The following is a 113396-nucleotide window of genomic DNA, read 5'->3' on the forward strand; positions in this document are numbered from 1 at the left end:
CGCAAGGCCATCTTCAACAAACCAGCATCATATTATCCGAAAAGGGGGTCCCTCTTCGACGCCGATCGGGGGTCCCTTTTGAACGCCGTTTGACAGTCCAGACGTTGTAGCTTCGCGCGCCCGGAGGTGAGCAATCGTTCGATCTCGTCGGAGGTCCGCTGAACTGCGAGCTTGAGGGCCTCGTCGATATGCACGTAATCTTGTGTCACATTCTGTGAGGCGTGGCCCAACATCGCCCGGATAGTAAGTTCCGAAAACCCGAGGTCGCCCGCGACGCTCCCAAATGTGTGCCGCAGCGTGTGCGGTGTCACCCCGCTGATATCCGCTAAGCCACAGACACGTTTCAAGCACTCGCTGGCCGCCGTAAATGGTCCGCTTCCGACGGCCGAGGGAAAGATGTGCGGGTTTCCGGCAAGCTCCCCCTGCAATTGCACCACTCTGATCGCTGCGGGCCCGATGGCCCGGATCTGTGCGCCGCCCTTCGTGTCGGGAAAGGCCACATAGCCACGATCTGCGTGCAGCCAGTGGCGCTGCATCGCTTGTGCTTCCTCGCGGCGATAGCCCGTCAACAACAGGGTACGCAGAACCCCGAGGGCCACAGGATTCTCACCATTCGCCTCGGCATAGGCAATCGCCTTCCCGAGCAATTCGAGTTCCGTGACGCTAAGCCGACGCGTCTTCTTTTTTCCGGCGAGTTTCCTCGCGCCATGGGTCGGGTGAACCTCCAGCAGGCCCTTGTGCTTGGCGTGCCCGATGATGGCCTGGAGCGTGCCAACGCACCGCCCGGCAACACCAGGGCCACCGGTCGCTTTTCCGCCACGCCCCCCGGTTCGCGGCTTCGCCGTCTTTCCGTTCTTTACGTCCGTCTGCATCTGCTCGACATCCGCTATCTTCAGATGCTTGACCACGCGCTTTCCAAGCAAGGGAATGATGTGGGTCCGAATACGACTCTCGTCCATGTCGAGCGATGAAGACTTGATGGGAAGGTTCTTCCGGCCGAGGATATTTCCGGCGCGAGCTTCGGTGAGATACCAGTCGCACATCTCTGCGACCGTCATCGCGTTGCGCGACTGACGAGCCTCATCGGCCGGATCCTGCCCGACTATGACGGCGGCCAGCTTGAGCCGGGCGAGATCGCGCGCCTGTTCGACCGTAAGAACGCCAAAGCGACCGAGGTTCATCCGGCGCTGAATGCCCTCTGCATTGCGATACTGAACGATGAACGTTTTCAGGCCCGAGGGAAGGACGCGTAGCCCGAATCCTTTGATCTCGGTGTCCCAATAGATGAGCTGCTTCGAGGCCGGCGAAATGACCGCGTCGATCGTGCGTTTTGTCAACTTGCTCGTCGGCATGCTCTCAATCCTCTTGCTGACAAAATCTCGAATCGAGGCATTGTCAGCAAATTGTCAGCGCTGTACGGCGTTTCAGCGGCTAGGCTAGGATAGGGCGCCGCAGCGATAATCTCAAGAAAATAAGCAATTATAGGGCGGTAGCGTAGAAAAAGAAGCAGCCGAAGAGGGTCGCGTTCAAGTTGCCAAGGTTGGGGTCGAGGGTTCGAATCCCTTCGCCCGCTCCAGTTTTTCCGTAAATTGCGATCCGTCGAGCGGCCCTAGGCCGTATCGCGCGCGCCTGTGCGGTCGATCAGGCCGGCGTCGAGCAGCGGCGCGGCGTCGATGTCGGCGGCGCCCAGCAGCGCCGCCAGCCGTTCGGTGCCGGCGAGGATCATGGCCTGCTCCCACGCGGGAAGTGCCGCGAAACGGTGCGCGAAGATTTCCTGCAGCATGTCCGGTGCGTCGGCGAGCCGTTGGCGGCCTTCGGCGGTCGCATCGAGGAAGATCTGCCGCTTGTCGCGGTCACTGCGCCGCCGCGTGACGAGGCCCAGCGCGACGAGTCGGTCGGTGATGGCGGTGATCGTCGCGTGGCTGAATTGCAGGCGCTGGGCGATCGACCCGGGCGTCACCGCGTCGCGCGCCTCGACCTCGCGCAGGACGAGCAGTTGCGACGGCGTCAGTCCCGTCGCCGCGGCCAGCTTGCGGCTGCCGCGGTCGGTCGCGCGCAGGATGCGCCGCAGGGCCTTCAGGGTCGCATTGGCAATCTCGGTCTGCATGCCTCCTGTTAGCGGCAGGAGAGGGCGGCACCAATCCCATAATGGTGGGCGGATTTCCGGGACTATATTTCAATATGTGAAACATAATTCGGTACAGGGGTTGATTGCCGCACGACAATCCGTATGTTTTTGGCCCAATATTTTTCGGACTCGCCGCCATGGCGCAGCAATATATTTCAGGAGATGAACGATACTCGATCGGCAACAGGACGATGACCCCTTGCCCTCGGAAACCTTTTCGAAGGATGCGCCGGCTGCAACGCCCGGTCTGCACTTGCGCAAGCCTGTCGCCGCCGACGGGCCGGCGATCACCGCGCTGATCGCGCGCTGTCCGCCGCTCGACCGCAACTCCGCCTATTGCAACCTGGTCCAGTGCGCGCATTTCGCCGACCAGTGCATCGTCGCGGAGACGGGCGCGCGCATCGTCGGCTGGGTGTCGGGGCACCGTCCGCCGTCCGACCCCGGCGCCTTTTTCGTCTGGCAGGTCGCGGTCGCGGCCGAAGGGCGGGGCAAGGGGCTGGCCGGCCGCATGATCCGGGCGCTGCTCGCCCGCCCGGCGCAGCGCGACGCGACCTGGCTGACGACCACCGTCACCGACGACAACGACGCGTCCTGGGCCTTGTTCCGCGGCCTCGCACGCGATTGGGACGCGCCGCTGGAACGCAGCGTCCTGTTCGACCGCGACGTCCATTTCGCCGGCGCCCACGCCACCGAATATCAGGCCCGCATCGGTCCGCTCGACCACCGCAAGATTCAGACAGAACAGGGATAATCCATGACCATGACACCCCAGCCGTCCGGCGCGATTCCGGACCGGAGCATCTATGAACGCCGCGAATCGGGGGTCCGCAGCTATGCCCGGTCGATGCCGCGCCAGTTCGACAAGGCAACCGACGTGTGGATGCACGACAATCGCGGCGGCCGCTATCTCGATTTCCTGTCGGGCTGTTCCACGCTCAACTATGGCCACAACCATCCGGTGCTGAAGCAGGCGCTGCTCGACTATATCGCCGACGACGGCATCGCCCACGGGCTCGACCTCCACACCGACGCGAAGGCGGCCTTTCTCGAAACCTATGAGGCGTTGATCCTGAAACCGCGCGGGCTCGACTATCGCGTGATGTTCACCGGTCCCACCGGCACCAACGCGGTCGAGGCGGCGATCAAGCTGGCGCGCAAGGTCACGGGGCGCGAGATGGTCGTCGCCTTCACCAACGGCTTTCACGGCATGACGCTGGGCGCGCTCGCCTGCACCGGCAACGCCGCCAAGCGCGGCGGCGCCGGGGTGCCGCTCAGCCATGTCAGCCACGAACCCTATGACGGCTATTACGGCCCCGATGTCGATACCGCCGACCTGCTCGAGCAACGGCTCGCCGACCCGTCGAGCGGCCTCGACGCGCCCGCCGCGATCCTCGTCGAAACGGTGCAGGGAGAGGGGGGGCTCAACGCCGCCTCGCCCGCATGGCTGGGCCGCATCGCCGCGCTCGCGAAGGCGCATGGCGCGCTGCTCATCGTCGACGATATTCAGGCGGGCTGCGGCCGCGCCGGCTCCTTCTTCAGCTTCGAAGGCATGGGTTTCACCCCCGACATCGTCACCCAGGCGAAGTCGCTGTCGGGCATGGGCCTGCCCTTCGCGCTGACCCTGTTCCGCCCCGAACTCGACCGATGGTCGCCGGGCGAGCACAACGGCACCTTCCGCGGCAACAACCACGCCTTCGTCACCGCGACCGCCGCGTTGCGCCATTTCTGGGGCGACGAATCGTTCGCGGCGGACATCGCGCGCCGCGGCGAACTGCTTGCAACGCGTCTCGACGCGATGGCGGCCGAGCACGGCTTCGAAACCCGCGGCCGCGGCATGATGCGCGGCATCAATGTCGGTTCGGGCGAACTGGCCGATGCGGTGACGGCCGCCTGCTTCGACGCGGGGCTGATCATCGAGACCAGCGGCGCGCACGGCGAGGTCGTCAAGATCCTCGCCCCGCTCATCATCGACGACGCGCTGCTCGCGAGCGGCCTCGACATTCTCGAAACCCGACTGCGCGAGGCGGTGGCCGACGATTTCGCCGTCGCCGCCGAATAAGCGCCCCACAGACAGGAGACGATCCATGCTCATCCGCAATCTCGGCGATATCCGCAAATCCGACCGCAACGTCCGTTCGAACGGCTGGGTCAGCGCCCGCCTGCTGCTCAAGGACGACAATATGGGCTTCTCGTTCCACGTCACGACGATGTTCGCCGGCGAGGAATTGACGATGCACTATCAGAACCATCTCGAGGCGGTGCTGGTGCTCAAGGGCACCGGCACGATCGAGGATCTTGCGACCGGCGAGGTCCACAAGCTGCGACCCGGCGTGATGTACGCGCTCAACGACCATGACCGCCACATCGTGCGGCCGGAAACCGACATATTGACCGCCTGCGTGTTCAATCCGCCGGTCACCGGCCGGGAAGTGCATGACGAGAACGGCGCCTATCCGGCCGAGGCCGATCTCGCCGCCGCCGAGTGACTCCGCCAACCACGGAAGGACGTCCCGTGAAAGACCTCTATCCATCGCGGCAGGCGGCGAATGCCGGGCTGCTGCCGCGTCTCGACCCCGTCGTCCATGGCGACTGGACCCCGAACGCCCCGATCGGCGAAGCGCAATGCGCGCAGTTCGACCGCGACGGCTATCTCGTGCTCGAAGACCTCTTCTCGGAGGCCGAGGTCGCGCATCTGCAGGCGGCGGCGGGCCGGCTGCTCGCCGATCCCGCCGCGCTCGACGCGGAAACGATCGTCGCCGAGCCGCAGAGCCGCGAAATCCGCTCGATCTTCGAGATCCACCGCCAAAGCGACGCGATGGCCCGCCTCGCGTCTGACGCGCGGCTCGCCGAGGTCGCGCGCTTCCTGCTCGGCGATCGGGTCTATATCCACCAGTCGCGCCTGAACTACAAACCCGGCTTCAAGGGCAAGGAATTCTATTGGCACAGCGACTTCGAGACCTGGCATGTCGAGGACGGCATGCCGCGGATGCGCGCGCTGTCGATGTCGGTGCTGCTCGCCGAGAACACGCCGCACAACGGGCCGCTGATGGTCATTCCGGGGTCGCACCGCACTTATCTCACCTGCGTCGGCGAGACGCCCGACGATCATTATCTGAGCTCGCTCAAGCGCCAGGAATATGGCGTTCCCGACGAGGACCACCTCGCCGAACTGGCGCACCGGCACGGCATCGTCGCGCCGACGGGCAAGCCCGGCACGGTCATCCTGTTCGACTGCAATCTGATGCACGGGTCGAACGGCAACATCACGCCTTTCCCGCGCGCCAATGCCTTTCTCGTCTATAATGCGGTGAGCAACCGGCTGGAGGCGCCCTTCGGCGTCGACAAGCCGCGCCCCTGGTTCCTCGCCCATCGCGGCGATCCCGAGCCGCTGACGGTTGCGTGCGGCCCGCTTGCCGAAGCGGTGCCGGCATGAACGGGCGTCACAGCGTCGAGAAGGTCGGCGGCACCTCCATGGCCGCGACCGCGACCCTGTTCGACAATGTGCTGATCGCGGGACGCTCGGGCGCCGACCTCTACAACCGCATCTTCGTCGTCTCGGCCTATGCCGGGATGACCGACCTGCTGCTCGAGAACAAGAAGAGCGGCGAGCCCGGCGTCTATGGCCATTTCGTCGACGACGACGATGCCGAGGCGTGGCGCACGGCGATGGAGCGGGTGCGCGCGGCGATGCACGCCCGCAACGCGGAGATGTTCGCGCGCCCGGACAGTCGCGCCGAGGCCGACCGCTTCGTCGGTGCGCGCATCGACGCGGTGGCCGCCTGCCTCGACGACCTCGCGCGATTGCGCAGCCACGGGCGCTTCAGCCTGAAGGATCAGCTCGTGACCGTGCGCGAACTGCTCGCCGGTATCGGCGAGGCGCACAGCGCGCACAGCACCGCGCTGTTGCTGCGCGACCGCGACGTCGACGCGCGCTTCGTCGACCTGACCTTGTGGGACGAAGACGACATGCGCAGCCTCGACGCGCGGATCGAGGAGGCGTTCGCCGCGATCGACCTGGGCGCCGTCCTGCCGATCGTCACCGGCTATGCCGGCTGCGAGGGCGGCATGGTGCGCCGCTATGCGCGCGGCTACACCGAAATGACCTTTTCGCGCATCGCGGTGCTGACCGGCGCGCGCGAGGCGATCATCCACAAGGAGTTCCACCTGTCGAGCGCCGATCCGAAGCTGGTCGGCGCGGACAGGGCGCGCAAGATCGGCCGCACCAATTACGACGTCGCCGACCAGCTCGCCAATCTGGGCATGGAGGCGATCCATCCGGGCGCCGGGCGCGGTCTGCGCCAGTCGGGCATCCCGCTGCGCGTGCGCAACAGCTTCGACCGCGAGGATGCGGGGACGCTCGTCACCGGCGACTATGTCTCCGACGTCCCGCGCGTCGAGATCGTCACCGGGCTCAGCCAGATGCAGGCGCTGCAATTCTTCGAACAGGACATGGTCGGGGTGAAGGGCTATGACGCCGCGATCCTCGACGCGCTGACCCGCCACAAGCTGTGGATCGTCAGCAAATCGTCGAACGCCAACACCATCACCCATTATCTGTCGGCCGGCGCCGCCGCGGTGAACCGGGCGGTCGCCGAATTGCAGGACCGCTATCCCGACGCCGCGATCACCGCGCAGCCGGTCGCGATGGTGTCGGTGATCGGCAGCGACATCTCGCGCCCCGGCCTCGTCCCCGACGCACTGCGCGCGCTGGGCGACGCCGGGGTGGCGATGATCGCGATGCAGCACCAGATCCGCAACGTCGACGTGCAGTTCCTCGTCGCGCCGCACGATTTCGATGCCGCGGTGCGTGCGCTGCACAAGGTGCTGGTCGAGGATGGAGAGGCGCTCGCGGAGGATCGGCGCGCCGCCTGACGCCGCCCGCCCATGCTCGCCTCGATCCGCCCGGTCCAAAGCCTGCTGATCGCCATCTTCGTGATGATGGCGGGCAGCGGCTTCCTGTCGACGCTGATCGGCCTCAGGCTCGAACGCGCGGGCAGCGGCACCATGGTCATCGGCCTCGTCGCCACCGCCTATTTCGTCGGCCTCGTCGTCGGCGCGCTGCGCGCCGGGAGCGTGGTGCGGCGGGTCGGCCACATCCGCGCCTTCGCCGCATTCGTCGCGCTGCTTTCGGCCAGCACCCTCGCCTATGCGCTGGTCCGCCATCCGCTGCCGTGGGGCGCGTTGCGCCTGATCGACGGCATCTGCGTCGCGGGGGTGTTCGTCTGTCTGGAAAGCTGGCTGGGCGACCGGGCCGAGGCGGGCACGCGCGGCACGATCCTCGCCTCCTACATGGTCGCCCTCTATTCGGGGCAGGCGATCGGCCAGTTGCTGCTGCGCTCGGGCGGCGGCGTCGCGCCGCATGTGCCGTTCGAAATCGCCTCGATCCTGATCTCGCTCGCGATCCTGCCGGTCTGCCTGACGCGCAGCGCAGCGCCGACATTCGCCGAAGCCGCCTCGCTGCCGCTGCGCCGCCTGTTCGCCGCCTCGCCGCTCGGCGTCGTCGGCGCCGGGATCACCGGGCTGCTGCTTGGCGCCTTCTACGGCCTCGCCGCCATCTATGCGCGGCGGCTCGGGCTCAGCCTCGCCCAGACCGCGACCTTCATGACGGTGGTGATCCTCGGCGGGGTGGCGCTGCAATGGCCGCTCGGGCGCCTGTCCGACCGCTACGATCGCCGCCGCGTCATCGTCGGCGGCTTCGCGCTGACGCTCGGCGTCAGCATCGCGCTGGCGATGCAGCCCACGGGGGCGCTGCTGCTCGCGCTGGGCTTCGCCTTCGGCGGGCTCAGCTTCGCGCTCTATCCGCTCAGCGTCGCCCACGCCAACGACCGGCTGCTGCCGTCGGAGCGCGTGACCGCGAGCGGGCAGCTCGTCCTCCTCTATTCCGCCGGCGCGGCGCTCGGCCCGCTCGGTGCGGCGGCGGCGATGACGCGCGCGGGTGCGGGCGGGCTCTTCCTCTTCATCGCGCTCGCCGCCGGCGCGATGCTCGTTTTCAGCCTCTGGCGCCTCGCGGCGACCGATGCGGTGCCGGGCGAGGCGCAGCAGGATTTCCAGATCCTGCCGCGCACGACGCCGACCGCGGCGCTGCTCGATCCCGCCGCCGACCCCGACGATTCCCAGCAACAGGTGACGACATGATCATGGAAACCGCTTTGCCCTCCGACGCCGCGCCGGACTGCGCGCCGGCCGATCCTTCGACGCTGCGCCGCGCGATCGCCGCCTCGGCGCTGGGCAATGCGACCGAATGGTTCGACTATGGCATCTATGCCTATGGCGTGACCTATATCTCCGCCGCGCTGTTTCCGGGCGATACCGACGAAGCGGTGCTGTTCGCGCTCGCGACCTTCGCCATCTCCTTCCTCGTCCGGCCGTTGGGCGGGCTGTTCTGGGGGCCGCTCGGCGACCGCATCGGGCGCAAGTCGGTGCTGGCGCTGACCATATTGCTGATGGCCGGCGCCACCTTCGGCGTCGGGCTGATCCCCTCCTACGACCATATCGGCTTCTGGGCGCCGACATTGCTGATCCTGCTGCGCATGGTCCAGGGTTTCTCGACCGGCGGCGAATATGGCGGGGCGGCGACCTTCATGGCCGAATATGCGCCCGACGACCGCCGCGGCTTCTTCGGCAGCTTTCTCGAATTCGGGACGCTCGCCGGCTTCTCGCTCGGCGCGGCGCTGATGCTGCTCTTCTCGCTGACGCTCGGCGATGCGGCGATGCACGACTGGGGCTGGCGCATCCCCTTTCTGATCGCCGCGCCGATGGGGCTGATCGGCACCTATCTGCGCTCGCGGATGGAGGACACGCCGATCTTCCTCGAGGAATGCGTGGTCGCCGAAGCGCGCCGCTCGCCGCGGATCGGCACGCTGGTGCGCGACCACTGGCGCCCGCTGCTCGTCGTCGGCGGGCTCGTCGTCGCGCTCAACGTCGTCAACTATACGCTGCTCAGCTATATGCCGACCTATCTTCAGCGCCGCATCGGCCTGTCGCCCGACCAGGCGCTGATCGTGCCGATCGTCGGCATGCTCTTCATGATGCTCTTCCTGCCCTTCGCCGGCGCGCTTTCCGATCGCGTCGGGCGGCGGCCGATGTGGCGCGTCTCGCTGATCGGGCTGCTGGTCGGGGTCGTGCCGCTCTATATGCTGATGGGCACGGGACTGGCGGGCGCGACCGTCGCCTTCGTCCTGCTCGGCCTCCTCTATGTGCCGCAGCTCGCGACCATCTCGGCGACCTTCCCCGCGCTGTTCCCGACCCCGGTGCGGTTCGCGGGTTTTGCGATCGCCTATAATGTCTCGACCTCGATCTTCGGCGGCACCGCACCGGCGATCGGCAGCGCGCTGATCGGCTGGACGGGCGACCAGCTCATGCCCGCTTATTACATGATCTTCGCCTGCCTGATCGGCCTCGCCGCGCTGCGCTTCATGCCAGAGACCGCGGGCCGCTCGCTGCGCGGCGATCCGTTCGTCCCGCCAGCGTCGCCGATTCGCCGCGCGGCGGGTTGAATCTCCGGCCCGTTGTGCGGCAGTCTCGCCGCCGCGCCGAAACCGGGTCAATGCCCGCTCGGCCGGACGCGATTAACCAACGGCCTGCCTGCCGGGCCGATTGACCTGCCGCGCCCCCGCCCACATGCCCGGCATGGATGTCGAGGGGCGCTCGCGGCCTGCCGGCAACCGCTGTTTTCCGCGCATGAAAGCCCAGCCCCCCGCCATGAGCTTCTTCGACCGCTTTGCGTCCAACGCCTATGACATCGCCATCGACCTCGGCACCGTGAACACCGTCATCTACGTCCGCGGACGCGGCATCGTTCTCAACGAACCCTCGGTCATCGCCCTCGAAACCCGCGGCGGCGTGCGTCACGTCAAGGTCGTCGGCAATGACGCCAAGCCGATGATGGGCAAGACACCCGCCAATATCCAGGCGCTGCGCCCGCTGCGCGACGGCGTGATCGCCGATATCGAGATCGCCGAACAGATGCTCAAGCATTTCATCGACAAGGCGCTCGGCGGGCCGAGCCGGCTGCGCCGGCGCAGCAATGTCGTCGTCTGCGTGCCCTCCGATTCGACGATGGTCGAACGGCGCGCGATCCGCGACGCCGCGTCCAATGCCGGCGCGCTCGCGGTGCAACTGATCGAGGAACCGCTCGCCGCCGCGATCGGCGCCGGCCTGCCCGTTGCCGAGCCGCGCGGCGCGATGGTCGTCGATATCGGCGGCGGCACGACAGAGGTCGCGGTGCTGTCGCTCGGCGGCATCGCCCACAGCAGCTCGATCCGTGTCGGCGGCGACAAGATGGACGACATGATCGCCTCGCACATCCGCCGCAAGCACAATATGATGGTCGGCGAGATGACGTCGGAGCGCGTCAAGCACACTATCGGCCGTGCCGTCGCGCCGCAGGGCGACGGGATGGTCATGGCGGTCAAGGGCCGCGACCTCGTCAACGGCCGCCCGTCGGAGGTCAGCGTGTCGGAGGCCGAGGTCGCAGAGGCGCTCGCCGAGCCGGTGGGCCAGATCGTCGGCGCCGTCCGCGCCGCGCTCGAACGCACCCCGCCCGAACTCGCCGCCGATATCATCGACGAAGGCATCACGCTGACCGGCGGCGGCGCGCTGCTCGGCCGGATGGACGAGGCGATCGCGCGCGCGACCGGCCTGCCGGTGCAGGTCGCCGACGATGCGCTGACCTGCGTCGCGATGGGCGCCGGCACGGCCTTCGAAGACCGCATCTATCACGGCATCTTGATGGCGGCCTGACGTTTAGCTCGTCATTGCGAGCGAAGCGAAGCAATCCAGAGTAGTGTGAACCGCCCTGGATTGCTTCGCTTCGCTCGCAATGACGGGGACGGATCAAATTAGGGGCCAGACCCTGAAGCCTTTCCGTTCTCAGAACAGCCCCGGCAGTTCGCGCTGCGCCGTCGTCGGCTTCGCGGGCACCAGCATGTCGGGACCGCGGGCCGGCGCGCCGGTCCTTCGGTCGGCGGAGGCGGAGCGCGTGTCGGCGATGCGCGTCGTGCAGGCCTGGCCCGACAGGAATCCGATCGCGGCGCTGACCGACGCCTCGCGCGGGTCGCCCAGCGGCAGGCTCAGATCGTCGTCGGCGGCGCAACTGTTCGGAATGCGCGACGCGAGGCCGTTGTAATAATCGCCCTGTCCGTCGGCATTGGCGAGCGCGAAGGCGATCACGCGCATCCGGTCGTCGCATTCGGCATTGTCGAGCGCGACCTGACCGACCGGCTTGCCATAGGTGTTGTCGCCGACCAGCGTCATGTTGGCGCCCAGATAGGGCAGCATGCCGTTGATGACCAGTTCGCTCGCCGATGCGGTCGACAGCGTGCCGATGAAGGCGATACGCGTCGGGGCGATCGCCTCTGGCTGGGCGGTGAAGAAATGCTGGCTGTCCTCCTCCGCTGCCTTTTCCGGGCGGAACTTGAGCTGCGAGAAGAGGTCGCTGGTGCTGCGGTCGCGGCCCAGCAGGTCGCCGAACAGGTCGGCCACCGACACCAGCCCGCCGCCGTTGTAGCGCAGGTCGATGACGACGTCGGTGATCCCCTTGTCGCGGAAATCCTGGAAGGCGGCGCGCAGTTGCGGCGCCGCCGAATTGATGAAGGTGCGCAGGTTGACATAGCCATAGCTGCGCCCGCCCGACTGGATCACCTTCGCGCCATAGCGGTCGGAGATCGGGTCGATGTCATATTCGGCCTTGGTGACGCTGACGTTGCGCGCGCCCGACGCATCGGTGACCCGCAGGACGCGGGTCACCCCCGCCGTATCGGGGCCGAGCGCGTCGATGATCCCCGCGGTGCCCTGCGACGCGACGATGCTCGATATCGACCGCATATTGCCGCTGCTGGTGCCGATCGCCGAGATCCGCGCGCCGCGGTCGATGCCCGCGTCCAGCGCGGGTGCATCCTCATAGGCTTCGGCGATGACGACGACCTGCGCATAGGGATCGTAGGCGAGCCTTACCCCGAGTCCCGCGCTCGCACCGCTCGTATAATAGGCTTCCTCCTCGGCGATCGAGGTGATGTAGGTGAAATAACGGTCCTTGTTCTGCGCGCGCGCCGGGGCGAGCAGCGCGTCGATATAGCTCTGGACGTCGCCATAGCTCGACGCGTTGACCGTCGCGACGTCGTTCGGGAACAGATACCATTCGTCGATCACCGCCTTGGCGAAGGCCTGGCGCGACGACAGGCCGCAACTTGCGCTCGGGGTGGGCGTGGGCGTCGGCGAAGGAGTCGGGGTGACCGTGACCGGCGGCGCGCTGCTCCCGCCGCCCCCGCCCCCGCCGCACGAGGCGAGCATCAGCGCCGCTAGCGACACGGCCGCAATCGATTTCCCGGGCCCCTTCATCCGCTTTCCCCTTCTCCTGTCCTTCGTCACCCTGAACTTGTTTCAGGGTCCATGGCCTGCCCTGGACCTTCTACGCCGCGTCGAAGGAAGCTGTTGGCCATGGATGCTGAAACAAGTTCAGCATGACGAAACTGGAGATAGCAGCATTTCGTTCAGAACCGGCTATGTATTTGCATGTCGGGCCTTCGCGCGAACCTCTGGCCGTCGTCACGCCTCCCGCCCCTTGAACCCCTGCGCGATCACATACAGCTCGGGCGACCCCTTGCGGCTCGCGGGCGGCTTGGCGTGCCTGACGGTCGCGAAATGCCGCTTGAGCAGGGTCAACAGCTCGCGGTCGGCGCCGCCCGCGAACACCTTGGCGACGAAGGCGCCGCCCGGCAGCAGCGTCTGCACCGCGAAATCGGCGGCGGTTTCGGCGAGCGCGATGGTGCGCAGATGGTCGGTCTGCGGATGGCCGACGGTGTTCGCCGCCATGTCCGAGATGACGAGGTCGGGGGCGCTGCCGAGTGCGTCGATCAGCGCGTCGGGTGCCGCATCGTCCATGAAATCCATCTCGAGGATCGCGACCCCCTCGATCGGCTCGCAGACGAGCAGGTCGATGCCGGCGACGCGCGCGCGGGGGTTCGCCTTCCGCACCACCTGCGACCAGCCGCCCGGCGTGATCCCCAGATCGACCACCGCGCGCGCCTTTTTCAGAAAGCCGAATTTCTCGTCGAGTTCGATCAGCTTGTAGGCGGCGCGCGACCGATAACCCTCGGCCTGCGCGCGCCGGACATAGGGGTCGTTGAGCTGTCGTTGCAGCCAGCGCGTCGACGATGCGGTGCGCCGCCGCGCCGTCTTCACCCGCTCGTGCAGCCCGCCGCGGCCGCCCCCCGATCCCTTGGCGCCGCCGCCCTTGCGCCCGCTCATCGCCGATATATCCGGCGCGTCACCGGTACGTCGCCGCCCTGCCGGGCCAGCGTGCGCAATATGCCCTCGCGGATGCCGCGGTCGGCGACGCCGACGCGCGCCGCGGGCCACAGGTCGATGATGCTCTCCAGGATCGCGCAGCCCGCGACGACCAGGTCGGCCCGCTCGCGTCCGATGCACGAAATCTCGGCCCGGTCGGCGATGCTCGCCTCGGCCAGCCGCCGGCTGATCTCGCGCATCGAATCGGTCGGCACGACCAGCCCGTCGACCGCGCGCCGGTCATAGCGCGGCAGGTCGAGGAAGACGCTGGCCAGCGTCGTCACCGTGCCGCTGGTGCCGAGCAGGCGTAGCGGCTGGTTCGCGAAACGGGCCGCGCGCGAGGCGAATTCGGCAAAGGCGGTGCGGGTCACCTCGCGCATCTGCGCATAGCTCGCCTGCCGCGCCGGCAGGCTGTCGGCGGTCGGCACCGCATGTTCGGTCAGCGACACGACTCCCCAGGGCACGCTGATCCAGTCGTGGATCGTGACGTCATGGCCGTCGGCCTCGACCTGCATCAGTTCGGTCGAGCCGCCGCCGATGTCGAAGATCAGCGCCGGGCCGTCGCCGGGCTCCATCAGATTGTGGCAGCCGAGCACCGCGAGTCGCGCCTCCTCGGCGGCCGAGATCACGTCGAGCGCGATGCCGGTCTCGTGCCGCACGCGCCAGACCAGCTCGTCGCAATTGACGGCGCGCCGGCACGCCTCGGTGGCGACCGCGCGCGACAGGGTGACGTGGCGGCGCACCAGCTTGTCGGCGCACACCGACAGCGCCGCGACCGCGCGGTCTATCGCCGCGTCGCTGATCCGGCCGCTGCCGTGCAACCCCTCGCCCAGCCGGACGATGCGCGAAAAGGCGTCGATGACGACCAGCTCGCCGTCCTGCGGCCGCGCGATCAGCAACCGGCAGTTGTTGGTGCCGAGATCGATCGCACCATAGCTCTTCGCTCGCGTGAAAGGGGTGGGGCGGGGTGGGTATCCGCCCTTGTTTCCGTCCGTCGCCACCGCTGCCCTGGGCTGCGGCGGTCGCCCTGATGGCGCTGCCATTTGCCGCATGGCTATTTGACCTGTCTGCTCACGCGCCCGCATGGTCGCGGACGTGCACTTGGGGCCAAGATTAGGCGGCGGCGGGGGCGATGGCAAGCGCTGCATCGGGACCGCGCAAAAACCCCCCGCCGCGCGCGAAGGCGGGGCGGGGGCGAAAGGAGGAAAGCCTGTTTCTTGGGGGTCGGGTCAGCCCTTAGCGGCAGCCGTCATTCCCCTTGTCGATGGCGCGGCCGGCGATGGCGCCGACGGCGCCGCCGATGATCGTGCCGACGGTGCGGTCGCCGCGACCGGCGATCTCGTGGCCGGCAAGGCCGCCGGCGATCGCGCCGATGATCGTGCCGCCGGTGCCGCTGTCGCACTGGTTGCGGTAATAGCGGCGGTCGTTCCGTCGGTCGTAGCGGCGGTCGTTGCGGTAATCGCGGCGGTCATAGCGATCGTAGCGGCGATCGTAGCGACGGTTGTCGCGGCCGTAGCCGGCATAATAGCTCGAATAGCCGTCGCGGTCGTAATAGCCTTGCTGCGCGGCGGCGGGGGTCGCCAAGCCCAGCGTCGCGGTCGACATCAGGGCGGCGAGGGAGAGCGTGATCATCTTCTTCATTGTCTATCTCCGTCTTTCGTTCGTCGTTCGGCCCGTGGGCGTTGGGTCGATGACATGCTTCTAGGCGATTCGGCTTGAGCCGGTGCTGAACGCCGCTGTCGGTCCCCGTTCAGCTCCGGTTGCCCTGGGTTCATCTTGCAGCAGATGGCGCCGCGCCTTTCCTTTCGCGGCCGAACCCCCTACCCCCGCGCCGATGCGACGCCTCCTCCCCGCCGCGCTGGTCTTTCTCGCCCTCGGGCCGCTTCCCGGCGCCGCGCTGCGCTTTCCCGTTCCCGACCTCAGCCAGCAGGCGAGCGCCCATCGGCTGGCGGTGGCGCCGCAGACCGCGGGCACGATGCGATTCGTCCGCGGCTGGCACCTGACCAGCCCCAACAGCCGCTTCGGCGGCTTCTCGGGGCTCGCGATGCCGGCGCCGGACCGGTTCGAACTGGTCAGCGACAGCGGCTGGTCGGCGAGCTTCACGCTGGGCGCGTCGGATCGTCTGGACGATGTGCATGTCGCGCCGCTGCCGCGGCCCAGGGGGCATCCGCAAGGCAAGTCGAGCACCGATGCCGAATCGCTGTTCGTCGACAAGAACAGCGGCACGATGTGGATCGGGCTCGAAGGCATCAACCAGATCTGGCGGCTCGGTCCCGATTTCAGCCGCTACGAAGGCCGGCGCGCCCTGCCGCACCGACCCGCCTGGCCGATCAACAGCGGACCCGAAGCGCTGACCCGGCTCGCCGACGGACGCACCCTGGTCTTTTCGGAGTCCGCCGATCACGATCCGCGCGGGGGCGAGGCGCTGCTCTATCCCGGCGACCCGGTCGCCGACGACCGGCCGCCGCTGCGCTTCTTCTACGACCGCCAGGACAAGGGCGAACTCAGCGACGCCGCGATCCTGCCCGACGGCCGCGTCCTGCTGATCCACCGCAAGCTAGGCATCGCGCCTTTTTTCACCACGATCGTCGCGCTGCTCGACCCCGCCGATATCCGCGCGGACGGCGTCGTCCGCTCGACGCAGATCGGGCGCGTGCCCAAGGCGCTCGCCGACAATTTCGAGGGCGCGGCGATCGCCGTCGCCGACGGCCGCACCTGGCTCTGGCTCGTCTCGGACGACAATTACAACAATTGGCAGCGCAGCCTGCTGCTGCAGTTCGAACTCGTCGGCCTCCCGCCGCGCCGGCCGGACAGCAAAAAGGCCGCGCGGTAAACCGGCGGCCTGATGGCTTCAGCGATTCGAAGGGCGATTACGCCGCCTTTTCGGCCAGCTTCTTCGCGACTTCCTTCTTCACCTTGCGGGCGTTGGCCGAAAGCTGCTCGTCGCCGGCCTTCATCAGCCAGTTGTCGAGGCCGCCATTATGCTCGACCGAACGCAGGCCGTGCGTCGACACGCGCAGCTTCACGCCCTTGCCGAGCGCGTCCGAAAGCAGCGTCACATTCTGCAGGTTGGGCAGAAAGGTGCGCTTGGTCTTGTTGTTCGCGTGGCTCACATTGTGGCCAACCTGGCGGCCCTTGCCGGTCAGTTCGCAAATGCGCGACATGTCTTCAGTCCTCACAAATCTGGGCGGCGTGCCGGTTGACGCCAGAGGCGCCGTAGAAACCGGGTGGGCCGGGAAAGGCGCGCGCTTATCGGCTTGCCGGAGATTCGTCAAGGGATTAGAGCCATTCTCGACTGGCGTGGAAGCGGCACCGGCCCGCTCCCCCACCCGACCTCCCGACGATAATAGCCTATGGGAGGTCGGGTGGGGGAGCGGGCCGGTGCCGCGCCTTTCCGCGCATCGGAAACAGACACATGGCCAATTTCCCGCTTCCCGACCCGATGCGCCGCGCGCTCGATCTCGCGCGAATCGCTGCGGAATGGGGCGAGGTGCCGGTCGGCGCGGTCGTGGTCAAGGACGGGCAGCTCGTCGCCGAAGGCCACAACCGCCCGCGCGAATCGCACGATCCGACCGCGCACGCCGAAATCGTCGCGATTCGCGCTGCCGCCGCGAAGCTCGGCAACGAGCGCCTCGACGGCTGCGACCTCTATGTGACGCTGGAGCCCTGCGCGATGTGCGCGGGCGCGATCGCCCACGCCCGCATCGCGCGCCTCTATTACGGCGCCGACGATCCGAAGGGCGGTGCGGTCGTCCACGGTCCGCGCGTCTTCGCACAGCCGACGGTCCACCACCGCCCCGAAATCTACGACGGCATCGGCGCGGGCGAGGCGGCGGCGCTGCTCCGCGATTTCTTCGCGGCGCGGCGCTGAGGCAATCTCACGCAAAGACACAAAGAGGTTTTTTCTTCCGTTCGCCCTGAGCCTGTCGAAGGGCCGTCCTTTCTTTCAGACGTCGTAAGAAGGACGGCCCTTCGACAGGCTCAGGGCGAACGGAGTGGAAGGGCTCCCGTGTCTTTGTGTGAGAGGTTTCTCTGGCGCCCTTCAAACCCCCAGCATCCGGTCGACCCACTGCGGCACCAGCGCGGTCGCCGGCCCGTGCCGCGCCTCGTCGAACCAGTAACCGCCCTCGCTCGGCTCGAGGTTCAGCTCCAGCGTCCGCGCCCCGCCCGCGCGCGCCTCGCGTACGAAACCCGCGGCGGGATAGACCGCGCCCGAGGTGCCGATCGACACGAACAGGTCGGCGCGGGCGAGCGCATGATAGATCTCGTCCATCCGGTACGGCATCTCGCCGAACCAGACGATGTCGGGGCGCAGAGTGCCGGGCAGGCCGCACGCGGGGCAGGCGGGCCGGTCGATCAGCGGGCCGGTCCACGGGCTGCGCTGGTCGCAGGCGGAACACCAGGCATTGAGGTGCTCGCCGTGCATGTGGATCAGCCGCGCCGCGCCCGCGCGCTCGTGCAGGTCGTCGACATTCTGGGTGACGATCAGCAGCTCGCCCGGCCACGCCGCATCGAGCCGCGCGAGCGCGGCGTGCGCCGCATTCGGCGCCTTGGTCTGGATCGCCGCGCGGCGGGCGTCATAGAAGCGATGGACCAGATCGGGGTCGCGCGCAAAGGCCTCGGGCGTTGCGACATCCTCGACGCGATGCTGCTCCCACAATCCGCCGGCGTCGCGAAACGTGTCGATGCCGCTTTCGGCCGACACGCCCGCGCCGGTCAGGACGACGATATTCCGAATGTCGCGCAAAGCCTAAACTCCGTTTGTCCTGAGCTTGTCGAAGGACCGTTCTTCCTCCTATGGCGGTGATGGAACAAGGGCGGCCCTTCGACAAGCTCAGGGCGAACGGCATAGAGAACGGATTATGACCAGCATCGGCATCATCGGCAGCGAGGGCCGGATGGGCGTCGCGCTCGCCGCCGCGATCTCGGAGGCGGGGCAGCGGAGCTGCGGCGTCGACAAGGGCGGCAATGTCGCGAAGCTCGCGGCGGCGGCCGACGTCCTCGTCGATTTCTCGTCGCCGGGGGCGCTCGAGGCGACCCTCGACGCGTGCGTTGCGGCAAAGAGGCCGATCGTCATCGGCACCACCGGGCTCGAGGAACGTCACCACTATCTGATCGACGATGCCGCAAAGACCATCGCGGTGCTCCAGACCGGCAACACCTCGCTCGGGGTCACCCTGCTCGCGCATCTGGTGCGCGAGGCGGCGTCGCGGCTTGACCCTGAATGGGATATCGAAATTCTCGAAATGCACCACCGGAACAAGGTCGACGCGCCGAGCGGCACCGCGCTGCTGCTCGGCGAGGCGGCCGCCGAGGGGCGCGGCATCGACCTCGCCCGATGCTCCGAGCGCGGCCGTGATGGCGTCACCGGCGCGCGCGGCCATGGCAAGATCGGCTTCGCGAGCCTGCGCGGCGGCACCGTCGCGGGCGACCATGACGTGATCTTCGCGGGGCCGGAGGAGATGATAACGCTCGCGCACCGGGCCGAGAACCGCATGATCTTCGCGCGGGGCGCGGTAAAGGCGGCATTGTGGCTGATCCACCAGAAGCGGGGGCGCTACACCATGCCGCAGGTGCTGGGGCTGTAGCCATCCGAAACCGCTTGCATCGCACCCCCTAACTGTATTAGTCAAATAATACAGAAGGAACCGCCATGCCCCAAGCCCTGTCTCCCGCCGCCGAAGCGGCGCGCCTCGTCGATGGCCTCGGCGCGGCGGCGCTCGCCAAATCGGCTTCCTATACCGCGACCGAGGAGATGCTGATGATCGCCGGCGTCGCGGTGTCGGTCTTCATCGCCTGGCTGATGGTCCGCCTGCGCCTCCTCGACCGCATCGCCGCCCGGCTCCAGGGGTGGCGCTGGGCGTTCTCGACCTTGGCCATTGGCTTTCTTTTCTTCGTCGTGTCGGATGTACTGCGCCTGCCATGGACGTTGTTCGCCGACTGGCATATCTCGCGCGCCTTCGACCTGTCGAGCCAGCCGCTCGGCGATTTCCTCAGCCAGGCGGCGCTTTCCAGCGTCGTGTCGGGACTGTTCGGCGCGCTCTTCATCCTCGGCATCTATGCGCTGATCCGCCGCACCGGGCGGCGCTGGTGGATCTGGACCGGCGGCTTCACCGCGCTCGTTACCGCGGCGATGCTGCTGCTCGCCCCGGTGCTGATCGAGCCCCTGTTCAACGACTACAAGCCGGTGCCGCCGGGCCCGGTGCGCGTCGCGCTCGAGGAGATCGCGGACCGCAGCGGCATTCCGCACGACCATATCTACATGTTCGACGGCTCGCGCCAGTCGGACATCTTCACCGCCAATGTCTCGGGGATCGGTCCCGCCGCGCGCATCGCCATATCGGACGTCGCGCTCGACAGGGCGTCGCTGGACGAGGTGAAGGTGGTGACCGCGCACGAGGCGGGCCATTATGTCCTCGGCCATGTCTGGCGGCATATCCTCGTGCTGCCGCTGCTCGCCTTCTTCGTTCTCGCGCTGCTCGACCGGCTGTTCGCGCCCGCGGCGCGGCTGCTCGGCAGCGGCGCGCAGCTTGGCGATCCGGTGGGCCTGCCGGTGTTCATGGCGCTCGTCTCGTGCCTCAGCCTGCTGACCGTTCCCGCGGTGAACAGCCTGACGCGCATCGGCGAGGCGCAGGCCGACGCCTATGCGCTGCGCACGACGAACCTGCCCGACGCGCTGGCCAGCGCCTTGCTCAAGACCGCCGAATACCGCTATCCGCGTCCGTATCCGTGGCAGGAGCTCGTCTTCTACAACCACCCCTCGGTGGAAAAACGGGTTCTCGCGGCGATGGAATGGAAGGCGGCGCATCGTGACGACACAGCAGGGCAGCAGCCGGGGCATGTCCCGCGCTGACATCTTCGAATTCTTCCGCCGCCTCGCCGAGCTCGACCCCGACCCGCAGACCGAGCTCGAATATGGCAACACCTACCAGTTGCTCGTCGCGGTGGTGCTCTCGGCGCAGGCGACCGACGTCGGGGTCAACAAGGCAACGCGCAAACTCTTCGAAGCGGTGAAGACGCCGCAGCAGATGGTCGACCTCGGCGAGGCGGGGCTCAAGAACCACATCAGGACGATCGGGCTGTTCAATGTGAAGGCAAGGAATGTCATCGCCCTCTCTGAAATTCTGGTCCGCGATCATGGCGGACAGGTCCCCGCCGACCGTGACGCGCTCGTCGAACTGCCCGGCGTCGGGCGCAAGACCGCGAATGTCGTGATGAACTCGGCCTTCGGGGCGGAGACCTTCGCGGTCGACACCCATATCTTCCGCGTCGGCAACCGCACCGGCCTCGCGCCGGGCAAGACGGTCCTCGCGGTCGAGAAGCAGCTCGAAAAGAAGGTGCCCGGCCCGTTCCGCATCGGCGCGCACCACTGGCTGATCCTCCACGGCCGCTACATCTGCAAGGCGCGCACCCCCGAATGCTGGCGCTGCCCGGTCGCCGACCTCTGCCGCTACAAGCCCAAGACCCCGGCGCCGAAGGCGAAGAAGGCGGCATGACGGCCCGGCGTTTCGACAGGTGACGGCTTCGGGGTGGGAAGCGGCCATGCCCCCGCTTCGTCATTCCCGCGAAGGCGGGAATCCAATGTGGGGTCAGCCGACACACGCTCTGGATTCCCGCCTTCGCGGGAATGACAACCTTGTAATGCGCCGATCATCGCATAACGGTCGAAAACCGCCGTAAAGTGGCCCAATTGCCGCTTGCCGCCGATCGAAGATGCCGCTTAACTCGCGTCCCATGCGCACCGTCACCGCCCCGCTCGCCCTCGCCGCCGCGCTGCTCGCCGCGGCGCCCGCCCACGCCAGGCCCGCCGATCCGGCGGTGGCGAAGAAGATCCTGATCGACAGCGTCGCGATCCCGACCGTCGAGGGGCGCGGCAAGGTGCCCGAACTGGCGGCCTATTATGCCGGGGTGCTCAAGGCGGCGGGCTTCACCGATGCCGATATCGAGATCACGCCGATGGGCGAGACGGCGACCTTCGCCGCGACGCTGAAAGGCAGCAGCGACGCAAAGCCGATCCTGCTCCTCGGTCATATGGATGTGGTCGAGGCCGACGCGAAGGACTGGACGCGCGATCCCTTCGTGCCGGTCGAGGAGAATGGCTATATCTTCGGCCGCGGGTCGGAGGACAACAAGTTCGACGTCGCGATGATGGTCGCGACGATGGCCCAGCTCAGGAAGGACGGTTTCCAGCCGAAGCGCTCGATCATCCTCCTGCTCTCGGGCGACGAGGAAACCGCGATGCTGACGACGCAGGCGCTCGCCGCCCAATATAAGGGCGCCGAATTCGCCTTGAACGGCGACGGCGGCGGCGGGCTGATCGGCGAGGACGGCAAGCCCAAATATTACGCCCTGCAGGCGGGCGAAAAGACCTATGCCGACTTCACCCTCGAAGTGACCAACCCCGGCGGCCACAGCTCGCGCCCGTCGGACACCAATGCGATCGTCCAGCTCGCGAATGCGCTCGCCAAGGTCGGCGCCTATCGCTTCCAGCCGCAGCAGAACGAACTGACCAAAGTCGGCATGCCGATCGTCGCCGATCAGGTCGGCGGCGAGATCGGCGCGGCGCTCAAGGCCTTCGCCGCCGACCCGGCCGATGCCCGGGCGATCGCGGCGATTCGCGCCGACCCCGAATATGTCGGCCAGATCGGCACCACCTGCGTCCCGACTTTGGTCAAGGGCGGCCATGCCGAAAATGCGCTGCCGCAGCGCGCCACCGCCAACATCAACTGCCGCATCTTCCCCGGCGTGGGTATCGAGGCGGTGCGCGCAGAGCTCGAGAAAGTGATCGCCGACCCCGCGGTTGCGGTGAAGAGCGATCCCGACGCGACCGCCAGCGACGCCTCGCCGCTGCGCCCCGACGTGGTGGCGGCGGTGACGAAAGCGGTCCATGCCCGCGCGCCCGGCCTGCCGATCATCCCGTCGATGAGCGCGGGCGCGACCGACAGCCTCTACTTCCGCGCCGTCGGCGTGCCCAGCTATGGCGTCGCGGGGCTGTTCTCCAAGGCGAGCGACAGCTTCGCGCACGGCCTCAACGAACGCGCGCCGGTCGCCGCGATCGCCCCCGCGCTCGCGCATTGGGACAGTTTGCTGCGCGATCTGTCGAAATAAGGGGCCGACCAATCAAACTCCGTTTATGCTGAGCTTGTCGAAGCACCGTTCTTTTCCAGCGTCGTGGAAAGGAAGAACGGCCCTTCGACAAGCTCAGAACCCGCCCCCGCGAAGACGGGGGGCGAACGGGACTGGGTCGCCTAAACGAGCGCCGCCACCGCGCGCTCGACCATCTCGGCCGCCGCCTCGGCGCCGAAACTCGCCGGGTCGAGCGACAGTTCGAGCCACAGCCCGTCGACCATCGCGGTCAGCAGAATCGCCAGCCGCCCGGCGTCGGCCGCGCCGCACGCGGCCAGCAGTTCGCAAAGCCGTTCGCGGTAGCCCGCGTAACTTTCCGCGTGAATCCGGCTCATCCGCGCGTCGCTGCGCGCCAGCGCCCAGAAGGCGGTCCATGCGCCGAGCAGTTCGGGATCGGTCACCGGCGGGCGGAAGCTCGCAGTCAGGTAAGCGGCCAGACGCGCGCGCGGATCGCTGCCGGCATCCTCGACCGCGGCGGCGAAGATCGCCTCCATCCGGTCGCTCGTCGCCCGATAGGTCGCGGCGATCAAGTCGTTGATCCCGCTGAAATAATGGCGCAGCAGCCCCGGCGACACCCCCGCTTTGGCGCAGATCGCCCGCACATTCGTCCCCGCGAGGCCATGGTCGGCCAGGCACGCCGCCGCCGCCTCGACCAGCGCGGCGCGGCGGGCATCGGCGCTTTCGCGCGTAAAGGCTTGGCGGGCGGCTCGCATATTGTTATACATATGTATAACAAGGATCGATTCATGGCAACGTTGCGCGACACTTTCGACACCATCGACCCTCTCCCCGCTGATTCTTTGGACGGCTGGTCGCTTCCCGCGTGGACCTACAGCGACCCCGATTTCCACGCGGTCGAGATGGAGCGCATCTTCCGCCCGAGCTGGCAGGTCGTCTGCCACGACAGCGACATCCCGAACCCCGGTGACTGGCACAGCATCGACTATGCCGGCGAAAACGTGATCCTCGTGCGCGGCGCCGACCGCGTCGTGCGCGCCTTCGCCAACGTCTGCCGCCATCGCGGCTCGCGCCTCGTCGACGGCGCGGCGGGCTGCGCGAAAAAGCTCGTCTGCCCCTATCACGCCTGGACCTACGAACTCGACGGCCGTCTCTCCGGCGTCCCCGATTCGGCGAGCTATCCGACGCTCGACAAGGGGCGCGCGGGGCTGGCGCCGGTCGAGGCCGAGCGGTGGCGCGGCTTCTGGTTCGTCCGGCTCGCCGATGACGGCGGACCTTCGGTCGCGTCGATGATGGCGCCCTATGAGGCGATGATCGACCCCTATCGTTTCGAGGAACTCGGCGCGCTCGGCCGCGTCACGCTCCGCCCGCGCGACGTCAACTGGAAAAATGTCGGCGACAATTATTCGGACGGCCTCCACATTCCCGTCGCCCACCCCGGCCTGACGCGGCTGTTCGGCAAGAGCTACGGCGTCGAGGCCGAGGACCGCGTCGACCGCATGTGGGGCGACCTCGCCGACCGGCCGTCGGCGAACTGGTCGGAACGCCTGTACCAGCGCCTGCTGCCGCCGGTCCCGCACCTTCCCGAGGACAAGCAGCGCCACTGGCTCTATTTCAAGCTCTGGCCCAATGTCGCCTTCGACATCTATCCCGACCAGGTCGATTTCATGCAATGGCTGCCGACCGGCCCGACGAGCTGCCTGATCCGCGAGATCAGCTACGTCCTCCCCGATGAACGTCGCGAGATGAAGGCCGCGCGCTACCTCAACTGGCGCATCAACCGCCAGGTCAATGCCGAGGACACCGCGCTCATCACCCGCGTCCAGCAGGGCATGCAGTCGAAAAGCTTCAGCATGGGGCCGCTCAGCGACAAGGAAGTGTGCCTCAAGCATTTCTGCGCGCGGATGCGCGAGATCATCCCCGAGGCGCGGCTGGAGAAGGCGCCCAAGGCGGGGTGGAGCAAATAGCTTCCCCTCCCGCTTGCGGGAGGGGTTAGGGGAGGGCTTGTTTCCTCCGATCGTCGGAATACGGGACAGGCCCTCCCCCGGCCCCTCCCGCAAGCGGGAGGGGAGAATGAACGAAGATCCCGTCATCATCGTCGGCGGCGGTCCCGCGGGCATGGTCGCGGGGCTGCTCCTCGCGCGCGCCGGGGTGCGCGTGCAGGCGCGGCGTTGGAAGCCGACGGTGCGGATGCAGGCGCTCCAGCGCTTCGCCCATCGGCGCGTCATCGAACCGATGCTGCGCGGAGAGATCGCCCGCGCCCCGCTCGCGGTCCGCCTGCTGGACCGCATCCCCTTGCTGCGCCGTATTCCCGGCCGCGTCCTCGGCCTCGGCTTCGGCCGCCGGCATGTCGAATCCCCGCTTGCGAAAGACGTCTCATGACCAAAGCCTATGACGCCCTCATCATCGGTGCCGGCCACAACGGCCTCGTCTGCGCCTTCTATCTCGCGAAAGCGGGTCTGAAGGTAGGGATCGTCGAGGCGCGCGACGTCGTCGGCGGCGCCGCGGTGACCGAGGAGTTTCATCCCGGCTTCCGCAATTCGGTCGCCAGCTACACGGTCAGCCTGCTCCAGCCGAAGGTCATCGCCGACATGAAGCTCGCCGATCATGGCTATCGCGTGATCGAGCGGCCGATCAGCAATTTCCTGCCGCAGGAGGATGGAAGCTATCTGAAGCTCGGCGGCGGGCTCGACCGCACGCAGGCCGAGTTCCGCAAGTTCAGCGCGCGCGACGCCGAGGTGCTGCCCGCTTATTACGACGCGCTAGACCATGTCGCCGAACTGCTCCGCGACCTCGCGCTGCGCGTGCCGCCTAACGTCGGGGAGGGGCTGCGCACGCTGCTCGATGGCGTGCGGCAGGGGCGGCGCTTCGCCACCCTCGGCCTCGAACGGCAGCGCGATGTGCTCGACCTGTTCACCAAGTCGGCGCGCACGATGCTCGACGGCTGGTTCGAGAGCGAGGCGGTCAAGGCGGCCTTCGGCTTCGACGCGGTCGTCGGCAACTACGCCAGCCCCGACACGCCGGGCAGCGCCTATGTTCTCCTCCACCATGTCTTCGGCGAGGTGAACGGCAAGAAGGGCGCGTGGGGCCACAGCGTCGGCGGCATGGGCCGGATCACCGAGATCATGGCCAAGGTCTGCCGCGACATGGGGGTCGAGATCAGCCTCGAAAGTCCGGTCGCCAAGGTGCTCGTCGACGGGGACAAGGCGGTCGGGGTCAAGCTCGCGGGTGGCGAGGAAATCGCCGCGGCGCGCGTGATCGCCAACGTCGGGCCGAAGCTGCTCTACGAACGGATGATGGATGCGGCCGACCTGCCGCAGGACTTCCAGCGCCGGATCAAGGGCTTCAAGGCGGGCAGCGGCACCTTCCGCATGAACGTCGCCCTGTCGGAGCTGCCGAAGTTCACCTGCCTTCCCGAACCCGGCGAGCATCACCAGTCGGGGATCATCCTCGCGCCGACGCTCGACTATATGGACCGCGCCTTCCTCGACGCGAAGCAGTTCGGCTGGTCGAAGGCGCCGATCGTCGAGATGCTGATCCCCTCGACCGTCGACGACAGCCTCGCGCCTCCGGGGCAGCATGTCGCGAGCCTCTTCTGCCAGCAATTCGCGCCCGAACTGCCGGACGGAAGGGACTGGGACGACGAGGAGGAGGCCGCCGCCGACCGCATCATCGACACCGTCGAAAAACACGCCCCCGGCTTCCGCGCGAGCATCGTTGCCCAGACGCGCCTGTCGCCCAAAGGGCTCGAACGCAAGTTCGGGCTCGTCGGCGGCGACATCATGCACGGCAATATGAGCCTCGACCAGCTCTGGGCCGCGCGCCCGGTGCTCGGCAACGGCGGCTATCGCGGGCCGGTGAAGGGGCTCTACATGTGCGGGGCGGGCACCCACCCCGGCGGCGGCGTCACCGGCGCGCCGGGGCACAATGCCGCGCAGGTCGTCCTGCGCGACCGCAGCCTATTCGCCCCGCGCTGGCGCTGATGCGCGCCGTGTCCACCAATAGAGGGGCAGGCCCGCCGCCATCAGGATCAGGCTCATCGCGCTGACGCCCAGGCCGGCGCCCCACAGGGTCCAGACGGCGTAGATGAGCCCGAGCGCGGCGACCGGCATCGCGACGCCAAGGCGCAGCGCCGCGCCGGCGCAGGCGAGATAGAGCCACAGCGTCACCGAGGTCGAGAGCACCGCCATGAAATTGAACATCTCGGCGGTCGACTTGTTGTCGTTGAGGATGACGCAGGCGGTCGCGATCGCGCTCGACAGGATCAGCGCGTTCGCCGGGGTGCCGTGGCGGTTGGTGCGCGCGAACCAGCCGGGCAGCAGCCCCTGCCGCGCCAGCGTCGCGGGTAGCTCGGCCTGGATCAGCGTCCAGCCGTTGAGCGTCCCGAGCGCGCTCACCGCGGCGAAGGCGGCGACCAGCAGTGCGGGCTCGTGCGACCAATAGGTCTCGACGAACAGCGAGAAAGGGGAACCAGAGGCCGCGACCGCCTCGGCCGGCAGCATCAGCACGATCGCCGAACAGACGATCAGGTAGAGGAGGCCGGTGGCGAGCGTGCCGATCATCGTCGCGCGGGGGATGGTGATCGCCGGCCGGTCGACCTTGTCGGCGGCGACGCTCGCCGATTCGAAGCCGAGCAGCGCCCACAGGGTGAAGATCGCCGAGGCGCTGACGGTGGTCAGCGACAGCCCCTCGGCGGGGAAGGGCGTCAGCGCCACGGGTTCCGCGCGGCCGAAGGCGATCGGGATCAGCACGATCACCACCGCCAGCGGCACCAGCTTGATCGACAGCGTGACGATCTGGAAGCGTCCCGCCGCGCGTGCGCCGCGCCAGTTGATCGCGGTGACGATCCAGATCAGCGCGATCGTCGCGACCGCCATATGGTCGGCCAGCGCGAGCGCGAAGATCGACAGGAAGCTGACCGCGGCGACCGCGAGCGTCACATTGGCCGTCCACACCGATATCCAATAGGCCCAGCCGATCATGAAGCTTGGGATGCGGCCGAAGGCGCGCGCGACGAAGCCGGTCGGCCCGCCCGCCTCGGGAAAGGCGACGGTCAGCCGCGCCAGCACCGCGGCGAGCGCGAGCGCGCCGGCGATGGTCAGCGCCCAGCCCGCGACCGCGTTCCAGCCGAAGGGGGCGAGGCTGGCCGGGAGCAGGAACACCCCCGACCCGATCATATTGCCCATGACCAGCGCGACGCCCATCGCAAGACCGAGCTTGCGGCCCGGTCCGGCGCCGTCCGTCACCGGGGCGTTTCCGCCCTCAGAAATCCTTGCTGACTTTCAGTCCGATCAGACGCGGCCGGATGACATTGTCATAGAAGACCCCGCCGGTCGAACTGATCCCGTCGGGGTCGCCGCAGATCGACTCGCCGCACTGGACCGCGCCGTTCACGATGCCGCGGCTATCGAACACATTGGTCGCGAACAGCTCGGCGCTCCAGTCGTCGGCCTTGACGCCGATGCTGACGTCGGCGGTCGTATAGGCCTTGAAATTGCCGACGATCGCATTCTCGAAGGTGCGCAGGTCCGACCGGCGCTTGCCGATATGGTTGACCGCGAACTGGATATGGCCGTCGAGGCCCGCGACCGGAAAGTCGTAGCGGGCGACGGCATTGCCCTTGAACTTGGCGGTGACGGGCAGCCGCGTGCCCGCGGGCGCCAGCAACGCGTTGGTCTGCCCCGGCGGGTCGATCGCGCAGTCGAACTGGTCGTTGGCGATCGCGCAGAAATCGCGGCGGATCGTCGCGTCGTTATAGCTGCCGCCGACATTGAGCGACAGTCCGCCCGTCCGATAGCCGAGGTCGAATTCGAAGCCGCGGATGCGCGCGATGCCGGCGCTGCGGATCTCGGTCAGGCCGTTGGCGCCGAGGAAGGAGAGCTGGATGTCGTCCCAATCCTCCTGATAGACGGCGCCGTTGAAGCGCAGCGGGCCGAAGCTCGATTTCCAGCCGAACTCGTAATTGTCGAGCGTGTCGGGGCCATAGGGCGGCAGCGTGCCGCGCCGGTTGATTCCCCCGGGCCGGAAGCCGCGCGACCAGGTGCCATAGACGAGGACGTCGTCGGTGATCTTGTAGGTCAGGTTGAGCTTGTGGATGAAGCCCGTGTCCTTGGTCCGCTTGTCGAGGTTGGTGCACGGCGATCCCGCGACGACCGGCCCGGCGAAACAGCCCGCGACCCCGGTGCTGCCGCTATAGCCGTCCGAATAGCCGAAGAAGCCGACCAGGCTGTTGTCGAACTTGTAGATGCGGCCGCCGCCGGTCAGCGTCAGCTTGTCGGTGATGTCGAAGCTGATCTCGCCGAACGCGGCATAGTCGCGGTCGACGCGAAGCTGCTTGGTCAGCCAGATGTCGCTGTCGGTGCCGGGCACGGTGATCGCGTCGGCGATGTCGTCGACGACGTAATTCTGCTCGATATTGTGCGACTGGCGCTGCCAGAAGATGCCGCCGATGAAGCGGATTCGCGCGTCGGCGGGTGAGGCGATGCGCGCCTCGAAAAAGCTCTTCTTATAACGGTCGATGCCCTGGATATATTGGTTCGGGCTGACGAGATCGTCGTTATTGTCATAGAAATAGGCGCCATAGCCATAGAGCGCGTCGTAGAAATAGGCATAGTCCGAATAGTCGCTGTCGACCACGGTCTTGCGCCGCAGATGACCGCCGGTCACCGTCAGGTCCCAATTGCCGATCTTGCCCTCGATCGTCAGCGCGGCCTGCAGCCATCTGTCCTTCGACAGCTCGGGATTATATTGCACCGTCTGCAGGTCGCCGGTCACCGCGGTCGAGCGTTCCTGCGCGAAATTGCCGTTGGCGTTCTGCACCTGGCCCATCACCGTCGGGCGCAGCGTCCAGTCGTCGTCGAGTTCGATGCCGAGCGCGAGGCGGGCGCCATAGGTGTCGACGTCGTTGTAATCCTTTTCGACCAGCGCCGCATTGTCCTGCGTGATGCCGCTGGTCGGAAAGGTACGGCTGCCGTGGATATTGTCGATATAACCGCCGTCGCGGCGATACCAGCCGACGAGGCGCAGCGCCGCGCGGTCGCTGAGCCGCGCGTTGACGAAGCCTTCGGCGACGCCGCCGATGTCGCCGTGCGCGATGCTGTTGAGCTCGAGCCCCACCGAGCCATAGGTGCCGCTGGTGTCGGGCGGGTTGGTGACCAGCTTGATCGTGCCGGCCATCGAACTCGCGCCGTAAAGCGTGCCCTGCGGCCCGGCCAGCGCCTCGACCCGCGCGAGGTCATAGGCGTGGATGTCCAGCGCGCCCTGGATCGTCGTGATCGGCATTTCGTCGAGATAGGTGCCGACCGTCGGCAGCGACGCCGAATGATTGGCGTTCTCGCCGCTCGCGACGCCGCGGAAATAGACCTGGCTGAACCCCGGCCCCAGCGACTGGATCGTCACCGACGGCAGGAATTTGACGACGTCCTGGAATTCCTTGACCTGCAGTTCGTTCAGCTTCTCGGTGCCGATCGCGGTGATCGCCAGCGGCACGTCCTGCAGATTCTGTTCGCGTTTCGACGCGGTGACGACGATGTCATCGTCCTTGGCGCTGCCCGATTGCTGCGCGAGCGCCGCGCCCGACGTGCAGAGCATCGTCGTGCCGAACAGGATCGCGCCGCTTTTTGCTGCCACTGCCCCCAGATTACGCATGAGATCCCCCTCACATGACAGGCGTGTGACGGGAGAATGACCGAGTGCGGCGCAAGCGCAAGCATTGTTGTCGGGCGGGCGGCTCGCTTTGTCGAAAATGTCGGACCCTGTTGCTCAAACGCAACGAATTTGCGCGGGCGTGTATCAGCCGAACGCGGCGGGAATCCTTGGATAAACGTCCAGAACCGGCCCCAGAGCCGCCCGCAGCGGACCCAGCCATGCGTCATAGGCCTGCCAGAGGCCGACCCCGTCGCGGTTGATCGGCCGGCGCACCTGCTCGCTCGACGCGGTGCGCACCGCGCGGGCGTTGGCGTGGAAGGCCATGCACCCCGCCTCGAACGGCTGGCCGAGGAAGGCGAGCATCGCACGGACTTCGCCTTCCGGATCGTCGAGCAGCGCCTCGTGGATCACGCGGTGGACCGCGCCCGGCTGTACCGTGTCCACATGCGCCATCAGCCGCACATAGTCGCGGTAATAGGCGCCCATGTCCGCCAGATCATAGCTGAACGCCTGCCCCTTCGCATAATGCTGGCGGAAATTGGACCAGCAGCAGTCGAGTGGATGCCGCCGCGCGTCGATGATCTTCGCATTCGGCAGGATCAGGCGGATCAGCGGCGCATAGAGCCAGTTGTTCGGCAGCTTGTCGATATAGAAGGGCTTGCCCGTCCTGCGCTGCACCGCCGTGCGGCGCAGGAAGGCCGTGCCCATGTCCGCGAGCTTTTCCGCCGGGGCCGCGGCGACCGCGGCGACCCAGCGCCGCCCGTCGCCCTCGACCTCGCGCCCCAGCCCGAGCGCGAGCGCCGGCAGGTCGGGCAGTTCCATCGTCCCCTCGATCGCCGAATGACTGGCAAGGATCTGTTCGACCAGCGTCGATCCGGCGCGCGGCATGCCGAGGATGAAGATCGGGTCGGGCGCGGGGTCGCCGCTCCCCGCATGCGCCGCGAAAAAACCGGCGGTGAAGGTCGCGATCGCCGCATCGACGACCGCGGCCGTCTCGGCGGCTTCATAATCGAGCTGGCCGGCGCGGATCGCATTGCCCGCGGCATAGTGGCGAAAGGCGGCGGCCGCCTCGCCCGCATCGTCATGGGCCTTGCCGAGCGCGAAATGAAGGTGCAGCCGGTCGTCGTCGCGCGCGCGATCGGCGGGGTCCGCGCTGCCCAGCGCCGCCTCCATCGCCGCGCGTTCGTCGGCACCGAAACGGATCGTCTTCAGATTGGCGAGGCTCCACCACAGTTCGCCGAGCCCCGGATCGGCGGCAAGCGCGTGGCGATAGGCGGCGATGCTCTCCTCCTGCCGCCCCACCGTCTTCAGCATATGGCCATAGCTCATCCACAGCTTGGCGTGCGCGGGAAAGCGGCGGGTCAATTCCTCATAGAGCGCGATCGCCTCGTCATAGCCGCCGATCCGCCCGAGCGCGGCGGCCTTGAGATTGGCATGCGCCGGATTGTCCGGGTCCTCGCCCAGCACCGCGTCGAGCGTCTCGATCGCCTCGGCATAGCGGTTCTGCCGGTAATAGACGGTCGCGAGATTGGCGCGCGCCGCCCCGAACCCCGGCGCGAGTTCCAGCGCGCGCGTCAGCAGCTTTTCGGCGTCGCCATAGCGGCCGATCCGTCCCGCGACCTCGGCCAGCATGCGGATCGCCGCGACGTCGGTCGCATCCGCCTTCAGCCGCGCGCGCAGCGCCCCTTCGGCGTCGGGCAGCCGGTCCTCGGCCAGCGCCAGCGCCGCCTCGACCATCGCCGGGTCGTGGATCGCCGCGCCGACGGCGGCGAGCGAAGCGGCCTGCGCCTCGACCTCGCGCCCCAGCCGGCGCAACGCATGGGCGGCGAGCCGGTGCGCCTCGGTCGCGGTCGGAACCGCCTCGACGATCGCGCGCGCCTGCGCGAGCGCGGCGGCGGGCTGCCCGTTCAGCAGGCGGCGGGCGTTGGCGAGCGCTTCGTCGATGGAAACGGTCGCCACGCCCGCGGCGCTCACGCTTTCGACCGCGCCCTGGCGATCGCCTGGCGCAGCGCGTCATAGCCGACCTGCCCCTGGAAAAGCTGGTCGCCGACGACCCAGGTCGGGGTGGCGTTGAGCTGAAGCTGGCTGGCGATGGCAAGATTATTGTCGAGCTCGCGCTGGAACAGCGCCTCGTTCGCGGTCGCGTCGGCGCTGCCGTCAGTGACCACGCCCGCCTTCGCCGCCGCCGCCGCGATCGCCGCCGGCCCCAGCGAATCGGCGGAGAACATCGCGTGGTGGAAGGCGTCATACTTGCCCTGCCGCGCCGCCGCGAGCGCCATCAGCGCCGCGTCGCGGCTCTGCGGCGAGATGATCGGCAGTTCGCGGAACACGATTTTCAACCTTTTGTCTTCGCGGATCAGCCGGTCGACGTCGGGCACGCTCGCGCGGCAGAAGCCGCAGGCATAGTCGGTGAAGACGACCAGCGTGACGTCGCCGTCGGCGTTGCCCGCCCAGGCGCCGGCGTAGGGCTTTTCGAGCGCGGGGCGGATCGCGCCGATCGCCTTGGCGATCTCGCGGTCGCGCTGCGCCTCGAGCGCCTCGGGAATGATCTGCGGGTTCGCCTTGATGTAGTCGGCGACGACCGTCTCGACCTCGCTTTTGCTCATCCCGCCGCCGAAACGGCCGCCAAGCCAGAAGGCGAGGGCGAGCAGCACGGCGACGCCGAGCCCCGCCAGCCCCAGCCGCTTCCCGGATACGCCCATGCCCCCTCCCTCGATGCGTTGCGGCGCAGGCGTCGCCATCGACCTGGCTCGCAACCCGGCCCTGGCCGCGGGTGGCGGCGCATGGTGCAGTGTCCGGTCGTCGTCCTGCGCGATCGTGGGGGTCGCCTCCGGAGCCGGCGCCGTCGCGGGCGGCGGTGCCTCGGCGAACAACGGCAGGTCGGGCGCGGCGCTCTTGGCGGCGCGGGCCTCGGCCTCCTCGCGCGCGAGCAATTGATCGAGGCCCGAGGGCGGCGGCGGCGCCTCTTCGCGCGGCGCCGGGCGCAGCTTGGTCGCCGCCTCGCCGATCCCGTCCTTGCCGGCGCGCGCGACCTGGCCCAGCCCCGCCTTCGTCTTGTCCGCGACCTCGCCCAGCCCGCGCCCGGCCTCGCTCGACAGCCGGGCGACCCGGTCGCCGAGCGCCAGCTTCGTCCAGGCCTTGCCGCTCGCGGCGGCGGCGGTGCGCGCGGCGCCGGCCGAGCCGCGCCCGATCGCGCCCGCGCCCTTCGCGACCAGCCGGCCGGTGGCGGCGGCGGTTTCGCGCGACCGGCGCGGGATTTCCATCGCCTCGACGCGCGCCGGGATGTCGGCGCGGTCGCCGATGCGGATCGTCCAGTCGGCAAAGGCGCCGCCACCGCGCCGGATCGCCGCCCACAGGCCGGCGGCGCCGGCCTTCAGCCGGTCGGGTTCGATGCGCGGCGCGCGCTTCGGCTCGCCCGTCGCCGGATAGCGCGACAGGTCGAGCCCGACCGGCGGCGCCTCCTTCGGTTTCGCCAGCCCTTCGTCCTTTTCGCCCGCGCGCGGCGCAACCGGCGTCGGGGCCGGGTCGCGCAGCCAGGGCTGATAATAGTCTTCCTTATTGTCCGTCACATGTCGCCCTTGTGCATCGCTGGATCGCGGTGCGTCCCGCCCGGGTCCTGACCTTCGTCGCGCGAATCTAACGCCGTTTGCGTCCGCGTTCCACCTCGGCGCGCGCGACCAGCGAAATATCCTGTGCCCGAATCCAGTCGGGGGTACCTTCGGGAAGCCCCTGCATCGCGACCTCGGCATTACGCAGCGCCAGCCCCGCCTGTCCACCCTCGAGGCTGTAGCGCTCCGCCGAGGCGAGCGCCGCCCGCGCCTGATCGCCGCGCGCCGCATAGACGATGCCGAGCTGATACCAGGCAAAGGGATTTTCATTGTCGAGCGCGACCGCGGTTTTCAGCACCTCTTCCGCTTCGGGATAATGGGCGGGGTCCTCGGTCGCGATCAGCGCATGGCCCAGCGTCGCGGCGATCAGCGGCGCCGAATGCGACTTGGCGACCGCTTCGCGCAGCGGCGGGATCGCATCCTTCGGCCGCCCCGATTCGAGCAGCACCTGGCCTTCGAGCTCCAGGAAATAGGGGTCGTCGGGGTCGGTTTTCAGCAGCGCCGTGACCTCGTCCAGCGCCTTTTGCGGATAGCCGCCCTTGTGCCAGGCATAGGCGCGCGCATAATGCGCCGGGACGCTCTGGTCGCTTTCGGGATAAAGGCGCAGCGTCCTCGTCGGCTCGGCGATATAGCCGACCAGCTTCGCCTTGACGCGCTGAAAGCGTTTTTCGATGGCCGGGTCGTTCGGCTTGTTCCACGCCGGGTCGACGACATAGACCTCGCGCAGTGCCTGGATGCGGTCGCCCGACAGCGGGTGGGTGCGGCCATAGGTCGCATCGTCGTCCTGGCTCACCGCATAGCGGAATTCCAGATTCTGGAGCTTCTTGAAAAAGTCCAGGCTGCCGCGCCCGCTGATCCCCGCCTTCGACAGATATTGCGCGCCAGCGGCGTCGGCGGTCGCTTCCTGCACGCGGGTAAAGGCCAGGAACTTGCCGAGCGCGGCCTGCTGACCGGCCATCATCACGCCCATGCCGGCTTCGCCGCCGCCCGCCGCCATCGCCGCGGCGCCGAGCAGCAGGCTGAGCAGCGAGATGCTGGTCGCGGCCTTCGCGCCCTCGTTCACGCGGATCGCGTGGCCGCCCATGATATGGCCCAGCTCGTGCGCGAGCACGCCCTGCACCTCGTTGGCGCTGTCGGCCGCCTCGATCAGCCCGCTGTGGACATAGATGTCCTGGCTGCCGGCGACGAAGGCGTTGATGCTGCGATCGCTGAGCAGATGGACGCGCACCTGACCCGCGCGCATCCCGGCGGCGACGGTCAGCGGGTCCATCATGTCCTGCAGCAGTGCCTCGGTCTCGGCATCGCGCAGGATCGATTGCGCCATCGCCGGTCGGGCCGCGACGGCGAACAGGACGAGCAGGCTCAGCAGGATACGGGAGAGGACACGCAGGCCCGGCCCGCGGAATGCGGCCTGCTGGGGGGAAGCGGTCATCGCCGCCTGTCTTGCGCCGGGCGCCTGAACCTCGAATGAAGCCATGACGCGATTATCGGGGGCCGCGCGCGCCGACGCAAGGCGCGAGATGCGATTTAGGCTCGCTACCCGTCAAATCCCGACCGCCTCGTCCCGCTTTCGCGGGAACAGGCGGTTTCTTATCCGGACGGTGAGTCGGAAATCCAATCCGTTCGCCCCGAGCTTGTCGAAGGGCCGCTCTTTCTTTCAGCCATCGCAAAAGAAGACCAGCGCTTCGACAAGCTCAGCACGAACGGGTTTGGGCGACGCCGCTACCGCGTGACGCTTCCCAAAGAGGCGGTCGGCTCAATTTCCGAAGGTGCGCTGCCACCAGCCGCGCCGCGCGTCGCCCGCCGCGCCTTCACCTTCGTCGCCATCCGCCGCAACCGGCTCGGGCGCGCGTTCGGCGGCAGGTTCGGCGGCAGGTTCGGGGGCCGCTTCGACCGGCGCTTCGGCGGGCGCCTCGGCTTCGGCCACGGCCTTCTTGCTGCGGCTCGCGCGCTTGCGCGGCGCGGGCTTCGCCTCGGGCTCGGCCGGCGTGGATTCGGCCGTCTCGACGGGCGGAGCCGCTGCCTCGGCGGCGGGCGCCGCTTCGGCCTCGGCCGCCGCGGCCTTGGTCTTGCGCGGGGCGCGCTTGCGCTTGGGCTTCTCCTCGGCGGCAGGCGCGTCTTCGGCTACCGCTTCGACGACTGCCGGCTCGGCGGGGGCTTCCGCCTCGGCATCGTCCGCCGCAGGGGCTTCCGCCTCGGCATCGTCCGCCGCAGGGGCTTCCGCCTCGGCATCGGCCTTCTTCCGGCGTCCGCCGCGGCGGCGCTTGGGCTTCGCTTCCGCGTCGTCGGTTTCCGCATCGGCGGTCACCGGCTCGGGTTCGGCGGGCGCTTCCGGGGCGCCGGCGTCGTCCGCCTCGACGGCTTCGGCCGCCCCGTCCTCGTTGCCGGCCTCGCCGGTCTCGGCGCCCGTCTCCTCCTCGTCGCGGCGGCCGCGGCGGCCGCGGCGGCGCCGGCGGCGGCGCTTGCGGCCCTCGCTATCGCCCTCGCCTTCGCCTTCGTCGCGTTCGCGGCGGGCGGGGCGCTCTTCCTCTTCGTCTTCCTCGTCTTCGGCCTCGTCGACGATATCCTCGTCGTCGTCATCCTCGATCGGGGCGATCGGGGCGAAGCTGCGGCGCTGCGCCGGCGGCGGGCCGCCGACCTCGACCGCCATGCGCGCGCCCTCGGTCTCGCCGTCGGGCAATATCTCGACGCTGACGCCGTAGAGCTCCTCGATCTCGCGCAGTTCGCGGCGCTTTTCGTTGAGCAGATAGAAGGTCGCCTCCTGGCTCGCGCGCAGGATGATCTTGCTGCCCTTGCCGCGCGCCGCTTCCTCTTCGATCAGGCGCAGCGCCGACAGGCCCGCCGACGATGCGGTGCGGACGAGCCCGGTGCCCTCGCAATGCGGGCAGGGGCGGGTCGATGCCTCGAGCACGCCGGTGCGCAGCCGCTGGCGGCTCATCTCCATCAGCCCAAAGCCGGAGATGCGGCCGATCTGGATGCGCGCGCGGTCGTTCTTCAGCGCCTCCTTCATCGCGCGCTCGACCTTGCGGACGTTCGAGCCGTGATCCATATCGATGAAGTCGATCACGATCAGCCCCGCCATGTCGCGTAGGCGAAGCTGGCGCGCGATCTCGTGCGCGGCTTCCAGGTTGGTGTTGAGCGCGGTCTGCTCGATATTATGCTCGCGCGTCGAGCGGCCCGAGTTGATGTCGATCGACACCAGCGCCTCGGTCGGGTTGATGACCAGATAGCCGCCGGACTTGAGCTGCACCACGGGGTTCAGCATCCCCGCGAGCTGGTCCTCGACGCCGTAGCGCTGATAGAGCGAGACCGGGTCGGCATATTGCTTCACCCGCCGCGCATGGCTGGGCATCAGCAGTTTCATGAACTGCTTGGCGGCCTTGTAGCCCTCGTCGCCCTCGACGAGCACTTCCTCGATATCCTTGTGATAGATGTCGCGGATCGCGCGCTTGACGAGGTCGCTGTCCGAATGGATCAGCGCCGGCGCGCTCGACCCCAGCGTCTTTTCGCGAATCTCGTCCCACAGCCGGGCCAGATAGTCGAAGTCGCGCTTGATCTCGGTCTTGGTGCGGCTCATCCCCGCGGTGCGGACGATGCAGCCCATCGTCGGCGGCAGGTTCAGCTCGTCGATCATCGCCTTCAGCTTGCGGCGGTCGGCGCCGTTCGAAATCTTGCGGCTGATCCCGCCGCCGTGCATCGTGTTCGGCATCAGCACGCAATAGCGGCCGGCGAGCGACAGATAGGTGGTCAGCGCCGCGCCTTTGTTGCCGCGCTCTTCCTTGACGACCTGGACCAGCATCACCTGGCGGCGGCGGATGACGTCCTGAATCTTGTAGCGGCGGCGCAGCGACATGCGGCTTTCGCCGTCCTCGTCGTCGGTCCGGCGCCCGCGGCCGCGGCCTTTGCGTCCGTTCCGGCCGCGCCCGCGGCCCCGGCGGTCGCCGCGATCGTCCTTGCTGTCCGCGGCGCCCTCTTCGCCTTCGGCCTCGCCCCCCTCGGTCTCGTCGTCGTCGGCGTCCGCAGCGTCGGCGTCGCCGGCCTCCTCGTCGCCCTCTTCGCCGACCGTCACCGGCGCGGGAGCGTCGCCATTCTCGTCCTCATGGCCCTCGACCTCGGCGACGTCGCCTTCCAGCTCGTCCAGGTCTTCCTCGGCGCGCATCGCCGCCTCGGCGGCATGCTCGGCCTCTTCGCGCAGCAACGCGTCGCGGTCTTCCTTCGGAATCTGGTAATAATCGGGATGGATTTCGCTGAAGGCCAGGAATCCGTGGCGATTGCCGCCATATTCGACGAACGCCGCCTGCAGCGACGGTTCGACGCGGGTCACCTTGGCCAGATAGATATTGCCCTTGAGCTGCTTGTGCTCGGCGGACTCGAAATCAAACTCCTCGATGCGGTTTCCCTTGGTGACGGCGACCCGGGTCTCTTCCCGGTGCCGCGCGTCGATCAACATGCGCGTGGTCATTATTATCACTCCAGGCGCGCCGCGGCGCGCCAAACAAAAAGGCCGCAGGCGCCCGGAACGGACGGCGGCGGTCGATAGGGTTCGGATGAAAGAAAACGTTATTGCCGCCTGCGGCCCGCGTCCGGTCCTGGACGCGCATGCGGTCTTCCCGGCCACGCGCGGCGGATGCAGCGGCATCCGTGTCGTGGAGAGAAGAGGGCATGGCAAGCCTCATGCGGCATCAACCTGGTTCGGGACGGCCGGCTGGCGGAGCGCGCCGGAAAGGGACTGCGACCGCCGCCCGGTCGTCCGGGTGGACTGGCGGCCTGTCCCTCCGTCTCGTCCGGCACCGGGGCGCACGATCCGCGATTCGCGGGACCGGGCCTTCCCCTCGCAAGGCCGGACGGCAGGGCGGGATGCCGTCAATGGTCGCGGTGCTAGCATCGGCGGGGACCGACGGCAACCTCAACCACGGTATTAAGATGGGGTAGGGAGCGGTGTGTTGCAATAATACCCGGTGGCGCCTCGGTTTGGATTTGGACGGCACCATTGCCTGTCTCGTCACCCCGGATCACGCCCGGAGTGACGAAGGAAAAAAAGTCCGCCTCGGTTTTCGAACGGCGTCACCGCCTGAATATCCATCGCGCGCCCCTTGCGTCGCGGCTCCCTCTATCGTGCTGAATCGCCTGTTAACCTTGCTGGTTGACGCGGGTTTGACGCGCGATGGCTAACGACGGGTTCATCCTTTTCGCCGGCCCGGGACGCGACTTTTGCCTCTGCCCTCTTCGAATAAGCGCTGGACCAGCCCGACCCGGGGGCGGCATAACCGCGTCATGGGCCTGTTCCTCCTGCTCGTCGCGACGATCCTGACCGCGCCCGCCGCCCTTGCGGGCGCGATCGGCGCGGTCGAGGTGGGCGAGGGCGAGGTGACGGTCCGCTTCGACGGGCTCGTCGCCGGCGCCTCGGCCTTCCTCCTCGCCGGCCCGGACCGCATCGCGCTCGACATCGCCGGGGCGCAGGCGGGGCGCGGCGCCGACGGTGCCGGCCTCGTCCGCGCGGTGCGCCAGGGGCAGCAGGGCCCCGATATCGCGCGCGTCGTGCTCGACCTCGCGCGGCCCGCGCTGCTGTCGGACCCGCGTTTCGCCGCCGACGGGCGCAGCCTGTCCTTTCGCCTGCGTCCGGTGTCGGCCGACGAATTCGCGCGCGCCGCCCGCGCGCCGCGGACCGAGTGGCAGCCGCCCGCCGGCTATCGCGCCCGCCCGCCGCAGAAACGCTACAGCGTCACCGTCCCGATCGGCCGGCCGAAGCCCGCGCTGCCGCTGCCGAAGATCGAGGGGCCGGACAACGGCCGCCTGCCGCTCGTCGTGATCGATGCGGGTCATGGCGGCCACGACCCCGGCGCCATTTCGCCGCACAGCGGCCGCCGTGAAAAGGACATCACCCTCGCGCTGGCGAAGGCGGTGCGCGACCAACTCGTCGCCGGCGGCCGCGTCCGCGTCGCGCTGACCCGCGCCGACGACCGTTTTCTGGTGCTCGAGGAACGCTACGGTATCGCGCGTCGGCTGAAGGCCGATCTCTTCATCTCGATCCACGCCGATTCGGCGGAGAATGAGGAGGCGCGCGGCGCGTCCATCTATACGCTGTCGGAGGTCGCGTCGGACCGCGAGGCCGCGAAGCTCGCGGCGCGCGAGAACAAGGCGAACATCATCAACGGCGTCGATCTCGGCGCCCACAGCGGCGACGTCTCGTCGATCCTGCTCGACCTGACCCAGCGCGAGACGATGAACGTCGCCTCCGACTTCGCCCGCCTGCTCCAGCGCGAGGCGGGCGACCAGGTGCATTTCCGCACCGACGCCCACCGCTTCGCTTCCTTCGTCGTGCTGAAAGCGCCCGACACCCCGTCGATCCTGTTCGAAACCGGCTTCATCTCGAACAGGGATGACGCCGATTTCCTCGCCTCGAAAGCGGGGCAACAGACGATCGCGCGCGGCATCCGCGACGCGGTGCAGATCCACTTCGCCCGCCAGATCGCCGCGGTCGCGCGCTGAGGTCCGGCGACGGCTTCGGGTGAACGCTCGAAGATGGGGCTGATCCCCCCTCCCGCAAGCGGGAGGGGAGAAGACCCGTCGCTTTCCCATCAAAGCCACATCTGAAATATAGTCTTGCCTAACTTTCTTCCCGCCGCCAGCTTCCGCCCCTCGGCAGCAGGAGGACGGGCATGGGCCGGAGCAACAGGCCGGGCAGCGTCACTGCACCGGTATCGGTCGCCCGACCGCGCATCAATTGATGATCTCGCCTCTTTCGTCCGAGCGCAATGCGGTCAGTCGTTCTCTCCACAATTGTAGTGCTTCCGGCGTCAATCTGACCCAATGCTGGATTTCGCCAATGACCTTGAGCGGTGCGCTGCTGCGATAAGACCGAGTAGGATTACCGGGAAATTTCTTATCGGTCACGTTCGGGTCGTTCTCGAATGTCCCGGTCGGTTCTACGACATAAACACGCGGGACTGCGCCGCCTCCGGTGAGTTCCCCCGCGATTTCAGCGGCAAGCCCGGCCCCGTCTGCGCTGGCGGTGAAGTAGATGTGGTTCATCACCACGTCAGGACGATAGTTCGACCGATATCCTGCGGTGAGGAAATCGCCCACGCGCAAATCCGCGATTGTGCCGTGAAAGAACGGTCCCTCGTCCAGCACCTCGGTCATCGTCATCGTCCTATCTTGTTGAGTCTGTTTGTAGTCCGTCAGCCAAGCGGTGCCAACGTCCGGCTTCGGCCGTTCGCGGGCACCTAAATATAGTCTTGACTAACTTTCTTTCCGCCGCCAGCTTCCGCCCCGGCAGCAGGGGGACGGGCATGGGCTGGAGCAACTGGTCGGGCAGCGTCACTGCACCGGTATCGGTCGCCCGCCCGCGCGACGAGGGCGAACTCGCCGCGCTCGTCCGCGAGGCGAAGAAGGTCCGCGCCGTCGGGGCCGGGCACAGCTTCATGCCGCTCTGCGCGTCGGACGAGCGGATCGTCAGCCTCGCCGACATGACGGGCATGCTGACCGTCGCCCCCGACCGCAAGACCGCGCGCATCCCCGCCGGATGGAGCATCAGGCGGCTGACCGCGGCGCTGTGGGCACAGGGGCTCGCGCTCGCCAATCAGGGCGACGTCGATCCGCAGTCGCTCGCCGGCGCGATGGCGACCGGGACACACGGCACCGGCGCCGCGCTCGGCTCGCTCGCCACCTTCGCGCGCGGCTTTCGCCTGATCGGCGCCGATGGCGAGGCGCGCTGGTGCGACGCGGCGACGAACCCGGACCTGTATCGGGCGCAGCGGCTCTCGCTCGGCCTGTTCGGCATCGCAACCGAGATCGAGTGCGCGGTGGTCCCCGCCTTCCACCTCGCCGAGCGGATCGAAAAGCGCCGCTGGGCCGAGGTGCGCGAACGCTATGACGAGCTGGCGGATCGACACCGCCACATCGAATTCTGGATCTTTCCGCATGCCGACACGGTGATCCTCAAGACGCTGACGCCCTGCGACCCCTGCGATCCGCCCGCCTCGACCACCGATATCGAGGAAACCGCCTTTCGCCGCCTGCTCGACGTCGGGGCGAAGCTGCCGTTCCTCACTCCCTTTCTCCAGCGCCTGATGATGAAGACGCGCTTCGATGGCGCCCGCCGCGGTCCCGCCCACGCCATCTTCCCCTCCGACCGCACGATCCGTTTCGAGGAGATGGAATATGAAGTGCCGCGCGCCGCCGGCCTCGCCGCGCTCGACGCGGCGATCGGCTGGATCGGGAAAGGGCGGCTGCCCGTCGCCTTTCCGTTCGAATATCGCACCGTCGCCGCCGACGATATCTGGATCAGCCCGATGAACGCCGGCCCGGTCGCCGCGATCTCGATGCACCAATATGCGAAGATGCCGTGGGCGGGTCATTTCGCGGGTGCCGAGGCGATCTTCCGTGCCCATGGCGGCCGCCCGCACTGGGCCAAGCGTCACACGCTGACCCGCGCCGACGTCGATGCCCTCTATCCGATGGCCGAGCGCTATCGCATGGTGCGCCGCGCCGCCGACCCGGCGGGCAAATTCCTCAACCCCCATCTGGAGGCGCTGTTTTCATGAGCGACGATCTGACGCTGCACGCCCATCTGATCGGCCGCCAGGGTTCGCGCGCCGACCTCAACACGCCGGTGCTGGTGCTCGACCGGGACGCGCTCGACCGCAATATCGCGGCGATGGCGGCGCTTGCCGCCGCGCACGGCGTCGCGCTCCGCCCGCACGCCAAGACGCACAAGAGCGTCGATATCGCCCGCCGCCAGATCGCCGCCGGCGCCCGCGGCATCTGCTGCGCCAAGATCGGCGAGGCGGAGGTGATGGCGGACGGCGGCGTCGCGGGCATCCTCATCACCTCGCCGGTCGCCGCGCCGCGCGCGATCGAGCGTCTCGCCGCGCTCGCGGTGCGGACCGAGGGGCTGATGGCGGTGGTCGACCATCCGGCGGTCGCCGACCGCACCGCCGCCGCGCTCGCCGCCGCGGGTGCCACCCTCGACGTCGCCATCGACATCGACCCCGGCATCGCGCGCACCGGCGTCGCCTCGGCCGACAAGGCGGTCGAGTTGGCGCGGACCATCGCCGGCCTGCCGGCGCTGCGCTATCGCGGCGTCCAATATTATTGCGGGTCGCAACAGCATATCGAGGATTATGCCGAGCGCCGCGCCGCGATCGTCGAGCGCACCCACTATCTGCAAAGCGTGATCGCCGCGCTGGCCGACGCCGGCTTCGCGCCCGATATCGTCACCGGATCGGGCACCGGCACCCACCGCATCGACATGGACCTCGGCGTTTTCACCGAGTTGCAGGCGGGCAGCTATGTCTTCATGGACAAGCAGTATCTGGACTGCGACCTCACCGGCGACGGCAGCGTCCCGTTCGAGGTCGCGCTCGGCGTCGACGCGCGCGTCGTCAGCGCCAATCATGCGGGGCTGGCGACGATCGACGCCGGCTTCAAGTCGCTGTCGACCGACGGCGGCGTCGCGGTCGTGCGGCGCGGCGCGCCCGAAAGCGCCTTCTTTGCCTTCATGGGCGACGAACATGCGGCGCTGATCGCGCCCGGCATCGGCGACGCGCTCGCCCCCGGCGACCCGGTGACGCTGACCGTCCCGCACTGCGACCCGACGGTCAATCTCTACGACCATATCCATGTCGTCGACGGCGATACGCTGGTCGCGATCTGGCCGGTCGGCGCGCGCGGCCGCGCGCGGTGAAGCCGCCGCCGAAGCAGGCGCGCGCCGCGGCGACCCGCGAACGCCTGCTCGACGTCGCGGGCGCCCTGCTCGCCGAAGTCGGCGTGGAGCGCATCTCGACCAACTTGATCGCGGCGCGCGCCGGGGTCAGCCCGCCCGCGCTCTACCGCTATTTCGCCGACAAATATGCGGTGCTCGCGGCGCTGGGCGCGCGGCTGATGGTGCGGCAGAATGCGGTGCTCGACGCCTGGATCGCGGCGCGCGCGCCGGGCGGGATCGCGGCGATGGCCGATCATATCGGCGACCTGCTCGCCGATACCGCCGCGGTCACCCGGTCCGAACCCGGCGCGGTGTGGATATTGCGCGCGCTCCACGCCAGCCCGGCGCTCGTCCCGGTGCGGCTCGAATCGCACCGCGCGGTGACCGACCGCCTCGCCGCCGCCTGCGCGCCGCACCTGCCCGGCGTCGACCCCGCCTGGCTCTGGCGCCGCCTCCGCATCGCGGTCGAGCTCGGCTTCGCCGCCGACGAGATGCTCTATGAAGAGGATCGCCTCGCCCCCGACGCGGCGCTCGCCGACGTCGCCGCGATGCTGCGCGTCGCGATGCGCGACCTGGCGGCAGGGTCCGATGCCCATCCGCACCATCGGCAGCACGCCGTCCTCCCCGGCGGCAAAGGATAAAAAGTGTTTAAAAACAATGTAATAAACATAAAATAAGCGCCTGTCCGCGCGCCCCGATCCTTCATGATACCGGTCACGTTGCGCGGCACTTTCGCCAACATCCGGTCAATTGCGCCGCGGAACCGCCCCACCGCAACCCCGCTTCCCTTCAAGCGAAACAGGCTTTAGGAGGCGAGCTCTATGGTCGCCGACACCTCTTCCCATTTCCGCTACCGCCTGCGCCGCGACGGCAATGCCGTCGCCGGCTGGTTTCGCGGCATGTGGACGCGCCGCTGGTTCCGCTGGCTTTCCTATGCCGCCATCGCGGGCCTGCTCGGGCTCGCGCTGATCTGGGTGATCTTCGCGCGCGACCTGCCCTCGGTCGACCAGCTTCGCGACTATGAACCGCCGCTGCCGACCATGGTGCGCGACGGAGAGGGCAAGCCGGTCCACAGCTATGCCCGCGAACGCCGCGTCCAGCTCGACTACAGCGAATATCCGCCCCTCCTCGTGCGCGCCTTTCTCGCGGCAGAGGACCGCACCTTCTTTCAGCACGGCGGTATCGACTATCCCGGCATCGTGACCGCGATCATCACCAATCTGAAGAATGACGGCCGTCCGATCGGCGCCTCGACGATCACCCAGCAGGTGGCGAAGAATCTGCTCCTCACCAACGAGGTCAGCTATACCCGCAAGATCCGCGAGGCGATCCTCGCCACGCGGATCGAGGCGGCGCTGAGCAAGGAGCAGATCCTCGAACTCTATCTCAACGAAATCCCGCTCGGCCGGCGCAGCTTCGGGGTTCAGGCGGCGAGCCGCGCCTATTTCGACAAGGATGTCGACCAGCTCGCGCTCCACGAAATGGCCTTCCTCGCCATCCTGCCCAAGGCGCCCGAAACCTATGGCCGCGCCAAGAATGCGGAGAAGGCGCTCGCACGGCGCAATTTCGTGCTGAACGAAATGCATCGCAACGGCTGGATCACCGCCGCGCAGCGCGACGCCGCGCAGGCGCAGCCGCTCGGCCTGACCAACGCCGGCTATCGCGCGGTGGCGCAGGTCGGCGGCTATTATATGGAAGAGGTGCGGCGCAAGCTGATCGAGCAGTTCGGCGAGACCGCCGAGGACGGGCCGCACAGCGTCTATGCGGGCGGCCTGTGGGTGCGCACCGCCTATGACGACCGGATGCAGCAGGCGATGGCAAAGGCGCTGCGCGCCGGCTTCATCCGCTACGACGCCGGCAAGGGCTGGTCGGGGCCGATCGCGACGATCGAGGCCGACGACAAATGGCAAAGCCGCCTCGCGTCGAGCTTCATGGGCATCGATTACGAGGATTGGCGCGTCGCCGCCGTGCTGTCGAAGTCGGGCAGCGAAGCGCGCATCGGCTTCGCCGACGGCGACACGGGACGCCTGCCCGCGAGCGCCGCGCAGATGGCCTATCGCAAGCGCGGGACGAGCGCCTTCGTCGCGATGAAGCCCGGCGACCTGATCGCGGTCAAGCCCAGCGGCAACGGCGTTTACGCGCTGCGCAACATTCCCGAAGTGTCGGGCGGCATGGTCGTCGAAAGCCCGCATTCGGGCCGCATCTATGCGATGCAGGGCGGCTTCGACGTCCGCCTGTCGTCGTTCAACCGCGCGACCCAGGCCGAACGCCAGCCGGGCTCGACGATCAAGCCCTTCGTCTATGCGACCGCGCTCGACAATGGCATGACGCCCGCGACGCTCGTCGTCGATGGGCCGTTCTGCGTCTATCAGGGCGCCAATCTGGGCAATAAATGCTTCCGCAACTTCGGCGGCGCGGGCGGCGCGGGCGAGCATACGATCCGCTGGGGCCTCGAACAGTCGCGCAACCTGATGACGGTCCGCACCGCCAGCCAGGTCGGCATGGAACCGATCGTCGAAACCATCAAGCGGATGGGCATCGGCACCCACGAACCCTATCTTTCGACCGCGCTCGGCGCCGGCACGACGACGGTCGAAAAAATGGTCAACGCCTTTTCGATGCTCGCCAGTCATGGTCGCGCGCTGACCCCGCATCTGATCGACTATGTCCAGGATCGCCGCGGCCAGGTGATCTTTCCGAAGAACTGGCGCCCGTGCGAGGGCTGCAACAAGCCCGACTGGGACGGCCGGCCGATGCCGCGCTTCGCTCCCTCGGGCAAACAGCTCATGGACCCGCTGACCGCCTATCAGGTCGTCCACATGCTCGAAGGCGTCGTCCAGCGCGGCACCGCGCAGCGGCTGCGCGACCTCGGCGTGCCGATGTTCGGCAAGACAGGGACGACGACGGGACCGAAGGACGTGTGGTTCATCGGCGGCACCGCCGACGTCGTCGCGGGCCTTTATCTCGGCTTCGACCAGCCGCGCAACATGGGCGGCTATGCGCAGGGCGGCAGTCTCGCCGCGCCGATCTACAAGCAATTCTTCCTCGATGCGCTTGCCGACCGCCAGCCGGTGCCCTTCACCGCGCCGAAGAATATCCGCATGGTCCGCATCGATCGTCGCACCGGCCGCCGCGTCTATGGAAGCTGGCCGGGCAGCGATCCGAAGGCGGCGATCATCTGGGAAGCCTTCAAGCCCGAAAGCGAGCCGAAACGCACGATTCGCGAGGAAGAGATCAAGCCGTCGAAACCCGCGGAACAGCCCGACGCACCCGTCGAGCAGAGCGGGCGGCGCAGCGACGCCGACTTCCTCGACGACCGCGGCGGCATCATCTGACGGGCCAGGCGGTGGGCGCGCGGGGCTTTTCCTCTGCCGCGCCAACCTCTAAGGCCGGACCCACTTGATTCAGGAGCAAGGACATGCGCGCCGAAGCGCAGGACCATATCGACACGATCAATGCCGCCCTCGCGCTTGTACGCCGCTTTCTCGACTGGGACCGCGCGCTGCGCCGGCTCGACGAGCTCAATGCGAAGGTCGAGGACCCGACGCTGTGGGACAATCCCAAGGCGGCGCAGGAGGTGATGCGCGAGCGTCGCCGCCTCGACGAGGCGGTGACCGCGACGCGCGCGATCGAGAAAGAGCGCGACGACACCGCCGAACTGATCGAGCTGGCCGAGATGGAGGGCGACGAAGCGCTCGTCGACGACGCGGTCGCCAGCCTCGCGGTGCTCGCCGCGCGGGCCGAGGAAGACAAGGTCCGGGCGCTCCTCGCGGGCGAGGCCGACGCTAACGACTGCTATATCGAGGTGCATGCCGGCGCCGGCGGCACAGAGAGCCAGGACTGGGCCGAAATGCTCCAGCGCATGTACATGCGCTGGGCCGAACAGCGCGGGATGAAGGTCGAACTCGTCGAATATCAGGCGGGCGAGCAGGCGGGCATCAAGTCGGCGACGATGCTGGTCAAGGGCGAGAACGCCTATGGCTACGCCAAGACCGAAAGCGGGGTCCACCGCCTCGTCCGCATCTCGCCCTACGACAGCTCGGCGCGGCGCCACACCAGCTTCTCGTCGGTGTGGGTCTATCCGGTGATCGACGACGATATCCAGATCGACATCAACGAGGGCGACCTCAAGATCGACACCTATCGCGCCTCGGGCGCGGGCGGGCAGCACGTCAACACGACCGATTCGGCGGTGCGCATCACCCACATGCCGACCGGCATCGTCGTCGCCAGCCAGAACGACCGTTCGCAGCACAAGAACCGCGCGACCGCGATGGGGATGCTCAAGGCGCGGCTCTACGAAGCCGAACTGCAGAAGCGCGAGGCGGAGGCGTCGGGCGAATATCAGGCGAAGACCGAGATCGGCTGGGGCCACCAGATCCGTTCCTATGTCCTCCAGCCCTATCAGCTCGTGAAGGATCTGCGCACCGGCGTCACCTCGACCGCACCCGGCGACGTCCTCGACGGCGCGCTCGACCCCTTCATGGCGGCGGCGCTGTCGCAGAAGGTGACCGGCGAAAAGGTCGAGGTGGAGGACATCGACTGATGCTTCGCGCGTCGATCGCCGCCCTGGCGCTGCTGCCCCTGCTCGGCGGCTGTGACGCACCCTGGAGCGACGCCGGCGATCGGGCCGAAACCGCGCGCGAATTTCCCGCCGCCGACCGGCCGGTCGCCCCGATCGTCTCGACCAAATGGTCGACCGAGGAAGCCCGTGACCGCGTCAACGAGGCCGACGACGTCATGAACTCCGCCGACGTTCGCGCGGGCATGACCGTCGCCGACATCGGCGCCGGCGACGGCTATTACACCGTTCGCCTCGCCGCCCGCGTCGGCGCGGGCGGGCGTGTTCTTGCACAGGACATCCAGCCCGAGGTGATCGAGCGCCTCGCCGACCGCATCGCGCGCGAACGGCTCGACAATGTCTCGCTGAAACTGGGGGCGGTCGACGATCCGCGGCTCCCCGAAAACAGCTTCGACCGCGTCTTCATGGTCCATATGTATCACGAGATCGGCGAGCCCTACGCCTTTCTGTGGCGGTTGCGCCCGGCGCTGCGCCGGGACGGGCAGGTCATCGTCGTCGACGGCGACCGCCCGATCGCGCAGCATGGCACGCCCTTTCGCCTGCTCGTCTGCGAATTTCAGGCGGTGGGTTATAAATTGCTGTCTTACGACGACAAGCAGACCGCGGGCGGCTATCTCGCGCGCTTCGTTCCCGCGGGCAGGCGCCCGCAGCCGGCCGATATCAGGGTCTGCCGGAATCCCTAATAGACGAGCAACCGGTCGTCGGGACCGATATCGGCGAACAGTCCGACCAGACCGCCCGCCCGCGCCTGCGGCGCCATCGCATCGGCGGTGAGGCCGGTGAGCGCCAGCCCCGACTGGCAGGCGATCAGTTCGACATCCATCGCGGCCGCTTCCTCGATCATCTGCGCCAGGTCGGGCAGACCGGCGCCGCGCCGCGCCGCGTCGCCCGCGAAGCCGATCGGCAGGCGCAGCAGCGCGGCCGCCTCGCCTTGCAGGAACAGCCGCGCCCCGTGTCCGAGCGCCGCCGCCGCCATCGCCGCCTCGATCGCGGCATAGAGGCGCGCGCCGTCGGCCGCCGCGACGATGATCGTCAGCCGCCGCAAACGGGGCACTCCGGGTCCGCCGGCACGCCGACCTCGCGCCAGCGCCGGTCGAGCATGTCGATGATCGCGAGCCGGCCCGCGAGCGAGCGGCCCCACCCGGTCAGCGCGCGCACCGCTTCCAGCGCCGCCATCGTTCCGACCATTCCGGCGAGCGCGCCCATCACCCCCGTCTCGGCGCAATTCATCCCTTCGCGCGCCGGATCGTCGCCGACCAGGCAGGCATAGCAGGGGCTGTCCGCGCGCCAGCCCTCGTAGAGCGCGACCTGCCCCTCGAACGCCCCGATTGCGGCGCTGAGCAGCGGGATGCGGAGCGCGACCGCCGCGCGGTTGACCGCCAGCCGGGACGCGAAATTGTCGCAGCCGTCAAGGATCAGGCTCGCGCCGGCCAGCAAGGATTCGGCATTGTCCGCATCGAGATGCGCGATCGTCGGCGCCGTCGCGACATGCGGGTTGATCCGCTGTGCCGCCTTTGCCGCGACCTCTGCCTTTGATGCACCGATATCGGCGTCGGTAAATAGCGGCTGGCGGTGCAGATTGCTGATTTCGACCCGGTCGTCGTCGACGATCGTCAGCGTGCCGACGCCCACCGCGGCGAGATAGGTGATCGCCGGACAGCCGATGCCGCCCGCGCCGATGATCGCGACATGGCTCGCCTTCAGCTTCGCCTGCCCCGCGCCGCCGAACTGCGGCAGCACGATCTGGCGGGCATAGCGGTCGAGTTCGGCGCCGGAGAGCAAGCTAGTCGCCTGGCCGGCGCATCTTCATCGCCGCGAGCGAGCCGACCCCGACGGGCGCGGCGCCGTCCGTGTCGTCGCTTGCGCTCGCCACGCCGGTCGACCCGAAGCCGCCCGCGCCGCGCGCGGTTGCGTCGAGCGTCTCGACCTCGGCGAATGCCGCGCGCTGCACCGCGGCGGGGACCAGTTGCGCGATGCGGTCGCCGCGCCGAATCTCGAAATTATCGTCGCCCAGGTTGGCGAGGATCACCTTCACCTCGCCGCGATAGTCGCTGTCGATCGTTCCCGGCGTGTTGAGGCAGGTCACGCCATGCTTGAGCGCGAGGCCCGAACGCGGGCGCACCTGTACCTCATAACCGGGCGGGATCGCCATCGCGAAGCCGGTTGCGACCGCGTGCCGCGCGCCGGGGCGCAGCGTCAGCGATTCGGCCGCGACGACGTCCATCCCCGCCGCGCCATCCGACGCATAGGCGGGCAGCGGCAGCCCGCCGCCGTTGGGCAGGCGCTGGATCGCGATCTCAATCGCGGGCGGGGGGCAGGCGGGCGTCGAGTTCATCGGCGATCTTTTCCATCAATTTGCGGGCGACCGCCTGTTTGGGCAGCCGGTCCCAACTGTCCACCCCGTCCTGGCTGACGATATGAACGCGGTTGGTTTCGCCGCCCATCGGGTCGGCGGAGACATCGTTGGCGACGATCCAGTCGCACCCTTTCTTCGCGAGCTTCGCCCGCGCATGGTCGATTACGTCGTTGGTCTCGGCAGCGAAGCCGATCAGCAGCGCTGGACGCTGCGCGCTTTTCGCCAGTCCCGCAAGAATGTCGGGATTCTCGGCGAGCGCGAGCGGCGGCACCTGCCCGCTGCCGTCCTTCTTGATCTTCTGCGCATGGGTATCGGCGGCGCGCCAGTCGGCGACCGCGGCGACCATGATCGCCGCGTCGGAGGGCAGGCCCGCCGCGACTTCGTCTGCCATTTCGCGCGCGGTCTCGACATCGACGCGCGTCACACCGGGCGGCGTGGGCAGCGGCACCGGTCCCGCGACCAGCAACACCTCGGCGCCGGCTTCGGCGGCGGCGGCGGCGATCGCGAAGCCCTGCTTTCCGCTCGACCGGTTGGCGATATAGCGCACCGGATCGATCGGCTCGTGCGTCGGCCCGGCCGTGACAAGGATGCGGCGACCGTAGAGCGGGCGGTGCCGAGAGGGCGCGAAATCGGGCTGGCCGGTCAGCGGAACAGAGGCGGGGGCGTGAGCCAGCGCCTCGTCGATCGCCTGCTTGATCGCCTCGGGCTCGGGCAGCCGGCCGGGGCCATATTCGCCGCACGCCATCTCGCCCTCGTCGGGTGCCATCACCGTCACCCCGTCGCCGCGCAGCGTCGCGATGTTACGCTGCGTTGCGGCGTGCAGCCACATCCGCACGTTCATCGCGGGCGCCGCGAGCACCGGCTTGTCGGTGGCCAGCAGCAGCGTCGTGGCAAGGTCGTCGGCTTGTCCCGTCGCCATCTTCGCGAGCAGGTCGGCGGTCGCCGGCGCGACGACGACCAGATCGGCCTCGCGCGAGAGCTGGATATGCCCCATCTCGACCTCGTCCTTGAGGTCGAAGAGGCTGGTGTAGACCTTGTTCTCGCTCAAGGCCGCAAGCGTCAGCGGCGTCACGAACTGCTCGCCCGCGCGCGTCAGCACGCAGCGCACGGTCATGCCCGCCTTGCGGAGCAGCCGGACGAGCTCGATGCTCTTGTAAGCGGCGATGCCGCCGCCGATGATGAGCAGGATGCGTTTCGTTGGCATGGAATTCAGTATCCCGTCAGAAGAACATCTAGGGCGCCGACGATCGTGAAATGCTCATCCTCCAGATTGGCCACCGGCCGCTGAAGCCGTTCGCGCGGGATAGCAAAGATCAACTGCGTCGCCATGACCAGCGTCTCCTCATTGACGGTGAGAACCGGATTGAGTCGGGGAACCGGGTCGAAGCCCGCGGCTGGCATAAGGGGGACGACGACGCGCGTGACGAGGTCGTCGAGCAGGTCGCTTTGGCAATCGAGCAGGAAACCCAGGCCACGCGATCCTGGATAGACGTCGTATCGCGCCATCAGAACTGCCGATATTGGTCATACGGCATGCCGTTTTTGCGGATATAGTCGTTCCAGCTTTCGATCGCGGCGCGATTCTCTTCCTTCCACGCCGCCTCGCGCGCTTTCTTCACCTCGGCGGCAAGGCCGGTCTGGCAGGCTTCGCTGACGTTGATGCCGAGCTTCCTGGCCTCTTCGACCAGTTCGGCATTCAGCGAGACGTTGGTCGGCCTTTTCGGGGTCGGCTTCTTGGGGCCTTCGAATCGCGCCGGACGGTTCATCGCCATTCTCCTTGCGCATAAGATATGCACATTCCGGCTAAGCTTCAACCCAGCCAGTACAGCAGCCCCGCCCCCGCGGCTGCGCCGATGAGCGCGACCAGCGCATAGCGCCACCCAAGGCGCTTCTCGCCCGGCTCCCACATCAGCGGAATGTCGGGCAGCGGCGGGGCGGGCGGCGCGGCGCCCTTCCTCGGCAATTGCTCGTCGAGGCGGCGGATGATGTCGGGGATAAGCGCCAGCGTCCCCGCCTGCTGGCGGATGCCGTCGGCGAGCGCGGCCTCGGGGCCCAGTTCGTCGCGAATCCAGGCGCTCACGAACGGCCCTGACACGTCCCACATGTTGATCTTCGGGTCGAGCATCGTCGCGACGCCTTCGACCATTACCATCGTCTTCTGGAGCAGCAGCAGGTGCGGCTGGGTCTGCATGTCGAAATCGCGCGTGATCGCGAACAGCCCGTCGAGCATCTGCCCGACGCTGAGCTCGCTCACCGGCTTGCCGCGCATCGGCTCGCCGACCGCGCGCAGCGCCGTCGCGAACTCCTCGACGCTGTGATAGTCGGGGACGTACTGCGCCTCGAAATGAATCTCGGCGACGCGTCGGTAATTGCCGGTCGTGAGGCCATAGAGAATCTCGGCGAGCCAGTAGCGCGCCTGCCGGTTGATCCGCCCCATGATGCCGAAATCGACCGCGGCGATCGTCCCGTCGGCCTTCACGAACAAATTGCCGTGATGCATGTCGGCGTGAAAGAATCCCTCGGCGATCGCTTGGCGCAGGAAGGCGTGGACGAGGTTCGCCGCGAGCCCCTCCATGTCGTGCCCCGCGGCGATCAGTTGGTCGCGGTGTGAGATCTTGATGCCGTCGATCCAGTCGAGCGTCATCACGCGGCTCGCGGTGCGGTCCCAGTCGATCGCGGGCACTTCATAGGTCGGGACGCCGACCATCGCGTCGGCGAGCTCGGATGCCGAAGCCGCCTCGCGCCTGAGGTCGAGTTCGCGCAGGGTCCAGCGGCGGAAATTGGCGATGACCTGGCGCGGGCGGAGGCGCGAGGCTTCGCCGCCCAGCGCCTCGAGATGCGCGGCCGCCCATTCATAGGTTTCGATGTCGCGCGCGAACTGCTTGTCGATGCCGGGGCGGCGCACCTTGACCGCGACCGCGCGGCCGTCGGTCGTCACCGCGCGGTGGACCTGCGCGATCGAGGCCGAGCCGACCGGCTCGGGGTCGAATTCGGCATAGAGCGATTCGAGCGGCGCCTCGAAGGTCGCCTCGATCTCCTGCCGGATGCGGTCGAAGGCGACGGGGGGCAGGGCGTCCTGCAGGCTCAGCAGGTTGCGCGCCGCTTCCTCGCCGACAAGGTCGGGGCGCGTCGCGAGCGTTTGTCCCAGCTTGACCGCGGCGGGGCCGATCGCCTGGAAGGCGGCGGCATAGTCGGGCACCTGCGGCTGGATCGTCCCCAGCCGCGCGATCCGGCACAGCCGCTTGACCCCCGGCGGAGTCTGGGGAGCCGTCTCGATCCCGCGCAGCGCGCCGTGGCGTGCGAGAATGCGGCCCCAGCGCAGCAGACGGACAATATGGGTGACGGGACGGGTCATATCGTGTTCCCCTCCCGCTTGCGGGAGGGGTTAGGGGAGGGCATGTCGAGGGCAAAGGGCAGCAAACAGGCCCTCCCCCGACCCCTCCCGCAAGCGGGAGGGGAGAAGAAAGGAACAACCCTCACGCCTTCCATCCGCTGTGAATCGCCACCAGCCCGCCCATGATCGGCTCGACCTTCACCGCGCTGAACCCCGCATCGCGGATCATCTTCGCGAATGCGGGCATCGGCGGAAAGCGGCGGATCGATTCGATCAGATAGCGATAGCTGTCCTCATCCTGCGCGATCAGCTTGCCGAGCTTTGGCACCAGATGATGCGAATAGGCGTCATAGACCTGCGCAAAGCCCGGCCATTCGTTGGTCGAGAATTCGAGGCAGAAGAAGCGGCCGCCATAGCGCAGCACGCGATGCGCTTCCTTCAGGGCCGCGGGGATGTCGGTGACGTTGCGGATGCCGAAGGCGATCGTATAGGCGTCGAAGAACTGGTCGGGAAAGGACAGCTTCTCGGCATTCTGCTCGGACCAGACGAGGCTGGCGATGCCGCGCTCGGCCGCGCGCTCCATGCCCACGCCCAGCATGTCGGGGTTGATGTCGGCGACGGTGATGCTCGCGCCCGATGGTTCCATGCGGAATGCGATGTCGCCGGTGCCCCCCGCCATGTCGAGGATCGCCTCGCCGGCGCGGGGCTTCACCCGGCGCACGAAGCGGTCCTTCCAAAGCCGGTGCATCCCGCCCGACATCGCGTCGTTCATGATGTCGTATTTGCGCGCGACGCGGCTGAACACCTCGCCCACCATCGCCGTCTTGGCACCCGCGGGAACCTCTTCATAGCCGAAGCTGACGGTGTCGGGAGTGGGCATGGATGTGCGCCTTTGCGGGGAGGTGCGGAAGTGCGTTCCGGCCTTTAGCCGGGCCTTGTCGCGCAAGCAAATGGAGCGTAGCCGCATGAGCGATATGCCCGAACTCCCCGAAGTCGAAACCACCGTCCGCGGCCTCGCGCCCTTCCTCGAAGGGCAGCGGCTCGTCGCGGTCACCACCTTCCGCCCCGACCTGCGCCGGCCCTTTCCCGCCGATCTCGCGCAGCGGTTGACCGGCGCGACGGTGACGACGCTGTCGCGCCGCGCCAAATATGGCATCGTCTCGACCGACCGCGACGATCATATGATCTTCCACCTCGGCATGTCGGGACGCTGGCGTGCCGAAGGCGGAGAGGCTGGAAAGCACGACCATCTGCTCCTCGAAACCGCGGGCGGCCATCGGCTCTTCCTCCACGACCCGCGCCGCTTCGGGTCGGTCGATCTTGTCGCGGGCGATCCGCTGGCGCGTTTTCCCGCCTTCGTGACGCTCGGCCCCGAACCGCTTTCGGACGATTTCGATGCCGCCTATCTCGCGGGGGTGCTTGCCGGACGCCGCGCCCCGATCAAGGCGATGCTGCTCGACCAGACGGCCGTCGCGGGGCTCGGCAACATCTATGTCTGCGAGGCGCTCAACATGGCGCGCATCGCGCCGACGAAGCCCGCTGCCGACGTGCCGAAGGCGAAGCTCGCGGCGCTCGTCCCCGCGATCAAGGAGGTGCTGACGGCGGCGATCGCCGCAGGCGGCTCGACGCTGCGCGATTTTCTCAGCCCCGAAGGCGACCTTGGCTATTTCGCGAAGGACTGGCGCGTCTACGGCCGCGAAGGCGAGCATTGCGAATGCGGCGGTACGATAACGCGCATCGTGCAATCGGGGCGGTCGACCTTCTTCTGCCCCCAATGCCAGCGTTGATCGGGGCGCGGATATCCGATGTCGGATATTTCATTTCATGCTCGTCATGCTGAAACAAGTTCAGGGTGACGGATAATGGGAGGGCGCCCCCGAAGGCCGATTTCGCTGGGCGGCCACCGCATGAATCGGCCCGAAAAGCATTGACCTGCCCCCGCTTCGTGGCTATGGGCGCACCCTTCGAGCAGGGTCCGGACATCCGGAACCGGCCGCATCCGGACATTGATTCGCCGCCCGCGCGCGATTCGGCTGCTCCGCTTTCGGCTGTGCTCCGACCGTTGAACCGATTGGATTTTTGAGGAACTTATGGCCAATACGCCGCAGGCAAAGAAGCGCATCCGCCGCAACACGGCGCGCACGATCGTCAACAAGAACCGCGTGTCGCGCATCCGCACGCTGGTGAAGAAGGTCGAAGCCGCCGTCGCCGCCGGCGACAAGGACGCCGCCGCCGCGGCGCTCAAGGCGGCCCAGCCCGAGATGGCGCGCGGCGTCGCCAAGGGCGTGCTTCACAAGAATACCGTCGCGCGCAAATATTCGCGCCTGACCAAGAGCGTCAACGCGATCGCCTGATTCGCGCATCGACGCTCGTCCGATTTCAGGGACCCGCCGGACTCTGGTCCGGCGGGTCTTTTTTATGACCTCGACAAGTCGCAACTGTTGCAGCGCGGTAAGTGCCGGATTTATCGCGATTCGTTCTCGCACCGAATCTCGGCTCCTAGTATCTGTTTGAAAATAAATAAAAATATTATGTTTTCATGCTTTTCCGAGGGGTCGGACGAGTCAAGCAGATTATTTCAGATTTTTTACGCGGCCTGCCCTTGATCGACTCTCTCACTCCTGCCTAACAAGGGGTGTCGCCGGCCCTCGCCGGCGACCGCCACATCGACATGATTCGTGTTCGTTCGGGCCGTGCGCCCGGGACGACGTGCCTGCGTCTGCCGCAGGCGACGAATCGCTGCGCGTGCGGCCACGACCGCGTGGCCATGAGGTTCGGGGAAAGGGGCAGATCAGGTGAGGCAAGGCGGACATGGCTATGGGCAGGATGCGGGACAGGAGGCGATGAGCGGCGATGCCGCAGCGCTCTGGCCGCGCGTTGCCGAAGGGCTGCGCCGCGACCTTGGCGTCCGCACCTTCGACCATTGGCTGAAACCGGTGCGCTTCGCCGATTATTGCACGCTGTCGGGCGTCGTGACGCTCGAGACCGCGAGCCGCTTTTCGGCGAACTGGATCAACGAACGGTTCGGCGACCGGCTCGAACTCGCGTGGCGGCATCATCTGCCGTCGGTGCGTTCGGTGCTCGTGCGGGCGGGGAACGCGACTGCCGAGCGCGGCGCGGTCATGGCGGCGACGCCGCCGCTGCCGACTTTCGAACCGCCGGCCGCGCCCGCGGCACCATCGCCCTTCGACGCGAAGCTCGGCTTCGACCGCTTCATCGTCGCGCGCAGCAACATCCTCGCCGCCAACGCAGCGCGCCGCATGGCGATGGAGGAAGCACCGCAGTTCAACCCGCTCTATCTCTGTTCGGGCACCGGGCAGGGCAAGACGCACCTGCTCCATGCCATCGCGCAGGCTTATGCCGCGGCGCATCCGACCGCGAACATCATCCTGATGTCGGCGGAAAAATTCATGCTCGAATTCGTCGGTGCGCTGCGCGGCGGCGACATGATGGCGTTCAAGGCGCGGCTGCGCGCCGCCGACCTGCTGCTGCTCGACGACCTTCAGTTCGTGATCGGTAAGAAACCGACGCAGGAGGAATTGCTCCACACGATCGACGATCTGATGTGCGCGGGCAAGCGCCTCGTCGTCACCGCAGACCGGCCGCCGGCGATGCTCGACGGGGTCGAAGCGCGGCTGCTGTCGCGCCTGTCGGGCGGATTGGTCGCCGACATCGAAGCGCCCGAGGACGATCTGCGCGAGCGCATCATCCGCCAGCGCCTCGCCGCGATGCCGATGGTCGAGGTGCCCGACGACGTCGTCGCCTATCTGGTCAAGCATTTCACCCGCAACATCCGCGAACTCGAAGGCGCGCTCAACAAGCTGCTCGCCTATGCGGCGCTGACCGGCGCGCGCATCGACCTGATGCTCGCCGAGGATCGGCTCGCCGAAAATGTGCGCAGCGCGCGTCCGCGCATCACGATCGACGAGATCCAGCGCGCGGTCTGCGCCCATTACAAGCTCGACAAGTCGGAAATGGCCTCGAAGCGTCGCGTCCGCGCGATCGCCCGGCCGCGCCAGGTCGCCATGTATCTGGCGAAGGAACTGACGCCGCGCTCCTACCCAGAGATCGGCCGCCGTTTCGGCGGGCGCGACCATTCGACGGTGATCCATGCGGTGCGCACCGTCGAGGCGCTGCGCGTCGCCGACGGCGAACTCGACGCCGAAATCGCCGCGATCCGGCGGAGCCTGAACAGCTAACGTCGCGTCGCTTCAGCGCAAGGCGACGGAAATAAAAAGCCCGCCATCCGGTCGGAGGGCGGGCTTTTCGCTTCGACGGGTGGAGGCGCTCAGCCCTTTTCGGGCGGCGCCACCGTGATCCGCACCCGTTCGCCCGAATTGCCAGGGAAGCCGGTGAACATCGCCTGCACCAGATTCGGCACGATCGCGGTCAGGTCGTTGTCGCGCGACTGCGCCTGCGCGCGGCCTTCGAACAGGCGTTCGCCGGTCCCGGCGCGGTCGATGCTGAGGTTGAGGTCGCTCGTATAGACGGTGTAGCTGGTGACTTCATTGTCCCAGCCGCCTCCGAAGCCGCCGCCCCACATGAAGGGGTCGTACCAGCCGGTGACGTAGCGGCGTCCGTGGCGACCGCGCACGATGACCGGGCGATAGAAGCCGCGGCCGTACCAGCCGCCGTACCAGGGATCGCGAAAACCGGGCGTACTCACGACGCGCTCGCGGCCCTTGTCGATGCCATAGTCCATGTGGACGATGAAATCGGCCTTCTCGCCCGGCGCCGCGGGGCGATAGCCGTAGCGGGTCAGTTCGCCGGCGACGAGATTGGCATATTGACCGAATTCGATCCCCCCCTCGAGCGAGGGGTCGTTCGTCTCGACGACGAAGCTCTGGCCCTGCGGCGCGGGAAGCTGGGTCTGGAAGCGCGCGACGTCGGCCTTGAACGGGGTCGCGCAGCCGGCCAGCGCCAGCGCCGCTCCTGTCAGGGCGGCGAGACCCAGTCGCCGGAAGTTCATCTTGCTCATGGTCATGCTCCGTGATTCGGTGCGCGCTTCTCGCGCGCTTTATACCATGACTACGTCAAAGCGACTTAACCTTGGTTGAACCCGCTTCGTCGCAGCTTTGTTCCCTTTAAGCCCCTTTCCCGCCGCCCGGTCAACGGCAAAGGCCCAATATGGCATAGGTGGCGTCGAGCGTCGGTTTTGCAAGCGCGCGTGCCTTCGCAGCGCCCTTGTCCAATATCGCGTCGAGCGCCGCGACATCGTCCTTGAGCGCGACATAGCGGGCGTTGATCGGCGCCAGCCTTTCGACGAGCAACTCGCCGAGCGCCGGCTTGAACGCCCCGAAGCCCTGGCCCGCATGGTCGGCGAGCACCGCGTCGATGCTGATGTCGGCGAGCGTCGCATAGATGCCGACCAGATTGCGCGCCTCGGCGCGTCCTTCCAGTCCCGCCGCCTCGGATGGCAGCACTTCGGGGTCGGTGCGCGCCTTGCGGATCTTCTGCATCATCGTGTCGGCATCGTCGGTCAGGTTGATCCGGCTCATGTCCGACGGGTCGGACTTCGACATCTTCGCCGCCCCGTCGCGCAGGCTCATGATCCGCGCCGCGCCCGGCGGGATGATCGGCTCGGGCAGGGTGAAGACCGGCGCATCGGGGCTCGCATAGTCGTTGTTGAACTTCTGCGCGACATCGCGGGCCAGTTCGAGATGTTGTTTCTGGTCCTCGCCCACCGGAACGTGCGTCGCCTGATAGAGCAGCACGTCGGCCGCCTGCAGCACCGGATAGGTATAGAGCGCCGCCGACGCACTTTCGCGGTTCTTGCCCGACTTGTCCTTGAACTGCGTCATGCGGTTCAGCCAGCCGAGCCGCGCGGTGCCGTTGAGCAGCCATTGCAGCTCGGCATGCGCCGGGACGCGCGCCTGATTGAACAGCGTCGATCGGTCGGGGTCGATGCCGCAGGCGACGAGCGCCGCGGTCATCGCGCGCGTATTGGCGGTCAGCTCGGCCGGCACATGCGGCATCGAGATCGCGTGAAGGTCGGCGAGGAAGAAGAGGCAGTCGCCGCCCTGCGCGGCGGCATCGTCCTGCATCCGCACCCAGTTGCGGATCGCGCCCAGATAATTGCCGAGGTGCAAATTTCCGGTGGGCTGGATGCCCGATACGATCCGCATGGTCTACTCCTGTGTCGGCGCCGCTCCGTTGCGGGCGCGCCGCCGCGTGAGCATGGCGAGCAGATCCTTGTCAAGCGCGCCGACGAGGAAGGCGGCGGCAAAGAAGGCCGCGCCGCCCGCGGCGACCAGTGCGGCGAGCGACCAGGCGCGCTCGAACGCCGAGCCGCCATAATGGTCCGCGAGCATCGGCATCATCCACCACAGCAGCGCCGCCATGACCGCGACCGCGACAAGCTGGCGCAGGATGGCGAGGGCAAGCTTGCCGGTGAAGTGGAACCAGCCGCGCCGGTGGAGGATGATATAGAGCAGCAGGCAGTTGAGGCTCGCCGAGGCGGCGGTCGCGCCCGCCAGGCCGACGATGCCGTAGCGCTCGACGACATAGAGGTTGATCGCGATATTGACGATCAGCGCCGCGAGCGCGGTCCACACCGGCGTCCTGGTGTCCTCGCGCGCGAAGAAGCCGGGGTTCAATATCTTGACGATGACATAGGCGGGCAGCCCGGCGACGAGCGCGACGACGATGTCCGCCATGATCGCGCCGTCGGCGGCGGTGAACTTCCCCCCGACGAAAAAGGCCGCGGTGAAGGCCGGCGCGCAGATGGCGAGCGCGGCGGCGGCGGGCAGGGTCAGCAGCGTCGCCATTTCGAAGGCGTTGCTCTGCAGCCGCTGCGCTTCGGCGGCGTCGCCCACATGGATATGGCGCGACAGCATCGGCAGGATCGCGGTGCCGAGCGCGATGCCGACGATGCCGAGCGGCATCTGGTTCAATCGGTCGGCGAGCTTGAGCAGGGTCAGCGATCCCTGCGGCAGCGAGGTGGCGAAGAAGGTGTCGACGAACTGGCTGACCTGATAGATTCCGGCGCCGAAGGTCGCGGGCAGGATCAGCATGCCGAGCCGCCGGACCTCGGGCGTCAGCTTCGGCAGCCGCAGGCGTAGCTTCAACCCCTCGCGACGCACTGCCCACCAGAGATAGGCGAACTGCGCGACCCCGGCGAGGCTGACCGAGATGGCGAGGATGATCGCGACGATCCGGTCGTCGTGACTGTCGCCGCGCAGCCACCAGCCGAGGATGATGCCCGAAATCAGCAGGATGTTGAGCAGCACCGGCGCGAACGCCCCGGGCGCGAAGCGCGAGCGCGCGTTGAGCAGGCCCGAGAGCATCGCGACGAGGCTGATGAGTGCCAGATAGGGGAAAGTGACGCGGCTCAGGAACACCGCGAGTTCGAACTTGCCGGGAACCGCCTGATAATCGCGCGCGAGAATCCACACGACCCCCGGCATCGCGACCATCATGATCGCGGAAAAGACGAGCAGCGCCCACAGAAAGACCGACAGCACGTCGTTGGCGAACCGGTCCGCCGCGCCCTCGCCCCCCTCACCGTGCAGCGTCCGGCTGTACATCGGCACGAAGGCGACCGAGAAGGCGCCCTCGGCAAACAGGCGGCGGAAGGTGTTGGGCAGGATGAAGGCGAGCTGGAACGCATCGGCGGCCAGCCCCGCGCCCAGCACGCGCGCGAGCAGCATGTCGCGCACGAAGCCGAAGATGCGGCTGATCAGCGTCAGCCCGCCGATCGTCCCGACGTTTCTGACCAGACTGCTCAAGGCGCAAGGCGCCTGGAGCGAGTGGGGGGGTGTTCAGAGACATTCGTCATTGCGAGCGGAGCGAAGCAATCCAAGGCTGCCTTGAGCCGCGCTGGATTGCCACGGGCCTTCGGCCCTCGCAATGACGATGCGGGCAAAGGGCCTCAGGCCTCGCCGACCGGCGTCGGAATGCCCTCGGCGCCGCCCTGCTGTGTCTGGAGCTGCTGCATGAACAGGCCGTGGAAATCGATCGGTTCGAGCAGCAGCGGCGGGAAACCCCCGTCGCGCACGGCATCGGCGATGACGCGGCGCGCGAAGGGGAACAGGATGCGCGGCGCTTCGGCGAGGAAGAAAGGCTGAAGCTGGTCCTCGGGGACGTTGCGGACCCCGAACAGGCCGGCATATTGAAGCTCGATGACAAAGGCGGTGCCGTCGGACGACTTCGACTTGACGTCGATCTTCAGCACGACCTCGAACAGATTCTCGCCCACGCCCTCGGCGCCGATGTTGAACTGCACGTCCATCTCGGGCGCGGCCTGCCACTGATAGACGGCGGGCGCATTGGGATTTTCGAACGACAGATCCTTCACATATTGCGAGATCAGCCCGATCGCCGGGCTGTTGTCCTCGCCGTTGGTCAGCGTTTCGGGGGTGAATTCGGTTGCGGTCTCGTCGGCCATGGAATCGGACTTTCAACTGGAATCGGATCGGAGCCCCTTGCGCTGCCAAGCCCCAGTTTCCGGCGGCGCGGGCGGTTGCGGCGCGCTTAGCAGCGGCGGACGGGCAGCACAATGGGGCTGCCGGATGGGACGTCCGCGGCAACTCCGCCGGGCGCCGGGCGTTGACCTTCCGGGCTGCGCCGGTCATGGACATTTGAATCATGGCGGTGCATCGCCTATGTTGGATTCGACTTTCCCCGGCCCGCATGCGGGCCTGCATTGGACTTTTGCCCGTGACCGCTTTCTCGATCGTCCTGCTCGCCATGATCGCCGCCTTCCTCGGCATGCGGCTCTATTCGGTGCTCGGCAAGCGGACCGGACACGAGCAGGAGCCGGTGCTGCCGCGCCGCGAGGAGCGGACCGCGCCGACGCCGCTGCGTCTCGACGACGCCGATGTGGCCCCCGCGCCGCGCGATGCGGCCGCCGATGCGTCGAACCTCGTCTATGAGCCCGCCGCGGAAGCGGGCCTGCGCGCGCTGCTCGCGAGCGACCGTCATTTCGACGCCGGCCGTTTCATGGAGGGCGCCGAGGCGGCGTACCGCATGATCCTCGAGGCCTATTGGGCGGGCGACCGCGACACGCTGCGCGACCTGTGCGACGACGACAGCTATCAGGCCTTCGCCGATGCGATCGCGGCGCGCGAGGCGAGCGGCGAGCGGCTCGACAACCGCCTCGTCGGCATCGATTCGACGAAGATCGTCGCGGTCGAGGTCGGCCGCAGCGAGGCGCGCATCACCGTGCGCTATCAGGCCGATATCAGCGCCGTGACGCGCGATGCCGACGGCAAGGTGATCGCCGGCTCGCTCAGCGACGCGGTGCCGACGACCGATCTCTGGACCTTCCGCCGCACCCTCGGCAGCAGCGACCCCAACTGGCTGCTCGACGAAGCCGAAACGGCCTGACGGCCATGGCGGGGGTGCGGGGGACGCCGCCGGTGCGCGCGGTCGGATTCGCCTGCCTCGCCATCATCCTGCCCCTGCTCGCAAGCTGCGCGTCGGTGATTCCCGATGCCGGCGGGCGCGGGTCCGCGCCGCCCCCGCCCCGTTCGGAGAGCGCGACGCCGGCGCCCGTGCCGGTGCCAAGCGGCCCCGTCCGCCCCTATACGCCGCGCCCTTCGACCGCGCCCGGCGCGGCGGCGCAGCCGATCCCGGCGACCCCCAATCCGCCGTTGCCCGCTCCTGCGCCGCCTGCCGGTGCGACCACCGCTGCCGAAGCGGGGGTGATCCTCGGCCCCGAATATACCGAACTCGGCATCGCGCCCGATCGCGCGACCGCCGCGCTCAAGGCCTTCCGCCTCAGTTGCCCGGCGCTCCAGCGCCGCGCCGACGCGAGCGGCCTCACCAGAAATGCCGAATGGGCCGAAAGCTGCGCCGCGGCCACGGGCTGGGCCGACCGCGACGCGAGCAATTTCTTCAGCCGCTATTTCGGCACCGTGCAGATCGGCGCCGGCACCGCCTTCGTCACCGGCTATTTCGAACCCGAGATCGCGGCATCGCGGACGAAGCAGCCGGGCTATGACGTCCCCATCTATCGCCGCCCCGCCGACCTGGTCGACGTCGACCTCGGCCTCTTTTCCGACGCGCTCAAGGGCAAGAAGATCCGCGGCCGCGTCGACGGCAGCAGCTTCGTCCCCTATTACGACCGCACGGCGATCGAGCGCGGCGCGCTCGCGAATCGCGGGCTGGAAATCGCCTGGGCCGCCGACGCGGCCGAATTCTTCTTTCTGCAGGTCCAGGGTTCGGGGCGACTTCGCCTGCCCGACGGGTCGATCATGCGCATCGGCTACGACAGCCAGAACGGCCGCGACTATGTCGGCATCGGCAAGCTGCTGCTCGACCGCGGCGAACTCCAGCCCGGCCAGGCGTCGATGCAGGGCATCCTCGACTATCTGCGCGCCGACCCGGCGCGCGGCGCGGCGGTGATGAACGAGAATCCGAGCTGGGTCTTCTTCCGCGAACTCACCGGCCCAGGCCCGTTGGGCGCGCTCGGCATTCCGGTCACCGGGCGTGTCAGCGTCGCTGCCGATCCCAGATATGTGCCGCTCGGCGCGCCCGTCTTCCTCTCGCTCGACCGGGCCGAACCGAATGGTCTGTGGATTGCGCAGGATACCGGCGGCGCGATCAAGGGCGCCAACCGCTTCGACAGCTTCTGGGGAGCGGGCGACCGCGCGCGCGCGATTGCCGGCGGCATGGCGGCGCGCGGCTCGGCGCTCCTCCTGCTGCCACGCGCGAGCGTCGCGCGGTTGACCGGGCGCTGAGGCGGCGCATGCCGCGGCGCCTCGACCCCGACGAAGCCGCGCTCTGGAAAAAGGTCGCGGCGACGGTGCAGCCGCTGTCGAAGCGCCCATCGGCGATTCCCGCCGCTGCGCCGCCGACGGTGCGACCGCCCGGGGCGACGCCGCGCAGCACGGCCGCGCCAGCCGCGTCCCCGCGCCCGTATCCGCTCCCGCCGCCCCGCCGCCTGCACGGCCAGGCGACGCTCGACAGCCATTGGGACCGGCGGCTGCGCAAGGGGCATATCCGCCCCGATCTCTCGATCGACCTCCACGGCCACAGCCTCGCCTCGGCGCAGGCCCTGCTCGACGAGGCGATCGGGCGCGGGCTGATGCGCGGCGCGCGGGTGCTGCTCGTCGTCGCGGGGCGGCTGCGCCCCGGCGCCGACCGCCTGCCGCAGATGCATGGAGAACCGCGCCCGCGCGGCGCGATCCGCGCTTCGCTCGCTGACTGGCTCGCCGCTTCGCCCCATGCCGACCGCATCGCCGCGCTGCGTCCCGCGCATGTCAGCCACGGCGGCGCGGGGGCGGTCTACGTCATCCTGCGGCGGGGGGCGTGAGACAGATCTAATCCAGCAGCGCCCGCATCAGCACTCCGCGATAGATGGCGGCGAGCGTGCGCAGATCCTCCACCGCCACCGCCTCGTCCAGCTTGTGCATCGTCGCGTTGGTCAGCCCGAACTCGACCACCGGGCACAGCGCATGGAGGAAGCGCGCATCCGACGTGCCGCCCGTCGTCGACAGTTCGGGCACGATGTCGGTTTCGGCATGGATCGCCTCGGCGACCAGCGCCGACAGGTCGCCCGGCGGCGTCAGAAAAGCCTCGCCCGAAATCTTGCCGACGACCTTCGCCCCGGGATCGACGTCGCGTGCGATGCGCTCGATCATCTCGATCAGCGCCGCCCCCTGCTGCTGGTCGTTGAAGCGGATCGACAGCCGCGCCCGCGCCGAGGCGGGGATGACGTTGTGCGCGCCGTTGCCGACCTCGATATCGGTGAATTCGATGTTCGACGGCTGGAACCATTCGGTGCCCTCGTCGAGTGTCACCGTGTCGATCGCGGCGAGAATCTTGACCAGCTTGGGGATCGGATTGTCGGCGAGGTGGGGGTAGGCGACATGGCCCTGTGTCCCCGGCACGTCGATCCAGATATTGACCGACCCGCGCCGCCCGATCTTCATCATGTCGCCGAGCCGCTGCACCGACGTGGGTTCGCCGACCAGGATCATGTCGGGGCGCAGGCCGCGCGCATCCATATGCTCCATCAGCGCGCGGGTGCCGAAGATCGCCGGACCTTCCTCGTCGCCGGTGACGATCAGGCTGATCGTGCCGGCCTCGGCCGGGGTCGCGGCGGCGGCGGCGGCGAAGGCGGCGATCGCCCCCTTCATGTCGACCGCGCCGCGCCCGTAGAGCAACTCGCCGCGCACCTGTGGATCGAAGGCATCGCCCGTCCAGCCCACCCCCGGCGGCACGACGTCGAGATGCCCGGCGAAGCCGAAATGGACCGGCCCCGCGCCCTTGCGCACGGCGAGCAGATTCTCGACCGGCCCGTCGGGTTCGATCCCGTCGATGAAGCGCTCGACCGTGAAGCCGAGCGGGGTCAGCGCCGCCTCCAGCACATCGAACACCGCGCCGGTCGCGGGGGTGACGCTGGGCGCGGCGATCAGCGCCTTCGCAAGGTCGAGCGGGTCGATGCCGTGGGTCATGCCGCTTCCTTTACCCCTTCGCGCCGCGTCAAGTCGAGGCTTTGCATCGCGCCGTCCTTGTGCGAAACAAAGGAGGAACAAAGAAAGCGACTGCCATGCCCAAGCTCGATCTCGATGCGATTCCGCAGACCAATGCGACCGGCTATCCGGCGCCGTTCGACCGAGCGGTCGCGGGCCGCTGGTATCGCCGCCTCGCGCCGCCGACCGGCCTTTCGGACTTCGCCGCCAGCCATGTCGTTCTCAAGCCCGGCGCCTGGTCGTCGCAGCGCCACTGGCACGACGGCGAGGACGAGATGCTGGTGATGATCGCGGGCGAGGCGGTGCTGGTCGAGGACGACGGCCGCACTCCGATGCGCCCCGGCGATATCGCGGTGTGGCCGAAGGGCAGCACCAACGGCCATCATCTGATCAACGAATCGGACGCTGACTGCGTGTTCGTCGCGCTCGGCGGCGGCAAGAAATACGACACCGGCGGCGGCTATTCGGACATCGACATGCTGTTCACGCCCGACGGCTATACGCGAAAGGACGGCACGCCCTATCCGGTGAAGCGGGTGCCGTGATCCACTAATCGCCCTCTATTTCTTCGTCATGCTGAACTTGTTTCAGCATCCATGGTCTGACGTCTCAATGCTGCGCCATTCGAGAAACCAGGTCATAGACCCTGAAACAAGTTCAGGGTGACGATGTTTCCGAGGTCCGTCATAACGCACGGGGACTAGCTCTTCACCGGTGCCTCGAATTCCTCGATCACCCAATCCTCGGCCTGCGCGCCGCCGATCCATTCCTGCATGTGCGGGTGCGCGATGACCGCCTCGCAATAGGGAAGGGCAAAGCGCGGCAGCGGGATCGAATAAGTGATGAAGCGGGTGACGACCGGCGCGAACATCATGTCGGCCGCCGACCAGTTGCCGAACAGAAAATCGCCTTCGCCGCCGAAGCGCGCCCGCGCCTCGGCCCAGATCTGCATGATCCGCACGACATCGGCCTGCACGTCGGCGGGAAGATCGGTGGCGGGATAGATGCGGCGGATGTTCATGCTGTGGTTGCGGCGCAGCGCCGCGAAGCTCGAATGCATCTCGGCCGCCATCGACCGCGCCATGGCGCGCGCCGCCATATCCTCGGGCCAGTATCCACGGGTGCCGCCGGTCTTTTCGTTGAGATAGTCGACGATCGCCAGGCTGTCCCAGACGACGATGTCGTCGCCGTCCCACAATATCGGCACCTTGCCGCCCGAGGGCGCAAACTCGTCGCCCTCGCGCCGGTTCGACCAGTCCTCGTCATAAAGCGGGACGGTGACCTCTTCGAAGGGGAGGCCGCTGTGTTTGGCCGCGAGCCAGCCGCGCAGGCTCCAGCTCGAATAGGCCTTGTTGCCGAGGAAGAGTTTCATGGGTCTCCTTAACCCCCTCTCCCCTTGGGGGGAGAGGGTTGTGCAGGCTTGGCAGCTTGCTGCCTAGCCGAAGCTGGGTGAGGGGTGTCAACCTTCGCCCCATACCCTCACCAGGTTCCGGTAGCGGACAAGTCCGCAACCTTCACGATCCTCTCCCCCAAGGAGAGAGGGTTTTGCTCAACTCTCCACCGCCTCCAGCACCGCGGTCCTCAGCTCGGCGATGCCCATGCCCTTTTCGCTGCTTGTTGCGATGACCTGCGGGTGGGCGGCGGGGTGCTTGCGCGCTTCGGTCTCGGTCGCGGTGTGCACCGCGGCAAGGTCGCTCGCCTTGATCTTGTCCGCCTTGGTCAGGACGAGGCGATAGCTGACCGCGGCGGTGTCGAGCATCGCCATCACCTCGCGGTCGACGTCCTTGATGCCGTGGCGGCTGTCGATCAGCACCAGGGTGCGCTTGAGCACCGGGCGCCCGCGCAGATAGTCGTTGACCAGAAAGCGCCATTTCTTGACGATATCCTTGGGCGCCTTGGCGAAACCATAGCCCGGCATGTCGACGAGCCGGAAGACGAGCGGCGCGCCGACGTCGAAATAGTTGAGTTCCTGCGTCCGCCCCGGCGTGACCGAGGTGCGCGCGAGCCCGTTGCGATGGGTCAGCGCGTTGAGCAGCGACGACTTGCCGACGTTCGAACGGCCCGCGAACGCGATCTCGGGCACCGTCGGCGCCGGCAGATGCTGGAGCGCCGGCGCCGATTTCAGAAAGGCGATCGGTCCCGCGAACAGCTTGCGGGCGCGTTCGGCGTGGTCGTCGTCGGGCGCGGCATCCGTCACTTCGCCGGGGCCGCCCTGAGCTGCGGGAACTTGCGGTACATCCACTGCTGCTGCGCGATCGACAGGCAGTTGTTGGTGATCCAGTAGACCAGCAGGCCGGCGGCGAAGGGCGCCATGATGAACATCATCATCCACGGCATGATCTTGAACACCTGCTGCTGCACCGGGTCGGTCGCCTGCGGGTTGAGGCGGAACTGCAGCCACATGGTCACGCCGAGCAGCAGCGCCAGCACGCCGATGCCGAGGAAGGCGGGCGGGTTGAAGTCGAGCAGGCCGAACAGGTTCAATATGTGCAGCGGGTCGGGCGCCGACAGGTCCTTGATCCACAGCACGAAGGGCTGGTGCCGCATCTCGATTGTCAGCATCAGCACCTTGTAGAGCGCATAGAAGATCGGAATCTGGATGACGATCGGCAGGCAGCCCGCGAGCGGATTGATCTTTTCGTCCTTGTAGAGCTTCATCAGCTCCTGCTGCATCTTCGGCTTGTCGTCCTTGTGCCGTTCCTGCAGCGCCTTCATCTTGGGCTGGACGATGCGCATCTGCGCCATCGAATGGAATTGCCGCTGTGCGATCGGGAACATCGCGGCGCGGATGATCAGCGTCAGAATCATGATCGCGACGCCGAAATTGCCGACCTGGGTGAACAGCCAGTCGAGCAGCTTGAAGATCGGCACCTCGAAGAATTCGAACCAGCCCCAGTCGATCGCGTTCGACAGGCGGGTGATGCCGAGGTCGTCCTGATAGGTCGACAGCCTGTTCACTTCCTTCGCGCCGGCGAAGATGCGGCTCGTCGTCGTCACCTGGCGGCCGGGCGCGACACTCGCGAACTTGCGGGCGAACAGGGCCTGGTAATTGTCGGCGCTCGGCGCGCCCAGCGAGGCGTCGACGCGCTCGCCCTTCGCGGGAACGACCGCGGCGAGCCAATATTTGTCGGTGAAGCCGAGCCAGGCGGCGCTGTCATATTTGACGGCTCCACTCTCGTCGAGGTCCTTATAGTCGACGTCGAGGATCGACTTGCCGCCGAGGAAGCCGGTCGGGCCGATATGGTTGGTCCAACTGCTCTGTTCGTGCGGGTCGGTCGGCTTGCCGTGGCGGTCGATCAGCGCATAGCTGCTCGCGCTGACCGGCGCGCTGCCGGTGTTGGCGATCGTCTGTTTCGCGGTGATCAGATAATGGGCGTCGATGCTGTATTCGATGCGGAAGGTCTGGCCGCTGCCGTTCGACCAGCTCAGCGTCACCGGGGTCGCCGGGGTCAGCTTCGTGCCGGTGGCCGTCCACAGCGTGGTTGGACCCGGCACCTCGATGCCCTGCGCCGACCAGCCGAGGCTGGCGAAATAGGCGGCCTTGGTGCCGGCGGGCGCGAACAGGCGGACGGGGGGCGAATCCTTGGCGATGGTCTGGCGATATTTGGTCAGCGTGATGTCGTCGATGCGCGCGCCGGCCAGGTTGATCGACCCCGACAGCGCCGGGGTTTCGATGGGCACGCGCTGCCCCTCGGCAAGCACGGCCGCGATCGGGCGGACCGCTTGCGGCGCGGGCGCGGCGGGCGCGGCCGGGGCGGCGCTGCCCGCGGCAGGGACGCCCGCCGGCTGGGCCGCGGTGCCTGCGCCCGCATCGCCGGCGACGGTTGTGGTGACGTCGGGCTTGGCGGGCGTCGGGAAATATTTGTCGGCGATGAAATTCCATCCGATCAGGATGGCCGCCGACAACAGGATCGCCGCGATCAGGTTACGCTTGTCGTCCACGCTCTATCGTCTCTCTTCAATCTGTCCGGAAATGCCGTATCAAGGAACGGGGTCATAACCATGGCCGCCCCACGGGTGGCAGCGCAATAGCCGCTTTGTCGCCATCCAGCCACCCTTGATCGCACCATGACGCCCGATGGCTATGATGGCATATTCGCTGCACGAAGGCGCATAGCGACAGGTCGGCGGCAGGATGCGCGAGGGGCCGAGTTGCCAGCCGCGGGCGATCAGGATGAGCAGGCGGGCGATCATGGAAGAAGCCCGGAAAACTGCGCAACTTCACACGGAATTTCCCTGTCTTTGTCACCCCGGACTTGATCCGGGGTCCCGCTCGGCGACGTCGAAAAGCGGGACCCCGGATCAAGTCCGGGGTGACGCGGGAAGGGAGGCGGGGCGGGAAGGAAAAGGGCGGAAAACTGCACAACTTCACTCTGAAATCGCTTTTCCGTCCCAAGGCAGCGGCGGTGGCGCGTTGCCGAGGAACTGCGCATGGAAAGGGCGAGAGGGCGGTGCATGGGCGGCACGCTAACCCGCCGCGATAGTGTAGGACAGCCGTTCATTGCGCCAATTTCCGCGCCGCGCGCTTCAGCGCCGAATCGAGATGCGCGCCGAGTTCGGCGAAGACGATATCGTTGCCGCCGACGCGGCCGATCAGCACATGGTCGGCGCCCGCGATCCCCGATTCGGGCAGCGCGGCGCGGGCGAGCGCGCGCAGCCGGCGTTTCATCCGGTTGCGGGTGACGGCGTTGCCGACTTTCTTGCTGACGGTGAAGCCGATGCCGATGCCTGCATCCTCGTCGCCGCGCGGGCGGACGAGCAGGACGAAGCCGGGCATGGGAAAGCGAAGGCCGCGATTCGCGGCCAGAAATTCGCTGCGTTTGCTAAGGGTTCGCACCAGCTTTGCTGGCGCCGAAGCGTCGGCGCTTAGGCCGACAGCTTCTTGCGGCCGCGGGCGCGACGGGCGGCCAGGACCTTGCGGCCGCCGACGGTGGCCTTGCGGGCGCGGAAGCCATGGCGGCGCTTGCGCACGAGGCGGCTCGGTTGATAGGTGCGCTTCATCGCGAAATCCCCAAAATCTCTTCAATCGTTGCAACGAAAAAGGGCCGCCAAACGCGGGCGGCCGCCAGTGGGGGCGCGGATAGGCGAGAGTCGGGGCAAAGTCAATCGCCATCGCGGCCCTCGATCGCATCGCGCGCGCGCCGCCGCGCCGCGCTCGCCCGCCGCATGATCCGGTCGGTCCAGGCGGCATAGCGCGGGTGACGCCGCTTGAAGCGCACATAGACCCGCTTCGCCCAGGGACTGTTCTGAAGGCTCAGCATCAATCCGGCGGGAAACAGGATGATGAAGCCGGGACCAGGCAGCGGCCCCAGGATCGGCGCCGCGATCATCAGCAGCAGGCCGAGCCCGAACAGCGCCAGCCGTACCTGCGCGTTCGACCGCAATCGCTGATAAAGGCTCCGCTTCGCCATCGCGGCGATGTGGGAGCGCACGGGGCGTGTTGCAAGATTAAGGCAGCTTGGCGCGAGGCGATGGTGATCGCGAGCGGCCGTTTTGGGGTGGTGAGCGGACTTGCACGGCTCGTCGCCCCCGCGAAGGCGGGGGCCGCTGGAGGCCTATTCCTGCGCCGCTGCGTAAGACGACGGCGGCCCCCGCCTTCGCGGGGGCGACGGCTGTTATCGGCCGAAACCCGCCATCCGCCCACACGAACGTGCGGCGACGGGTCCCTCAATCCAGCGTCACGAACCGCGCCATGTCGCCGCGCGTCAGATAGCGCACATCGTCGAACGGCGTGCTGTTGGTCAGCGCGTAAAAGGCGCGTGCCTTCGCGTCGTCCATCCCCATCTCGCGGTAAAGGCCGAGATATTCGGCATGAACCGGGTCGTCGGCGGGGTAATCGCCCGCTTGCCGCCCATATTCGTCCATCCAGCTATGGACCCCGAATTCGGCGTTGGGCGCCGCGCTGCGCCGGGTGCCCGCCAGCCACAGTTCGACCGCGCCCGACCGCACCGAGCCGCCGCTCGGCACGACCGTTTCGAGCCCCGCGCGCCGAATCGCGCGGGCGAGCGCCAGATTGGCCTCTTCGTCGAGGCTGCCGGGACAGTCGATCATCTCGATCCGCGTCAGGCCGGGAAAGGCGGCGAGCATCGCGGCGAACTGGCGCGGCGTTGCTGCGGTGACGTCGCCCGCCATCCGCACCGTCCGCGAATCGATCACCGCGAACGGACCGAAGCGCGCCCTGGCGTGGCCGAGCGTCGCGAGCGTCGCCGCGGGGGCATAGCGCCGCGTCGCGCCGGGATCGGCGGCGAGCGCCCCGTCGCCGAGCCCCCCGTCGCCGAGCCCCTCGTCGCCCAGCAGCGCATCGGTTTCGTCGAGAAGGATGCCATCGTCCTCGACGTTCTCCTCATAGGTCCAGCTTACCGTCGTCGTGACGATGGTGACCAACTGCTGCGCATGCGCCGGCGCGAAGGCCAGCAGCGCCGCGAGCGCGGCAACGATCAGCGTGCGGCAAAGGGCGGTCGCGGATATCATGCGACCGTCCTCGCGCGCGCGCGGCTATCAAAGCGCCAACGGGCGCGGTCAGCGCCGCGTTAACCGCCTTATGGGACAGGTCAGTCGCGGTCGGGCGCGCCGAGGGGGAAATAGGGGCGATAGGGTCGCGCGTCGTCGACACAGCGCTTCACCGACGGGTGCGCGAGCAGCCGGCTGCGATAGGCGCTGAGGTTGGCGTAGCGCGGCGCGATCCGATGCACCCAGTCGGCGTAGAAGAGCGAGGGCGCCGCGGCGCAATCGGCGAGGGTGAAGCCGTGCGGCGTCGCCCAGCCGCCCTCGGCAAGCTGTTCGTCGAGCCAGCCATAGACGGTCTCCAGCCCCGCCTTCGCCTTGTCCACGACGATCTCCAGGTGATTCTCCGGCCCGCGCAGCGCGTCGGCCACGACCTCCTGCACCGGCGTCATCACATGATTGTCGAACACGCGGTCGAACTGCCGCACCGTCAGCGCCGCGTCGGGGTCGGCGGGGATCAGCGGCGGTTCGGGCGCCAGCCGGTCGAGATATTCGATGATGATCGTCGCCTCGAACAGCGCCCGCTCGCCGTCGACGAGGAGCGGGAACTTGCCGATCGGCCAGTGCGCGCGCAGCTCCTCCATATGCTGCGGCCGGTCGGGCTCGATGACGCGATAGTCGAATTCGAGTCCCTTCTCGTAGAGCGCGATCAGCGCCTTCCAGGTGTAGGAGGAAAAGGGGTGGCCATAGAAGATCAGCATCAGCGGGTTTCCTTGTTGTGCGCGAACCAGGCAATCGGCCAGCCGACGAGCAGGATGTGCGGGACGAGCGCGATCAGCCCCTGCACCGGATCGGCGGGCGGGAAGGAGGCGCCGAAGCGGAGCGGCAGGACAACGGCGTTCATGACCAGATAGAGAAAGAAGCCATAGAGCGCGCCGGTCCATCCCCACGGCGCCGCGCCGAGCGCCGGCCATCGGCGGGCCGCGGCAAACCAGGCCGCGACCATCGCCGCCATGATCGCGAAATGGACGCCGAGCCCGGCGAGCGCGCCGCCCACGCCCCAGCCGCCGGCGCCGTCGCCGAACGGCCCCCTGGCGATACCGCGCAGCATGCCGCCGACGGTGCCGCCCGCGAGCGTCGTCCACGCCATCGCATAGGCGATGTCGAGCGTGCCCGCGATCAGCCAGGCGCGGAGCGCCGCGCTCCGCCGCGCTGGCGTCATGCGGCCTTCACTGCCGCCTCGATCGCGGCGATGTCGATCTTCTTCATCGTCATCATCGCCTCGAAGGCGCGCTTGGCCGCGGCCTTGTCGGGCCCGGTCGTCGCCTCGAGCAGCGCGCGCGGGGTGATCTGCCAGTTCACGCCCCATTTGTCCTTGCACCAGCCGCATTGGCTTTCCTGCCCGCCGTTTCCGACGATCGCGTTCCAATAGCGGTCGGTTTCCTCCTGACTGTCGGTGTGGACCTGAAAGGAAAAGGCCTCGCTATGCTGGAAAACGGGTCCGCCGTTGAGCCCGACGCACGGCACGCCGAGCACGGTGAACTCGACCGTCAGCACCGCGCCTTCCTTGCTGCTCGGATTGTCGAGCGGCGCGCGGTGGACCGCGCCGACCGCGCTGTCCGGAAAGGTCGCGGCATAGAAGGCGGCCGCGTCCTCGGCATCCTTGTCGTACCACAGGCACAGCGTCACGGGATCCCGGCTCATCGCCCGTCTCCCTTCAACGGGTTGCCGATCGACCAGAGGTGGCCGAACGGGTCTCTGACCTGCGCGTAGCGGTCGCCCCAGAACATGTCCTCGGGCGCCATCACCGACGTCGCGCCGGCCTCGATCGCGCGGCCGTACCAGCGGTCGGTGTCGTCGACCTGCAGATGGAGCACCGTGCCGGCGGGCTCGGGCGCGGGACTGCCCGTATATTCGGGAAAATCGTCGTGCATCATCAGCGACGCGCCGTTGATATGGACATGCGCGTGCATCAGCCGCTCGCCGTCGTCGGCGGGCTGGCGCACCACCTCGGTCGCGCCGAACGCCTTGCCGTAAAAGTCGATCGCATCCTTGGCGCGCTTGTCGCGAATCGTGAGATGCGGGGTCAGGCCGCCGGTCGGCGCCTGGTTCGCGGGGGTCGTCATCGTCTCTCTCCTCTAATCTCTCTCCCCTTCAGGGGAGAGATGCGAAGGCTTGGCGGCTTTGCCGCCTAGCCGGAGTTGAGAGGGGCGCGGCATAGGCGGCCCCCTCTCCCAACCCTCTCCCCTGAAGGGGAGAGGGCTTTTTATCGCCGCGGTCCGACCAGCCCGAACGCCGCGCCCTGCGGGTCGACGCCGTTCATCGCGAACTCGCCGCCGGGGATTTCCATCGGTTCGTTGGTGATCGTGCCGCCGTTCGCGGTGATCGCCGCGGCGGCGCGGTCGATGTCGTCGACCCCGATATAATAGGACCACATCGCCGCCGGCACGCCGGGCATCAGCCCCATGACGGCGCCGATCCCGACCTCGCCCAGTTGCAGGAAGCGATAGGCGCCCATGTCGCTCATGTCGAACGCGCCCTCCTGCCCCCAGCCGAAGTGCTTGCGGTAAAAGGCGATCGCGGCGTCGGGGTCGCTGGTCATCAGCTCGTTCCAGCGCACATGCTGCGCCTCGGTCACCGAAAACACGTCGCTGTCCCTATCCTCCATCCCGGCGGGCGGGATCGGGTTCATGACATAGAAGACCGCGCCTTGCGGGTCCGACAGCATCGCGATGCGCCCGACGGGCAGGTCGGTCGCGGGCATGTGCACCGCGCCGCCGTCGGCCTCGATCGCCGCGATCGTCGCATCGACGTCGGGAGTGTAGAGATAGCCCATCCACGCCGGCCGCGCCCCGCCCGCCAGCATGTCGGCATTGAGCGCCAGCACGCCGCCGGCATTGCCGCCGTCCGAGCGCCCGATCATGCGATAGTCGACACCGCTCGCCGCGGGGTCCGAATGCGCCGCGATCGTCCAGCCGACGACCGCGCCGTAAAAGCGCGCCGCGCCGTCGGGGTCGCTGGTCATCAGCTCGTACCAGATGAAACTGCCCTTGGGATTGGTCATCGTCTTTCTCCTTCATAGCTCAGGCTCGGGAAGAAATTGCCCCGCCCCTCGGGCGTCATGTCGAGCAGGCCCCACAGCGGATCGACGAGGTCGCCGGCGCGGTGGTGCTGGCCGGGATCTTCGGGCGCATAGGCCATTTCGCTCGCCCAATGATGCCGGATGGCATCGCCGTCCTTGCAGAAGACGTTGAAGATCGTCTCGTCCCAATCCTCGCCTTCGCCCATGCCACGCTCGGCACGTTTCGCCGCCGACAACCGGCGCGTGTCGCCGAAATAATCGGCCGAATAGCGGCCCTCGACGTCGGACAGGAAGCGCAGGTGCGGCCAGCGCCGCTCCTTCGCCCAGGCTTCGAGCCGCGCGATCGGCGATTTGGCGACGACATAGAGCGGGGCGCGCTGCCCGACGTGGCGGGCGCTGCCGTCGATCGCGTCGAGCATGTGCGTACAGCCGGGACAGGGCATGTCGCGTTCGGGCCCGAACATGAAGCTTTGCAGGATGATGCTCGACTTGTCCCCGAACAGCTCGGACAGCCGGACCGTTTCGGGGCGTTGATACGCGCCGATGCGCTCGAAGGCATAATCCTCGGGCACCGCGCCGCCGGGCGGCAGCGCCCGCCGCTGCGCCGCGACCGCCTCGATCTGCCGCCTCAGCGCGATCTCGGCGTCGAGCAGCGCGGCGCGCGCCTCGCGATAATCGGCGTTTTCGTTCGGGAAGGTCAGATGGTGCATCGTCTCTGCCTTTCTAAAGCCCCTCCGCTTCGGGGGAGGGGTTGGGTGGGGGCCATCGGCCTTGCGCAAGGCCGATAAGTCCCACCGCGCCGCGACTGGCGGGCAAGCCCGCAAGTCTTGCTGCCCCTCCCCTTCAGGGGAGGGGTGAAAGGGCGTCACGCATCCAGTATCGGCGTGAACCCGCCATAGATCATCCGCTTGCCGTCAAAGGTCTGGTCGTTCGGATCGTGCTTCATCCGCTCGTCGGTCATGACCTTTTCCCAGCCCGCGACGCGCGCTTCCTTGCTCGGCCATTCGATCCAGCTGAACATCGGGGTCTCGCCCGCCTCGGCGTGGACCGCGCGTTTGAAATCGGTGACCTTGCCGTCATAGACGTCGTCGCCCCAGCATTCGAGCACCCGCGTCGCGCCATGGTCGAGGAAGACGGCCGCCGCCTTGTCGGCCATCGCGCGATAGGCGTCCTTGTTGCCGTCGGGCACCGCGAGCAGGAAGCCGTCGGTATAGCCCATCGTTCCGCCGAGCCCTTCCTCGACGAGCGATTCGAAGCCGGAAACGATCATCCGCTGCCCGTCGAAGGGCATGGTCTCGCCCATCTCGGCCATCCGGGGGTCGCTCATCATCTTCTCGTTCGCGGCATCGCGGGTGGCGCGGTCGGGATATTCGAACCAGCTGAAGACGATCTCCTCGCCTTCCTTTGCCTGTACCGCGGTACGGAAATCGTTGAGCTTGCCCGCGGGGACCTCGTCGCCCCACGCCTCGACGTGGCGGCGCACCCCGAACTCCTTGACCAGCGCCGCGGCGTCGGCCGCGTGCTTGCGATATTCCTCTTTCTGCGCGGTCGGCACCGCGAGGACAAATCCTTCCACATAGGTCATCGTCTCTCTCCTTTGTTCTTGTCCCCTTCCTGTCGGAAAGGCGGGATCGGTTGCAAACGGGTCTGTTTCGTTACGCTCCGCCCTCTCCATATTCGTCACCCTGAACTTGTTTCAGGGTCCATGTCCTGCCCTCGAATTTGGCGCGGTGCTCAAGGAGAGACCTGGCCATGGATGCTGAAACAAGTTCAGCATGACGACGGCGGAGAGGGGGGGCTTATCCCCCCACCGGGCCGGCCTCCTCGCGGAACGCGGCGAGCTGCGCCTTCAGCGCGCGGTCGAACGCCGGTCGGGCCAGGCAACGCGCCAGATAGGCCTCGAGCTTCGGATGCTCGGCGACCGCGCTGCTCTCGATTCCCTCGCGCAGCACCGTCGCCATCGCGATATCGGCGACGCTGAAATCGCCGGCCAGCCAGGGCCGGTCGCCCAGCGCTTCGGCAAGCTTGCCGAAACGCTGGTGGATGAACTCCATCAGCCCCGGCCGGCGCAGCTTCGCCCATTCCTCGCCGGCGGCGAACAGGTCGACGTTGGACAGTTCGAACATCAGCGGCTCGACGCTGTTATAGGCGGCGAACAGCCAGCTCGTGACGGTGGCGCGGCCCTGCGGATCGGGCGGCAGCAACGCCTCGTCCTTTTCGGCGAGGTGGAGCAGGATCGCGCCGCTTTCGAACAGGCGGACATCGCCGTCGCGCAGCACGGGCACCTGGCCCCACGGCTGGTCGCGATAATGCTCCGCCGGGCGATTGACCGCGCTGATCAGATGCTCGGCATAGTCGATCCCCATTTCCTCGCACGCCCAGCGCGGGCGCAGGTCGCGGACGAAACCGCGCGCGAAGTCGGGAACCCAGTCGAAGGCGGTGATTTCGATCGTGGCATTCGGATTGACGGGCATGGATCCTCTCCTTGGATCATCGGGTTTTGCCGCCGGGTTTTCAGAAGAACTCCGCAGGCAGCGGCGGCGTTGCGTCGGCGGGAACGGTCGGCTTCCTTCCTTGCAATGACGGAACCGGTGACGGTGCCCCTTGGCCGGGGTCAGTCCTGCACGGTCCGTAGCGGGATCAGCCGGCGCAGCGCCGGCGAGCGAAGCCACAGCCCGCCCCAGATCATCACGCCCAGATAGACGCCGAACAGGGTGTGGGTGGGCAGCGGGCTGTCGATCCGCAAATGGGTGGCGATCGCGCCGCCCAGATAGCCGGTGACCAGGATCGCGCCCAGCACGGCGGTGCGCGGCCAGACATACAGCAGGGTCGGGATCAGCAGCAGCACGCCCAGCGTCCGCATCGTCGCGACGTCGAGCCGCCAGCCGAGGCCGGGCGGGCTGTACTGGATGGCGAATTGCGGCGCGATCAGCTTGGTTCCGCAGTCGAGCAGCAGAAAGGCGATGACGAGGCCGCTCAGGATGCGGCCGGCGATCAGCGCCGCGCGATTCGGTGGGGCGGCCGTCATGGTCGTCGTCGCGGTCATCGTCCCTCTCCTCCCTGATTCGGTGGTCAGCCCGCGACTTCGGGCAGTTCGGCCTCGCCGCTCGCTACCGCGGGGTCCATCCAGAAGGGCCCCCAGACATGGCCGTCGGGGTCCAGCAGGTCGCGGCCGTACATGAAGCCGTGATCCTGCACCGGATTGACGTCGGCGGTGCCGCCGTTCGCGGCCGCGGCCGCGATCATCGCGTCGACAGCCTCGCGGCTGCCCAGCGCGAGCGCCAGCGACACCTCGCTCGACGTCGCGGGCGGGATCGGGCGGTCGGTGAAGCTCTTCCATTTGTCGTGGGTCAGGATCATCACGAAGATGGTGTCGGACCAGACCATGGCGGCCGCGGTGTCGTCGGTGAAGCGCGGTTCGTTGGTGAAGCCGAGCGCGCTATAGAAGGCCTTCGACTTTTCGAGGTCGGCGACCGGCAGGTTCACGAAAATCATCCTGGGGGTATCGGGCGTATTGGGCGTATTGGGCATGGGGAAAATCCTCTCTCTTCTCTCTTCTTCTCACCCTCTGCCGAACAGCATGAGGATGTAACGCTTCAGGTGGGTGACGCTGTCGCGGGCGATCGCCGGATCGTTCGCGGTCTTCGCCATGATGAAGGCGCCCTGCAGCACCGCCTGGACATGGCGGGCCAGGCTCATCGCGCCGACGCCGTGGGCGATGCCGTGGCGCGCGATCGCGGCCTCGATATCGGGGGCCAGCGCATCGCAATAGGCGGTGATGCTCGCCTCGCACGCGGCGCGGATCGCGTCGCTGGTCGCATAGGCTTCCTGCACCATCGTGCCGACGAAACAGGTGAAATCCTCGACCGGGCCTTCCAGCATCGCCAGGCGGAAGTCGATATGGCCGAGCAGGCGGTCGAGCGGATCGTCGAGCTTCGTGTGCGGCGGCAGTTCGAACATCGGCGCCGCGCGCGCGGTCCAGCCCTCCGCCGCGGCGACCGCCAGCGCCTCCTTCGACGCGAAATGGTGAAAGAAGGCCCCTTTCGTGACCCCCGCGGCGGCGCAGATCTCGTCGACGCTGGTCGCGGCATAGCCCTTGCGGCGCACCGTCTGATGCGCCGCGGCGATCAGCTTGGCGCGCGCATTTCCGCGCTGCGGCCGGTCCTGGGAAGGGGTGTGAGTCGTCGTCATGCGACTCGACATACCGACTAGTTGGTATGTTGTCAAATCGCCCGTCTCGATGCACGTTGCGCGGCACTTTCGCCAACTTCCGCGAAAAGACTCGACCTCCCCGCCCTCTCCCTTACAAGGGTACGGGGGAACAAAGCGGGAATCCATGGTAGCGATCGTATCCACCACCGCCTATCTCGGGCTCGAGGCGCGCGCGGTCGAGGTCCAGTGCCAGATCGCGCCGGGCATGCCCGGCTTCGCGGTCGTCGGCCTGCCCGACAAGGCGGTCGCCGAAAGCCGCGAGCGGGTGCGCGCGGCGCTCTCCGCCATCGGCCTCGCGCTGCCGCCCAAGCGGATCACGGTCAATCTGTCGCCCGCCGACCTGCCCAAGGAGGGCTCGCATTACGACCTGCCGATCGCGCTCGCGCTGCTCGGTGCGATGGGGGTGGTCGATCCGGAGACGCTGGGCGGCTATGTCGTCGTCGGCGAACTCGGCCTCGACGGCCGCGTCGCGCCCTCGCCGGGGGTGCTGCTCGCGGCGCTCCACGCGGGCAGCGTCGAGCGCGGGCTCGTCTGTCCGGTCGCGCAGGGACCGGAGGCGGCATGGGCCGGGAATGTCGAGGTGCTCGCGGCGCCCGACCTCTTGTCGCTCCTCAATCATTTCAAGGGCAGCGCCCTCCTGCCGGCGCCGCGGCCGGGCGAGGTCGAGGCGCCGGTGCGTGTCGTCGACCTCGCGCAGGTCAAGGGGCAGGAAACGGCGAAGCGCGCGCTCGAAATCGCGGCTGCGGGCGGCCACAACCTGCTGATGGCGGGGCCGCCGGGGGCGGGCAAGTCGCTGATGGCCGCCTGCCTGCCCGGCATATTGCCCGACCTGACCCCGGCGGAGGCGCTCGAGGTGTCGATGATCGCCTCCGTCGCGGGGACGCTCGAGGGGGGGCGGCTCGTCCGCGCGCGGCCGTTCCGCGCGCCGCACCATTCGGCGTCGATGCCCGCACTCGTCGGCGGCGGCCTGCGCGTCCGTCCGGGCGAGGTCAGCCTCGCTCATCTCGGCGTGCTGTTCCTCGACGAACTGCCCGAATTCCAGCGCGGGGTGCTCGACAGCCTGCGCCAGCCGCTCGAAACTGGCGAGGTCAGCGTCGCGCGCGCCAACGCTCATGTCACCTTTCCGGCACGGGTGCAGCTCATCGCGGCGATGAACCCGTGCCGCTGCGGCCACCTTGGCGACCCCGCGCTCGCATGCAGCCGCGCGCCGCGCTGCGCCGCCGACTATCAGGCGAAGCTGTCGGGACCGCTGCTCGACCGCATCGACCTGCACGTCGAGGTGCAGGCGGTCAGCGCCGCCGACCTCGTCCTGCCCCCGCCCGCCGAGGGCAGCGCCGAGGTGGCGGCGCGGGTCGCGGCGGCCCGCGCGATCCAGACCCGCCGCTATGCCGGGCACAAGGCGCGTACCAATGCCGAGATCGATGGCGACCTGCTCGAAGCGGTTGCGACCCCCGACGAGGCCGGACGCAAATTATTGGCGCAGGCGGCCGAGGCGATGCGCCTCTCCGCGCGTGGCTATACCCGCATCCTGCGCGTCGCCCGCACCATCGCCGATCTGACGGGGGCCGAGGCGGTGGGGCGCATCCATGTCGCCGAAGCGCTCGGCTATCGGCGACAGCCGCCGCGGAATTGAACGACGGCCGAGGAGAATTGGCATTGCCAGAAGCGATCAGGGGTTCGTGCCTTTGCGGGGCGGTGTGGTTCGAGATCGACGGGAAGATCGGCCCGGTCGGCCAATGCCATTGCTCGAAATGCCGCAAGCTGTCCGGCACCGATGGCAATGCCGTCTTCTATACTGCAGTTCGCAGTTTTCGCTGGCTGAGCGGGGAAGGCAATATCGCCAGCTTCACGGTTCCGGGCGGCAAGGATTGGACGTCGAACTTCTGCCGGACGTGCGGAAGCCCCACGCCGCATACCGATCCCGACGACAAAATCTATTTCGTACCGGCGGGCCTGCTCGACGACGACCCCGGATTCCGGGGCTATGCGGCGCATATCTTCGTCGGGTCGAAGGCGCCGTGGGTCTGCATCGCCGACGACGCCCCGCAATATGTCGAAGGCTTCGGATCACCGCTGATGCCGGGCTGAAGCGAGCGGCCGATGGAACGACCGGCCTGCCCGGCGCGTATCGGCCGGGCCGGAGAAAGGCCATGCTCGACATGATCGACAGCGCGGACGATGTGATCGCGCTCAAGATATCGGACAAGATCAGCGGCCGCGAACTCGATGCGATCATGGACCGCCTCGACGCGGCGATGGCGCGGCACGACAAGGTGCATGTCTTCGTAGAGACGCGGTCGATCGATGGGATCGAGATTGCGGGGCTTGCGTCCTATGTGGCGCGCGCGCTGCCGCTGTTCGGCAAGCTCGGCCGTTTCGGCCGCGTCGCGGTGGTTGCCGATCAGGGCTGGATTCGCGCGGCGACCAAGGTCGAAAGCGCCATGCTGCCGCATGTCAGCTATCGCGTCTTCGAACCCGGGGAGCGCGACGAAGCCTTCGCCTAGGTGACCGGCGCGGCGCCATAGGCTCCGCTTATAGGCGCGAACGTCGGGTCAGGCGCCGAGCGCGGTCGGCTTGGTCTCGACCACCTCGAGCGGCGGCGGGGCCTTGACCGCGGCCGCGGGCGCGCCGTGGCGGCGGTGCGACAGCTTGCCGTCGACCTTGCCGCCATTCTCGATCGTGATGGTTTCGTAAAAGACGTCGCCGGTGATCCGCGCGCTGGCGTGGACGATCAGCGTCTTCGCCTCGATCGATCCGTCGAGCAGGCCAGCGAGCTTCGCGGTCTCGGCGGCTACCGCGCCCTTGATCTCGCTCGCCTCGCCCTGGACGAGGTTCGCGCATTTCAGGTCGCCCTCGATCTTGCCGTCGACATGCAGGTCAACGCTCGCGGCGACGTTGCCGGTGATGACGACGTCCGACCCGATGATCGAGAAGGTGGCATGACGGGCGCCGGTCGCCATCTTAGCGGGCACGGCTGGCGCCGTCGGCGCGTGCGAGGGCACCGACTCGCTGTCGGGCATCGGCTTTGACTTCGAGAACATCGGCTTTGGCCTCCAGGAAGCGGCGCGGGTTGACCGCGACGCCGTTCAAACGAACTTCGAAATGCAGGTGGCTGCCGGTCGAGCGGCCGGTCGAGCCCATCTTGGCGATCTGCTGCCCCGCGGCGACGCGTGCGCCGACCGAGGTGTTGAAGCCGGACAGGTGGGCGTAGCGCGTCATGATGCCCTGGCCGTGGTCGACCTCGACGACATTGCCGTAACCCGAGCGGCGGCCGACGAACGTCACGCGGCCCGGCGCCGCGGCGAGGATCGGGGTGCCGAGCGGCCCGGGGAAATCGAGCCCGGCGTGCATCGCGCTCGCGCCGGTGAAGGGATCGTGGCGATAGCCGTAGCTCGACGAGAGCATCAGCACATGCGCGGGCTGGCCCGACGGAATGGCGACCAGGGTGCGTTCGAGCACCTCCATGCGGAACAACGCGCCTTCGAGTGCGGCGAAGCTCTCGCCGAGCGCGCTCGCGCGGCCGATGCGGCCGCGCCAGGGAATGAAGGGACCGCCCTGGCCGACGCTGGCCTTGCGGACGAGGGTCTTGGGGTCGAGCCCGAGCTTGGCGATGGCGTCGCGGGCCTTCAGCGCGCGGGCGTCGACGGCGGCGAGCAGATGCGCCGAAAAGGCTTCCTGCCGTGCCTCGATCCGCGCGAGCGCCTGCGCCTCTGGCGGCAGGCGCGGGTCGAGCGCGCTGGTTTCGACCGGCTTCGCCTCGGCGGCGTCCTTGGCCCCGGCCTTGGGCGCGGCATCGGCGGGCAGCGCTTCGCTGCCGAAATAGGTGTCCTTCCACTCTTCGAGCTGCGCCTGGCGCTCGTCGAGGTCGGCGGCGATTTCGGCGACGCGGTCGCGATATTGGGCGATGCGCGCTTCGCCGGCCGCGGCGGCGGCTTCCTTGCGCGCCACCTCGGCGCGCTCGCCGGCGGTCAGCAACTGGTTGACGAAGACTGTGAGCGTGACGCCCGCCCAGACGAGCAGCACCGCGCCCGCGATCAGCGCGACGCGCTTCTGCCAGACGGCGCTCACGCGCAGGAACCGGACGTGGCCGTGCGTGCGGACGAAGATTTCATGGTCCTGAAACAGCGCATCGAAGCGCTGGCGCCATCGGCGCAGACCCGTCGTTAGCGAAGACAAGTTACGACCCCGTCTTGGTGTTCTGACTGGAGCCCCCCGGCTCCGCTTGGGAAGCGCCCTTACCAGCGGTGTCATCCCCGCGCGAATCTTTGCACGGCGAGTCGGGGTGAATCGAAACGCCCGCGCGGTGAACGGTGAAACGCTGCCAATATGGTGACTTTTCCGCGGAAAAGCGCGGCGCGACTCGCGCGGCAAAATCGCATGACGCAGGATGGCGATGTCGGTCATCGTTGACGGCTTGCTTACCATTTGAGGGTAGGCGGAAGCGGTGACTCACATGCCCACACTCTCCGCGGCGACGGCGACCGATGCCTCCGCGACCGAGGCCGCGGCCCGCGCGCCGCGCCCGCGCTCGGCGGTCAGCGCCGGAGTGGGGGTCGTTGGGCTGGTCGGTCTCCTATCCTATCTGCTCCTCGCGCGCTACGCGCCCGAAATCGCGGCCTTTCTCGGCATCGACTGGGGGAATCGCGGGCGGATGGACGGGCCGGTTTCGGCCATCGCGAGCGTGCTCGCCTGCGGCGTGCCGATGGTGCTGTGGTCGGTGCTGGTCGACAAGGTGCATCGCAATCCGTCGACCGGCATCGACTGGTCGCTGCGCCGTCCGTGGCGCGAAACGATCGACATCAGCCTGACCAAGCTCGCCGGCTTGTGGGCGACCTGGGCGCTGATCGCCTTCGCCTATGCGATGATGCGCTATTATTGGGAAGGCAATTACGCCTTTGCGATGGACCTGCTCGTGCTCGCGGCGCCGTGGTTGCTGCTCGTATCGGTGCCCTATATGCTGTGGCTCGACCGCCGCCTGATCGAGCCGCGCGACGGCTGCTATGCCTTCGGCCGCTGGCTGATCGCTCCTGGGCAGTCCGTCGATGGCCGGGCGATCGCGCACCATGCACGCGCCTGGACGGTCAAGGGCTTCTTCACCGCTTTCATGCTGTCGATCGTGCCGGGCAATTTCTCTTCGCTCGTCTCGGTCGAGATGCGCGACGTGCTCGCGAATCCCTATATGACCGGGTTGTGGACGATCAACCTGCTCTATCTGGTCGATGTCCATGTCGCGACCGTCGGCTATATATTGACGCTGAAGCCGCTCGACGCGCACATCCGCACCGCCAATCCCTATGGCATGGCGTGGGTCGCGGCGCTGATCTGCTATCCGCCCTTCATCCTGATGAACGGCGGCCCGCTCGACTATCAGATCGGCGGGTCGGATTGGGGCCATTGGTTCGCGGGGCACGATATGCTGATGGCACTGTGGGGCGCGGTGCTGGTGGCGCTGATCACCGTCTATGCCTGGGCGACGATGGCGTTCGGCATCCGCTTTTCGAACCTGACGCACCGCGGCGTCATCACCCACGGCCCCTATGCCTTCACCCGCCACCCCGCCTATGTCTCGAAGAATCTGAGCTGGTGGGTCGGCTCGCTGCCCTTCCTCGTCACGGCCGGCGGCTGGTTCGAGGGTCTGCGCAACACCGTGCTGCTGGCGCTGGTCAGCGGGGTCTATTACTGGCGCGCGAAGACCGAGGAGAAGCATCTGCTCGGCGATCCGGCCTATCAGGCCTATTGGAACTGGGCGCAGGCGAATGCGCTGGTGCCGCGGCTGTTCGCGAAGCTGACGGGGCGGCCGCGGCCGCTGATCCGGCTCGAACCCGATCCGCGCGTCGGGCCGGTGGCGTAGGATTCGCAGCAACCTCTCCCGTTGGGGGAGGATGGAGCTACAGCCAGCCGATGCGCTTGAAGCGCCAGTAGAGCAGGCCGCAGACGCTGGCCATCAGGCCAAGCGCGAAGGGGTAGCCGAGCCCCCAGTGCAGTTCGGGCATGTGCAGGAAATTCATGCCGTAGATGCCGGCGATCGCGGTCGGCACGGCGAGGATCGCGGCCCAGGCGGCAAGCTGGCGGGTGATGACGCCCTGGCGCTGCTGTTCGAGCAGGCCGTTGGTCTCGACCACCCCGGCGGCGATGTCGCGCAGACCGGCAAGACGGAACTCGGCGCGCTGGACATGATCCCACACGTCGCGGAAGAAGGGGCGTACCGGCTCGTCGATACCGGGGAGCTGGGTCGTGGCGAGCTTCCAGGTCAAATCCTTCATCAGCCCCGCGATGCGCTGAAAACGGATGATCTCGTGCCGCTGGGCATAGAGGTGGCGGATTTCCTGCGCGTCGAGCGGCGTGTCCATGACGCTGTCCTCGACCAGCAGCAGCCGGTCCTCGATCGCGTCGATCACCGGGAAATAACCGTCGACGATGAAGTCGAGGATTGCGTGCAGCACATAGTCGGGACCGTGGCCGAGCAGCGCCGGCGAGGATTCGAGCCGCGCGCGCACCTCGGCATGGCCGCGCGCCGAACCGTGGCGCACCGAGACGAGGAAATGGCGGCCAAGGAAGATCGCGGTCTCGCCCGGCTGGATCGTATCGCCGTCGAGATTGGCGGCGCGTGCGATGACGAAAAGCTGGTCGCCATAGACGTCGGCTTTGGGGAGCTGGTTCGCCTTCAGCGCGTCCTCGACCGCGAGCGGGTGGAGGCCGAAACGCTGCGCGACGCGCTCGAGCTCGCCCGGCGTCGGTTCGTAGAGGCCGAGCCAGAAGAATTCGCCCTCGGCGCATTCGTCGGGAATCGCCTCGTCGGGGCCGAGGTCGCGGACGAGCTTTCCCTTGTCGTAGAGGCGGGCGGCCATGATCGGCATCGGCGGGCATCCTGCTGGTTCCGCCGCAGCATAAGGCCGGGCGGCGGGGCCGCGAGGCCGGTCAGAGCGCGATGCGATAGACGAGGAAGCCCGAGCGTTCGGCGATGGCGTCGTAGAGGCGGCGCGCGGTGTTGTTGGTCTCGTGCGTCTGCCAATAGACGCGCACCGCGCCCGCCGCGCGCGCTTCCTCGGCCACACGTAGGATCAGTGCGGAGGCGATGCCGCGTCCGCGTGCCGCTTCGGCGGTGAACAGGTCCTGCAGGTAACAGATGTCGGCGATCGATGTCGTGCTGCGGTGATAGAGATAATGGACGAGGCCGAGCAGTTCGCCCTCGGCCTCGGCGACGAGCGCATGGACCGGCTGGTCGGGGTCGAAGAAACGCACCCAGGTCGCGGAGGTGACGTCGGAGGGAAGCGCGGTGGTGCCGCTGCGGCCGTAGAATTCATTATAGCCCTGCCACAGCGGCAACCAGCGGTCGAAATCGCCCTGCACCGGCGCGCGGATCAGAAGATCGGTGGGCATCGCTATCGCGCCGCCATGCGCTAGAAGCTCAACTCGTCGTAGATCTTCGACAGATCGCGGCCCCACGCGCCTTCGTAGCGGTCGAGAAGGTCGTGCGCGGGCGACTTGCCGCTCTTGGCGATACGGCGGAGCGGTTCGAGGAAGCCGACCTCATTGTCGCCCATCGAATTGACCTCGCCGCGCGCCGCGAGGCCCGCTGCGGCGATGTCGAGCACGCGGGTGACGAGGTCGCCCACGGTGCCGCCGCCGGGCGCGGGAGCGCAGAGGCCCTCCTTCGGCACCGCATCGCGCAGGGCCTGCTGGTCCTCGATGCTCCAGCCCTTGACCAGATCCCAGGCTGCGTCGAGTGCGGCCTGATCGTAGAGCAGCCCGACCCACAAGGCCGGGAGCGCGCAGATGCGGTTCCACGGGCCGCCGTCGGCGCCGCGCATTTCGAGGAAGCTCTTGAGCCGGACCTCGGGAAAGGCGGTCGACAGATGGTCGGTCCAGTCGGACAGGCGCGGCAGCTCGCCCGGAAGCGCCGGCAGTTCGCCCTTCAGGAAGTCGCGGAAGCTCTGCCCGGCGGCGTCGATATACTGGCCGTCGCGGAACACGAAATACATCGGCACGTCGAGCATATAGTCGACATAGCGGTCATAGCCGAAGCCGTCCTCGAACACGAAGGGCAGCATGCCGGTGCGCGCCGGGTCGGTGTCGGTCCAGATGTGGCTGCGATAGGACAGATAGCCGTTCGGCTTCCCCTCGGTGAAGGGCGAGGAGGCGAAGAGCGCGGTCGCGAGCGGCTGGAGCGCCAGCGAAACGCGGAATTTTTGCACCATGTCGGCCTCGGACGCATAATCGAGGTTGGTCTGGATGGTGCAGGTGCGCAGCATCATGTCGAGGCCCATGCTGCCAACGCGCGGCATATGCGCGAGCATGATCCGGTAGCGTCCCTTGGGCATGATCGGCAGTTCGGCGCGCGTCTTGTCGGGCCACATGCCCAGCCCGAGGAAACCGAGGCCGAGTTCGGCGCCGACCTCCTTGACCTGCTTGAGGTGGCGGCCGGTCTCGGCGCAGGTCTGGTGAAGATTTTCGAGCGGAGCGCCCGACAGTTCGAGCTGCCCCGCGGGTTCGAGGCTGATCGCGCCGTCGCTGCCCGACAGCGCGATGACGTGCCCGCCCTCGATCACCGGCTCCCAGCCGAAGCGGGTGAGCGCCATCAGCAGGTCGCGGATGCCGCCGGGTTCGTCATAGGAGGGCGCGCGCTGATCGGCGGTGCGATAGACGAATTTCTCGTGCTCGGTGCCGATCCGCCATTGCTCCCTGGGCTTCTCGCCCCTGGCCATGGGGGCCGCGAGCTGGTCGCGGCTTTCGATGATGGGATCGTTCCGATCGGAAACCTGCCGCGTGCTCATGGCCGAGCATTTAGGGTGCGCGCGCCCGTCTTACCAGAGGGTGATTGCATCAGCCCGCGGAACGGTCGGCGCCCCAGTCCCCGTGTGCCGCCATCCACAGCGCGGTGGCGGCGATGGCGGCGGTTTCGGCGCGCAGGATGCGTGGGCCGAGCGCGACGTGGCGCACCGCCGGGACGGCGAGCAGCGCGGCGCGCTCGCGGTCGGTGAAGCCGCCCTCGGGGCCGGTCAGAATCGCGGCGGGCGCGGGCGCGTCGATCCCGGCCATCGGCGCGCCGCCCGCCTCGTCGGCGAACAGCAGCGCGCGGGCGGCGGGCCAGCCCTTCAGAAGCTGCGGCAGCTTGACCGGCTCGGCGAGTTCGGGGAGCGCGGTGCGCCCGCATTGTTCGCACGCTTCGACGATCTGCGCCTCGATCCGCTCGCGCTTGACGCGCTCGACGATCGTGCGCTCGGTGAACACGGGTTGCAGGCGGGCGACGCCGAGTTCGGTCGCCTTTTCAACGATCCAGTCGAGCCGCGCCTTCTTGACAGGCGCGAAGCAGAGCCAGAGGTCGGGAACCGCCTCGCGCGCCCGCGTCTGCCGCTCGATCCGCAGCGTCAGCGCGCGCTTGCCGGCGTCGGTGACGGTGGCAAGCCATTCGCCGCTGCGATTGTCGAAGAGGAGGAGCGGATCGCCCGGCTTCGCGCGCATGACGTGGAGCAGATAATGGGCGGCTGCACCCTCGACAGTCGGTGCCGTATCGGCGCCGAGCGGCTGGTCCACAAACAGGCGGGGCGTGCTGGCGGGCGGCCAGGCGGGGGTGGCAGGCATGGCAAGGGCGATAGCAGACGCGCCACAGGGTGCCCAAGGCTTTGTGTCTTCATGCCATCGGGCCCTGAGCCTGTCGAAGGGCGCCTGACGACGACAAGCGCGCCCTTCGACGGCCTTCCAAGGCAGGTGTCCGTACTAGCTGAAGAATTCAGAGCTTCAGCTTGGCACCGAAGCTCAGATAGCGGCCGACCACGTCATAGTGAGCGCTGTAGGTCGTCGTGATCAGCGGCGGGTTCCTGTCGAAGACGTTTTTGACATTCGTGAAGAAGGTGAACTTTTCGCCCACGTGGAACTGCGCCCCCAGGTCGAGATACACCCGCGCGCCGATGTCGCCGTTCACGATATCCAACTGGTCGTTGAACTGTCCGCCCCCGGCATAGCGCAGGCGCGCATCGACCCCGAGCGTTTCGCTCTGATAGCTGACGCTGAAAATACCCCGCCATTTGGGCAGGCCGCTGAGCACCGAATCGCCGACATTGCCGGAGACATCGCGCCGGGTTGACCCGGTGTCGGTGATGAGCTTGTCGACATAGGTCGCAAGAGCCCGGAAATTCAGCGAACCGCCGCTGGACAGCGGAAGCCGGTACGACATTTCAAGGTCGAATCCGCTCGTCTCGAACTTGGCGATGTTCTGGGCCAGGGCATAGACGGTCGTGATCGTGCCGGTGCCGTCGCGGATTATGCGGTCGCAGGCGGCCGTATCGCCGGCGGCACATGCCGCCGTGATGTCCGCCGCGTCGGGTGTCGCGATCGCATTGCCGATGTCGATGCTGTAATAATCGACCGAGAGCGCCAGTCCCGGAACGAAGGACGGCGAATAGGAGCCGCCGACCGTCCAGCTCTTCGCGACCTCGGGCACCAGATCCGCGTTGCCGCCGCTGAAGATCGTGGCCGTCGGATTGCTGTCATAGTCCGGATCGGCGTCGCGGCCCGCGCTGTCGTTATCGACGACGGGGCGGATGTTGATCGAATTGACCGCGAACAAATTGCCGATGCTCGGTGCCCGGATATCGCGCGACCGCGTCGCGCGGAGGAGAAGGTCGCCAAAGAGGCGCGCGGTGCCGCCGATCTTCCACGACCAGATGCCGCCGCTGAGGCTATAGTCGGAATAGCGCGCCGCACCGTTCGCTTCGACGTCGATACCGTCGGTTTTCACCAGCGGTACCAGCGCTTCGACGAAGGCTTCCTTGACGTTGAAGCCGCCTTCGAGGGGATCGTTGAAGATCGGCGTGCCGAAGACGCCCGCGGTGTCCAGTTCGCCGATCGATTCGGACTGCTCTTCCCAGCGCGCTTCGGCGCCCAGCGCGACCGATACCGGGCCCGCCCAGAGCGAGAAGGGATCGCCCTGCAACCGGACTCCGACCGAATCGAGCTTGCTGACGCTCTTGGACATCTGGGTTCCGGTGACATAGTTCACTGCGTCGGCCGACGGCGCGACCTCCCCGAAGGGATTGAACGGCACGCAGGCCGGATCGTCGTTGGCGGGATCGGCGTCCGCATTGACCGCGCAGACGATATTGCCCCCCGATTCCACCGCATCGATCGCGCGAAGGAAATTGGCCGGGATCGACGAGTTGTAGAATCGGGAATTGCTGTCGAGTTCGCCGTGACTGTAGTGCGCGTCATAGGTCCAGCCGCCGCCGATACTGCCCTCGACCCCGAAGGCGATCTCCTTCGTCTCGCGCTGCGCGTCGAAGCGGAGGAGGAAGGCGTCGCGGGACATGCGGCCAAGAGTGAAGGAGGTCTCGCCGGCATCCGCGAGCTGCTGCTGGATAGCGGGCGACAGAAAGGCGTTGGTCGCCGAGACATTGAACAGAAGGACCGACGACGCCGGGTCGGGGAAGAAGGGCTGATTCACTTTCGTGCGGCCATAGGCGGCATCGACCCAGAATTTCGTATCGCCCACGTCGTAGGACAGCCGGGCATAGCTTCCCAGCCGATCGAGCGGGCTGCCGACGATCAGCGTGTCATAGAGGCTGAAGAAGTCGCCCGGCCCGGCCGGCCGCAGGCTTCCGTCGGGGTTGAACGTCTGACCGGCCAGTGGGCCGCTCAGGACGGTTCCGCCGAAGGTGATCGGTGCCAGATCGTCGACGTTTGGCTGCAACTCGCGCTGCCCGCCGCCGATATTGACGAGGCCGGCGCCGAACCATGGGCGGTCGTCGCGACCGCTGACGCCGATCCCCTCGTCCTTCAGATATTCGGCGCCGATCATGAAATGACCCGCTCCGCCCGCGAAGCTCGTCCCGAACGCGCCGTCGAGACGATAGCGGAAGCCGTCGCCGCGCGACGAAATGCCCGTCTCGGCGCCCAGTTGCAGCCCGTCGAGCTTGTCGTTGAGGATGATGTTCACGACGCCGGCAACGGCGCCGGACCCCCATGCGGCGGACGCGCCGCCCGTCACCAGTTCGACCCGCTCGACAAGGTTCGTCGGCACGAAATTGAGGTTGTTGTCGCCGATGAAGCGCCGGCCGTTGACGAGCGTCAGGGTCCGGGAGGTGCCGAGGCCGCGAAGCTCGACCGGCGCCGTGCCGCTCGTGGTGTTGCCGATCGACTGGTTGGCCGAGACCGAGTTGCGGATCTGGGGCAGTTCGTTGAGCGCCTGCTGAAGATTGACCGCAGCGGCCTGGCGAAATTCGGTGGCGCCCAGAACCGTGGTCGGCGTGGGCTGGTCGAAACCATCGCGCTGAATGCGCGATCCGGTGACGACGATATCGTTGCCATTGTCCGGCTCCTCGACCGCCTGGTCAGCGGACGCCGTCTGCGCCGCCGCGGGCAGTGCCGTCAGCAGACCCGCGAGCAGCGCAGCGGCGCTGGCCTCGCGAACGAAGATATGACCGAGCTTCCCGGAATTCCTGTGCATCATCCACCCCATTTTTCAACTCGACCGCTGCTGGGCCGATCTTCCCTTGGCGAATGTGGCATAATGTCTCTCATGGGACAATAAGTTTCTTATAAGAAAAATTAAGCCTATCTTTGACGGCGGATGCATATGGAGGTCTGCTGAGGCTGGATATCGAATCATGTCGGGGGTGGGGATTGGCTGATGCCACGCCTGCGCCTGCTGCTTGCTCCGCTTCTCGCGACCGCCTTGGCGGCGCAGGATCTTTCGGCCGATGTGCTTGAGGGCGAGCGGGCGACGCTCGCCGAATCCCCGATCGCCTCGTCCAATTTCCCCACATTCGTGCACAACCTGAACACGGGCGGCAACGATGAGCGCGAGAGCAAGGGAGCGATTGCCACGAACAGCGTTCGTCACGCGCCGGGCCACCAATCCTGTGTGGAGTTGCCGGCGGTGCGGTGAGCGATGCCGCCTTCCCCGGGTGAAAGGGGATTGACCGATCCCAATTGGGATAATATCGTCCCAAGTAGAAAATATGAATAGATCAAAGGGGGTGAGATGCTTCTTTCTCGACGGCAGGCGATATGCGGTGCGGGCGCGGCCATCGCCGCCCCCTTGGCGGCCCCCTATGTCGCGCGCGCGCATTTCCAGATCAATCCGGCGACGAACCGCGTCTATTCGAAGCGGGCGATAGAGCTGGTGCAGCGCGCGGTCGTGATTGATATGCTCGCGCCGATCAAGATCGACTTCAGCCCTGAATATTACGCCAAGGCGCTGAGCGAAAAGGAGGCCGCGGACTTCCGGGCGAGCGGCATCACCGCCATCCATCACGCGGTCGGCCTCGGCGGCCCCACCGCGAAGGAGCAGGCGCTCAGCTTCTTTGCGATCTGGGGCAATTTCGTCGCGCGCAACAGCCATGTCTTCACGGGCGTCGACAAGTTCGCCGATATCCTGCGCGCCAAGCGCGACGGCAAGGTCGCGGTGATCATGGGCCTGCAGAATGCGGATCATTTCCTGCGCCCCGCTGACGTCAAGACCTTCTACCAGATCGGCCAGCGCTGCGCCCAGCTCACCTACAATTCGCAGAATCGCATCGGATCGGGGTCGACCGACCGCGTTGACGGCGGCGTGAGCGACTTCGGCGCGCGGATCATCGAGGCGATGAACGCGGTCGGGATGCTGGTCGACGTCTCGCACAGCGGCGACCGCACGACCCTCGACGCCATCGACATCTCGGCCAAGCCGATCGCGATCACGCACAGCAACTGCCGCGCGCTGATCGACCACCCCCGCGTCAAGACCGACGAGGCGATCAAGGCGCTCGCCGCCAAGGGCGGCGTGATGGGCATCACGGGCGTGCGCAACTTTGTCAGCAAGACCGACCCGACCACCATCGTGAACTATGTCGACCATATCGATCATGTCGTGAAGCTGGTCGGCATCGACCATGTCGGCATCGGCACCGATTCCGACCTCTACGGCTATGACGACACGTCGCCGGAGATGAACAAGATGCTGCGCGGCGCCTACAAGGACAGCTATGCCTTCCGCGAGAAGATCGACATCGACGGTTTCGATCACCCGCTCAAGATGTTCGACCTGACCGAGGAACTGCTGCGCCGCGACTATTCCGACGCGAACATCCTCGCGGTGCTCGGCGGCAATTTCCAGCGCCTGCTGACCGCGACCTGGGGCGGCTGACCGTGGCGATCGCACCCGTTCCCCTCCTGCCGCGAGCTGCACGATGAATGCCCCCACCGACCGCATGGCGAGCGCGCTCCTGCTCCCGCAGCCCTATGTCCTGTTCCTCGGCGACACGACGGTCCGTGGCTATGCCAAGACCGCGTTCGGGCTCCGCGACTGGGCGCCCGAAAAATGCGTCGGCGAACTCCGCCTTCCCGGCGCCACGGTCACCGCCGGTCTCGACGCGGTGACGGCGGCGGAGGCGCGGGCGCGGGGCGCGCGGGCGCTGGTGATCGGTGTCGCCAATCAGGGGGGGGTGATCCCCGCCAGTTGGCGCGTTTCGCTGATCGAGGCGCTAGAGGCCGGGCTCGATCTGATCGCCGGCATGCACATGCGCCTCTCCGATATTCCCGAACTGGTCGAAGCGGCACGGCGCCTCGGCCGGCAACTGATCGACGTCCGTGTCCCGCCCCGGCAGATTCCGGTGGGCACCGGGCGCAAGCGCAGCGGCAAGCGGCTGCTCACCGTCGGCACCGATTGCGCGCTCGGCAAGAAATATACGGCGCTCGCCCTGTTTCGCGCCTTTGAGCGGCGCGGCATTGCGGCGGATTTCCGCGCCAGCGGGCAGACCGGCATCATGATCGCGGGTGGCGGCATCCCGATGGACGCCGTGGTTTCGGACTTCGAGGCCGGCGCCGCCGAACTGCTGTCGCCCGATGCCGATGCGGATCATTGGGACATCATCGAAGGGCAGGGGGCGCTGACCCATCCCGCCTATGCGGCGGTGTCGCTGGGGTTGCTTCACGGCAGCCAGCCCGACGTCTTCGTCGTCTGTCACGAACCGGGCCGTACCGAGATGCTCGGCATGCCGGGCTTTCCGGTGACCAGTGTCGAGGAGATCACCGAGCTTACCACGCGCCTCGGCCGCCGGACGAATCCGGCGATCCGCTGCGGCGGCTATGCATTCAACACCGCGGCGATGACCGACGATGCGGCAGCCGAACTCATGGCGAAAGAGAGCCGGCGGCTCGGCTTGCCGGTTGCCGACCCGATGCGCGGCGGACCGGCGTTCGAGGCGCTGGTCGCGTCCTGCCTGAGCGCGGATTGACGTTTCCCTTCGGCCCGGCGCGAAGGCGTCGGGTCCGACTCTTGTTCGACCCAGGCAGAGAGGTTCCTTCATGTCCCGACGCTCGATTTGGTATCACGCCTTTGCTGCCGCGCTGCTCGGTGGCGCAGCGCTTCCGTCCGCGGTCATCGCCCAGGCGCAGCCGGACGCCGCCTATACCGTCGCGCCCGAACGGCTCGCGGGCCTCGCCGATTTCGTCGATGGCGTGATGGCGCAGCAGATCGCGACGCGCGAGGTCGCGGGCGCGGTCGTCACCGTCGTCCATCAGGGCCGCGTGCTGTTCGCGCGCGGCTATGGTTTCGCCGATGTCGACAAGGGGGTCGCGGTCGATGCGCAGACGACCCTGTTCCGGCCCGGATCGGTGTCCAAGATGTTCACCTGGACCGCACTGCTGCAGCAGGTCGAGGCCGGCCGCGTCAGTCTCGATGCCGATGTGAACGATTATATCGACTATCCTATCCCCGATTTCGAAGGCCAGCCGATCCGGGTGCGCGACCTGCTGTCGCATACGCCGGGCATGAGCGACATCGGCGGCATCACCGCGCCCGCGGTCGACAAGCTCGTCCCCTATGGCGAGTGGATGAAGACGCATATCCCGCGGCGGCTGTGGCCCGCGGGGACGGAGGTGTCCTATTCCAACTACGGCGCCGCGCTGGCCGGCTATATCGTCGAGCGCGTTTCGGGCGAACCCTTCGCCGACTATGTCGAGCGCCATATCTTCGCGCCGCTCGGCATGGGGTCGACGACCTTTCGCGAACCGCTGCCCGCCGCGCTCGCCCCGCGCATGGCGAACGGCTATCGGGTCGAAAACGGGCGGTTCGTCGCCGAGCCCTTCGAACTGTTCAGCAACATCATGCCTGCCGGTTCGGGAACGTCGAGCGCGCCCGACATGACGCGGTTCATGATGGCGATGCTGAATGGCGGTGCGATCGGCGGGGCGCGCATCCTGAAACCCGAATCGGTCGCGCTGCTGATGCGCGATTCGCACGCCAACGCCCCCGACCTGCCCGGCATGGCGCACGGCTTCTTCGTCGTGCGCGAGGCCGGACCGCGCCTCGTCGGCCATGGCGGCAATACCGGCGACTTCCATTCGAACATGATCCTTGCGCCCGAGGCGGGCCTCGGCTTCTTCGTTTCCGAAACCGGCGGACAGGGCAGCTATGGCGGGCGCACCGAACTGACCGAGGCGCTGATCGGCCGGCTCTTTCCGCAGACCCCGGCGCCGCGTGTCGCCGCGCCGGCGGGCGAGGCGGTGCCGCTGGGCGCCTATCGCGGCAACCGGCGCGATTATAACCGCCCGCCCAATCCCGAGCATGACCTGAAGATCAGCGCCGCAGGGGCCGATGCGATCATCGTCAGTGGCGGCGGCAAGACAAGCTATTGGGAACGGGTCGGTCCGCTGCGGTTCGAACAGGTGACCGGCGCGCGCGCCGGCGGCCCTTACGAACAACTCCGCTTCCATGGCGGGGACGGGCACTGGCGCCTGTCCTTCACCTCGCAGCCGCATGTCGCATACCACCAGGTTCAGCCCTGACCGATCGAGGAGACGCGCGATGAAATTGCTGATGGCCCTCGCCCTCGCGAGCCTTCCCCTTCCCGCGCTGGCCCAGGCGCCCGCCGCCGCCGACACCGACGGCAAGACGGCGGCGGGGGTGCAATATGTCCAGCCGAAGGACTGGACCGCGACGACGCGCGGCCCCGCCGTCCTGTTCGTCTCACCCGAAAAGGATCTGCGCGCCGTGGTGGTCGACGTCGGCGCGGCGGCCGATGGCGCGGCGGCGGCGGCGAAGGCGTGGTCGCTGTATCGCCCGGACGCCGCTCCGACGGTGCGCCTCGCCACGCCGGGCCGGCCGGGCGAGGACTGGGACGAACGGCTGAACCTTTCTTATGAAACGCTGCCGACCGAGCGTGCGACGCGCTCGGCGCTGGCGCTGCGCAAGGGCGCGGCGTGGACCGTGCTGATCGTCGATGGTTCCGCGGGAACCGCCGCCAAGCGATCGGCGGCGATGTCGGTCGTTCGGGAGGGGCTGCACCCGGTCGGTTATCAGACCGAAAGTTTCGCGGGCAGGACCGCGCATCGGTTGACCCCCGACCGCGTTCGGGCGCTGCGCGACTTCGTCGCCGAAAGCGCGCGCGAACTGGGCGTGCCCGGCGTCGGCCTTGCACTGATCGATCAGGGCAAGGTCGTGTGGCAGGGCGGCATCGGCGTGCGCGCGCTCGGGTCGCCCGAGCCGGTCGACGAGCATACCAAATTCATGATCGCGTCGAACACCAAGGGCCTGTCGACGCTGCTTCTTTCGGTGCTCGCCGATGAAGGCAAGTTGCGCTGGGACCAGAAAGTCACCGACCTCTATCCGGCCTTCCGCCTCGGCAATGACGAGGTCACGCGGTCCGTGCTCGTCCGCCATCTCGTCTGCGCCTGCACCGGGCTGCCGCGAAAGGATTATTCCTTCATCCTCGCCGACCCCGGCGCACCGGCTGCCGCCACCTTCAACCAGCTTGCCGATACCATGCCGACCAGCCAGTTCGGCGACCTGTTCCAATATAATAATCAGATGGCTTCGGCCGCGGGCTATGTCGGCGGTCACCTTCTCTATCCGGAGATGGAGATCGGTGCCGCCTATGATCGCGCGATGGAGGAAAAGATCTTCAAGCCGCTCGGCATGACGGACAGCACCTTCGATTATGCAAAGGGCATGGCGGGCAACTGGGCGGCCCCGCACGGCCTTGATGTCGATGGCCGTGTGACGCTGATGAGCAACGACTTCAATTTCGCACCCTATCCCTATCGTCCTGCGGGCGCCGCCTTTTCCACCACCGCGGACATGGTTCGCTATGTTCAGCTCGAACTGTCGAAGGGCATCACGCCCGAGGGCGAGCGGGTGGTCAGCGAGGCGAACCTGGTCGAGCGGCGGAAGAAGGGCGTGCAGGTGGGGCCAGGAAGCTGGTACGGCATGGGCCTGTTCCAGCGCGATGCGTGGGGCATTCCCGTCGTGACCCACGGCGGCACCCTCCTCGGCTATCACAGCAACTGGTATGCGCTGCCGGAGGCGGGCGTCGGCGCGGTGATCCTGACCAATGCCGATCCGGGCGCGGCGATGCTCGGGCCGTTCCTGCGCCGCCTTCTGGAAGTCCTCTATGACGGTCAGCCCGAGGCGGCCCGCGACGTCGCGACGGCGGCGGCGCGGATCAAGGCGCAGGCCGCGGCACGCCGAGAGCGATTGACCTTTCCCGGCGATCCCGCCGTCCTCGCGAAGCTGGCCCGCCATTATCGCGATTCCGAGGTCGGCCAGATCAGCGTCGGCGAGCAGGGCGGACAGAAATGGATCAAGGCCGGATTCGTCGAGGGGCCGATCGCGACCCGCGCCAATCCCGACGGCAGCGTCTCGATCGTCTCGGTCGGGCCGGGCAATATCGGGGTCGAGGCGCTGGTCGGGACGGCGGACGGCAAGCGCACGCTGACGATCAACGACGGCCAGCAGCACCAATATGTCTATGTCGAGGACCAATAGAGGGAGACAAGCGCATGATCCGGTCGATCGCACTCATCTTCGTGCCGCTGTTGACGGGGGCCGCGGCGCCCGCGCCCGACCCGGCCTATGACATCGTCATCCGGGGCGGCCGCGTGCTCGACGGCGCGGGCAATCCCTGGGTCGCCGCCGATGTTGCGATCGCGGACGGACGAATCGTGCGCGTCGGCGTGGTCGACGGCGCGGGAAAGCAAGAGATCGATGCGCGCGGACGCTATGTCTCGCCGGGCTTCATCGACATGCTCGACCAGTCCGGGCGCGTGCTGCTTCGCGACGGATCGGCGGCCAGCAAGCTGCGCATGGGCGTGACGACGCTGATCGCCGGCGAAGGCGGCACCGCGGTCCCCGCCGGCGAAATCGCGGGCTATTTCAGCAAGCTCGAGCAGCAGGGGATCGCGGTCAATTTCGGCACCTATTACGGCGCGATCCAGGCGCGCGTGAAGGTGATGGGCGATGCGGCCGGTGCGCCTAACGAGGATCAGCTCCGCGCGATGGAGGGCGAGGTGCGGACCGCGATGAAGGCCGGTGTCTTCGGCATCTCATCCGCGCTCATCTATTCCCCCGCCAGCTTCCAGTCGACCGCCGACCTCGCCCGGTTGGCGGCGATACCGGGCAAGTGCGGCGGCTTCTATGCAACGCACATGCGCGACGAAAGCGACAAGCTGCTCGCCGCCATCGACGAGGCGGTGACGATCGGCGAACGCAGTGGCGCGAAGGTCGAGATTTTTCACATCAAGGCCGCCTATGCGCCGCTGTGGGGCAAGCTGATGCCGCAGGCGATCGCGCGGGTCGAGGCGGCACGGGCGCGCGGCCTCGACATCGGCGCGAACATCTATCCTTATCGTGCCGGCGGCACCGGGCTCGACGTGACCGTTCCGACGCATGTCTTCGCCAAGGGTCGCGAGGCCGCGTATGCGGCCGTGCGCGATCCGGCCGTGCGCAAGCAGCTCAAGAAGGAACTCGCCGCGGGGCCGCAGGCCGACTGGTCGAACCTCGTCCACGCCTCCGGCGGCTGGCAGAACGTCGTGTTGGCAAACGCCCATAACGACCGCTATCGGCAGTTCCACGGCAAGAATTTTGCCGAGATCGGCAAGGCACTCGGCAAGGATCCCGCCGACGCGGCCTGGGACATCTGGCTTGCCGCGCTGCCGGCGCGGGCGGGCGCGCTCTATTTCCTGATGGACGACGCCGACATCGACCTCGCGATGAAGCAGCCCTGGGTCAGCATCGGCACCGATGCGGCCGTATCGGACAGCACCGCCGACCCGGCGAGGGCGGGGCGGCCGCATCCCCGCGCCAACGGCACCTTTCCGCGCATCATCGCGGACTATGTGCGCGAGCGCGGCGTGCTGACGCTGCCGGACGCGATCCGCAAGATGACCGGCTGGCCCGCGCAGCGGCTTGGGCTGGCCGATCGGGGGCTGCTGCGTCAGGGCATGCGGGCCGACGTCGTGATATTCGACCTTGCGACCATCCGGGACCGCGCGACCTATGAGGAGCCCACCGCCGTGCCCGAGGGGATAGGCGATGTGATCGTCAACGGCGTCGTCGCCGTCGCGGGAGGGCAGGTGACCGGATCGCGGAGCGGCAACGTCCTGCGCCATCCGTGCCCCAATGCCTGATCGACAGCGGTGCGATGAAATAGCCCGGGGACAGTCCACAGCCTGCTCCAGCCCGATCATGGCATCAGCATCTCTGCTCTCCCGGGAATGACGAGAATTTAACCGCCTCCGACTCCAGGCGGACGCCGCCTTGCGCCTGTCCCGATATGGAGCGGAAACGGCGCTATGCCGTGCCTCCCGATGATCCCGATTATCCATTTGGTAAGCAGTTTGGCCCTAGTGGGACGATACCCGCCGCGCATCCGTGGGCCGCGTTGCGGGTTCGAAGAGGGGGTTCGACCATGCGAGGGACCGTCATCCGCCGCATCCGGCAGGGGGCAAGAAAGCTGCTTCGCGACCAGCGGGGCAATGCCTTCATGCTGACCGCCGCGGCGGTCGTGCCGCTGATCGGTATCGTCGGATCGGCGGTCGACATCGGCCGCGCCTATATGACCCAGCTTCGCCTGCAGCAGGCCTGCGACGCGGGCGTGCTCGCGGGACGGCGCTCGATGGCCGGCGGCACCTATACCGACGCCGCCGAGGCTGAAGCGAACAAGATGTTCAACTTCAACTTTCCCGCCGGCATCTATGGCAGCAGCGGTATTAACTTCGATTCGCAGCAGCCATCGACAGGCGCCTCCGATGTTACCGGCACCGCGCATGCGACGCTGCCGACGGCGCTGATGTATATTTTCGGCAAGGACCAGTTTGCCCTGACTGCGAACTGCACCGCGAAACTGGAGATTTCAAACGTCGATGTGATGCTGGTGCTCGACGTGACCGGGTCGATGCGAGGCACGCGGATCGCAGGATTGCAGACGGCGGCAAAGGATTTCTTCGAAACTCTGAGCGGTGCGGATATCGGCGATGGGCAACTGCGTTTTGGCGTCGTTCCCTATAGCAGTACCGTCAATGTAGGCCAGATTCTCTATAATGCAGATCCCTCCTGGCTGTCCGAATCCGTTACACTGCCTTCACGGAGCGGTGACGGATGGAAGGAAGTGGAGGAATGTGGCTGGCAGGGCTCCAAATGGAACCGGGAATGGGTTTGCGAGAAAAAGAACCGATATTTCTATCGGTATGAAAATCGTACCCTGCCCGTTGGGTCGATCGCGCCCGGCAGCGAACTGACTTTCAATACGGGATCTAACGGGAGTGATGAAACCGCAGTCTGGGACGGCTGCATCATGGAACGCCAGACGACGGTATTCGGCCCGAGCGAGACGGCGCCTTCGACGGCTTTTGACATGGATATCGAGTCGTCCCCCACATCGGATGATGCCACCAAATGGAAGCTGTTTCTTCCCGCCTTCACTTATGACCGCGGACGGACGGATCCGGAGACGTCGAGCACGGACAGGGCAAGCCTTGCCGAATATGGAGGCGACACAGCCGCCTGTCCGGTCGCCGCGATGAAATTGAAGAAGGTGGTAGAGGACGGCACGGTCGTTTCCGACGACGAGATCGACGAGACCGCCTTCGACGATTATATCGACGACCTGGAAGCCAAAGGCTTCACCTATCATGACGTCGGCATGGCGTGGGGCGCGCGGCTGATTTCGCCGACCGGCCTGTTCGCAAGCGATAATGCGAAGGCGGAGAAAAACGACCGGCCCATCAGTCGTCACATCTTGTTCATGACCGACGGTGAGATGAATACGCCGCGGGACAATCTGTCGCATCAGGGGCTGGAGCGTTCGCTACCGCGCATCGGCGCCACCGACAACAAGGATGCCATCGCGCGCCACAACAACCGCTTCCGGCAGTTGTGTGAGCGGGCGAAGAGGCAAGGCATCACCATCTGGGTCGTGTCTTTCGGGGTCAGCAGCAACAGCAACCTGAACAGTTGCGCGTCGTCCGGACAGGCTTACGAATCGAACGATTCGGATGAACTGAACGAAAATTTCCAGGCTATCGCGCGGCAGATCTCGAAGCTGAGGCTATCGCAATGACGCGCAGCATCTCCTGGCTTCGTCGCCTGGGGCGCAGCGAACGCGGGGCCGCGATGATCGAGTTCGCGCTGACCGCGCCGCTCTTTCTTCTCGTCCTGATGGGCGCATTCGACTATTGCTGGCAGATGTATGCGCAGCAGGTGCTGCAGGGCGCGGTGAGTAAGGCCGGGCGCGATTCGACGCTCGAGGCTTATGCAAGCAACCAGTCCGCGCTCGACACGATTGTTCGCGAGCAGGTGCAGCAGGTATTCGCCCATGCCGAGGTGAAGTTCACCCGCAAGGCCTATGACCGTTTCGATCAGGTCGGCGTCGAGGAACGCTATACCGACGCGAACAAGAACGGCAGCTACGATACCGGCGAATGCTATGACGACAGCAATGGCAACGGTCAGTGGGACGCTGACCGCGGCCGCGACGGTAATGGCGGCGCCGACGATGTCATCCTCTATAGCGCGTCGATGACATTCGACCGCGTCCTGCCGGTATGGCGGATGCTCGGTCAACCGCAATCGACGACGCTGACCTCGACGACCGTGCTGCGCAACCAGCCCTTCGCCACCGGGTCCGATGCGCCCGCGGACACATGCGCATGATCCGCTTCGTCCCTCTCCGCCGCCGCGTCCGCGATTCAATCGCCCGGTTCACGCGCGACGCGCGCGCCACCGTGCTCATCGAAATGGCCTTCGCCATCCCCTTCCTCGTCCTCGTCGGCTTCGGCGGGCTGGAGATCGCCAATCTGACGCTCACCCAGACGCGCATCAGCCAGATAGGGCTCAACGCCGCCGACAACGCCTCGCGCATCGCTGCCGGCAGCAATCTGGCGCAGCCACAGGTGCGCGAGACCGACATCAACGAGGTGTTCGCCGGCGTCGAAACGCAAGCCGGCAATCTGGATTTCAAGACCCACGGCCGCATCATCCTGTCGAGCCTCGAACGCAACGACGACGGCGGGCAGTGGATACACTGGCAGCGCTGCTATGGCGATCTCGATGTCGAATCGAGCTATGGTGAGGCCGGCGACGGTGAGGAGGGGACTGATTTCCCCGGTATGGGATTCGAGGGTGCCGAGGTGACCGCCGCTGCGGGAACGGCGGTGATGTTCGTCGAAATCTATTATGATTATCAGCCGTTGCTCTATGGCAAGGTGGTCGGCCAGCGCCGGATGCACTCGACCGCCGCCTTCAATATCCGCGAGGCGCGCGACCTGACGCAGGTCTATAATCCGTCGTCCGTCGCGGTTTCGAACTGCGACTGATAATCGGCCATTTATCGCCGGCGCCTCGCCTGCTATCGCGCGGGCGATGACGGCGACCCACCCTCCCGACAGTCAGCATCAGGGCTTTCTCGCGCTGCTGCCCGCGGGCCTGCGTCCCTATGCGCTGCTCGCGCGCTTCGACCGGCCGATCGGCTGGTGGCTGCTTTATTGGCCCTGCGCCTGGGGGCTGGCGCTTGGCGGCGGGGCGCGGAGCCATTGGCCGCTCTTCTTCTGGATGCTGCTCGGCGCGATCGTCATGCGCGGCGCGGGGTGCGTCTATAACGACATTGTCGACCGCGATCTCGACGCCAGGGTCGCGCGCACCGCGTTGCGGCCGGTGGCGAGCGGCGCGGTGCCGGTGCGCAATGCGCTGCTGTGGGTGCTGCTGCTGTCGCTCCTCGGACTGGTCGTGCTCCTGCAACTTCCCCTGCCCGCGCAAGTCATCGCGCTCGCCAGCCTCGCGCTCGTCGCCGCCTATCCGTTCATGAAGCGCATCACCTGGTGGCCGCAGGCGTGGCTCGGCCTGGTGTTCAGTTGGGGCGCGCTCGTCGGCTGGATCGCGGTCGACGGCGGGCAGGGTCTGGCGCTGCCCCTGCTCTATGCCGGGTCGATCGCCTGGGTGATCGGCTATGACACCATCTATGCGCTGCAGGATATCGAGGATGACGCGCTCGTCGGCGTCAAGTCGAGCGCGCGGGCCATGGGGCGCCATGTCCGCGGCGGCGTGGCGCTCTGCTACGGCGTCGCGCTGGCGCTGTGGGCCGGGGCGCTGTGGAGCGTGCGGCCCGACCCACTGGTGCTCATCGCGCTGCTGCCCGCGGCGCTGCACCTGACCGGGCAGGTCGCGACGCTCGACTCCGCGAACGACGCCGATGCGCTTGCCAAGTTCCGCAGCAACCGCTTCGCGGGATTGCTGGTCTTCGCCGCGATGCTGGTGGTGGGCAGCGCCTGATTATTCCGCCGCGAGCAGTTCTTCCGCGCCGCCGAGGTCGACCGAGACCAGGCGGCTGATGCCCTTTTCGATCATCGTCACCCCGAACAGGCGGTGCATGCGCGCCATCGTCACCGCATTGTGGGTGACGATCAGATAGCGGGTGTTCGTCTCGCGGCTCATCCGGTCGAGGAGGTCGCAGAAGCGTTCGATATTGGCATCGTCGAGCGGCGCGTCGACCTCGTCGAGGACGCAGATCGGCGCTGGGTTGGTCAGGAACAGGCCGAAGATCAGCGCCACCGCGGTCAGCGCCTGCTCGCCGCCCGACAGCAGAGTCAGCGTGCCGAGCCGCTTGCCCGGCGGCTGCGCCATGATCTCCAGCCCCGCCTCGAGCGGATCGTCCGAATCGACGAGTTCCAGATGCGCCTGCCCGCCGTTGAACAGGGTCGTGAACAGGCGCTGGAAATGGGTGTTGACCGTCTCGAAGGCGGCGAGCAACCGGACGCGGCCTTCGCGATTGAGATTGCCGATCGACCCGCGCAGCCGGTTTACCGCCTGCTGCAGTTCGTCGATCTCGGCCGCGTTCCGTTCGCGCTCGCCGTCGAGTTCGGCGAGTTCATCGGCGGCGACCAGATTGACCGGGCCGAGCCGCTCACGCTCGGCGATCAGTCGGTCGTGCGAAGCCGATTCCGCAGCGGCGTCGCTGACGCTGTCGCTCTCGAAGCCCGCCTTTTGCGGCAGCAGCGGCGGCGGGCATTCGAAGCGCTCGCCCGACAGGCGGCCCATTTCGACCCGGCGCAGTTCGGCATTTTCAGAGCGCGCGACCGCACCGGCGCGGGTTTCCCGCGCGGCGGCAACGCGCTCGCGGATCGCGGTGAGCGCCGCCTCGGCCTCGCGCAACGCCGCCTCGGCCTCGCGCTCGCGGGTCTCGGCTGCGGCGACCTGCTCGCGCAGCGCCGCCTGCTGCGCCTCGGCGGCGGCGCGCTCGGCAGCAAGCTTGTCGGGCAGGCCGGCGAGCTTCGCGGCCTCGGCGGCAAGCGCTTCGGCGCGCTTGTCCATGTCGGTGACGCGCCGCGCCGCCTCGCCGGCGCGGGCTTTCCAGCTCCTGATCTCGGCGCCGACGACCGCCTGCCGCTCGCTGAGCGCGGCGAGGCTGCGTTCGTGCGCGGCGAGCGCACCCTGCGCGTCGGTCGCGCCCGTGCGGGCACGGTCGGCCGCCTGCTCGCCGGCGTCGAGCGCGGCGCGGGCGATCGCCTCGTCGGGCAGCGCGTCGAGCGCGGCCTCGTGCGCGGCGAGCTGTTCGGCGGCGTCGCCGGCGGCGGCGGCGATCTCTTCGCGGCGGCGGTCGAACAGCGCCGCCGCGTCGCGGTGCCGGTCGAGCGCGGCCTGCGCCTGGTCGGCGGCGCGCAGCGCGGTGCGGCGCGCCTCGTCGGCTTCGGCGAGCCGCTTGCGCGCCGCCGCCGCCGCCTCGGTGCGTGCGGCGAGGGTCGCGGCCATCGCCGCGCGCCGGTCGCGGAGTTCCTGCACCCCCAGTTCGACCTGCGGGCGCTGCGCGGCGAGCGCGTCGAGGCGGTTCTGGCGGGTCAGCCGCTCGCTCGCCGTCGCGCCGTCGCCGCGGGTGACGAAGCCGTCCCAGCGCCGCATCACGCCGCTCAAGGTGACGAGCCGCTGGCCGACCGCGAGCGGCTGGCCGGTGTCGCAGTCGGCGACTGCCACCTGCGTGAGGCGGCGGGCGAGCGCGGCTGGCGCCTCGGCGACCTCGGCGAGGGCTCGGGTGCTGGGCGGAAGCGGCGGATCGTCGGCGCGCGCCTCGGCGCCGAGCCAGCTTCGCGCCGCATCGGCCTCGGTGCCGGCGTCGAGATCGTCGCCGAGCGCGGCGGCGAGCGCGGCTTCGTAGCCGGGGCGAACGCGGATGCGGTCGAGGATGCGCGCGGCGTCGTTGCGCGAGGCGGCGAGCGCTCGGTCGAGCGTCGCCGCCTCGCCTTCGAGCGCCGCGAGCGCGGCGCGCGCCTCGGCGAGCGCGGCGTCGAGGGTGGCGAGTTCGGCGGTGGCGGCCTCGCGGTCGGCTTCGGCGTCAGACAGCGCGGTTTCGGCGGTTCCGATCGCGGCTTCGGCGCGCTGCGCGGCGTCCGCGTTTTCGGCGACCGTTGTGGCGAGCGCGACGCTGTCACCGAGTGCGGCGACCTCGGCCTCGACGCGCTGGCGCTCGCCCTCGATCCGGCGCACCGCCGCCTCGGCGCCGTCGCGCGCGCCCACCGCAACGCGGCGGTCGGCGGCCTCGCTCGCCGCCGTCGCGCGCGTCTGCGCGAGCGCGACCTCGGCATCGCGAAGATGCGCCTGCGCCGCCTGATGCGCCTCGACGAGCGCAGCCTTGCCGGCGTCATGCGCCGTGACCTGCCGCGCCAGTTCCTTGCTCTCGGCGTCGAGCGCGGTCAGCGCGCCATGCGCCTCGCGCGCCAGCTCGCCCTCGCGCGCGCGGTCGTCAGTCAGCCGCGCCTGCTGCGCCGCGAGGTCGCCCTGACGCTGGCGCGCCGCTCGTTCCTCGCCCTGCAGGCGGACGAGGGTGGCGGTCGCCTCGGCCAGCGCGTCGCGGCGCCCCTGCGCCTCGGCGCGCGCGCTGCCGACGCGCGTCGCGACCTCGACCTGCGCCGCCGAGACGGTTTCGAGCTCGGCCTGCGCGGTCTTCACTGCGGCCTCGGCGGCGTCCGCGTCGCGGCGCGCCTGATCGGCGGCGGCGGCGGCATCGCGCCATCGCGCATAGATCAGCCGCCCCTCGGCGACGCGGATCTCATCGCTCAGCCTTTTATATTTCTCGGCGGCGCGGGCCTGGCGGCGCAGCGCATTGGCGCGCACCTCCATGTCGGCGACGATCTCGCCCAGGCGGATGAGGTTGGTCTCGGTCGCGCGCAGCTTCTGTTCGGCATCCTTGCGGCGCACGTGCAGCCCGGCGATCCCCGCCGCTTCCTCCAGCATCGCACGACGCTCGGTCGGCTTGGCGGCGATGACATTGGCGATCTTGCCCTGGCTGACCAGCGCGGGGCTGTGCGCCCCGGTCGCGGCATCGGCAAAGATCAGCGCGACATCCTTCGCGCGCACGTCGCGGCCATTGGCGCGATAGGCCGATCCTGCGCCGCGCTCGATCCGGCGAATGACTTCCAGTTCGTGCCCCTCGGTCGCGTCGGACAGGCCGGCGACGACCGCGCCCTCGGTATCGCAATGGATCGCAACCTCGGCAAAGTCGCGCGGCGGGCGCGACGAGGTGCCGGCGAAGATCACATCCTCCATGCCGCCGCCGCGCATCGACTTGGGGCTCGATTCGCCCATGACCCAGCGGATCGCCTCGAGCAGGTTCGACTTGCCGCAGCCATTGGGGCCGACGACGCCGGTCAGCCCCGGCTCGATGCGCAGTTCGGTGGGTTCGACGAAGCTCTTGAAACCGGTCAGGCGCAGCCGCTTTATCTGCACGAGGTCACCTCGCGCAGATCATAGGATTGCAGGCTGCGTAACGTCGGCGTCACATATCCCCCTAGAACGCCGTCATGCCGCGCGAGCCGGGGAGTCGCAAGGGGGTTGAGATGGAAGCCCCTCCTCCGAAGAGGAGGGGAGGATCAGCGCGCGCCCATGGTGCGGAGGCGGTCGCGCATCAGCGGCCAGGTGGCGATGCCTTCGGCGACCTGGCCGTTGATCAGGAAGGTCGGCGTGCCCTGGACGTTGTATTGCTGGGTCGCGGCGCTGGTTGTGTCCTCCAGCTTCTGGATCGCGTCGACATTGGCGAGGCAGCTATTGACCTGATCGGCGGTCATGCCGCGCGACTGGAAGAACTGGTCGAGCTTCATCGCCTTGGCGAGTTGCTGGAAGCGGACGGCGGGCGGCGATTTCATCGCGGCCTCATAGCCCTGCGGATCGGCCTGCGCCGCTTCGAAGATCTGCGCCTGTCCGGCGAAGGTGCTCTGGGTCAGGGGGAAATAGCGTTCCGGCGGCGCGCAATGGGTGATCGCCGCGGCGGTGATGTCGAGGCCGTCGCGCACGAAATTGCGCAGTTCCAGGCTGACACGGCCGGTATCGATGAAATCGCGCTTCAACTCGTCATGGCTTTCGATGGAGAAGTCGGCGCAGTGCGAGCAGGTCAGCGAAGCGAACTCGACGATCTTGATCGGCGCTTCGGGGTTGCCCATGACGTGGCCGCCCTCAGGGGTGACGGCGACGACATCCGACCAGATCTTGCCCGCGGGCGGCGCGACCTTGGCGATCACCGCCTGCTGCTCGGCAGGGTCGGTCTTGCTGTCGCCGCAGGCGGCCAGCGCGAGGGCGCCGAGCGAGGACAGGAGGGCGAAACGCAGGGCGGGCAGGGTCTTCACTTCATTCTCCGTTTCATCGTGACGAGGATCGCTCTTTAGATTTACTTGAGCGCGGCGTCGAGGATCGGTTTCAGTTCGGCCCAATGGCCGGCCGCGGCGCGCTTGCCGTTGACGAAGAAGGTCGGCGTGCCCGCGACGCGGTCGGCGTTGATACCGATGCTGGTCATCCCCATCAGCTCCGCCTCGGCGACACTGCTCGCAAGGCAGGCGTCGATCTGCGCCGCCGAATAGCCGCGCCCGCGCATCAGCGTATCGAGCCCGACGTCGGCGGCGATACGCTGCGTCCGGTCGGCTAGCGAGCCCTGATACCAGGGCGCCTGCTGCTCCTTGCTCATCTTCGCGGCCTTGCCGAGCCAGGTCGGCTGCGCGGCGAAGATGGCCTGATGGTTGGCGGCGAAGGCCTTGGCGCCGCCGCAGCGCGCGAGCATCGCGGCGGTCATGTCGACGGGATCGCGGACCAGGTTGCGATATTCGACAAGCACCAGCCCCTTGTCGACATATTGGGCCTTGAGCGGCACGGCCGATTCCTTTGCGAATTCGGCGCAATGCGAGCAGGTATAGCTGAAATATTCGACCAGCTTCACCTTCGCCTGCGGGTTGCCGACGCTATAGGCGCCGATGCCGCTTTCGCCGACGGCAGCCGACCAGTGCACCGCCGGCTGGGCCGGGGCCGCGGCGCTGAGCAGCGAAAGCGCGAAGAGCGGCAGCAGAACGGTGGCGATTCGGCGCCACAGGCGGCCGGCGGAGGAATGTGCCATCGGGCGATATCGTCTTTCCATCAACTGATGCGAGGGAGCTTCGGCGGTGTCGCGAGCCCCGCCGCCATGCGTTCGAGCACGGTACGAAGCTCGGGGTCGCCGATGTCGCGCAGACTGTCCCCCAGTTCGGCGGGTACGGGTTTCAACATGGCCGGCTGGTGAACGGGCGCGGCGCGCGCGATCTGGCCGTGGGTCATGCGCACGCCGGCGATGGCGGCATAGCCGAAGAAGCGGTTGACCGCGGCGATGATGTCGGGCGCGACATGCTGGAGCATCGGCGCGTGGGCGCCGCTGATCGTCAGGTGCAGCGTGCCGCCCGCCTTCTGCCCCGCGGGAAAGCGGATCATCGCGGGCTGGGTGACGTCGGCCAGCCTGTCGCCGACGATCTCGCGCCAGCGGCTGACCACCGACGACTGGACGAAACCGAATTTGCGAAAGGCGGTGCGGCCGATTTCGGGCACCAGGTCGGCGATCGCGCGTGCTTCGCCGCCACGCGGGCGTTCATAGGCACGCGCGGGCGCCTTTTTCTTCGCCGCCGTCTTCGCCTTCGCCTTGCGGGCGGGCGTCTCTCCGCTCCCTGCTTTCGCCATGCGCGCCGCCATGCCATAGGCGGGGGGTGAGCGTCCAGACTTCCGACACCATCGACACGCGACAGGAGTTCGCGGCGCGCATTCTCGACTGGTACGACCGGTCCGCGCGGGTGCTGCCGTGGCGGGTGCCGCCGGGCAGCAATGCAGTGCCCGATCCCTATCGCGTCTGGATGGCCGAGGTCATGCTCCAGCAGACGACGGTCGCGGCGGTTGCGGGCTATTTCGAGCGCTTCACGGTGCGCTGGCCGACGGTCGCCGACCTCGCGGCGGCCGACGATGCCGACGTCATGGCGGCGTGGGCTGGGCTCGGCTATTATGCCCGCGCCCGCAACCTGCTCGCCTGCGCGCGCGCGGTGGTGGCCGAGCATGGCGGACGCTTCCCGGACAATGAGGCGGCGCTGCGCGCGCTGCCTGGGGTCGGCGACTATACCGCGGCGGCGGTCGCGGCGATCGCCTTCGGCCAGCCGGCTGTGGTGGTCGACGCCAATATCGAGCGGGTGATCGCGCGCCACCGGCTGATCGAAACTCCGCTCCCCGCCGCCAAGCGCGGGATCAAGGCGGCGCTGGCGCCGTTGGTGCCGGCGGCCCGCCCCGGCGATTTCGTGCAGGCGCTGATGGATCTGGGCGCGGGCATCTGCACGCCGCGGTCGCCCGCCTGCGCGATCTGCCCGGTGATGGCAGACTGCCGCGCGCGCGGACGCGCCGATATCGAACGGCTGCCGGTCAAGCCCGCGAAGAAGGCGAAGCCGCAGCGCCATGGCGTCGCGCACTGGATCGAACGCGACGGGTGCATCTGGCTCGTCCGGCGGCCCGAAAAGGGCATGCTCGGCGGGATGCGCGCGCTGCCCGGCGGCGAATGGAGCGGGACGCCGGTCGAATCCGAATTGAGCGAGTCGGGGATCGCACAGGTCGATCATGGCTTCACCCATTTCGACCTACGGCTGACGCTGGTGCGTGGCGAAACGCCCCCCGAAGGCCCCGATGCCGCAGGGGAAGGCGAATGGTGGCCGCTCTCGACGCTTGACGCGGCGGGGCTGCCGACGCTCTATCGCAAGCTGATCGACAGGCTGCGGGAGACGGATGGATGAACATGATGGTGACGCGCCGGGCGCTGCTCGGCGGCATGGCGCTCGGCGGCGCGGCGGCTTTTCTGCCGGGATCGGCGTTCGCCTTCCGCGCCGACGGCGCGACGCTCTATCCGGCGACCAACGCCTTCATCAAGGGCTTCGTCGACCGCCGCGAGCTCGCCGGCACCCTTGCCTGCATCGGCAAGGGACAGGAAGCGCCGCTCAGCTTCGGTGCCGGCACGCAGGCGATGGATTCGGCGAAACCGGTCGGCCCCGACACGCTGTGGCGGCTCTATTCGATGACAAAGCCGATCACCGCGATGGCGGCGATGCTGCTGATCGAGGAAGGCAAGATGGGCCTCGACCAGCCGATCGCCGATTTTCTGCCCGCCTTCGCGAAGATGACGGTGCAAAACACCCCCGACGGGTCGATTACCGCCGTGCATCCGGCGAAGACGCCGATCACCGTGCGGCAGCTTCTGACCCACACCGCCGGGCTCGGCTATAACATCATCCAGACCGGGCCGCTGCGCGATGCCTATAACAAGGCGGGGCTGATCGGTGGACAGGTCAGCCGGCTGCCGATTCCGGGGATGCCGCCGATTACCCCGGCGCCCAGCCTAGCCGCCTTCGCCGACCGGCTCGCCGAGCTGCCGCTCGTCTACGAACCGGGCACGCGCTGGAGCTATTCGGTCGGGCTCGACCTGATGGGGCGGGTGATCGAGGTCGTGTCGGGACAGGCGTTCGACGCCTTTCTGAAGACGCGCCTCTTCGGCCCGCTCGGCATGACCAGCACCTTTTTCCAAGTGCCGGCGAGCGAGGCGGGACGGCTGTCGACCAATTATTTCCCGATGGGCGGCGTGCTGCTGCCGATCGATCCGGGGACAAGCTCCATCTATCTCGACAAGCCGCCGATGCCCTATGGCGGCGGCGGGCTGGTGTCGAGTGCGCGCGACTACGACCGTTTCCTCGCGATGCTGCTCGGGGAAGGCGAGACCGGCGGGGTGCGGATCATGAAACCGGAAACCGCGCGGCTCGCCATGTCGAACCTGCTGACCGAAGGCGTCGCGACCAGGGGCAGCATGATCGACGGACAGGGCTTCGGCGCCGGCGGGCGCGTGTCGCTGGCGGGCTCGCCGACCGGCGAGGGCGTCTATGGCTGGGGCGGCGCGGCGGGCACGATCGGCTTCGTCGACCGCGCGCGCGGCTATCGCGTCGGCGGCTATACCCAATATATGCCGGCCGACGTGCTGCCCTTTCAGGCCAAGTTCGGCGAGGCCTTCTACAAGGATGTGATGCGCTGATGGCTTTGCCGCTGGGATTCACGGGCGCGCGGCTCGACCGCGCCGATCAGGTACGCGTCGATGCGGAGCGCTTCGCGGCGGTTGTCGCCGATCCGCGCGCGCTGTGCCTCGCGCTCGACGGCATCGACTTCGTTCCTGGCGAGGGCGGCGGGCTGCACTGGGAACCGTTCGACCCCGCCGACACGCGCGCGCCGATGCTGCTCGGCATCGATGAGGCCGGGGTGCCGCATTTCGTCCGCGAACCCGCGCCGGGACAGCGCATCGATGCGCGCTCGCGCACCGTGATGCGGCTGCTGCCGCTGCTGTCGGGCGAGGAAGCGGCGCTCTATGGCGGCGTGCGCAGCCTCGTCGACTGGCACGTGCGGCATCGCTTCTGTGCCGTGTGCGGCGCGCCGACCGGGCTGTTCCGCGGCGGCTGGGGGCGGCGCTGCGACGCCTGCGGGGCCGAGCATTTCCCGCGCGTCGACCCGGTCGTCATCATGCTCGCCGAATTTGAAGACCGCGTGCTCGTCGGGCGCCAGCCCGGCTTTCCCCCTGGCTTCTTCTCCGCCCTTGCCGGCTTCGTCGAGCCCGGCGAATCGCTCGAGGAAGCGGTCGCGCGCGAATTGTTCGAGGAAGCGGGGATTCGCGTCGCCGACGTCGCCTATGTGGCAAGCCAGCCCTGGCCTTTCCCCTCGTCGCTGATGATCGGCTGCCGCGCCCGGGCGCTCGACCCCGCGCTGACGCTCGACGAGACCGAGATCGAGGCGGCAATGTGGGTCGACCGCGCCGGCGTGCGCGCGGCGCTGGCCGGCGACATGGGGGCGCCCTTCGTCTCGCCGCCCTCGCTGGCGATCGCGCGCCATCTGCTGGAGGATTGGGCGGGATGACCGACCCTTGCAGGTCGTGGTAAGATAGCACGCCGCCGGGGTCGCCGAAGAAGGGCTCAAGCG

General features: G+C 67.9%; 106 protein-coding genes and 1 pseudogene. 48 read left to right on the forward strand and 59 right to left on the reverse strand.

Going from position 1 to position 113396, the window contains the following annotated elements; translation table 11 throughout:
- Window positions 1-32: 32 nt before the first annotated feature.
- Together FHR21_RS04030 and FHR21_RS04035 are read right to left on the reverse strand one after the other, a co-directional pair.
- Window positions 33-1352: a tyrosine-type recombinase/integrase gene (locus FHR21_RS04030; RefSeq protein WP_184095617.1), complete on the reverse strand. Its 1320-nt coding sequence runs from the start codon at window positions 1350-1352 to the stop codon at window positions 33-35.
- 257 nt (window positions 1353-1609) lie between these two features.
- Window positions 1610-2107 (reverse strand): MarR family winged helix-turn-helix transcriptional regulator, encoded by a 498-nt coding sequence (locus FHR21_RS04035; RefSeq protein WP_184095619.1) that lies wholly within the window; start codon window positions 2105-2107, stop codon window positions 1610-1612.
- A 274-nt stretch (window positions 2108-2381) separates the two neighbouring features.
- On the opposite strand from FHR21_RS04035, the gene ectA reads away from it, so the two are divergent.
- From ectA to FHR21_RS04075, 8 genes are all read left to right on the forward strand, one after another.
- Window positions 2382-2879, forward strand: a complete 498-nt coding sequence (gene ectA, locus FHR21_RS04040) for a diaminobutyrate acetyltransferase (protein ID WP_276569244.1) — start codon at window positions 2382-2384, stop codon at window positions 2877-2879.
- A gap of 3 nt (window positions 2880-2882) precedes the next feature.
- Complete coding sequence (gene ectB / locus FHR21_RS04045) at window positions 2883-4187, forward strand: diaminobutyrate--2-oxoglutarate transaminase (protein ID WP_184095621.1); 1305 nt, start codon at window positions 2883-2885, stop codon at window positions 4185-4187.
- A gap of 25 nt (window positions 4188-4212) precedes the next feature.
- Window positions 4213-4614 (forward strand): ectoine synthase, encoded by a 402-nt coding sequence (locus tag FHR21_RS04050; protein WP_184095623.1) that lies wholly within the window; start codon window positions 4213-4215, stop codon window positions 4612-4614.
- 26 nt (window positions 4615-4640) lie between these two features.
- Complete coding sequence (gene thpD, locus FHR21_RS04055; RefSeq protein ID WP_184095625.1) at window positions 4641-5561, forward strand: ectoine hydroxylase; 921 nt, start codon at window positions 4641-4643, stop codon at window positions 5559-5561.
- Window positions 5558-7000, forward strand: coding sequence for an aspartate kinase (locus FHR21_RS04060; RefSeq protein ID WP_184095627.1), 1443 nt, complete (start codon window positions 5558-5560; stop codon window positions 6998-7000). Before thpD ends, FHR21_RS04060 begins: the two co-directional genes overlap by 4 nt.
- Before the next feature lie 12 nt (window positions 7001-7012).
- On the forward strand, window positions 7013-8263 hold the full coding sequence (locus FHR21_RS04065) for an MFS transporter (RefSeq protein WP_184095629.1): 1251 nt from the start codon (window positions 7013-7015) through the stop codon (window positions 8261-8263).
- A gap of 2 nt (window positions 8264-8265) precedes the next feature.
- Window positions 8266-9624, forward strand: coding sequence for an MFS transporter (locus FHR21_RS04070; RefSeq protein ID WP_184096445.1), 1359 nt, complete (start codon window positions 8266-8268; stop codon window positions 9622-9624).
- A 205-nt stretch (window positions 9625-9829) separates the two neighbouring features.
- Complete coding sequence (locus FHR21_RS04075) at window positions 9830-10870, forward strand: rod shape-determining protein (RefSeq protein WP_184095631.1); 1041 nt, start codon at window positions 9830-9832, stop codon at window positions 10868-10870.
- Window positions 10871-10999: 129 nt separating this feature from the next.
- On the opposite strand, the gene FHR21_RS04080 is transcribed toward FHR21_RS04075, so the two are convergent.
- The 4 genes from FHR21_RS04080 to FHR21_RS04095 all read right to left on the reverse strand — a co-directional run bounded on the left by FHR21_RS04080 (window position 11000) and on the right by FHR21_RS04095 (window position 15055).
- Window positions 11000-12466, reverse strand: coding sequence for a S41 family peptidase (locus FHR21_RS04080; RefSeq protein ID WP_184095633.1), 1467 nt, complete (start codon window positions 12464-12466; stop codon window positions 11000-11002).
- 207 nt (window positions 12467-12673) lie between these two features.
- Window positions 12674-13375, reverse strand: a complete 702-nt coding sequence (locus FHR21_RS04085; RefSeq protein WP_184095635.1) for an RlmE family RNA methyltransferase — start codon at window positions 13373-13375, stop codon at window positions 12674-12676.
- Entirely contained in the window at window positions 13372-14466 is a 1095-nt protein-coding gene (locus FHR21_RS04090; protein WP_184095637.1) for a Ppx/GppA phosphatase family protein, read from the reverse strand. Before FHR21_RS04090 ends, FHR21_RS04085 begins: the two co-directional genes overlap by 4 nt.
- A gap of 184 nt (window positions 14467-14650) precedes the next feature.
- Complete coding sequence (locus FHR21_RS04095) at window positions 14651-15055, reverse strand: glycine zipper 2TM domain-containing protein (RefSeq protein ID WP_184095639.1); 405 nt, start codon at window positions 15053-15055, stop codon at window positions 14651-14653.
- 193 nt (window positions 15056-15248) lie between these two features.
- On the opposite strand from FHR21_RS04095, the gene FHR21_RS04100 reads away from it, so the two are divergent.
- Window positions 15249-16247: an esterase-like activity of phytase family protein gene (locus FHR21_RS04100; protein ID WP_184095641.1), complete on the forward strand. Its 999-nt coding sequence runs from the start codon at window positions 15249-15251 to the stop codon at window positions 16245-16247.
- Between the two features lie 37 nt (window positions 16248-16284).
- Here FHR21_RS04100 and rpmB read toward each other — a convergent pair whose 3' ends face one another.
- Window positions 16285-16578 carry a 50S ribosomal protein L28 gene (gene rpmB / locus FHR21_RS04105; RefSeq protein ID WP_184095643.1) on the reverse strand — a complete coding sequence of 98 codons (294 nt, stop codon included), beginning with the start codon at window positions 16576-16578 and terminating at the stop codon, window positions 16285-16287.
- A 251-nt stretch (window positions 16579-16829) separates the two neighbouring features.
- Here rpmB and tadA point away from each other — a divergent pair, with 251 nt between their 5' ends.
- Window positions 16830-17285 (forward strand): tRNA adenosine(34) deaminase TadA, encoded by a 456-nt coding sequence (gene tadA / locus FHR21_RS04110; protein ID WP_184095645.1) that lies wholly within the window; start codon window positions 16830-16832, stop codon window positions 17283-17285.
- A 171-nt stretch (window positions 17286-17456) separates the two neighbouring features.
- On the opposite strand, the gene cobB is transcribed toward tadA, so the two are convergent.
- Window positions 17457-18161: a Sir2 family NAD+-dependent deacetylase gene (gene cobB, locus FHR21_RS04115; RefSeq protein ID WP_184095647.1), complete on the reverse strand. Its 705-nt coding sequence runs from the start codon at window positions 18159-18161 to the stop codon at window positions 17457-17459.
- 115 nt (window positions 18162-18276) lie between these two features.
- Here cobB and dapB point away from each other — a divergent pair, with 115 nt between their 5' ends.
- The 4 genes from dapB (at window position 18277) to FHR21_RS04135 (ending at window position 22522) form a co-directional block, all read left to right on the forward strand.
- Window positions 18277-19002: a 4-hydroxy-tetrahydrodipicolinate reductase gene (dapB, locus tag FHR21_RS04120; protein WP_184095649.1), complete on the forward strand. Its 726-nt coding sequence runs from the start codon at window positions 18277-18279 to the stop codon at window positions 19000-19002.
- Between the two features lie 65 nt (window positions 19003-19067).
- Window positions 19068-20267 (forward strand): M48 family metalloprotease, encoded by a 1200-nt coding sequence (locus FHR21_RS04125; protein ID WP_184095651.1) that lies wholly within the window; start codon window positions 19068-19070, stop codon window positions 20265-20267.
- Window positions 20254-20910, forward strand: a complete 657-nt coding sequence (gene nth, locus FHR21_RS04130; protein ID WP_184095653.1) for an endonuclease III — start codon at window positions 20254-20256, stop codon at window positions 20908-20910. The genes FHR21_RS04125 and nth overlap by 14 nt, the downstream gene beginning before the upstream one ends.
- A 238-nt stretch (window positions 20911-21148) precedes the next feature.
- Entirely contained in the window at window positions 21149-22522 is a 1374-nt protein-coding gene (locus tag FHR21_RS04135; protein ID WP_184095655.1) for a M20/M25/M40 family metallo-hydrolase, read from the forward strand.
- Between the two features lie 140 nt (window positions 22523-22662).
- Here the strand turns inward: FHR21_RS04135 and FHR21_RS04140 are convergent, their stop codons facing one another.
- Window positions 22663-23253, reverse strand: a complete 591-nt coding sequence (locus FHR21_RS04140; RefSeq protein WP_246427056.1) for a TetR family transcriptional regulator C-terminal domain-containing protein — start codon at window positions 23251-23253, stop codon at window positions 22663-22665.
- Between the two features lie 33 nt (window positions 23254-23286).
- On the opposite strand from FHR21_RS04140, the gene FHR21_RS04145 reads away from it, so the two are divergent.
- The 3 genes from FHR21_RS04145 (at window position 23287) to FHR21_RS04155 (ending at window position 26481) form a co-directional block, all read left to right on the forward strand.
- The gene (locus tag FHR21_RS04145; RefSeq protein WP_184095659.1) at window positions 23287-24465 is read left to right on the forward strand and encodes an aromatic ring-hydroxylating oxygenase subunit alpha; all 1179 of its coding nucleotides are present in this window, start codon (window positions 23287-23289) and stop codon (window positions 24463-24465) included.
- Window positions 24466-24571: 106 nt separating this feature from the next.
- Window positions 24572-24880 (forward strand): FAD-dependent monooxygenase, encoded by a 309-nt coding sequence (locus tag FHR21_RS04150; RefSeq protein WP_184095661.1) that lies wholly within the window; start codon window positions 24572-24574, stop codon window positions 24878-24880.
- A complete protein-coding gene (locus tag FHR21_RS04155) occupies window positions 24877-26481 on the forward strand; it encodes a phytoene desaturase family protein (RefSeq protein ID WP_184095663.1) in 1605 nt (534 codons plus the stop codon). Before FHR21_RS04150 ends, FHR21_RS04155 begins: the two co-directional genes overlap by 4 nt.
- Here FHR21_RS04155 and FHR21_RS04160 read toward each other — a convergent pair.
- From FHR21_RS04160 to FHR21_RS04185, 6 genes are all read right to left on the reverse strand, one after another.
- Window positions 26458-27702, reverse strand: a complete 1245-nt coding sequence (locus FHR21_RS04160) for an amino acid permease (protein WP_338113082.1) — start codon at window positions 27700-27702, stop codon at window positions 26458-26460. The two genes, FHR21_RS04155 and FHR21_RS04160, sit on opposite strands and share 24 nt — an antisense overlap.
- A gap of 58 nt (window positions 27703-27760) precedes the next feature.
- A complete protein-coding gene (locus FHR21_RS04165) occupies window positions 27761-30145 on the reverse strand; it encodes a TonB-dependent receptor (protein WP_184095666.1) in 2385 nt (794 codons plus the stop codon).
- 144 nt (window positions 30146-30289) lie between these two features.
- Complete coding sequence (locus tag FHR21_RS04170) at window positions 30290-32104, reverse strand: sulfotransferase (RefSeq protein ID WP_184095667.1); 1815 nt, start codon at window positions 32102-32104, stop codon at window positions 30290-30292.
- Window positions 32105-32115: 11 nt separating this feature from the next.
- Window positions 32116-33714, reverse strand: coding sequence for a DsbA family protein (locus tag FHR21_RS04175; RefSeq protein WP_338113057.1), 1599 nt, complete (start codon window positions 33712-33714; stop codon window positions 32116-32118).
- 67 nt (window positions 33715-33781) lie between these two features.
- Window positions 33782-35185 carry a M48 family metalloprotease gene (locus FHR21_RS04180; protein ID WP_184096449.1) on the reverse strand — a complete coding sequence of 468 codons (1404 nt, stop codon included), beginning with the start codon at window positions 35183-35185 and terminating at the stop codon, window positions 33782-33784.
- 324 nt (window positions 35186-35509) lie between these two features.
- Window positions 35510-38215, reverse strand: a complete 2706-nt coding sequence (locus FHR21_RS04185; RefSeq protein WP_184095671.1) for an Rne/Rng family ribonuclease — start codon at window positions 38213-38215, stop codon at window positions 35510-35512.
- Window positions 38216-39027: 812 nt separating this feature from the next.
- Between FHR21_RS04185 and FHR21_RS04190 the strand changes: the two genes are divergently transcribed.
- Entirely contained in the window at window positions 39028-40242 is a 1215-nt protein-coding gene (locus tag FHR21_RS04190; RefSeq protein WP_184095673.1) for an N-acetylmuramoyl-L-alanine amidase, read from the forward strand.
- 231 nt (window positions 40243-40473) lie between these two features.
- Here FHR21_RS04190 and arr read toward each other — a convergent pair whose 3' ends face one another.
- Window positions 40474-40896 (reverse strand): NAD(+)--rifampin ADP-ribosyltransferase, encoded by a 423-nt coding sequence (gene arr, locus FHR21_RS04195; protein WP_184095675.1) that lies wholly within the window; start codon window positions 40894-40896, stop codon window positions 40474-40476.
- Window positions 40897-41045: 149 nt separating this feature from the next.
- Here arr and FHR21_RS04200 point away from each other — a divergent pair, with 149 nt between their 5' ends.
- The 6 genes from FHR21_RS04200 (at window position 41046) to FHR21_RS04225 (ending at window position 48724) form a co-directional block, all read left to right on the forward strand.
- Entirely contained in the window at window positions 41046-42299 is a 1254-nt protein-coding gene (locus FHR21_RS04200) for a D-arabinono-1,4-lactone oxidase (RefSeq protein ID WP_184095677.1), read from the forward strand.
- Entirely contained in the window at window positions 42296-43441 is a 1146-nt protein-coding gene (locus FHR21_RS04205) for a DSD1 family PLP-dependent enzyme (RefSeq protein WP_184095679.1), read from the forward strand. The genes FHR21_RS04200 and FHR21_RS04205 overlap by 4 nt, the downstream gene beginning before the upstream one ends.
- A complete protein-coding gene (locus FHR21_RS04210) occupies window positions 43438-44100 on the forward strand; it encodes a TetR/AcrR family transcriptional regulator (protein WP_338113058.1) in 663 nt (220 codons plus the stop codon). The genes FHR21_RS04205 and FHR21_RS04210 overlap by 4 nt, the downstream gene beginning before the upstream one ends.
- Window positions 44101-44280: 180 nt before the next feature.
- A complete protein-coding gene (locus FHR21_RS04215) occupies window positions 44281-46794 on the forward strand; it encodes a penicillin-binding protein 1A (protein ID WP_184095680.1) in 2514 nt (837 codons plus the stop codon).
- An 83-nt stretch (window positions 46795-46877) separates the two neighbouring features.
- Complete coding sequence (gene prfB / locus FHR21_RS04220; RefSeq protein ID WP_184095682.1) at window positions 46878-48005, forward strand: peptide chain release factor 2; 1128 nt, start codon at window positions 46878-46880, stop codon at window positions 48003-48005.
- Window positions 48005-48724 (forward strand): class I SAM-dependent methyltransferase, encoded by a 720-nt coding sequence (locus tag FHR21_RS04225; protein WP_184095684.1) that lies wholly within the window; start codon window positions 48005-48007, stop codon window positions 48722-48724. Before prfB ends, FHR21_RS04225 begins: the two co-directional genes overlap by 1 nt.
- On the opposite strand, the gene FHR21_RS04230 is transcribed toward FHR21_RS04225, so the two are convergent.
- The 8 genes and pseudogenes from FHR21_RS04230 to FHR21_RS04265 form a co-directional block, all read right to left on the reverse strand.
- Window positions 48721-49086, reverse strand: coding sequence for a DsrE family protein (locus FHR21_RS04230; protein ID WP_184095686.1), 366 nt, complete (start codon window positions 49084-49086; stop codon window positions 48721-48723). The genes FHR21_RS04225 and FHR21_RS04230 overlap by 4 nt on opposite strands.
- Complete coding sequence (locus FHR21_RS04235; protein WP_184095688.1) at window positions 49074-49823, reverse strand: HesA/MoeB/ThiF family protein; 750 nt, start codon at window positions 49821-49823, stop codon at window positions 49074-49076. The genes FHR21_RS04230 and FHR21_RS04235 overlap by 13 nt, the downstream gene beginning before the upstream one ends.
- A 91-nt stretch (window positions 49824-49914) precedes the next feature.
- Window positions 49915-50376, reverse strand: a pseudogene (dut, locus tag FHR21_RS04240) (dUTP diphosphatase); the annotation flags it as partial.
- Entirely contained in the window at window positions 50339-51601 is a 1263-nt protein-coding gene (coaBC, locus tag FHR21_RS04245; RefSeq protein ID WP_184095692.1) for a bifunctional phosphopantothenoylcysteine decarboxylase/phosphopantothenate--cysteine ligase CoaBC, read from the reverse strand. The gene coaBC and the pseudogene dut, both read right to left, overlap by 38 nt.
- 5 nt (window positions 51602-51606) lie before the next feature.
- Window positions 51607-51903 (reverse strand): CcdB family protein, encoded by a 297-nt coding sequence (locus FHR21_RS04250; RefSeq protein WP_184095694.1) that lies wholly within the window; start codon window positions 51901-51903, stop codon window positions 51607-51609.
- The gene (locus FHR21_RS04255) at window positions 51903-52163 is read right to left on the reverse strand and encodes a type II toxin-antitoxin system CcdA family antitoxin (RefSeq protein ID WP_184095696.1); all 261 of its coding nucleotides are present in this window, start codon (window positions 52161-52163) and stop codon (window positions 51903-51905) included. Before FHR21_RS04255 ends, FHR21_RS04250 begins: the two co-directional genes overlap by 1 nt.
- A 44-nt stretch (window positions 52164-52207) precedes the next feature.
- Complete coding sequence (ubiB, locus tag FHR21_RS04260) at window positions 52208-53752, reverse strand: 2-polyprenylphenol 6-hydroxylase (RefSeq protein ID WP_184095698.1); 1545 nt, start codon at window positions 53750-53752, stop codon at window positions 52208-52210.
- Window positions 53753-53873: 121 nt separating this feature from the next.
- The gene (locus FHR21_RS04265) at window positions 53874-54611 is read right to left on the reverse strand and encodes a class I SAM-dependent methyltransferase (protein ID WP_184095700.1); all 738 of its coding nucleotides are present in this window, start codon (window positions 54609-54611) and stop codon (window positions 53874-53876) included.
- Window positions 54612-54705: 94 nt separating this feature from the next.
- Here FHR21_RS04265 and mutM point away from each other — a divergent pair, with 94 nt between their 5' ends.
- The 3 genes from mutM to dnaA all read left to right on the forward strand — a co-directional run bounded on the left by mutM (window position 54706) and on the right by dnaA (window position 57930).
- Window positions 54706-55518 carry a bifunctional DNA-formamidopyrimidine glycosylase/DNA-(apurinic or apyrimidinic site) lyase gene (gene mutM, locus FHR21_RS04270; RefSeq protein ID WP_184096453.1) on the forward strand — a complete coding sequence of 271 codons (813 nt, stop codon included), beginning with the start codon at window positions 54706-54708 and terminating at the stop codon, window positions 55516-55518.
- Between the two features lie 303 nt (window positions 55519-55821).
- Entirely contained in the window at window positions 55822-56085 is a 264-nt protein-coding gene (gene rpsT, locus FHR21_RS04275; RefSeq protein WP_053555971.1) for a 30S ribosomal protein S20, read from the forward strand.
- Window positions 56086-56574: 489 nt separating this feature from the next.
- The gene (gene dnaA, locus FHR21_RS04280; RefSeq protein WP_184096455.1) at window positions 56575-57930 is read left to right on the forward strand and encodes a chromosomal replication initiator protein DnaA; all 1356 of its coding nucleotides are present in this window, start codon (window positions 56575-56577) and stop codon (window positions 57928-57930) included.
- A gap of 89 nt (window positions 57931-58019) precedes the next feature.
- Here the strand turns inward: dnaA and FHR21_RS04285 are convergent, their stop codons facing one another.
- The 4 genes from FHR21_RS04285 to secB all read right to left on the reverse strand — a co-directional run bounded on the left by FHR21_RS04285 (window position 58020) and on the right by secB (window position 62117).
- Window positions 58020-58709 carry a DUF4136 domain-containing protein gene (locus FHR21_RS04285; protein WP_246427057.1) on the reverse strand — a complete coding sequence of 230 codons (690 nt, stop codon included), beginning with the start codon at window positions 58707-58709 and terminating at the stop codon, window positions 58020-58022.
- 130 nt (window positions 58710-58839) lie between these two features.
- A complete protein-coding gene (trpS, locus tag FHR21_RS04290) occupies window positions 58840-59856 on the reverse strand; it encodes a tryptophan--tRNA ligase (RefSeq protein WP_184095704.1) in 1017 nt (338 codons plus the stop codon).
- Window positions 59857-59859: 3 nt separating this feature from the next.
- The gene (gene murJ, locus FHR21_RS04295; protein ID WP_184095705.1) at window positions 59860-61458 is read right to left on the reverse strand and encodes a murein biosynthesis integral membrane protein MurJ; all 1599 of its coding nucleotides are present in this window, start codon (window positions 61456-61458) and stop codon (window positions 59860-59862) included.
- Between the two features lie 143 nt (window positions 61459-61601).
- Window positions 61602-62117 carry a protein-export chaperone SecB gene (gene secB / locus FHR21_RS04300; protein ID WP_184095707.1) on the reverse strand — a complete coding sequence of 172 codons (516 nt, stop codon included), beginning with the start codon at window positions 62115-62117 and terminating at the stop codon, window positions 61602-61604.
- Window positions 62118-62362: 245 nt separating this feature from the next.
- On the opposite strand from secB, the gene FHR21_RS04305 reads away from it, so the two are divergent.
- Genes FHR21_RS04305 through FHR21_RS04315 form a run of 3 tightly spaced genes read left to right on the forward strand, consistent with a single transcriptional unit; the run spans window position 62363 to window position 64988 of the window.
- A complete protein-coding gene (locus tag FHR21_RS04305; protein ID WP_184095709.1) occupies window positions 62363-63058 on the forward strand; it encodes a Tim44/TimA family putative adaptor protein in 696 nt (231 codons plus the stop codon).
- Between the two features lie 5 nt (window positions 63059-63063).
- Complete coding sequence (gene mltA, locus FHR21_RS04310) at window positions 63064-64413, forward strand: murein transglycosylase A (protein ID WP_246427058.1); 1350 nt, start codon at window positions 63064-63066, stop codon at window positions 64411-64413.
- 8 nt (window positions 64414-64421) lie between these two features.
- On the forward strand, window positions 64422-64988 hold the full coding sequence (locus tag FHR21_RS04315) for a Smr/MutS family protein (protein WP_184095711.1): 567 nt from the start codon (window positions 64422-64424) through the stop codon (window positions 64986-64988).
- Window positions 64989-64995: 7 nt separating this feature from the next.
- On the opposite strand, the gene dapE is transcribed toward FHR21_RS04315, so the two are convergent.
- The gene (dapE, locus tag FHR21_RS04320; RefSeq protein ID WP_184095713.1) at window positions 64996-66132 is read right to left on the reverse strand and encodes a succinyl-diaminopimelate desuccinylase; all 1137 of its coding nucleotides are present in this window, start codon (window positions 66130-66132) and stop codon (window positions 64996-64998) included.
- 95 nt (window positions 66133-66227) lie between these two features.
- Here dapE and FHR21_RS04325 point away from each other — a divergent pair, with 95 nt between their 5' ends.
- Window positions 66228-66695, forward strand: a complete 468-nt coding sequence (locus FHR21_RS04325) for a cupin domain-containing protein (protein ID WP_184095715.1) — start codon at window positions 66228-66230, stop codon at window positions 66693-66695.
- A gap of 155 nt (window positions 66696-66850) precedes the next feature.
- On the opposite strand, the gene FHR21_RS04330 is transcribed toward FHR21_RS04325, so the two are convergent.
- The 19 genes from FHR21_RS04330 to FHR21_RS04420 form a co-directional block, all read right to left on the reverse strand.
- The gene (locus FHR21_RS04330) at window positions 66851-67522 is read right to left on the reverse strand and encodes a glutathione S-transferase family protein (protein WP_184095717.1); all 672 of its coding nucleotides are present in this window, start codon (window positions 67520-67522) and stop codon (window positions 66851-66853) included.
- A gap of 177 nt (window positions 67523-67699) precedes the next feature.
- Window positions 67700-68347 carry a ribosome biogenesis GTP-binding protein YihA/YsxC gene (yihA, locus tag FHR21_RS04335; RefSeq protein ID WP_184095719.1) on the reverse strand — a complete coding sequence of 216 codons (648 nt, stop codon included), beginning with the start codon at window positions 68345-68347 and terminating at the stop codon, window positions 67700-67702.
- On the reverse strand, window positions 68344-70092 hold the full coding sequence (gene yidC / locus FHR21_RS04340) for a membrane protein insertase YidC (protein WP_184095721.1): 1749 nt from the start codon (window positions 70090-70092) through the stop codon (window positions 68344-68346). Before yidC ends, yihA begins: the two co-directional genes overlap by 4 nt.
- A gap of 39 nt (window positions 70093-70131) precedes the next feature.
- Window positions 70132-70344, reverse strand: a complete 213-nt coding sequence (yidD, locus tag FHR21_RS04345) for a membrane protein insertion efficiency factor YidD (RefSeq protein ID WP_184095724.1) — start codon at window positions 70342-70344, stop codon at window positions 70132-70134.
- Window positions 70345-70648: 304 nt separating this feature from the next.
- Complete coding sequence (rnpA, locus tag FHR21_RS04350; RefSeq protein ID WP_184095726.1) at window positions 70649-70987, reverse strand: ribonuclease P protein component; 339 nt, start codon at window positions 70985-70987, stop codon at window positions 70649-70651.
- A gap of 29 nt (window positions 70988-71016) precedes the next feature.
- On the reverse strand, window positions 71017-71151 hold the full coding sequence (gene rpmH, locus FHR21_RS04355; RefSeq protein WP_003046693.1) for a 50S ribosomal protein L34: 135 nt from the start codon (window positions 71149-71151) through the stop codon (window positions 71017-71019).
- Window positions 71152-71252: 101 nt separating this feature from the next.
- Window positions 71253-71561 carry a hypothetical protein gene (locus FHR21_RS04360; protein WP_246427059.1) on the reverse strand — a complete coding sequence of 103 codons (309 nt, stop codon included), beginning with the start codon at window positions 71559-71561 and terminating at the stop codon, window positions 71253-71255.
- 256 nt (window positions 71562-71817) lie between these two features.
- The gene (locus tag FHR21_RS04365; protein ID WP_184095728.1) at window positions 71818-72621 is read right to left on the reverse strand and encodes an alpha/beta hydrolase; all 804 of its coding nucleotides are present in this window, start codon (window positions 72619-72621) and stop codon (window positions 71818-71820) included.
- 80 nt (window positions 72622-72701) lie between these two features.
- Window positions 72702-73355 carry a glutathione S-transferase family protein gene (locus FHR21_RS04370; protein WP_221235005.1) on the reverse strand — a complete coding sequence of 218 codons (654 nt, stop codon included), beginning with the start codon at window positions 73353-73355 and terminating at the stop codon, window positions 72702-72704.
- Window positions 73355-73816 carry a hypothetical protein gene (locus FHR21_RS04375; protein WP_184095729.1) on the reverse strand — a complete coding sequence of 154 codons (462 nt, stop codon included), beginning with the start codon at window positions 73814-73816 and terminating at the stop codon, window positions 73355-73357. The genes FHR21_RS04370 and FHR21_RS04375 overlap by 1 nt, the downstream gene beginning before the upstream one ends.
- Window positions 73813-74298, reverse strand: coding sequence for a VOC family protein (locus tag FHR21_RS04380; protein ID WP_184095731.1), 486 nt, complete (start codon window positions 74296-74298; stop codon window positions 73813-73815). Before FHR21_RS04380 ends, FHR21_RS04375 begins: the two co-directional genes overlap by 4 nt.
- Window positions 74295-74720, reverse strand: a complete 426-nt coding sequence (locus tag FHR21_RS04385; protein ID WP_184095733.1) for a VOC family protein — start codon at window positions 74718-74720, stop codon at window positions 74295-74297. Before FHR21_RS04385 ends, FHR21_RS04380 begins: the two co-directional genes overlap by 4 nt.
- A 140-nt stretch (window positions 74721-74860) precedes the next feature.
- Window positions 74861-75658, reverse strand: coding sequence for a VOC family protein (locus FHR21_RS04390; RefSeq protein WP_184095735.1), 798 nt, complete (start codon window positions 75656-75658; stop codon window positions 74861-74863).
- Window positions 75655-76386, reverse strand: a complete 732-nt coding sequence (locus FHR21_RS04395; protein WP_184095737.1) for a DUF899 family protein — start codon at window positions 76384-76386, stop codon at window positions 75655-75657. The genes FHR21_RS04390 and FHR21_RS04395 overlap by 4 nt, the downstream gene beginning before the upstream one ends.
- 155 nt (window positions 76387-76541) lie before the next feature.
- Window positions 76542-77261 carry a DUF1428 domain-containing protein gene (locus FHR21_RS21290; RefSeq protein ID WP_184095739.1) on the reverse strand — a complete coding sequence of 240 codons (720 nt, stop codon included), beginning with the start codon at window positions 77259-77261 and terminating at the stop codon, window positions 76542-76544.
- A 214-nt stretch (window positions 77262-77475) separates the two neighbouring features.
- On the reverse strand, window positions 77476-78150 hold the full coding sequence (locus tag FHR21_RS04405; protein WP_184095741.1) for a glutathione S-transferase family protein: 675 nt from the start codon (window positions 78148-78150) through the stop codon (window positions 77476-77478).
- A gap of 140 nt (window positions 78151-78290) precedes the next feature.
- Window positions 78291-78722 (reverse strand): DoxX family protein, encoded by a 432-nt coding sequence (locus tag FHR21_RS04410; protein WP_184095743.1) that lies wholly within the window; start codon window positions 78720-78722, stop codon window positions 78291-78293.
- 26 nt (window positions 78723-78748) lie between these two features.
- Window positions 78749-79207 carry a VOC family protein gene (locus FHR21_RS04415; RefSeq protein WP_221235006.1) on the reverse strand — a complete coding sequence of 153 codons (459 nt, stop codon included), beginning with the start codon at window positions 79205-79207 and terminating at the stop codon, window positions 78749-78751.
- A gap of 30 nt (window positions 79208-79237) precedes the next feature.
- Window positions 79238-79867 carry a TetR/AcrR family transcriptional regulator gene (locus FHR21_RS04420; RefSeq protein WP_184095745.1) on the reverse strand — a complete coding sequence of 210 codons (630 nt, stop codon included), beginning with the start codon at window positions 79865-79867 and terminating at the stop codon, window positions 79238-79240.
- Between the two features lie 145 nt (window positions 79868-80012).
- Here FHR21_RS04420 and FHR21_RS04425 point away from each other — a divergent pair, with 145 nt between their 5' ends.
- The 3 genes from FHR21_RS04425 to FHR21_RS04435 all read left to right on the forward strand — a co-directional run bounded on the left by FHR21_RS04425 (window position 80013) and on the right by FHR21_RS04435 (window position 82392).
- Window positions 80013-81521, forward strand: coding sequence for a YifB family Mg chelatase-like AAA ATPase (locus tag FHR21_RS04425; RefSeq protein ID WP_184095747.1), 1509 nt, complete (start codon window positions 80013-80015; stop codon window positions 81519-81521).
- Window positions 81522-81544: 23 nt separating this feature from the next.
- Complete coding sequence (locus FHR21_RS04430) at window positions 81545-81976, forward strand: GFA family protein (RefSeq protein WP_184095749.1); 432 nt, start codon at window positions 81545-81547, stop codon at window positions 81974-81976.
- A 62-nt stretch (window positions 81977-82038) separates the two neighbouring features.
- Window positions 82039-82392 carry a SpoIIAA family protein gene (locus tag FHR21_RS04435; RefSeq protein WP_184095751.1) on the forward strand — a complete coding sequence of 118 codons (354 nt, stop codon included), beginning with the start codon at window positions 82039-82041 and terminating at the stop codon, window positions 82390-82392.
- Window positions 82393-82440: 48 nt separating this feature from the next.
- Here the strand turns inward: FHR21_RS04435 and FHR21_RS04440 are convergent, their stop codons facing one another.
- Both FHR21_RS04440 and FHR21_RS04445 read right to left on the reverse strand, forming a co-directional pair.
- Entirely contained in the window at window positions 82441-82848 is a 408-nt protein-coding gene (locus FHR21_RS04440; protein WP_184095753.1) for a bactofilin family protein, read from the reverse strand.
- 1 nt (window position 82849) lies between these two features.
- A complete protein-coding gene (locus FHR21_RS04445) occupies window positions 82850-84064 on the reverse strand; it encodes a M23 family metallopeptidase (protein ID WP_246427060.1) in 1215 nt (404 codons plus the stop codon).
- Window positions 84065-84341: 277 nt separating this feature from the next.
- Here FHR21_RS04445 and FHR21_RS04450 point away from each other — a divergent pair, with 277 nt between their 5' ends.
- A complete protein-coding gene (locus tag FHR21_RS04450) occupies window positions 84342-85739 on the forward strand; it encodes a methyltransferase family protein (RefSeq protein ID WP_184095756.1) in 1398 nt (465 codons plus the stop codon).
- A 37-nt stretch (window positions 85740-85776) separates the two neighbouring features.
- Here FHR21_RS04450 and FHR21_RS04455 read toward each other — a convergent pair whose 3' ends face one another.
- The 5 genes from FHR21_RS04455 to FHR21_RS04475 form a co-directional block, all read right to left on the reverse strand.
- Window positions 85777-86745 carry a magnesium and cobalt transport protein CorA gene (locus FHR21_RS04455; protein ID WP_184095758.1) on the reverse strand — a complete coding sequence of 323 codons (969 nt, stop codon included), beginning with the start codon at window positions 86743-86745 and terminating at the stop codon, window positions 85777-85779.
- Between the two features lie 61 nt (window positions 86746-86806).
- Window positions 86807-87268, reverse strand: a complete 462-nt coding sequence (locus FHR21_RS04460; protein WP_184095760.1) for a GNAT family N-acetyltransferase — start codon at window positions 87266-87268, stop codon at window positions 86807-86809.
- A 20-nt stretch (window positions 87269-87288) separates the two neighbouring features.
- Window positions 87289-88662 (reverse strand): glutamate--cysteine ligase, encoded by a 1374-nt coding sequence (locus FHR21_RS04465; RefSeq protein WP_184095762.1) that lies wholly within the window; start codon window positions 88660-88662, stop codon window positions 87289-87291.
- Between the two features lie 49 nt (window positions 88663-88711).
- The gene (locus FHR21_RS04470) at window positions 88712-89470 is read right to left on the reverse strand and encodes a 16S rRNA (uracil(1498)-N(3))-methyltransferase (protein WP_184095764.1); all 759 of its coding nucleotides are present in this window, start codon (window positions 89468-89470) and stop codon (window positions 88712-88714) included.
- A gap of 148 nt (window positions 89471-89618) precedes the next feature.
- Window positions 89619-92330 carry a TonB-dependent receptor plug domain-containing protein gene (locus FHR21_RS04475; RefSeq protein WP_184095766.1) on the reverse strand — a complete coding sequence of 904 codons (2712 nt, stop codon included), beginning with the start codon at window positions 92328-92330 and terminating at the stop codon, window positions 89619-89621.
- A gap of 183 nt (window positions 92331-92513) precedes the next feature.
- Between FHR21_RS04475 and FHR21_RS04480 the strand changes: the two genes are divergently transcribed.
- From FHR21_RS04480 to ubiA, 10 genes are all read left to right on the forward strand, one after another.
- The gene (locus FHR21_RS04480) at window positions 92514-92771 is read left to right on the forward strand and encodes a hypothetical protein (protein WP_184095768.1); all 258 of its coding nucleotides are present in this window, start codon (window positions 92514-92516) and stop codon (window positions 92769-92771) included.
- 96 nt (window positions 92772-92867) lie between these two features.
- Window positions 92868-94010: a dipeptidase gene (locus FHR21_RS04485; protein WP_184095770.1), complete on the forward strand. Its 1143-nt coding sequence runs from the start codon at window positions 92868-92870 to the stop codon at window positions 94008-94010.
- 43 nt (window positions 94011-94053) lie between these two features.
- Complete coding sequence (locus FHR21_RS04490) at window positions 94054-95100, forward strand: N-acetyltransferase DgcN family protein (RefSeq protein WP_184095772.1); 1047 nt, start codon at window positions 94054-94056, stop codon at window positions 95098-95100.
- Between the two features lie 70 nt (window positions 95101-95170).
- Window positions 95171-96652 carry a serine hydrolase domain-containing protein gene (locus tag FHR21_RS04495; RefSeq protein ID WP_184095774.1) on the forward strand — a complete coding sequence of 494 codons (1482 nt, stop codon included), beginning with the start codon at window positions 95171-95173 and terminating at the stop codon, window positions 96650-96652.
- A 19-nt stretch (window positions 96653-96671) separates the two neighbouring features.
- Entirely contained in the window at window positions 96672-98630 is a 1959-nt protein-coding gene (locus tag FHR21_RS04500; protein WP_184095776.1) for a serine hydrolase domain-containing protein, read from the forward strand.
- Window positions 98631-98644: 14 nt separating this feature from the next.
- Window positions 98645-100270 (forward strand): N-acyl-D-amino-acid deacylase family protein, encoded by a 1626-nt coding sequence (locus FHR21_RS04505; protein ID WP_184095778.1) that lies wholly within the window; start codon window positions 98645-98647, stop codon window positions 100268-100270.
- A gap of 281 nt (window positions 100271-100551) precedes the next feature.
- Complete coding sequence (locus tag FHR21_RS04510; RefSeq protein ID WP_184095780.1) at window positions 100552-102201, forward strand: TadE/TadG family type IV pilus assembly protein; 1650 nt, start codon at window positions 100552-100554, stop codon at window positions 102199-102201.
- Window positions 102198-102794: a TadE/TadG family type IV pilus assembly protein gene (locus FHR21_RS04515; RefSeq protein WP_184095782.1), complete on the forward strand. Its 597-nt coding sequence runs from the start codon at window positions 102198-102200 to the stop codon at window positions 102792-102794. The genes FHR21_RS04510 and FHR21_RS04515 overlap by 4 nt, the downstream gene beginning before the upstream one ends.
- A complete protein-coding gene (locus FHR21_RS04520; protein ID WP_184095784.1) occupies window positions 102791-103456 on the forward strand; it encodes a TadE/TadG family type IV pilus assembly protein in 666 nt (221 codons plus the stop codon). Before FHR21_RS04515 ends, FHR21_RS04520 begins: the two co-directional genes overlap by 4 nt.
- A 46-nt stretch (window positions 103457-103502) precedes the next feature.
- The gene (gene ubiA / locus FHR21_RS04525; RefSeq protein WP_184095786.1) at window positions 103503-104408 is read left to right on the forward strand and encodes a 4-hydroxybenzoate octaprenyltransferase; all 906 of its coding nucleotides are present in this window, start codon (window positions 103503-103505) and stop codon (window positions 104406-104408) included.
- Here ubiA and smc read toward each other — a convergent pair whose 3' ends face one another.
- From smc to FHR21_RS04545, 4 genes are all read right to left on the reverse strand, one after another.
- Complete coding sequence (smc, locus tag FHR21_RS04530) at window positions 104409-107852, reverse strand: chromosome segregation protein SMC (RefSeq protein WP_184095789.1); 3444 nt, start codon at window positions 107850-107852, stop codon at window positions 104409-104411. It lies immediately after the preceding gene.
- Between the two features lie 143 nt (window positions 107853-107995).
- Window positions 107996-108745: a thioredoxin domain-containing protein gene (locus FHR21_RS04535; RefSeq protein ID WP_184095791.1), complete on the reverse strand. Its 750-nt coding sequence runs from the start codon at window positions 108743-108745 to the stop codon at window positions 107996-107998.
- A gap of 41 nt (window positions 108746-108786) precedes the next feature.
- Entirely contained in the window at window positions 108787-109503 is a 717-nt protein-coding gene (locus FHR21_RS04540; protein ID WP_184095793.1) for a thioredoxin domain-containing protein, read from the reverse strand.
- Window positions 109504-109523: 20 nt separating this feature from the next.
- Window positions 109524-110093 carry a DUF721 domain-containing protein gene (locus FHR21_RS04545; protein ID WP_184095795.1) on the reverse strand — a complete coding sequence of 190 codons (570 nt, stop codon included), beginning with the start codon at window positions 110091-110093 and terminating at the stop codon, window positions 109524-109526.
- Window positions 110094-110119: 26 nt separating this feature from the next.
- On the opposite strand from FHR21_RS04545, the gene FHR21_RS04550 reads away from it, so the two are divergent.
- Genes FHR21_RS04550 through nudC form a run of 3 tightly spaced genes read left to right on the forward strand, consistent with a single transcriptional unit; the run spans window position 110120 to window position 113333 of the window.
- Window positions 110120-111181, forward strand: coding sequence for an A/G-specific adenine glycosylase (locus FHR21_RS04550; RefSeq protein WP_338113063.1), 1062 nt, complete (start codon window positions 110120-110122; stop codon window positions 111179-111181).
- Window positions 111178-112464 (forward strand): serine hydrolase domain-containing protein, encoded by a 1287-nt coding sequence (locus FHR21_RS04555; RefSeq protein WP_184095797.1) that lies wholly within the window; start codon window positions 111178-111180, stop codon window positions 112462-112464. Before FHR21_RS04550 ends, FHR21_RS04555 begins: the two co-directional genes overlap by 4 nt.
- A complete protein-coding gene (gene nudC, locus FHR21_RS04560; protein ID WP_184095800.1) occupies window positions 112464-113333 on the forward strand; it encodes an NAD(+) diphosphatase in 870 nt (289 codons plus the stop codon). The genes FHR21_RS04555 and nudC overlap by 1 nt, the downstream gene beginning before the upstream one ends.
- The last annotated feature ends 63 nt before the right edge of the window (window positions 113334-113396 follow it).

This window comes from Sphingopyxis panaciterrulae, from assembly GCF_014199295.1.
In the GTDB taxonomy this organism is placed as follows: domain Bacteria; phylum Pseudomonadota; class Alphaproteobacteria; order Sphingomonadales; family Sphingomonadaceae; genus Sphingopyxis; species Sphingopyxis panaciterrulae.

Coding starts and splice junctions, on each gene's coding strand:
- FHR21_RS21290 (WP_184095739.1), bottom strand. CDS start 77,261: ATGACCTATGTGGAAGGATTTGTCCTCGCGGTGCCGACCGCGCAGAAA.
- FHR21_RS04475 (WP_184095766.1), bottom strand. CDS start 92,330: ATGCACAGGAATTCCGGGAAGCTCGGTCATATCTTCGTTCGCGAGGCC.
- FHR21_RS04225 (WP_184095684.1), top strand. CDS start 48,005: ATGCTTCGCGCGTCGATCGCCGCCCTGGCGCTGCTGCCCCTGCTCGGC.
- FHR21_RS04470 (WP_184095764.1), bottom strand. CDS start 89,470: ATGCCTGCCACCCCCGCCTGGCCGCCCGCCAGCACGCCCCGCCTGTTT.
- FHR21_RS04385 (WP_184095733.1), bottom strand. CDS start 74,720: ATGACGACCCCCGCGAACCAGGCGCCGACCGGCGGCCTGACCCCGCAT.
- dapE (WP_184095713.1), bottom strand. CDS start 66,132: ATGACCCACGGCATCGACCCGCTCGACCTTGCGAAGGCGCTGATCGCC.
- FHR21_RS04160 (WP_338113082.1), bottom strand. CDS start 27,702: ATGGGCGTCGCGCTGGTCATGGGCAATATGATCGGGTCGGGGGTGTTC.
- FHR21_RS04365 (WP_184095728.1), bottom strand. CDS start 72,621: ATGATATCCGCGACCGCCCTTTGCCGCACGCTGATCGTTGCCGCGCTC.
- FHR21_RS04480 (WP_184095768.1), top strand. CDS start 92,514: ATGCCACGCCTGCGCCTGCTGCTTGCTCCGCTTCTCGCGACCGCCTTG.
- FHR21_RS04435 (WP_184095751.1), top strand. CDS start 82,039: ATGCTCGACATGATCGACAGCGCGGACGATGTGATCGCGCTCAAGATA.
- FHR21_RS04315 (WP_184095711.1), top strand. CDS start 64,422: ATGCCGCGGCGCCTCGACCCCGACGAAGCCGCGCTCTGGAAAAAGGTC.
- tadA (WP_184095645.1), top strand. CDS start 16,830: ATGGCCAATTTCCCGCTTCCCGACCCGATGCGCCGCGCGCTCGATCTC.
- FHR21_RS04255 (WP_184095696.1), bottom strand. CDS start 52,163: ATGAACCGTCCGGCGCGATTCGAAGGCCCCAAGAAGCCGACCCCGAAA.
- nth (WP_184095653.1), top strand. CDS start 20,254: ATGTCCCGCGCTGACATCTTCGAATTCTTCCGCCGCCTCGCCGAGCTC.
- FHR21_RS04540 (WP_184095793.1), bottom strand. CDS start 109,503: ATGGCACATTCCTCCGCCGGCCGCCTGTGGCGCCGAATCGCCACCGTT.
- FHR21_RS04325 (WP_184095715.1), top strand. CDS start 66,228: ATGCCCAAGCTCGATCTCGATGCGATTCCGCAGACCAATGCGACCGGC.
- FHR21_RS04065 (WP_184095629.1), top strand. CDS start 7,013: ATGCTCGCCTCGATCCGCCCGGTCCAAAGCCTGCTGATCGCCATCTTC.
- arr (WP_184095675.1), bottom strand. CDS start 40,896: ATGACCGAGGTGCTGGACGAGGGACCGTTCTTTCACGGCACAATCGCG.
- trpS (WP_184095704.1), bottom strand. CDS start 59,856: ATGCGGATCGTATCGGGCATCCAGCCCACCGGAAATTTGCACCTCGGC.
- dnaA (WP_184096455.1), top strand. CDS start 56,575: ATGAGCGGCGATGCCGCAGCGCTCTGGCCGCGCGTTGCCGAAGGGCTG.
- FHR21_RS04490 (WP_184095772.1), top strand. CDS start 94,054: ATGAATGCCCCCACCGACCGCATGGCGAGCGCGCTCCTGCTCCCGCAG.
- FHR21_RS04450 (WP_184095756.1), top strand. CDS start 84,342: ATGCCCACACTCTCCGCGGCGACGGCGACCGATGCCTCCGCGACCGAG.
- FHR21_RS04375 (WP_184095729.1), bottom strand. CDS start 73,816: ATGACGCCAGCGCGGCGGAGCGCGGCGCTCCGCGCCTGGCTGATCGCG.
- FHR21_RS04405 (WP_184095741.1), bottom strand. CDS start 78,150: ATGCCCGTCAATCCGAATGCCACGATCGAAATCACCGCCTTCGACTGG.
- FHR21_RS04455 (WP_184095758.1), bottom strand. CDS start 86,745: ATGCCGATCATGGCCGCCCGCCTCTACGACAAGGGAAAGCTCGTCCGC.
- FHR21_RS04285 (WP_246427057.1), bottom strand. CDS start 58,709: ATGAGCAAGATGAACTTCCGGCGACTGGGTCTCGCCGCCCTGACAGGA.
- FHR21_RS04515 (WP_184095782.1), top strand. CDS start 102,198: ATGACGCGCAGCATCTCCTGGCTTCGTCGCCTGGGGCGCAGCGAACGC.
- mutM (WP_184096453.1), top strand. CDS start 54,706: ATGCCCGAACTCCCCGAAGTCGAAACCACCGTCCGCGGCCTCGCGCCC.
- rpmB (WP_184095643.1), bottom strand. CDS start 16,578: ATGTCGCGCATTTGCGAACTGACCGGCAAGGGCCGCCAGGTTGGCCAC.
- ubiA (WP_184095786.1), top strand. CDS start 103,503: ATGACGGCGACCCACCCTCCCGACAGTCAGCATCAGGGCTTTCTCGCG.
- FHR21_RS04500 (WP_184095776.1), top strand. CDS start 96,672: ATGAAATTGCTGATGGCCCTCGCCCTCGCGAGCCTTCCCCTTCCCGCG.
- FHR21_RS04555 (WP_184095797.1), top strand. CDS start 111,178: ATGAACATGATGGTGACGCGCCGGGCGCTGCTCGGCGGCATGGCGCTC.
- FHR21_RS04505 (WP_184095778.1), top strand. CDS start 98,645: ATGATCCGGTCGATCGCACTCATCTTCGTGCCGCTGTTGACGGGGGCC.
- FHR21_RS04370 (WP_221235005.1), bottom strand. CDS start 73,355: ATGCTGATCTTCTATGGCCACCCCTTTTCCTCCTACACCTGGAAGGCG.
- FHR21_RS04205 (WP_184095679.1), top strand. CDS start 42,296: ATGAGCGACGATCTGACGCTGCACGCCCATCTGATCGGCCGCCAGGGT.
- FHR21_RS04305 (WP_184095709.1), top strand. CDS start 62,363: ATGCGGGCCTGCATTGGACTTTTGCCCGTGACCGCTTTCTCGATCGTC.
- FHR21_RS04060 (WP_184095627.1), top strand. CDS start 5,558: ATGAACGGGCGTCACAGCGTCGAGAAGGTCGGCGGCACCTCCATGGCC.
- FHR21_RS04030 (WP_184095617.1), bottom strand. CDS start 1,352: ATGCCGACGAGCAAGTTGACAAAACGCACGATCGACGCGGTCATTTCG.
- FHR21_RS04095 (WP_184095639.1), bottom strand. CDS start 15,055: ATGAAGAAGATGATCACGCTCTCCCTCGCCGCCCTGATGTCGACCGCG.
- yidD (WP_184095724.1), bottom strand. CDS start 70,344: ATGATCGCCCGCCTGCTCATCCTGATCGCCCGCGGCTGGCAACTCGGC.
- FHR21_RS04155 (WP_184095663.1), top strand. CDS start 24,877: ATGACCAAAGCCTATGACGCCCTCATCATCGGTGCCGGCCACAACGGC.
- FHR21_RS04080 (WP_184095633.1), bottom strand. CDS start 12,466: ATGAAGGGGCCCGGGAAATCGATTGCGGCCGTGTCGCTAGCGGCGCTG.
- FHR21_RS04485 (WP_184095770.1), top strand. CDS start 92,868: ATGCTTCTTTCTCGACGGCAGGCGATATGCGGTGCGGGCGCGGCCATC.
- ectB (WP_184095621.1), top strand. CDS start 2,883: ATGACCATGACACCCCAGCCGTCCGGCGCGATTCCGGACCGGAGCATC.
- FHR21_RS04190 (WP_184095673.1), top strand. CDS start 39,028: ATGGGCCTGTTCCTCCTGCTCGTCGCGACGATCCTGACCGCGCCCGCC.
- rpsT (WP_053555971.1), top strand. CDS start 55,822: ATGGCCAATACGCCGCAGGCAAAGAAGCGCATCCGCCGCAACACGGCG.
- FHR21_RS04465 (WP_184095762.1), bottom strand. CDS start 88,662: ATGAGCACGCGGCAGGTTTCCGATCGGAACGATCCCATCATCGAAAGC.
- FHR21_RS04165 (WP_184095666.1), bottom strand. CDS start 30,145: ATGCGTAATCTGGGGGCAGTGGCAGCAAAAAGCGGCGCGATCCTGTTC.
- FHR21_RS04440 (WP_184095753.1), bottom strand. CDS start 82,848: ATGGCGACCGGCGCCCGTCATGCCACCTTCTCGATCATCGGGTCGGAC.
- FHR21_RS04415 (WP_221235006.1), bottom strand. CDS start 79,207: ATGCCCAATACGCCCAATACGCCCGATACCCCCAGGATGATTTTCGTG.
- FHR21_RS04410 (WP_184095743.1), bottom strand. CDS start 78,722: ATGACCGCGACGACGACCATGACGGCCGCCCCACCGAATCGCGCGGCG.
- nudC (WP_184095800.1), top strand. CDS start 112,464: ATGGCTTTGCCGCTGGGATTCACGGGCGCGCGGCTCGACCGCGCCGAT.
- FHR21_RS04545 (WP_184095795.1), bottom strand. CDS start 110,093: ATGGCGAAAGCAGGGAGCGGAGAGACGCCCGCCCGCAAGGCGAAGGCG.
- FHR21_RS04145 (WP_184095659.1), top strand. CDS start 23,287: ATGGCAACGTTGCGCGACACTTTCGACACCATCGACCCTCTCCCCGCT.
- FHR21_RS04250 (WP_184095694.1), bottom strand. CDS start 51,903: ATGGCGCGATACGACGTCTATCCAGGATCGCGTGGCCTGGGTTTCCTG.
- FHR21_RS04215 (WP_184095680.1), top strand. CDS start 44,281: ATGGTCGCCGACACCTCTTCCCATTTCCGCTACCGCCTGCGCCGCGAC.
- FHR21_RS04200 (WP_184095677.1), top strand. CDS start 41,046: ATGGGCTGGAGCAACTGGTCGGGCAGCGTCACTGCACCGGTATCGGTC.
- FHR21_RS04360 (WP_246427059.1), bottom strand. CDS start 71,561: ATGGCGAAGCGGAGCCTTTATCAGCGATTGCGGTCGAACGCGCAGGTA.
- dapB (WP_184095649.1), top strand. CDS start 18,277: ATGACCAGCATCGGCATCATCGGCAGCGAGGGCCGGATGGGCGTCGCG.
- FHR21_RS04135 (WP_184095655.1), top strand. CDS start 21,149: ATGCGCACCGTCACCGCCCCGCTCGCCCTCGCCGCCGCGCTGCTCGCC.
- FHR21_RS04395 (WP_184095737.1), bottom strand. CDS start 76,386: ATGCACCATCTGACCTTCCCGAACGAAAACGCCGATTATCGCGAGGCG.
- ubiB (WP_184095698.1), bottom strand. CDS start 53,752: ATGACCCGTCCCGTCACCCATATTGTCCGTCTGCTGCGCTGGGGCCGC.
- FHR21_RS04380 (WP_184095731.1), bottom strand. CDS start 74,298: ATGAGCCGGGATCCCGTGACGCTGTGCCTGTGGTACGACAAGGATGCC.
- rpmH (WP_003046693.1), bottom strand. CDS start 71,151: ATGAAGCGCACCTATCAACCGAGCCGCCTCGTGCGCAAGCGCCGCCAT.
- FHR21_RS04125 (WP_184095651.1), top strand. CDS start 19,068: ATGCCCCAAGCCCTGTCTCCCGCCGCCGAAGCGGCGCGCCTCGTCGAT.
- FHR21_RS04495 (WP_184095774.1), top strand. CDS start 95,171: ATGTCCCGACGCTCGATTTGGTATCACGCCTTTGCTGCCGCGCTGCTC.
- coaBC (WP_184095692.1), bottom strand. CDS start 51,601: ATGCCAACGAAACGCATCCTGCTCATCATCGGCGGCGGCATCGCCGCT.
- FHR21_RS04180 (WP_184096449.1), bottom strand. CDS start 35,185: ATGACCGCTTCCCCCCAGCAGGCCGCATTCCGCGGGCCGGGCCTGCGT.
- FHR21_RS04085 (WP_184095635.1), bottom strand. CDS start 13,375: ATGAGCGGGCGCAAGGGCGGCGGCGCCAAGGGATCGGGGGGCGGCCGC.
- FHR21_RS04050 (WP_184095623.1), top strand. CDS start 4,213: ATGCTCATCCGCAATCTCGGCGATATCCGCAAATCCGACCGCAACGTC.
- prfB (WP_184095682.1), top strand. CDS start 46,878: ATGCGCGCCGAAGCGCAGGACCATATCGACACGATCAATGCCGCCCTC.
- FHR21_RS04090 (WP_184095637.1), bottom strand. CDS start 14,466: ATGCGGCAAATGGCAGCGCCATCAGGGCGACCGCCGCAGCCCAGGGCA.
- FHR21_RS04510 (WP_184095780.1), top strand. CDS start 100,552: ATGCGAGGGACCGTCATCCGCCGCATCCGGCAGGGGGCAAGAAAGCTG.
- FHR21_RS04265 (WP_184095700.1), bottom strand. CDS start 54,611: ATGCCCACTCCCGACACCGTCAGCTTCGGCTATGAAGAGGTTCCCGCG.
- mltA (WP_246427058.1), top strand. CDS start 63,064: ATGGCGGGGGTGCGGGGGACGCCGCCGGTGCGCGCGGTCGGATTCGCC.
- FHR21_RS04420 (WP_184095745.1), bottom strand. CDS start 79,867: ATGACGACGACTCACACCCCTTCCCAGGACCGGCCGCAGCGCGGAAAT.
- FHR21_RS04035 (WP_184095619.1), bottom strand. CDS start 2,107: ATGCAGACCGAGATTGCCAATGCGACCCTGAAGGCCCTGCGGCGCATC.
- secB (WP_184095707.1), bottom strand. CDS start 62,117: ATGGCCGACGAGACCGCAACCGAATTCACCCCCGAAACGCTGACCAAC.
- FHR21_RS04150 (WP_184095661.1), top strand. CDS start 24,572: ATGAACGAAGATCCCGTCATCATCGTCGGCGGCGGTCCCGCGGGCATG.
- FHR21_RS04390 (WP_184095735.1), bottom strand. CDS start 75,658: ATGACCAATCCCAAGGGCAGTTTCATCTGGTACGAGCTGATGACCAGC.
- FHR21_RS04520 (WP_184095784.1), top strand. CDS start 102,791: ATGATCCGCTTCGTCCCTCTCCGCCGCCGCGTCCGCGATTCAATCGCC.
- FHR21_RS04330 (WP_184095717.1), bottom strand. CDS start 67,522: ATGAAACTCTTCCTCGGCAACAAGGCCTATTCGAGCTGGAGCCTGCGC.
- FHR21_RS04185 (WP_184095671.1), bottom strand. CDS start 38,215: ATGACCACGCGCATGTTGATCGACGCGCGGCACCGGGAAGAGACCCGG.
- FHR21_RS04425 (WP_184095747.1), top strand. CDS start 80,013: ATGGTAGCGATCGTATCCACCACCGCCTATCTCGGGCTCGAGGCGCGC.
- FHR21_RS04070 (WP_184096445.1), top strand. CDS start 8,266: ATGGAAACCGCTTTGCCCTCCGACGCCGCGCCGGACTGCGCGCCGGCC.
- FHR21_RS04140 (WP_246427056.1), bottom strand. CDS start 23,253: ATGCGAGCCGCCCGCCAAGCCTTTACGCGCGAAAGCGCCGATGCCCGC.
- FHR21_RS04100 (WP_184095641.1), top strand. CDS start 15,249: ATGCGACGCCTCCTCCCCGCCGCGCTGGTCTTTCTCGCCCTCGGGCCG.
- FHR21_RS04460 (WP_184095760.1), bottom strand. CDS start 87,268: ATGCCCACCGATCTTCTGATCCGCGCGCCGGTGCAGGGCGATTTCGAC.
- FHR21_RS04075 (WP_184095631.1), top strand. CDS start 9,830: ATGAGCTTCTTCGACCGCTTTGCGTCCAACGCCTATGACATCGCCATC.